Annotated in this window: 104 protein-coding genes, 3 tRNA genes, 1 pseudogene and 1 riboswitch (1 of these 109 running past the window's edge); of the genes and pseudogenes, 64 read left to right on the top strand and 44 right to left on the bottom strand. The window is 66.2% G+C overall.

What is annotated here, in order from left to right; genetic code table 11:
* Positions 1-1,504, bottom strand: the 5' portion of a protein-coding gene (locus AC06E6_RS00540; protein WP_478059883.1) for an Atxe2 family lasso peptide isopeptidase. Its footprint begins 581 nt before the window's first position; the window shows 1,504 of its 2,085 coding nt (coding positions 1-1,504); the start codon lies at positions 1,502-1,504; its stop codon lies beyond the left edge, outside the window.
* 49 nt (positions 1,505-1,553) lie between these two features.
* Positions 1,554-4,019, bottom strand: coding sequence for a TonB-dependent receptor plug domain-containing protein (locus tag AC06E6_RS00535; RefSeq protein ID WP_478059881.1), 2,466 nt, complete (start codon positions 4,017-4,019; stop codon positions 1,554-1,556).
* 345 nt (positions 4,020-4,364) lie between these two features.
* Between AC06E6_RS00535 and AC06E6_RS00530 the strand changes: the two genes are divergently transcribed.
* The 8 genes and pseudogenes from AC06E6_RS00530 to pnuC all read left to right on the top strand — a co-directional run bounded on the left by AC06E6_RS00530 (position 4,365) and on the right by pnuC (position 11,939).
* Complete coding sequence (locus AC06E6_RS00530) at positions 4,365-4,649, top strand: helix-turn-helix domain-containing protein (RefSeq protein ID WP_233996229.1); 285 nt, start codon at positions 4,365-4,367, stop codon at positions 4,647-4,649.
* A gap of 177 nt (positions 4,650-4,826) precedes the next feature.
* On the top strand, positions 4,827-5,951 hold the full coding sequence (locus AC06E6_RS00525) for a phosphotransferase enzyme family protein (RefSeq protein ID WP_478059880.1): 1,125 nt from the start codon (positions 4,827-4,829) through the stop codon (positions 5,949-5,951).
* A gap of 420 nt (positions 5,952-6,371) precedes the next feature.
* Positions 6,372-6,809: a hypothetical protein gene (locus AC06E6_RS00520; protein WP_478059878.1), complete on the top strand. Its 438-nt coding sequence runs from the start codon at positions 6,372-6,374 to the stop codon at positions 6,807-6,809.
* A gap of 6 nt (positions 6,810-6,815) precedes the next feature.
* Positions 6,816-7,082, top strand: a pseudogene (locus AC06E6_RS00515) (aminoglycoside phosphotransferase family protein); the annotation flags it as partial.
* Positions 7,083-7,532: 450 nt separating this feature from the next.
* Positions 7,533-7,970, top strand: a complete 438-nt coding sequence (locus AC06E6_RS00510) for a hypothetical protein (RefSeq protein ID WP_478059877.1) — start codon at positions 7,533-7,535, stop codon at positions 7,968-7,970.
* A gap of 62 nt (positions 7,971-8,032) precedes the next feature.
* Positions 8,033-8,350, top strand: a complete 318-nt coding sequence (locus tag AC06E6_RS00505; protein WP_313254792.1) for a hypothetical protein — start codon at positions 8,033-8,035, stop codon at positions 8,348-8,350.
* A gap of 663 nt (positions 8,351-9,013) precedes the next feature.
* A riboswitch (TPP riboswitch) is annotated at positions 9,014-9,110 on the top strand.
* 70 nt (positions 9,111-9,180) lie between these two features.
* The gene (locus tag AC06E6_RS00500) at positions 9,181-11,349 is read left to right on the top strand and encodes a TonB-dependent siderophore receptor (protein WP_478059874.1); all 2,169 of its coding nucleotides are present in this window, start codon (positions 9,181-9,183) and stop codon (positions 11,347-11,349) included.
* On the top strand, positions 11,346-11,939 hold the full coding sequence (gene pnuC, locus AC06E6_RS00495) for a nicotinamide riboside transporter PnuC (protein WP_313254794.1): 594 nt from the start codon (positions 11,346-11,348) through the stop codon (positions 11,937-11,939). The genes AC06E6_RS00500 and pnuC overlap by 4 nt, the downstream gene beginning before the upstream one ends.
* Before the next feature lie 115 nt (positions 11,940-12,054).
* Here the strand turns inward: pnuC and AC06E6_RS00490 are convergent, their stop codons facing one another.
* Entirely contained in the window at positions 12,055-13,221 is a 1,167-nt protein-coding gene (locus AC06E6_RS00490; protein ID WP_478059873.1) for a GGDEF domain-containing protein, read from the bottom strand.
* A gap of 584 nt (positions 13,222-13,805) precedes the next feature.
* Here AC06E6_RS00490 and AC06E6_RS00485 point away from each other — a divergent pair.
* The 4 genes from AC06E6_RS00485 to AC06E6_RS00470 all read left to right on the top strand — a co-directional run bounded on the left by AC06E6_RS00485 (position 13,806) and on the right by AC06E6_RS00470 (position 17,784).
* Positions 13,806-14,537: a hypothetical protein gene (locus tag AC06E6_RS00485; protein WP_478059871.1), complete on the top strand. Its 732-nt coding sequence runs from the start codon at positions 13,806-13,808 to the stop codon at positions 14,535-14,537.
* Positions 14,538-14,595: 58 nt separating this feature from the next.
* A complete protein-coding gene (locus AC06E6_RS00480; RefSeq protein WP_478059869.1) occupies positions 14,596-15,051 on the top strand; it encodes a hypothetical protein in 456 nt (151 codons plus the stop codon).
* 55 nt (positions 15,052-15,106) lie between these two features.
* The gene (locus AC06E6_RS00475; RefSeq protein WP_478059867.1) at positions 15,107-16,018 is read left to right on the top strand and encodes an HNH endonuclease; all 912 of its coding nucleotides are present in this window, start codon (positions 15,107-15,109) and stop codon (positions 16,016-16,018) included.
* A gap of 209 nt (positions 16,019-16,227) precedes the next feature.
* Positions 16,228-17,784, top strand: a complete 1,557-nt coding sequence (locus AC06E6_RS00470) for a hypothetical protein (protein ID WP_478059866.1) — start codon at positions 16,228-16,230, stop codon at positions 17,782-17,784.
* A 662-nt stretch (positions 17,785-18,446) separates the two neighbouring features.
* Here AC06E6_RS00470 and AC06E6_RS00465 read toward each other — a convergent pair.
* From AC06E6_RS00465 to aceE, 5 genes are all read right to left on the bottom strand, one after another.
* A complete protein-coding gene (locus tag AC06E6_RS00465; protein WP_478059864.1) occupies positions 18,447-18,815 on the bottom strand; it encodes a SymE family type I addiction module toxin in 369 nt (122 codons plus the stop codon).
* Positions 18,812-19,084, bottom strand: coding sequence for an XAC0095 family protein (locus AC06E6_RS00460; RefSeq protein WP_478059862.1), 273 nt, complete (start codon positions 19,082-19,084; stop codon positions 18,812-18,814). Before AC06E6_RS00460 ends, AC06E6_RS00465 begins: the two co-directional genes overlap by 4 nt.
* A 351-nt stretch (positions 19,085-19,435) precedes the next feature.
* Positions 19,436-20,356, bottom strand: coding sequence for a retron St85 family RNA-directed DNA polymerase (locus tag AC06E6_RS00455; RefSeq protein ID WP_478059860.1), 921 nt, complete (start codon positions 20,354-20,356; stop codon positions 19,436-19,438).
* Positions 20,353-21,285, bottom strand: coding sequence for a retron St85 family effector protein (locus AC06E6_RS00450; protein ID WP_478059858.1), 933 nt, complete (start codon positions 21,283-21,285; stop codon positions 20,353-20,355). The genes AC06E6_RS00455 and AC06E6_RS00450 overlap by 4 nt, the downstream gene beginning before the upstream one ends.
* A 248-nt stretch (positions 21,286-21,533) precedes the next feature.
* Positions 21,534-24,221, bottom strand: a complete 2,688-nt coding sequence (aceE, locus tag AC06E6_RS00445) for a pyruvate dehydrogenase (acetyl-transferring), homodimeric type (RefSeq protein ID WP_427852169.1) — start codon at positions 24,219-24,221, stop codon at positions 21,534-21,536.
* Between the two features lie 1,070 nt (positions 24,222-25,291).
* Here aceE and AC06E6_RS00440 point away from each other — a divergent pair.
* The 4 genes from AC06E6_RS00440 (at position 25,292) to AC06E6_RS00425 (ending at position 27,575) form a co-directional block, all read left to right on the top strand.
* Complete coding sequence (locus AC06E6_RS00440; RefSeq protein WP_478059856.1) at positions 25,292-25,798, top strand: PadR family transcriptional regulator; 507 nt, start codon at positions 25,292-25,294, stop codon at positions 25,796-25,798.
* 84 nt (positions 25,799-25,882) lie between these two features.
* Positions 25,883-26,674 (top strand): siderophore-interacting protein, encoded by a 792-nt coding sequence (locus tag AC06E6_RS00435; RefSeq protein ID WP_478059855.1) that lies wholly within the window; start codon positions 25,883-25,885, stop codon positions 26,672-26,674.
* A 70-nt stretch (positions 26,675-26,744) separates the two neighbouring features.
* On the top strand, positions 26,745-27,056 hold the full coding sequence (locus AC06E6_RS00430) for an I78 family peptidase inhibitor (RefSeq protein ID WP_293760988.1): 312 nt from the start codon (positions 26,745-26,747) through the stop codon (positions 27,054-27,056).
* 117 nt (positions 27,057-27,173) lie between these two features.
* On the top strand, positions 27,174-27,575 hold the full coding sequence (locus tag AC06E6_RS00425) for a hypothetical protein (protein ID WP_054667716.1): 402 nt from the start codon (positions 27,174-27,176) through the stop codon (positions 27,573-27,575).
* 86 nt (positions 27,576-27,661) lie between these two features.
* Here AC06E6_RS00425 and AC06E6_RS00420 read toward each other — a convergent pair whose 3' ends face one another.
* Both AC06E6_RS00420 and AC06E6_RS00415 read right to left on the bottom strand, forming a co-directional pair.
* Positions 27,662-28,354 (bottom strand): YceI family protein, encoded by a 693-nt coding sequence (locus AC06E6_RS00420; RefSeq protein ID WP_104939683.1) that lies wholly within the window; start codon positions 28,352-28,354, stop codon positions 27,662-27,664.
* 85 nt (positions 28,355-28,439) lie between these two features.
* Positions 28,440-29,030 (bottom strand): malonic semialdehyde reductase, encoded by a 591-nt coding sequence (locus AC06E6_RS00415; RefSeq protein WP_054667717.1) that lies wholly within the window; start codon positions 29,028-29,030, stop codon positions 28,440-28,442.
* Positions 29,031-29,160: 130 nt separating this feature from the next.
* Here AC06E6_RS00415 and AC06E6_RS00410 point away from each other — a divergent pair, with 130 nt between their 5' ends.
* The 4 genes from AC06E6_RS00410 (at position 29,161) to AC06E6_RS00395 (ending at position 32,273) form a co-directional block, all read left to right on the top strand.
* Positions 29,161-30,135, top strand: coding sequence for a mitochondrial fission ELM1 family protein (locus tag AC06E6_RS00410; protein WP_478059851.1), 975 nt, complete (start codon positions 29,161-29,163; stop codon positions 30,133-30,135).
* Between the two features lie 37 nt (positions 30,136-30,172).
* Positions 30,173-31,042 carry a DUF2145 domain-containing protein gene (locus AC06E6_RS00405; RefSeq protein ID WP_478059850.1) on the top strand — a complete coding sequence of 290 codons (870 nt, stop codon included), beginning with the start codon at positions 30,173-30,175 and terminating at the stop codon, positions 31,040-31,042.
* Complete coding sequence (locus AC06E6_RS00400) at positions 31,039-31,557, top strand: hypothetical protein (RefSeq protein ID WP_478059848.1); 519 nt, start codon at positions 31,039-31,041, stop codon at positions 31,555-31,557. Before AC06E6_RS00405 ends, AC06E6_RS00400 begins: the two co-directional genes overlap by 4 nt.
* A 161-nt stretch (positions 31,558-31,718) precedes the next feature.
* Entirely contained in the window at positions 31,719-32,273 is a 555-nt protein-coding gene (locus AC06E6_RS00395; RefSeq protein ID WP_293760975.1) for a queuosine precursor transporter, read from the top strand.
* Positions 32,274-33,002: 729 nt separating this feature from the next.
* On the opposite strand, the gene glnE is transcribed toward AC06E6_RS00395, so the two are convergent.
* The gene (gene glnE / locus AC06E6_RS00390) at positions 33,003-35,807 is read right to left on the bottom strand and encodes a bifunctional [glutamate--ammonia ligase]-adenylyl-L-tyrosine phosphorylase/[glutamate--ammonia-ligase] adenylyltransferase (RefSeq protein WP_478059845.1); all 2,805 of its coding nucleotides are present in this window, start codon (positions 35,805-35,807) and stop codon (positions 33,003-33,005) included.
* Between the two features lie 100 nt (positions 35,808-35,907).
* Here glnE and AC06E6_RS00385 point away from each other — a divergent pair, with 100 nt between their 5' ends.
* The 3 genes from AC06E6_RS00385 to AC06E6_RS00375 all read left to right on the top strand — a co-directional run bounded on the left by AC06E6_RS00385 (position 35,908) and on the right by AC06E6_RS00375 (position 38,405).
* Positions 35,908-36,159: a hypothetical protein gene (locus AC06E6_RS00385; protein ID WP_054667729.1), complete on the top strand. Its 252-nt coding sequence runs from the start codon at positions 35,908-35,910 to the stop codon at positions 36,157-36,159.
* Positions 36,159-36,587 carry a TA system VapC family ribonuclease toxin gene (locus AC06E6_RS00380; RefSeq protein WP_104939686.1) on the top strand — a complete coding sequence of 143 codons (429 nt, stop codon included), beginning with the start codon at positions 36,159-36,161 and terminating at the stop codon, positions 36,585-36,587. Before AC06E6_RS00385 ends, AC06E6_RS00380 begins: the two co-directional genes overlap by 1 nt.
* Positions 36,588-36,890: 303 nt before the next feature.
* Complete coding sequence (locus tag AC06E6_RS00375; protein ID WP_104939687.1) at positions 36,891-38,405, top strand: acetyl-CoA hydrolase/transferase family protein; 1,515 nt, start codon at positions 36,891-36,893, stop codon at positions 38,403-38,405.
* 69 nt (positions 38,406-38,474) lie between these two features.
* On the opposite strand, the gene AC06E6_RS00370 is transcribed toward AC06E6_RS00375, so the two are convergent.
* The 4 genes from AC06E6_RS00370 to AC06E6_RS00355 all read right to left on the bottom strand — a co-directional run bounded on the left by AC06E6_RS00370 (position 38,475) and on the right by AC06E6_RS00355 (position 40,892).
* A complete protein-coding gene (locus AC06E6_RS00370; protein WP_478059843.1) occupies positions 38,475-38,813 on the bottom strand; it encodes a YegP family protein in 339 nt (112 codons plus the stop codon).
* Between the two features lie 133 nt (positions 38,814-38,946).
* A complete protein-coding gene (locus AC06E6_RS00365; RefSeq protein WP_104939689.1) occupies positions 38,947-39,207 on the bottom strand; it encodes a GIY-YIG nuclease family protein in 261 nt (86 codons plus the stop codon).
* 19 nt (positions 39,208-39,226) lie between these two features.
* The gene (locus tag AC06E6_RS00360; RefSeq protein ID WP_161615507.1) at positions 39,227-39,670 is read right to left on the bottom strand and encodes a hypothetical protein; all 444 of its coding nucleotides are present in this window, start codon (positions 39,668-39,670) and stop codon (positions 39,227-39,229) included.
* A gap of 148 nt (positions 39,671-39,818) precedes the next feature.
* A complete protein-coding gene (locus AC06E6_RS00355; protein WP_478059840.1) occupies positions 39,819-40,892 on the bottom strand; it encodes a 3-deoxy-7-phosphoheptulonate synthase in 1,074 nt (357 codons plus the stop codon).
* A gap of 305 nt (positions 40,893-41,197) precedes the next feature.
* On the opposite strand from AC06E6_RS00355, the gene trxC reads away from it, so the two are divergent.
* Entirely contained in the window at positions 41,198-41,641 is a 444-nt protein-coding gene (gene trxC, locus AC06E6_RS00350) for a thioredoxin TrxC (protein ID WP_104939692.1), read from the top strand.
* A gap of 247 nt (positions 41,642-41,888) precedes the next feature.
* On the opposite strand, the gene groL is transcribed toward trxC, so the two are convergent.
* Both groL and AC06E6_RS00340 read right to left on the bottom strand, forming a co-directional pair.
* A complete protein-coding gene (gene groL / locus AC06E6_RS00345) occupies positions 41,889-43,532 on the bottom strand; it encodes a chaperonin GroEL (RefSeq protein WP_104939693.1) in 1,644 nt (547 codons plus the stop codon).
* A 58-nt stretch (positions 43,533-43,590) separates the two neighbouring features.
* Positions 43,591-43,878 carry a co-chaperone GroES gene (locus AC06E6_RS00340; RefSeq protein ID WP_104939694.1) on the bottom strand — a complete coding sequence of 96 codons (288 nt, stop codon included), beginning with the start codon at positions 43,876-43,878 and terminating at the stop codon, positions 43,591-43,593.
* A gap of 217 nt (positions 43,879-44,095) precedes the next feature.
* Here AC06E6_RS00340 and cutA point away from each other — a divergent pair, with 217 nt between their 5' ends.
* The 13 genes from cutA (at position 44,096) to purD (ending at position 56,574) form a co-directional block, all read left to right on the top strand.
* On the top strand, positions 44,096-44,422 hold the full coding sequence (gene cutA, locus AC06E6_RS00335) for a divalent-cation tolerance protein CutA (protein WP_430543488.1): 327 nt from the start codon (positions 44,096-44,098) through the stop codon (positions 44,420-44,422).
* 2 nt (positions 44,423-44,424) lie between these two features.
* Positions 44,425-46,749 carry a protein-disulfide reductase DsbD family protein gene (locus AC06E6_RS00330; RefSeq protein WP_478060255.1) on the top strand — a complete coding sequence of 775 codons (2,325 nt, stop codon included), beginning with the start codon at positions 44,425-44,427 and terminating at the stop codon, positions 46,747-46,749.
* 1 nt (position 46,750) lies between these two features.
* Entirely contained in the window at positions 46,751-47,323 is a 573-nt protein-coding gene (locus tag AC06E6_RS00325; RefSeq protein ID WP_313230308.1) for a TlpA disulfide reductase family protein, read from the top strand.
* Between the two features lie 210 nt (positions 47,324-47,533).
* Positions 47,534-47,968: a type II 3-dehydroquinate dehydratase gene (gene aroQ, locus AC06E6_RS00320; RefSeq protein ID WP_054667749.1), complete on the top strand. Its 435-nt coding sequence runs from the start codon at positions 47,534-47,536 to the stop codon at positions 47,966-47,968.
* 61 nt (positions 47,969-48,029) lie between these two features.
* Positions 48,030-48,512 (top strand): acetyl-CoA carboxylase biotin carboxyl carrier protein, encoded by a 483-nt coding sequence (gene accB, locus AC06E6_RS00315; RefSeq protein WP_104939697.1) that lies wholly within the window; start codon positions 48,030-48,032, stop codon positions 48,510-48,512.
* Between the two features lie 10 nt (positions 48,513-48,522).
* On the top strand, positions 48,523-49,890 hold the full coding sequence (gene accC, locus AC06E6_RS00310; protein ID WP_104939698.1) for an acetyl-CoA carboxylase biotin carboxylase subunit: 1,368 nt from the start codon (positions 48,523-48,525) through the stop codon (positions 49,888-49,890).
* A gap of 177 nt (positions 49,891-50,067) precedes the next feature.
* A complete protein-coding gene (prmA, locus tag AC06E6_RS00305; protein ID WP_104939699.1) occupies positions 50,068-50,982 on the top strand; it encodes a 50S ribosomal protein L11 methyltransferase in 915 nt (304 codons plus the stop codon).
* A 29-nt stretch (positions 50,983-51,011) separates the two neighbouring features.
* Positions 51,012-51,761 (top strand): DUF3426 domain-containing protein, encoded by a 750-nt coding sequence (locus AC06E6_RS00300; RefSeq protein ID WP_478059835.1) that lies wholly within the window; start codon positions 51,012-51,014, stop codon positions 51,759-51,761.
* 97 nt (positions 51,762-51,858) lie between these two features.
* Entirely contained in the window at positions 51,859-52,131 is a 273-nt protein-coding gene (gene fis, locus AC06E6_RS00295) for a DNA-binding transcriptional regulator Fis (RefSeq protein ID WP_054667755.1), read from the top strand.
* A 310-nt stretch (positions 52,132-52,441) separates the two neighbouring features.
* Positions 52,442-54,025 carry a bifunctional phosphoribosylaminoimidazolecarboxamide formyltransferase/IMP cyclohydrolase gene (gene purH / locus AC06E6_RS00290; RefSeq protein WP_240212358.1) on the top strand — a complete coding sequence of 528 codons (1,584 nt, stop codon included), beginning with the start codon at positions 52,442-52,444 and terminating at the stop codon, positions 54,023-54,025.
* 22 nt (positions 54,026-54,047) lie between these two features.
* Positions 54,048-54,857, top strand: coding sequence for a hypothetical protein (locus AC06E6_RS00285; RefSeq protein WP_478059833.1), 810 nt, complete (start codon positions 54,048-54,050; stop codon positions 54,855-54,857).
* A complete protein-coding gene (locus AC06E6_RS00280) occupies positions 54,857-55,264 on the top strand; it encodes a hypothetical protein (RefSeq protein WP_161614944.1) in 408 nt (135 codons plus the stop codon). The genes AC06E6_RS00285 and AC06E6_RS00280 overlap by 1 nt, the downstream gene beginning before the upstream one ends.
* Before the next feature lie 23 nt (positions 55,265-55,287).
* A complete protein-coding gene (gene purD, locus AC06E6_RS00275) occupies positions 55,288-56,574 on the top strand; it encodes a phosphoribosylamine--glycine ligase (protein WP_478059831.1) in 1,287 nt (428 codons plus the stop codon).
* A 133-nt stretch (positions 56,575-56,707) separates the two neighbouring features.
* On the opposite strand, the gene AC06E6_RS00270 is transcribed toward purD, so the two are convergent.
* Complete coding sequence (locus AC06E6_RS00270; RefSeq protein ID WP_478059829.1) at positions 56,708-57,703, bottom strand: aldo/keto reductase; 996 nt, start codon at positions 57,701-57,703, stop codon at positions 56,708-56,710.
* 76 nt (positions 57,704-57,779) lie between these two features.
* Between AC06E6_RS00270 and AC06E6_RS00265 the strand changes: the two genes are divergently transcribed.
* Positions 57,780-58,700, top strand: a complete 921-nt coding sequence (locus AC06E6_RS00265; protein ID WP_478059827.1) for a LysR family transcriptional regulator — start codon at positions 57,780-57,782, stop codon at positions 58,698-58,700.
* Between the two features lie 215 nt (positions 58,701-58,915).
* On the top strand, positions 58,916-61,114 hold the full coding sequence (gene yccS / locus AC06E6_RS00260) for a YccS family putative transporter (protein WP_313230276.1): 2,199 nt from the start codon (positions 58,916-58,918) through the stop codon (positions 61,112-61,114).
* On the opposite strand, the gene AC06E6_RS00255 is transcribed toward yccS, so the two are convergent.
* Positions 61,111-62,292, bottom strand: a complete 1,182-nt coding sequence (locus tag AC06E6_RS00255; RefSeq protein WP_313230272.1) for an MFS transporter — start codon at positions 62,290-62,292, stop codon at positions 61,111-61,113. The genes yccS and AC06E6_RS00255 overlap by 4 nt on opposite strands.
* 99 nt (positions 62,293-62,391) lie before the next feature.
* Here AC06E6_RS00255 and AC06E6_RS00250 point away from each other — a divergent pair, with 99 nt between their 5' ends.
* The 5 genes from AC06E6_RS00250 to AC06E6_RS00230 all read left to right on the top strand — a co-directional run bounded on the left by AC06E6_RS00250 (position 62,392) and on the right by AC06E6_RS00230 (position 66,371).
* Complete coding sequence (locus tag AC06E6_RS00250) at positions 62,392-63,327, top strand: LysR family transcriptional regulator (protein ID WP_409475900.1); 936 nt, start codon at positions 62,392-62,394, stop codon at positions 63,325-63,327.
* Positions 63,314-65,203 (top strand): MFS transporter, encoded by a 1,890-nt coding sequence (locus AC06E6_RS00245; RefSeq protein WP_313248702.1) that lies wholly within the window; start codon positions 63,314-63,316, stop codon positions 65,201-65,203. The genes AC06E6_RS00250 and AC06E6_RS00245 overlap by 14 nt, the downstream gene beginning before the upstream one ends.
* 90 nt (positions 65,204-65,293) lie before the next feature.
* Complete coding sequence (locus AC06E6_RS00240; RefSeq protein WP_478059824.1) at positions 65,294-65,620, top strand: hypothetical protein; 327 nt, start codon at positions 65,294-65,296, stop codon at positions 65,618-65,620.
* Positions 65,621-65,642: 22 nt separating this feature from the next.
* On the top strand, positions 65,643-65,951 hold the full coding sequence (locus AC06E6_RS00235) for a CD225/dispanin family protein (protein WP_104939708.1): 309 nt from the start codon (positions 65,643-65,645) through the stop codon (positions 65,949-65,951).
* 9 nt (positions 65,952-65,960) lie between these two features.
* Positions 65,961-66,371, top strand: a complete 411-nt coding sequence (locus tag AC06E6_RS00230) for a DUF2752 domain-containing protein (protein WP_233996392.1) — start codon at positions 65,961-65,963, stop codon at positions 66,369-66,371.
* A gap of 309 nt (positions 66,372-66,680) precedes the next feature.
* Here the strand turns inward: AC06E6_RS00230 and ampE are convergent, their stop codons facing one another.
* The 5 genes from ampE to AC06E6_RS00205 all read right to left on the bottom strand — a co-directional run bounded on the left by ampE (position 66,681) and on the right by AC06E6_RS00205 (position 70,223).
* A complete protein-coding gene (gene ampE, locus AC06E6_RS00225; protein ID WP_478059821.1) occupies positions 66,681-67,568 on the bottom strand; it encodes a regulatory signaling modulator protein AmpE in 888 nt (295 codons plus the stop codon).
* A gap of 76 nt (positions 67,569-67,644) precedes the next feature.
* Entirely contained in the window at positions 67,645-68,550 is a 906-nt protein-coding gene (gene nudC, locus AC06E6_RS00220; RefSeq protein ID WP_293760909.1) for an NAD(+) diphosphatase, read from the bottom strand.
* 86 nt (positions 68,551-68,636) lie between these two features.
* On the bottom strand, positions 68,637-69,023 hold the full coding sequence (gene erpA, locus AC06E6_RS00215) for an iron-sulfur cluster insertion protein ErpA (RefSeq protein ID WP_161614954.1): 387 nt from the start codon (positions 69,021-69,023) through the stop codon (positions 68,637-68,639).
* Between the two features lie 31 nt (positions 69,024-69,054).
* The gene (locus tag AC06E6_RS00210) at positions 69,055-69,483 is read right to left on the bottom strand and encodes a bactofilin family protein (RefSeq protein WP_104939710.1); all 429 of its coding nucleotides are present in this window, start codon (positions 69,481-69,483) and stop codon (positions 69,055-69,057) included.
* Positions 69,483-70,223: a DUF6776 family protein gene (locus tag AC06E6_RS00205; RefSeq protein WP_161614955.1), complete on the bottom strand. Its 741-nt coding sequence runs from the start codon at positions 70,221-70,223 to the stop codon at positions 69,483-69,485. The genes AC06E6_RS00210 and AC06E6_RS00205 overlap by 1 nt, the downstream gene beginning before the upstream one ends.
* A gap of 169 nt (positions 70,224-70,392) precedes the next feature.
* Here AC06E6_RS00205 and AC06E6_RS00200 point away from each other — a divergent pair, with 169 nt between their 5' ends.
* From AC06E6_RS00200 to AC06E6_RS00190, 3 genes are read left to right on the top strand one after another with little or no spacing between them, the layout of a single operon-like run.
* Positions 70,393-71,031, top strand: coding sequence for a DUF4126 domain-containing protein (locus AC06E6_RS00200; RefSeq protein ID WP_478059820.1), 639 nt, complete (start codon positions 70,393-70,395; stop codon positions 71,029-71,031).
* Positions 71,032-71,062: 31 nt separating this feature from the next.
* Positions 71,063-72,880: an EAL domain-containing protein gene (locus tag AC06E6_RS00195; protein WP_161614957.1), complete on the top strand. Its 1,818-nt coding sequence runs from the start codon at positions 71,063-71,065 to the stop codon at positions 72,878-72,880.
* Between the two features lies 1 nt (position 72,881).
* Complete coding sequence (locus AC06E6_RS00190; protein WP_478059818.1) at positions 72,882-75,167, top strand: hybrid sensor histidine kinase/response regulator; 2,286 nt, start codon at positions 72,882-72,884, stop codon at positions 75,165-75,167.
* 177 nt (positions 75,168-75,344) lie between these two features.
* Here AC06E6_RS00190 and bfr read toward each other — a convergent pair whose 3' ends face one another.
* The 3 genes from bfr to AC06E6_RS00175 all read right to left on the bottom strand — a co-directional run bounded on the left by bfr (position 75,345) and on the right by AC06E6_RS00175 (position 76,897).
* The gene (bfr, locus tag AC06E6_RS00185; RefSeq protein ID WP_104939714.1) at positions 75,345-75,815 is read right to left on the bottom strand and encodes a bacterioferritin; all 471 of its coding nucleotides are present in this window, start codon (positions 75,813-75,815) and stop codon (positions 75,345-75,347) included.
* A 145-nt stretch (positions 75,816-75,960) separates the two neighbouring features.
* A complete protein-coding gene (locus tag AC06E6_RS00180) occupies positions 75,961-76,170 on the bottom strand; it encodes a (2Fe-2S)-binding protein (RefSeq protein WP_104940281.1) in 210 nt (69 codons plus the stop codon).
* A gap of 106 nt (positions 76,171-76,276) precedes the next feature.
* Positions 76,277-76,897, bottom strand: a complete 621-nt coding sequence (locus AC06E6_RS00175) for an RNA pyrophosphohydrolase (protein WP_056932809.1) — start codon at positions 76,895-76,897, stop codon at positions 76,277-76,279.
* Positions 76,898-77,017: 120 nt separating this feature from the next.
* Between AC06E6_RS00175 and AC06E6_RS00170 the strand changes: the two genes are divergently transcribed.
* The 3 genes from AC06E6_RS00170 (at position 77,018) to AC06E6_RS00160 (ending at position 77,384) form a co-directional block, all read left to right on the top strand.
* A tRNA-Met gene (locus AC06E6_RS00170) sits at positions 77,018-77,094 on the top strand.
* Positions 77,095-77,125: 31 nt separating this feature from the next.
* A tRNA-Gln gene (locus tag AC06E6_RS00165) sits at positions 77,126-77,200 on the top strand.
* 109 nt (positions 77,201-77,309) lie between these two features.
* Positions 77,310-77,384: transfer RNA gene (locus tag AC06E6_RS00160), tRNA-Gln, on the top strand.
* A 185-nt stretch (positions 77,385-77,569) separates the two neighbouring features.
* On the opposite strand, the gene rpsI is transcribed toward AC06E6_RS00160, so the two are convergent.
* Both rpsI and rplM read right to left on the bottom strand, forming a co-directional pair.
* Positions 77,570-77,962 carry a 30S ribosomal protein S9 gene (gene rpsI / locus AC06E6_RS00155; protein ID WP_054667799.1) on the bottom strand — a complete coding sequence of 131 codons (393 nt, stop codon included), beginning with the start codon at positions 77,960-77,962 and terminating at the stop codon, positions 77,570-77,572.
* Positions 77,963-77,964: 2 nt separating this feature from the next.
* On the bottom strand, positions 77,965-78,393 hold the full coding sequence (rplM, locus tag AC06E6_RS00150) for a 50S ribosomal protein L13 (RefSeq protein WP_056932810.1): 429 nt from the start codon (positions 78,391-78,393) through the stop codon (positions 77,965-77,967).
* A gap of 193 nt (positions 78,394-78,586) precedes the next feature.
* Here rplM and coq7 point away from each other — a divergent pair, with 193 nt between their 5' ends.
* A complete protein-coding gene (gene coq7 / locus AC06E6_RS00145) occupies positions 78,587-79,231 on the top strand; it encodes a 2-polyprenyl-3-methyl-6-methoxy-1,4-benzoquinone monooxygenase (protein WP_240212372.1) in 645 nt (214 codons plus the stop codon).
* Between the two features lie 399 nt (positions 79,232-79,630).
* Here the strand turns inward: coq7 and sugE are convergent, their stop codons facing one another.
* On the bottom strand, positions 79,631-79,945 hold the full coding sequence (sugE, locus tag AC06E6_RS00140) for a quaternary ammonium compound efflux SMR transporter SugE (RefSeq protein ID WP_240212373.1): 315 nt from the start codon (positions 79,943-79,945) through the stop codon (positions 79,631-79,633).
* A 162-nt stretch (positions 79,946-80,107) separates the two neighbouring features.
* Positions 80,108-80,902: an adenosylmethionine decarboxylase gene (speD, locus tag AC06E6_RS00135; RefSeq protein ID WP_054667806.1), complete on the bottom strand. Its 795-nt coding sequence runs from the start codon at positions 80,900-80,902 to the stop codon at positions 80,108-80,110.
* Positions 80,903-81,058: 156 nt separating this feature from the next.
* On the opposite strand from speD, the gene crp reads away from it, so the two are divergent.
* Entirely contained in the window at positions 81,059-81,748 is a 690-nt protein-coding gene (gene crp, locus AC06E6_RS00130; RefSeq protein WP_104940282.1) for a cAMP-activated global transcriptional regulator CRP, read from the top strand.
* A 214-nt stretch (positions 81,749-81,962) separates the two neighbouring features.
* A complete protein-coding gene (locus AC06E6_RS00125; protein ID WP_161614961.1) occupies positions 81,963-82,721 on the top strand; it encodes a sulfite exporter TauE/SafE family protein in 759 nt (252 codons plus the stop codon).
* A gap of 42 nt (positions 82,722-82,763) precedes the next feature.
* Here the strand turns inward: AC06E6_RS00125 and AC06E6_RS00120 are convergent, their stop codons facing one another.
* Genes AC06E6_RS00120 through AC06E6_RS00100 form a run of 5 tightly spaced genes read right to left on the bottom strand, consistent with a single transcriptional unit; the run spans position 82,764 to position 86,464 of the window.
* Positions 82,764-83,480, bottom strand: coding sequence for a haloacid dehalogenase-like hydrolase (locus AC06E6_RS00120; protein WP_104939718.1), 717 nt, complete (start codon positions 83,478-83,480; stop codon positions 82,764-82,766).
* On the bottom strand, positions 83,477-84,271 hold the full coding sequence (trpC, locus tag AC06E6_RS00115; protein ID WP_161614962.1) for an indole-3-glycerol phosphate synthase TrpC: 795 nt from the start codon (positions 84,269-84,271) through the stop codon (positions 83,477-83,479). The genes AC06E6_RS00120 and trpC overlap by 4 nt, the downstream gene beginning before the upstream one ends.
* Before the next feature lie 51 nt (positions 84,272-84,322).
* Positions 84,323-85,354: an anthranilate phosphoribosyltransferase gene (gene trpD, locus AC06E6_RS00110; RefSeq protein ID WP_240212374.1), complete on the bottom strand. Its 1,032-nt coding sequence runs from the start codon at positions 85,352-85,354 to the stop codon at positions 84,323-84,325.
* Between the two features lie 13 nt (positions 85,355-85,367).
* Entirely contained in the window at positions 85,368-85,886 is a 519-nt protein-coding gene (locus AC06E6_RS00105) for a DUF1543 domain-containing protein (protein ID WP_240212375.1), read from the bottom strand.
* A complete protein-coding gene (locus AC06E6_RS00100; protein ID WP_104939721.1) occupies positions 85,880-86,464 on the bottom strand; it encodes an anthranilate synthase component II in 585 nt (194 codons plus the stop codon). Before AC06E6_RS00100 ends, AC06E6_RS00105 begins: the two co-directional genes overlap by 7 nt.
* A 290-nt stretch (positions 86,465-86,754) precedes the next feature.
* Here AC06E6_RS00100 and AC06E6_RS00095 point away from each other — a divergent pair, with 290 nt between their 5' ends.
* From AC06E6_RS00095 to AC06E6_RS00050, 10 genes are all read left to right on the top strand, one after another.
* The gene (locus tag AC06E6_RS00095) at positions 86,755-86,958 is read left to right on the top strand and encodes a helix-turn-helix domain-containing protein (RefSeq protein WP_478059812.1); all 204 of its coding nucleotides are present in this window, start codon (positions 86,755-86,757) and stop codon (positions 86,956-86,958) included.
* Positions 86,959-86,970: 12 nt separating this feature from the next.
* Complete coding sequence (locus tag AC06E6_RS00090; RefSeq protein ID WP_478059810.1) at positions 86,971-90,255, top strand: helicase-related protein; 3,285 nt, start codon at positions 86,971-86,973, stop codon at positions 90,253-90,255.
* Positions 90,252-92,417, top strand: a complete 2,166-nt coding sequence (locus tag AC06E6_RS00085) for a DUF4391 domain-containing protein (protein WP_478059809.1) — start codon at positions 90,252-90,254, stop codon at positions 92,415-92,417. Before AC06E6_RS00090 ends, AC06E6_RS00085 begins: the two co-directional genes overlap by 4 nt.
* Before the next feature lie 2 nt (positions 92,418-92,419).
* On the top strand, positions 92,420-94,168 hold the full coding sequence (locus AC06E6_RS00080; protein WP_478059807.1) for a hypothetical protein: 1,749 nt from the start codon (positions 92,420-92,422) through the stop codon (positions 94,166-94,168).
* A gap of 39 nt (positions 94,169-94,207) precedes the next feature.
* Complete coding sequence (locus AC06E6_RS00075; RefSeq protein ID WP_478059805.1) at positions 94,208-95,596, top strand: SIR2 family protein; 1,389 nt, start codon at positions 94,208-94,210, stop codon at positions 95,594-95,596.
* Complete coding sequence (locus AC06E6_RS00070) at positions 95,593-97,743, top strand: ATP-binding protein (protein WP_478059803.1); 2,151 nt, start codon at positions 95,593-95,595, stop codon at positions 97,741-97,743. Before AC06E6_RS00075 ends, AC06E6_RS00070 begins: the two co-directional genes overlap by 4 nt.
* 65 nt (positions 97,744-97,808) lie before the next feature.
* Entirely contained in the window at positions 97,809-99,683 is a 1,875-nt protein-coding gene (locus AC06E6_RS00065; protein WP_478059801.1) for a site-specific DNA-methyltransferase, read from the top strand.
* Positions 99,684-99,693: 10 nt separating this feature from the next.
* Positions 99,694-102,822 (top strand): type III restriction-modification system endonuclease, encoded by a 3,129-nt coding sequence (locus AC06E6_RS00060; RefSeq protein ID WP_478059800.1) that lies wholly within the window; start codon positions 99,694-99,696, stop codon positions 102,820-102,822.
* On the top strand, positions 102,822-104,240 hold the full coding sequence (locus AC06E6_RS00055; protein WP_478059798.1) for a hypothetical protein: 1,419 nt from the start codon (positions 102,822-102,824) through the stop codon (positions 104,238-104,240). The genes AC06E6_RS00060 and AC06E6_RS00055 overlap by 1 nt, the downstream gene beginning before the upstream one ends.
* Before the next feature lie 223 nt (positions 104,241-104,463).
* A complete protein-coding gene (locus AC06E6_RS00050) occupies positions 104,464-105,180 on the top strand; it encodes a MobA/MobL family protein (RefSeq protein ID WP_478059797.1) in 717 nt (238 codons plus the stop codon).
* 187 nt (positions 105,181-105,367) lie between these two features.
* On the opposite strand, the gene AC06E6_RS00045 is transcribed toward AC06E6_RS00050, so the two are convergent.
* From AC06E6_RS00045 to AC06E6_RS00010, 8 genes are all read right to left on the bottom strand, one after another.
* A complete protein-coding gene (locus tag AC06E6_RS00045; protein ID WP_478059795.1) occupies positions 105,368-106,828 on the bottom strand; it encodes a YfjI family protein in 1,461 nt (486 codons plus the stop codon).
* Complete coding sequence (locus AC06E6_RS00040; RefSeq protein WP_478059793.1) at positions 106,825-107,142, bottom strand: hypothetical protein; 318 nt, start codon at positions 107,140-107,142, stop codon at positions 106,825-106,827. Before AC06E6_RS00040 ends, AC06E6_RS00045 begins: the two co-directional genes overlap by 4 nt.
* A gap of 29 nt (positions 107,143-107,171) precedes the next feature.
* Positions 107,172-107,495, bottom strand: a complete 324-nt coding sequence (locus tag AC06E6_RS00035) for a helix-turn-helix transcriptional regulator (protein ID WP_478059792.1) — start codon at positions 107,493-107,495, stop codon at positions 107,172-107,174.
* 375 nt (positions 107,496-107,870) lie between these two features.
* Positions 107,871-108,185: a hypothetical protein gene (locus AC06E6_RS00030; RefSeq protein ID WP_478059790.1), complete on the bottom strand. Its 315-nt coding sequence runs from the start codon at positions 108,183-108,185 to the stop codon at positions 107,871-107,873.
* Positions 108,185-109,102, bottom strand: a complete 918-nt coding sequence (locus AC06E6_RS00025) for a recombination directionality factor (protein ID WP_478059789.1) — start codon at positions 109,100-109,102, stop codon at positions 108,185-108,187. The genes AC06E6_RS00030 and AC06E6_RS00025 overlap by 1 nt, the downstream gene beginning before the upstream one ends.
* A gap of 14 nt (positions 109,103-109,116) precedes the next feature.
* Positions 109,117-110,097: a YqaJ viral recombinase family nuclease gene (locus AC06E6_RS00020; RefSeq protein WP_478059787.1), complete on the bottom strand. Its 981-nt coding sequence runs from the start codon at positions 110,095-110,097 to the stop codon at positions 109,117-109,119.
* Positions 110,098-110,162: 65 nt separating this feature from the next.
* On the bottom strand, positions 110,163-110,609 hold the full coding sequence (locus AC06E6_RS00015; protein WP_478059785.1) for a hypothetical protein: 447 nt from the start codon (positions 110,607-110,609) through the stop codon (positions 110,163-110,165).
* A gap of 20 nt (positions 110,610-110,629) precedes the next feature.
* Complete coding sequence (locus AC06E6_RS00010; RefSeq protein ID WP_478059784.1) at positions 110,630-111,586, bottom strand: DUF932 domain-containing protein; 957 nt, start codon at positions 111,584-111,586, stop codon at positions 110,630-110,632.
* A gap of 278 nt (positions 111,587-111,864) precedes the next feature.
* On the opposite strand from AC06E6_RS00010, the gene AC06E6_RS00005 reads away from it, so the two are divergent.
* The coding region (locus tag AC06E6_RS00005; protein ID WP_478059783.1) for an ATP-binding protein at positions 111,865-112,550 on the top strand (686 nt) is incomplete at its 3' end.

Genomic DNA, 112,550 nt, shown 5'->3' with positions numbered 1-112,550 from the left:
CGATCGCCGAGCGGCCGATCTCGAACCGGGTAACCGCATCCAGCACGCTGGGGGGCGCGTTGATGCACAGCGCCGATATGCCATGGCCCGCCAATGTCGCCAATGGCCACTCGTCGCCGACACCCCCACGCACGAAGCCCGAGCACCGGTAGTAGGTGAGGAACAGCGGCGCGGGCTCGCCGGCGGCGCGCCGGGCCGGGAAGTACAGCCCGTTGAACCGGCGCCCTGCCGCGTCCTGCCAGTGCAGCCGCTGCACCGGCACGCTGGCCATGTCCGCCGCCAATGCCGCGTTCGGATCGAACAGCACGCGCCGGTCGCCCGAGTCCAGGTCGACCCGTTCCAGCCGGGGCGGATGGCGGGCGTCGGCGGCCACGCACACCAACGCCGCCGCCGACGCGGCGCAGGTGCCGGGGACCCCACGCCCGCCGTTCATCAGCCCGGAGGTACGCACCACCGGGAGCACGCGGCCGGACGTGACGTTCCAGCGAAAAATGGACTGGGCCTGGCTGTCGTCCGCGTCGGTCACCGTGAACAGCACCTCATCGTGTCCCGGACGCCACTGGATGGCGGTGATCGGCTTGCCGGTACACAGCGCGTCGCGGCACTGCACCGGCCGCGCGCCCTTGCCCGCCGCCAGCACCGACAATGCCACCTCCGGCCGCGGCCCCACCCCCTGCCACTCGGTCACGTGGACCAGCATCGCGACGCGGGCGGCGTGCGCGTCCCAGGCCAGCTTCCAGGCCTTGAACGGCGCCACCCGCGCATGCGCTGGCGACACAGGCGGCGCCGCCCCGCCGCTCACCTCGCGCGTGTTCCCCGTGGCCAGGTCGAGCGCGCGCCAGCGGTCGGCAACACCTGCCAGCAACGGCGAACGGATCACGTCGCCGCCGTGCAGGCGCTGCGTGGCGGCACGCCCATCAAGGCGCCCGGACCGGTACAGCGGCTGGCCCAGCGCGACGGTTGCGTCGATATGGATGCCGTTGTCGTACTCGGCCTGCTCGGCATCGCGCACCTGCTGCCGGGTGGCACCCACGCGGTAGCGGAGCGAGTGCCCATCGGCGGCCAGCCGGAAGCCACGCACGTCCGCCGCGTCGCGTGTCACCGCGCGCGCCCCGGAACCGTCGGCGCGGGCACGCCAGACCGCGACACGACCGTCGAGCAGGGCCCGGTAGTAGAGGAAGCGGCCGTCCGGCGACCACGTCACCCCGGCCGGCGCCAGCGATGCCCCGTCCGATTCGCGCAACGGCTGGCCGCCCTCGCCCACCCTGCGCGCGGGTGCGCTGGCGTCCAGCGGCTGCACATACCAGGTGGTGTCGTGGGTATTGCGCTCGACCGAGGGCTGTTGCAGCCGGAACGCCACCCGGCTGCCGTCGGGTGAAACCGCCAGTTCGCCGAGGTCGGCGACTTCCACCAGCTGGCGGGGTGACACGCCCTGCGCATTCGCCGCTGCGCTGAGCAGCAGCGCTGCCACCGCCGGCGCACACAGGCGGCGGGCCCGCTTCATCAATGGATGCATTGTTGGACTCTCCCCATGGAGCCAGGCGCCATCCGGCTCACCAGTGCGCGGATACGGTGATGCTGGCGTAACGCCCGATCGCCGATGCGTTGGTCGAGTCGTACGGCACGTCGGTCGGCGCCAGCGGCCGGTACAGCGGCGGCGCGCGATCGAACAGGTTCTGCACCGACACCCCGATCTCGAAGCCGGGGCCGGTGCCGCCGCGGCGCGCCGTGGCGTACTGCAGGGCGAGGTCGAAGGTGTTGAACGAAGCCAGGTCCTGGCGCAGTGCCGGGTAGCTCACGCCACCGGTGTGATTGGCGAACGAGGACACCGTGAACCCAGCGGCGGTCCACACCAGCCCCAGGCGGCCGCGCACCTTGGCCGGATAGAAGATCGTCCCCGCCAGGTCGAACGCTGCCTGCCCGGGCGTGTTCTGCTGGGCACTGTCCAGCCAGCTCGCCGAACCACGCAGGTCCAGGCGGCCCCGGCCCAGCGCGCGCCCGTACGACCCGGACAGGTCCAGTCCCCGGATCCGCTGCGTCCTGGCGTTGACGTATTCGCCGCGCCCGATCACCACCACCGTGTCCGGATCGTAGGGTTTGCCGGTCCAGTTGTAGAAGCCACCGGCGTAGGTGGCCAGCAGGGCGGCCTGCTGTTCGCGCGTGGGCGCGAAATCGAGGAACTCGGCCACCGCCGGGTCGCTCAGCACCTGGCCGAAGGCCGCGAACGGCTGCACCACGCGTTCGCGATAGTCGATGTCGAACCAGGTCAGGTCGGCCTGCAAACCGGGCACGCGCTCCGGATGGAACGCCAGCGACACGCTGCGCGTGGTCGCCCTTTCCGGACCGAGCCGCGGGTTGCTGCCCCAGGACAGCAGCACCGCGTCATCGGCCCTATAGCCGGTGCCGCCGATCATCGACGGTGGCACCAGGTACGCCACCAGGTTGCCATAGCGCTCGTTCAGCGTCGGCGCCTTGAACGACCTGCCCCACGACGCCTTGAGCGTGACGTCGCGGCCGGGCGCGTAGATCAGGCCCAGCTTGGGCGTGGTTACCCGGCCAAAGCTGTCGTAGTCCTCCATCCGCGCGGCGGCCGTCAGTTCCAGCCGCCGCGCGAACGGCACCGCCATGCTGGCGCCAATCAGGGGGACACTGGTTTCCGCGTAGGCAAACCTGCTGCTGTCCTCGCTGTGCGCCTGGGTACCGGCCAGGAGATTCCGGTTGACCAACTCATTGCTGCGATAGCCCGCGCCGACCGCCAGCCTGGCCTCGCCCGCGCCCAGTTGCAGCAGCGGCCCCTCCGCACTGATTTCATACGAGCGGCTTTCATTGCAGCGGCACACCCCCGATACCAGCCGTGGCGTGCCGCCGCCGTTGGCCACCAGCCACGCCCGCCCGGTGTTCTGGTCGCGCGCACGCACGGCCCCGGCCTGCAGGGTCCACCCGTGCGCCAGGCCGATCTCCAGCGACGGTGCCAGGAACCATGCCGTGCCGTCCGACCGCTGGTCGTAGTAGAGCCCCCGGCCAGTCTGGTAATAGACCTGGTCGCGCTCGGTCCGCAGCGCATCCAGGCGCAGCTCGGTGCTCTCGCCCAGCCACTGGTAGCCACTCAGCAGCGCACTGCGCGTGGTGCCACCGGGGTAGAGCACGAACGGCCGGGCCATGTGCTGCGTATACGACCGCTCGCTGGCATTGATCGGATCGATGCGGGTATGGCGATAGGTGGCGATCAGGCCACCGTCGTTCCACACCGCGCCGGCGGTCGCGTCGTACTCACGCGTGTCCAGGCCACCGTCGCCGGCGCGTCCATAGCGCGCGCTGACCACGCCGCCGTCCATGTCGCGCTTCAACACCACGTTGCCGACACCGGCCACCGCGTCCGAGCCGTAGATCGCGGACGCACCATCGGCGACGATGTCGATGCGCTCCACGGCCGCGAGCGGAATCGCGCTGATGTCCACCGCCTGCATCAACCCGCCATAGGCCAGGCGGCGGCCATTGAGCAGCGTCAACGTCGCGTCCGGGCCGATCCCACGCAGGTTGAGGCTGGAGCCACCGCCCGCGTTCTGGTTGTAGAGGTTGCCCGACCCGGTCGCGCTGACGACCCCCGGGTTCTGCCCACCATTGAAGTTCTGCGGCAGGCTGCGCACCACCTCGCCCAGCGTACTGAAACCCTCCTGGCGGATCTGCTCGCTGTCGATGGCGATCACCGGCGAGGGCGTGGTGCCACCGCGGATGCGGGTGCCGGTGACGGTCACCGTCTCCAGTTCGGTCGTCGCGTCGGCCGGTGGTGTCGCCGCCGCGGCGGCCGCGCGCGGCGCACCGGCGCCCTGCCCTGCTTCCTCGTCCACCGGCGGGGCCTGCCGCGGCGTGGCGCCCTGCCCTGCGCCCGGCGCGGCGCGGGCCGCGCCTGCCTCGCGCGCCGGGGCGGTGCCGGCCTGGCCATAGAGCGTTGCGAACAGGGCGATGGAAATGGCGTTGCGTAAAGCGCGGGTCTTCATGCTGCGTCCTTTGGTTTCCATGGTGGGTACTCGGTGCTGCGGTGCTGCTGTCCCGCAGCCCGGACGGTGGCCGGTGCGGCGGGCACGCAATGCCGGCGCACAAGCGGCCGCGCGCCATGGCAGCGGCGCGCACCGGCGGTGCGGACGAATTGCAGGTGGTGTTTCCCGTGGCCCTGTGCGGCGGCGGTGTGCGCGCCGTCGCGGCGCGGTTGCGTTGCCGCCCGCGCTTCCGCCGAGGGAGCGGAAGCGACATGCACGCATTGCGTTCATTCATTAACCCGGTGCGCACACTACGTTTAACGTAGTATCGGTGTCAAGCGCCCTTCCGGAAGCTTCCATGCACCGAAGCCCGGGATGTACACGGCCTTGTCCGAGAAGAGAGAGCTCCCCGTCTACAGCGTGCGTCTGCGCGAAGCGCGGGAGACCTATGGCATTTCGCAGCGCAATCTCGGCATCAAGGCCGGGCTGGACGATTTCGTCGCCAGCACCCGCGTCAACCGCTACGAAACCGGCGTCCACCAGCCCGACCTGCAGACCCTGCAGCGCATCGCCGAGGTACTCGACCTACCGGTGGCGTACTTCTTCGCCGAGGACGACGCGCTGGCCGAATTGATCAAGCAGTACGGGCGCGGGAAGCACGGGAAAGGCTGATCGCCGATACTGCGGCGCGTCGTTTCCCTACAGTCCCGTGCGGCAACTTCCTACGTCGTGTAGCGCACTTTCCCGACGGCTCCGCATCAACGCTTCCCCTGCCACCCACGCGCCCGCTGGCGTGCCGCACGCTACCCTGTCGCCCCGCACCGCCCCGCATCACCGGTTTATCCCGCCATGACCGCCTGCTCCCACCGCGTCCAGGGCCTCAACAACGACGAGGTGCCCGCCGACTGGCCCGCCATCGCCCCGCACGAGATCGCCTGGCTGGCCGGGCGCTTCGCGCAGCTGCGCGGCGCGACCGCCGCGCAGTGGCACAGCCCGCGGCCGCTGTCGGCCGCGGCGCTGGTGGAAACCGCCGCCGGGCGCGTGTTCGTCAAGCGCCACCACCACAGCGTGCGCGACGCCGCCACGCTGGGCGAGGAGCACCGCTTCATCGCGCACCTGGCCGCCGCCGGCGTGCCGGTGGTGCAGGTGCTGCGCGACCACGACGGTGCCACCGCGGTCGAACACGACGGCTGGACCTACGAACTGCACACACCGGGCAACGGCGAGGACCTGTACCGCGACGCGGTGTCATGGACACCGTTGACCAACGTCGCCCAGGCACGCGACGCCGGGCGCATGCTGGCGCGCCTGCACCAGGCCGCCACCCGCTACCACGCCCCGCAGCGCGGCACCCACCTGCTGGTGGCGCGCGACGATCTGATCCGCAGCCACGACCCCATCGCCGCACTCAAGGCCGACCTGGACAACCGCCCCGGCCTTGCCCGCTACCTGGCGCGCATTCCGTGGGAGGAACAACTACGCAGGACCGTGCTGCCCTGGCATGCGGGCCTGGCCGAGCGCCTGCGCGACGAACCGCGGCTGTGGGCGCACAACGACTGGCACGTTTCTAACCTGCTCTGGCAGGGCGACACGGTGAGCACCGTGCTCGACTTCGGCCTGGCCTCGCCCACCGGCGCGCTGTTCGACCTGGCCACCGCCATCGAACGCAACGCGGTCGCCTGGCTGGAGCTGGAACGCGGCGCGCAGGCCGTGCGCATCGACATCGCACTGGCGCTGCTCGACGGCTACCGCCAGCTGCTGCCGCTGTCCGCCGCGCGCATGCACCTGCTGGCCGACCTGCTGCCGGTGGTGCACCTGGACTTCGCGCTGTCCGAAGTGGAGTACTTCGAAGGCGTCACCGGCTCCACCGCCAACGCCGACGTCGCCTGGCAACCGTTCCTGCTCGGCCACGCGCAATGGTTCGGCAGCGCCGAAGGCCAGGCGCTGTTGGCGGCGCTGCACGCGGCAGCCTGAATCCGCATGCGGGGCAAGCCCCGCATCTACGGAGTGCGGACCATGCAAGGCAAACCTGCCCCATGGAGCGCGGCGCCGCGGGAACCCACACCCGTAGGTGCCGGGCTTGCCCGGCACAAGGTTATGGAATGCCGGTTGGCTGGACATCCCCAGTCGAGTTGGTCGAACACCGAAGCCGGTTGAACTGACCGGCGAACTGAGTAGGGCGTCCTTTCACTGCACCGGCGGCAAGCGACCCATCGCGGACATGGGTGCCGTCGCCGAACCTGCCGCCGGGTCCGGCTATACGGTCGGCTTGTTAGCCGGACCCGATTAACCCTAAGCTCAAGCTGTATCAAGGCGGCAGCGAACCATACGATGCGCCATGGATAAGTCGTATAACCGGACCCACGAGTCCGGCTATTGGATAGTTAGGCGGCCATGAGAAATTACATCGCACTTGCAGCTCTCCTCTGGTCAGCCACCGCCTGCTCCACAATGCCAGCCGGTGGCGCGAAGAAGGCCGCGGTGTTGGCGCCCGCGCCAGCCCAAGTGACGGGTCGGTGGCAGTTTCGTGTGGCCGGGAAAGACGGGGTCCGGGAGCCGGTAGTCACGCTCACCAAGGAGCCTGCAAAGACCTGCCAATCGGGTGATTGGCTCAAGGCCGTAGTCGTCTCTCCGGGCAGCTTGGCCTTCTCGCAACCCGCCTACACTTACTCAAACGGCCGGCTTGAACTCCTCCTGTCGTCCGAACTCTGCGATGCATACACTTCGCTTGTCGGGAACGTATCTGACGGGCGCTTCAGTGGCACGCATGTGTCGGATGGCCTGTTCGGCAGCATCGAGCATGGCAAGGTCACTGGGGTGCGCCAGCCGTAGTCGCTGGCCGTGCGCATCGACATCGCACTGGCGCTGCTCGACGGCTATCGCCAGCTGCTGCCGCTGTCCGCCGCGCGCATGCATCTGCTGGCGGACCTGCTGCCGGTGGTGCACCTGGACTTCGCGCTGTCCGAAGTGGAGTACTTCGAAGGCGTCACCGGCTCCACCGCCAACGCCGACGTCGCCTGGCAACCGTTCCTGCTCGGCCACGCGCAATGGTTCGGCAGCGCCGAAGGCCAGGCGCTGTTGGCGACGCTGCACGCGGCAGCCTGAATCCGCATGCGGGGCAAGCCCCGCATCTACGGAGTGCGGACCATGCAAGGCAAACCTGCCCCATGGAGTGCGGCGCCGCGGGAACCCACACCCGTAGGTGCCGGGCTTGCCCGGCACAAGGTTATGGAATGCCGGTTGGCTGGACATCCCCAGTCGAGTTGGTCAAACACCGATGCCGGCTGCACTGGCCGGCGATACCGACGAACTGAGTAGGGCGTCCTTTCACTGCGCCGGCGGCAAGCGACCCAGGGCGGACATCTGTACTGCTACCGGAACGAGCTTGCCGTGATAAATGAGCCCATCGGTGGATCCGGTTATACGCTGGCTTGTTAGCCGAACCAAGCCACCCTAAGATCGAGGTATCGCAAGAGAAAAGCTCGCCATACGGTGCTTTGTAGACAAGTCGCATAACCTGACCCGTGGGTCCGTCTATTCGGTAGTTAGGTGCCAATGGAATTCGAGTCGATACGTCCAGTTCTTAGCGGTGTGACTGGTGGCATCATTGCCACATGGCTCACCTCTCGCTGGTCTCGTCGGCTGCCTTCAAGGCACAACGGAAAGTCACGCGACGCGCTTCTTCGGCAACATCGTCCTGCTATCTGGACGGCCAACACTCTCTTCTTTCTCGGCCTTATCTTCGGTGTCGCCCTGTATCGGATCGGCGGCTTCGACAACACCGACTGGCGACCACTCGGGCTTGGTTTCGGCCTTGCGTCTGTTTTGCCACTTCTGGCCATCTTCATAGTGTCTATCCTCTCCGGGAGAGACCCGCGGGAAGGATACGTTGCCTTCTCATTTGGTCAGGGCATGCCTCTCTGGGCTACCTACGGTTTACTTGGCGCAGGCTCGGTTGCTTTTGTGTTTGCACTTGCTAGCCTTGGCACCTAGCAATTCATTCAAGCCGACGCCGCTTCACGGGGCGGCTTAACTCAAGCGTCAGGGGGCAGGTGGTGATCTCCGCAACTCGCAAAGCCGGCCTGCAGGCATTCGCTATCGGCACGGCGGTCAGTATTGTGGGTGGCTGGCTAGCCGTCACCTATGATCTGTGGCGCTTCAAACCGTTTGGTTGGCTTTACGCGCTTCCGGTCGCGCTTGCCATGATTGGGCTAGGCCAAGCAGGTACTGGCGTGCCCTTCCGCGACCTTGCAGCAAAGTGGGATTCGCTCAAGGGCTGGCAGCGCGGCGTGTTAGGCATAACCATTCTCGCAGCGTTCTCCGCCCTGCTATTCGGCATACTTGCGGCGGCAATCGTTTCCGGGGTGGTTTAACCACCCCCTAACAGTTCATTCAAGCCGACGCCGCTTCACGGTGCGGCCTGATTCAGGGGTTAAGTGGCAATGATGCAAGGCGAAGTCTTGGAGATTGACGATTTCGTTGCTATCACTGACAACGGAGTCTTTCCTGTTCGCTTGACAATAGTCCACGATTCATCAGGTTTCCTTCTCATCAGTAATTCGTCAACTGGTGGAGCTGCATTCAATGGAGACACTTGGCACAGCTCACTCACTGAAGCATTCGCCCAAGCAAAGTTTCAGTTTGGCGTTTCACAGGACAGGTGGCGCGCGGCTGCCACCTAACAATTCGTTCAGGCCGATCGCTTCGTTGCCGCGTCAATGCGTGGCACATTATCACTTCGCCTCGGCCACAAATCGGCCCGGCTTAACTCAGGTGTTCTGAACGACCGCTCCTGGCCGATCTCTGCCGGTGACCAAACCCGCAGTCCGCCGGAGCGCTTCTACTGCGTCCAACTCGCTGGCGGCGGCGTCCAGTCCGATGGCAGAGCTTTCCAGCTCCTTGGCTGCACGTACGGGGCTTCGCCGGGAGAGCTCCATGCGGGGCGAGCCCCGCATCTACGAGATGCGAGGCCCCATGCGCGCAAGCACCCCCCAACCCACCCACGGGCCAAGCCGCGCCATTTGTGGTCAAATACGCGCCTGAAGCGGGGGTGCCTGGGCTTGTCCAGGCTGAGAGAGTCCCTTGGAACCTGATCCGGTTTGCACCGGCGTAGGGAGCTTTGAGCAGCAGGCACACCGCCTTAGTGGCCGGTCGCGCGTGCGCGCCTTCGCTTCGTCTCCCCCTACGGCTGATGACGAAACGAATGAACCGCTGCCCCTCCCTTTCGCTGTTGACCGCCGCGCTGGCCGCGGCCCTGCCGCTGCACGCGCACGCCCTGGACACCGCCGCCGAGCGCTCGCCCACCGAGCTGGCTGCCGTGCGTGTACAGGCCAAACAACCCGGCGCAAAGGAGCCGCAGTCCAACAGCTTCGGCAGTGGCGACTGGAAGAACACCCCGGCCTCGATCAGCGTGCTGGACCGCGGGCTGCTCGACCGCCGCGTGGTGCGCACGCTGTCCGAGCTGGCCGACAACGATGCCTCGCTGGGCGACAGCTACGCGCCGGTGGGCTACTACCAGAACGTCGCCATCCGCGGCTTCGCGCTGGACACCGCCACCGGCTACCGCTTCAACGGCCTGAGCATCGCCGGCGAACAGCGGCTGGCGCTGGAGAACGTGCAGCAGGTGGAAATCCTCAAGGGCGAGGCCGGGCTGGCCGCCGGGGTGATCGCCCCGGGCGGCGTCATCAACTACGTGGGCAAGCGCCCGGCCGAGGTGCGCAACGTCACCCTGGGCACCGACGCCGAAGGCTCGCGCTACGCCGCCATCGACATGGGCCACTGGCTGACGCCGCGCATCGGCGTGCGCTTCAACGCCGCCTGGGACAACAGCCACTCCTACATCGACCATGCCGACGGCCGCCGCAACTTCTACGCGCTGGCCACCGACTGGCTGATCGGCGAACGCGGCAAGCTGGAGGTGGACGCCAGCTACCAGACCAGCGCGCAGCGCTCGGCCTCGGGCTACCAGCTGCTGGGCGCCAGCGCGCTGCCGCAGCACGTGGACCGCACGCAGATGCTGGGCTACCAGCGCTGGCAGAAGCCGGTGGGCATCGACAGCACCAACCTCAGCGCACTGCACACCTACGATTTCAGCCCGGCGTGGCAGTCGCGCGTGTCGGCCAGCCACAGCCGCTCGGTGATCGACGACAACGTCGCCTTCGCCTACGGCTGCTACTACGCCCAAGCCTGCTGGGATGGCAGCGTGCCGGGCAACTACTTCGCGCCCAACGGCGACTACGACATCTACGACTACCGCAGCCCCGACGACACCCGCCGCAACCAGCAGCTGCGCGCCGAACTGCGCGGCCGCTTCGCCACCGGCGCGGTCGGGCACCAGCTGGTGCTTGGCGCCGACTACTTCCACCGCAGCGTGGACAAGCGCCGCAACGTCAACGCATACGTCGGCACCGGCAACATCCATGACCCCGCGGTGCCGCAGTTCGAGCCCTCGCCGCTGCAGCCGGGCCCCTCCGTGCGGCGCGTGGACAGCCGCCAGAAGGCGCTGTTCGTGCTGGACCGCATGCAGCTGGCCGACAACTGGCAGTGGCTCGCCGGCGGCCGCTTCGTGCGCCTGGACGAGCGCGCCTGGGACAAGCGCGGCAACCCCGAGCGCGACAGCCGGGTGTCGCACTTCCTGCCGCAGACCGCGCTGATCTGGAGTGCCAACCCGCAGCTCAACCTGTACGCCAGCTACGTGCGCGGCATCGCCCTGGGCCAGGAAGCGCCGTTCTGGACCAGCAACGAAGGCAGCTTCCTGCCGTCGGTGCTGTCACGCCAGCTGGAAGTGGGCGCCAAGTACACGCCCACCGACGCGCTGACCCTGGGCGCGGCGCTGTTCCGCATCAGCCGGCCGTTCCAGTACGCCAAACCGGACGCCAGCGACTACGGCTACACCTTCGTGCAGGAAGGCCAACAGACCCACACCGGGCTGGAACTGAGCGCGCGCGGGCGCGTGGGCGACAACCTGCAGCTCAGTGCCAGCGCCAGCGTGCTGCGGGCGCGGGCGCGCGGCACCGGCACCCCGGCCTACGAAGGCCACCCGCTGATCAACGTGCCCACCACCCGCGCCAGCGTGCACGCCGACTACGCGCTGCCGTGGGTGCCCGGGCTGGGCGTGACCGGCGGCTGGCGCTTCGCGTCTTCCAACGTGGCCACCGCCGACGGCCGCGTGCGCGCCCCCGCCTACGGCGTGGTCGATGCCGGCCTCCGCTTCAGGCATGAACTGCACGGCCGCACGCTGGACTGGAACCTGAGCGTGGACAACGTGTTCAACCGCTTCTACTGGCGCGACACCGGCAGCAGCTCGGGCGACTACTACCTGTTCCCGGGCGCCCCCCGGCAGGCGCGGCTGACGGTGAGCTTCGCGCTATGAACCCGGCCCTGCTGGAATGGTCGGCGGTCATCGCCAGCGCCCTGGGCGTGTGGCTGATGGCGCAGCGGCGCATGCTGGCCTGGCCGGTGGGGCTGGTGTCGGTGGGCCTGTACGCGCTGGTGTTCTTCGAGGCGCGGCTGTATTCGGACATGCTGCTGCAGGGCGCCTTCGCCGCGTTCCTGGGCTACGGCTGGGCCACCTGGCACCGCCAGGACAAGCCCGACGGCCGCGTCGCCATCGCCCCGCTGGCCATGCAAGCCGGCGCCCGCGACCTGACCATAGGCGTGGCCTTCGGCCTGGCCCTGGGCGCGGCCATGCACACCTGGACCAACGCCGCCCTGCCCTGGCTGGACGCCATGCTCGCCGCGCTCAGCCTGGTGGCGCAGTGGTGGCAGGCGCGCCGCCACGCCGCGGCATGGTGGCTGTGGATCGTGGTGGACGTGGTCTACGTGGGCATGTACCTGGTGAAAGCGCTGCACGCCACCGCCGCGCTGTACCTGGTGTTCGTGGCGCTGGCGGCCACCGGCCTGCATGCGTGGAAGAAGGAGCAGAAACGGGCTCGGGCACACGCGCCGGCATCGCTTCCCTGACCCGTCAAACGCCCTCGTTTGCCGGCGGCCATCGATGCACGGGTGGCCGCCGGCGGGCGACAGGCCGCCCTGGTTGGCACAGGGAAGGGTAGCGGCGCTCCAAGGGAGGCCGCACTCAGTGCTCCAGTTCGCAGTGCAGCTCGATGCGGTTGCGGCCAGCGCTCTTGCCGCGGTACAGGGCGACGTCGGCCTGGCGCATGGCCTGCTCCAGCGAGGCTTCCCCGATGAAGCCGTGCGAGACGCCGATGGTCACCGTGCAATGCACCCCATTCCGGCGCGCTCCCTGCGACATGGATTTCTGCTCGATGGCGCTGCGCACACGCTCGGCCACCTGCAGCGCAGACGCGCTGTCGGACTCCAGGCAGATGGCGGCGAACTCCTCACCCCCCAGCCGGCAGACCAGGTCGCCCTTGCGCACCGCCCCGCGCAGGGCGTCGGCGACGCCACACAGCACGGCATCGCCGATGTGGTGGCCATGGGTGTCGTTGATGCGCTTGAAGTGGTCGATATCGATCAGCAGCAGATGCGCGGTACCAGCCCCGCGCCGGAAGTGAGTGTTCAGCGCCGCATCCAGGCCGCGGCGGTTGAGCAGCTGCGTCAACGGGTCGCGCGCCGCCGTGGCACGCAGCGCATCGCTCATGCGCCGCAACACCAGCCACACGATCAACGGCGGCAGAATCGTCGCCAGCGAGCACATGTAGACGTAGAAGACCATCTGGAACTGGCTGTCCATGCGCAGCGCCTCCAGCCCGCCCCCGAGCAGCTTGGCGAACTTCATGGCGTTGAGCACGCTGATGCCGCTGATCAGGCAGACGAACAACACCATCTCGCCACGTAGATCCCGCGCGAAGCTGCGCATGCCACGGAGCAGCACCAGCACCATGCCGGCGAACAGCACCGCACAGGTGGCCGCGAGCAGGGCATAGCGCCCCACCGGCCCCCAGACCGCCTGCGCCAGCCCCTGCAGGGCGACGTAGCCCAGCGCCACGGCCAGCAACGGCCGCAGCAGCGGCGCCGAACGCCCGAAGAAGCGCAGCCCACCCACGCAATACGCCACCGGCGCACACAGCGTGAGCATGTGGTTGGTCACGCTCATCCAGCCCCAGCCCTGCGTACCCTCCAGCAACTGCAGCACATACGCCCCGCCCAGCATGAGGTTGCCCAGCGCGAACACTTCCATCCCCATCCGGTCGCCTTCCAGGCGCCGGCTGATGAGCAGGAACATCACGGCAAAGCACAGCAGGTGGACGCAGAGCATGCCGACCAGGAGGGTTGCGATCATCGGGTGGTTCGAAGTTGGAGGGACAAGACCGGGGGCAGATTCGAGTGGTGAGTGGCTCACCTGCCGGCACGCAACGTTCGTTGCAGTGAACGTATCCGCTCACAGGCCGCGCGCCATGGCGGCGGCACGCATTGCGTGCAATGCCGCAATTACTATCGGCATGCGCTGGCGTTCTTTGAACACTCATCGGGACATCAGGATCAGAGCCGAGTTTCCAGAACAGCGACATGCGCCCCTTGGGCATCATTCTGGTGCGCATCGCCCCACCGGCGCACGGCGATCGGGCGGAAAGCAGGGGGGGGCGCCTCCGTGAGACGGCGGCTGCGCAGGCTTTTTCGTTTCAGAATCGTAAAGAAACCGCCTGCACTCCTCCGCGCCTATTCCTTGCGAAACAGGATGTTACAAGGGGCCCGGCCCCGAATTTATCGACCGGGAATCGTAAAGAAACCGGTCCACACCCAGGCCGTACCGAGCCGCCCGCGACAGCCTCATGTGCAACCGCGGGCAGGGGCAACGTGGTGCAGACCTCGACCCACCTGGGGCAATCGGGCATGGTGTGGGGCAGCTTATGCCCCAGGAATCGTATGGATACCGTTCCCGCGCCAGCAGCACCTAATACGCCCACCGCAACGGTGGCGCCCACGGTCGATGCGGTAATAGCCCCGCAGGGGCTCACCTTCCCCGCGCTCAACGCGGCACTGGATGACTACCTGGCGCGAACGGATGGCCCCAAAGCCGGCGCCTGGGAACGCTGGTCGCTGATTGCCGGCATCGCCGGTGCCGGGCTGGCCATGTTGCTGGGCAGCGTTCTTTCCGGGAAGGCCGGGGTTGTCGTCACCCAGTTGGGGCTCGCCGTAGAACTCCTGGGCCTTGGCACTTCGCTGTGCCTGCGGATACGCCGGGAGTGGCGCCAGTTCCGAGAGGCTCGCCGCGAACACGCGCGGGAGATCGAGGAGGGATATACGCAGTACCAGCAACTTGTCCAGCAGGTGCGCGCCTTTCCGTTGGAACAGCGCCGCCGGCGCCTGCGCTACATCCGTGACCGGCGAACCACCATGCATGAGCGCCTGGGCTTGTTCACCGGTGGAATGGAGCGGTTGGGGGTACTGCCGCTGCTCGTGGCGCTGTACCTGCAGTTCAAGGACTGGCGCTTGGGCAACTGGAACGCGTTTGCCAACATCACCCTCGTGCAAGGTGCCTTGGCCTTCTGGATCCTCGTCGCCTATGCACTTTCCTGGTACCTGGTGCACCTCCGCGCCCGGGTGCAGGCCTACGAGCTGCTCCTGGCCGAAGCCAATGCACAGGACGGCGAGTAGCCACAAATAGTGTTTCTTCGACTGTTGCGGTGCCCCTTTTGCGATGACAGGCAGGGACATGGCTGACAACACGAACCAACCAAAGCAGCTCGCCCTGTTACTGGCCTTGCTATTCCTGCTGGCCTGGGCCCTGCCAGCGACAGCCGCCGACGTCTGGGTGAACACCAGCACCGGCGTTTACCACTGCCCCGGCGGGCAGTATTACGGTGCCACCAAACGCGGCCGCTTCATGTCCGAGCGCGAGGCAGCGCAGCATGGGTACCGCGCCGCCTATGGCCGCACCTGCACACCCGGCGAGGCCGCCACCGGCCGGCAGCAGGCCATCCAACAGCTCACGCAATCGGCCACCCACGCCGCGCCCGCCGCCACCCGCGTCTGGATCAATACCGGCTCGCATGTCTACCACTGCCCCGGTACGCGCTACTACGGCGCCACCAAGCAAGGCCGGTACGCCACGCAAGCCGAGGCCGTCGCCAGCGGCAACCGGCCAGCGTATGGCGCGCGCTGCAATTGATATGGGCGCATCGCCCGCCTGCTACCCTGAATGGGGTAAATGATTGGGGGCAGACATGACCAACGCGGTACTCACCACATCCGAAAGCTCTGCCTACGACGATCAAATCGAGCGCCACTACCATTTCCCAGCCACCTATCTGAGGCAAGCGCAAGCCGCCATAGGCGACTTCATCCTCTACTACGAGCCACGCCGAACCACGGGACCGCATAGCGCCACAGGGCGCCAAGCCTATTTCGCCATGGCACGGCTCACCGCGGTTGAGGCGGATCCGCGCTCACCGGACCACTACTACGCGCGCATCTCCGAGTTCATGGAGTTCGACCGTGCTGTCCCCTTCAGGGAGAACGGCCACTACTACGAATCCATACTCAAGAAGGACGACGGGAGTACTAACAAGGGCGCATTCGGGCGCTCGGTGCGCAACCTACCACTCAACGAGTTCGCCGCCATCGTGCAGGCGGGGTTCGCTGCCGAGCTGGAACCGTGGGAAGCCGCCATACCGGACGAGCCGATGCTCGACGTGGACCTAGCGGAGGAAGCACCGCCAGAGTACGTACCCCGCGCCATCGTCCAACACGTCATCAACCGGAAGTTCCGCGATGCGCGCTTCAGGCGCCACGTGCGCGGCGCCTATGACAAGACCTGCGCGGTCACCGGCCTGCGCCTAATCAACGGCGGCGGCCGCCCCGAAGTGGAGGCCGCCCATATCCGCCCGGTCGAGAGCGATGGGCCAGATACCGTGCGTAACGGCATTGCGCTAACCGGAACGGCGCACTGGCTGTTTGATCGTGGGCTGATGAGCTTCTCCGATGACTACGACATCCTGCTCTCGCCGCACGGCGTGCCCGACGGGCTGGACAAGCTGATCCGCCCCGAGAAGAAGCTCATCCTTCCCGACAACCCCGCATGGCGGCCGCACCCCATTTACCTCCAGTGGCACCGTCGGGAACGGTTCAAAGCCTGATAGCCTCGCAGCCCGGCGCCGCTCTGTATCCATTCAGCCCATGACATTCGGCAAAGCTACACTAGAATGGGGAAGCTGTGGCGCCCCGCCACGGCAGGGAGGCTAGAAATCGGATGAGTGTTGGACACGCGAGTGTTTCGCCCGGTGCAACCGGCAACAGGAGCATTTCCCAATCTCTGAGGTTGGAACCTGGCCGATATCATCGGCTGATGCAGGTAATTGGTCGTTTTCGGCCAGCGGCAGGGGAAGACCAGCTCGCCGAAGCTCGCGATCTGGCCGTGGAGTGGCTGCAAAAGAAGAAGAGCTGGAATGTTGGGCCTAGCCAGGTCCGCAACGATCGGCCCGTGTATTTAGAAGACGAAACAAGTACACGAGCCCTTTCAATTGAATCAGCCCCAGGCCTTTGGGCTGTGCGCCTCGATGATCCCTGCGGCCAAGTCCCTGGTCGACAGTGGCGGGTTGAGTTTGTCCTCGTTGAAATGCCGGGCGAAGAAGCGCCTGCCTTCGGCTGCACGCTGAGTGTTCTTGTTCCTATTGGCAACACGGAACCGGTGAATCGTCCAGGCATTCCGGCGGTAGTCGGAATGATGGCGCGCGGCTTGGGGTTGAAGGAAGCGGGTCAACCACTCGATGGCAGCGTCTGGGAAGTGGACCGTCCTCACGAGGTGGACGAGCTAATCAACCTTATCGAGCGCCCTACGCGACCAATGTCCGTGGTGGTCGTCAGCCTTCCCCGCCAAGGAGCTCCCTTCTACGACCCCGCGAGACTTTCGACCACTCTGGCTGGACTATGTGTCGTTGCAACCGTCACACCTGATGCCGCACAGGAGCTCACAGCGCGATATGGCCGTGATCTCGGCGTTTTTGGTGACGCCCTCCGGCTGTTTCGTGTCGGCTTTGATGCCGACGTAGACGATCGATCCCGCCACCCGCTATTCCTTTCTCAGGCATGGCGGCACCGCTCCCACGCTGCGTTGGGGGTGATCAAGTCGGTGGCCATGGCTGATACCGTTTCGGGACGAGACGATAGGCGCGATATTCCTAGCTTCGGGGTCATCCGAAGCATTGCAGCGGATCAGCGAATCAAGGCCGCACTTCAGAGCGCCGATACGCTTAATGCAGCTGATGTAGAACAAGATATCGCAGCTTTACGCGATCAAGCAGAGAGCTGGGAGAAGTATGCGCTCGCGGAAGATCAGCGGGCACAGAGGGCCGAGGAGGCGCAAAGGCAGACCCTCTCCCGGCTTTATACCTACGCCAACCAGATCCGGAAACTAGAGGATGAGCTCAACGCGCTGCGAGCCACCCCTCAGACTGACTTCGATGTTCCGCTGGAGGATCTCTCCACTTGGGCTACCGAGAATTTCACAGGCCGGCTCGTAATCACCAATAGAGCCGCTCGCGCTGCAGCTGCATCGAACCACAATGAACCTCAGCTCATACTCAAGTGCGTCGAACTTCTCGCCAAGAGCTACTGGGACATGAAGGTTTACGGCGGCGCTGAAAGACAGGCAGCTTGTAAACAGCGCGAAGCTGAGCTTGGCGTACGGATTTCGCCAAGTGGCGATGCAGTGGATATGCGGCAATACGAAGCTGAGTACAGGGTTCGGTGGGAGGGGCGCGAGTACCGGCTGGACATGCACCTGGCTGGCTCAGATAGCCGAGACAGGCAACGCGGTCTGCGTATCTATTTCGCTTGGGACGATGAGCAACAGCTAGTTGTCGTCGGGCACCTTCCAACCCATCTGACAAGCACGCATACGTAAACGTTGGTCAGCTTATCGGTCTGATGGGGAAGACCCGCAGTTGCGCACGAAGGTGGCCAAGCCTCAGAGCGTCGTGCAGTTCCCGAGGTTCCCGAAGAGCAGCATCACCAACGCGCGTGGTGCCAAGGCGGTGATTCCTCCTCCGACTGCAGCGTTGGCTGCCCGGGTGGCGGCTTGCACCCATTTACGGCGATGAATCGTCTTAGCTATTGCCGGGACGATTTCAAGCACTACAGCTCCTACTCATTTGGGCACTGACTGTAGTGGCGGCCGCCGTCAGATTGAACACCAGCGCAGACGTTTACCAAAGCCTCGTGGGTAGTACTACTGCGCCACCAGATATTGGAACCTCCTGTCCGAACATGGGGCCGCGAAAATACGGGAACCACGCTGCCTACCGCTGCACCTGCACGCCAAGTGAGGCCGCCTCCGGCCGGCAGTAGGCTAATTCACCGTTGACGCGATCCATTGCTGACGCCGCGCCTGCCACCGCCGGCACGGCTGGGTCTACACGGCCTCCTACGCTTATCACTGCAAAGACACGCGCATTTACGCCCCCCCCAACAAGCCGCTATGCCAGCGACTAAACCCATCGTCAGCGGCCGTCGGCCAGCACATGGCGCTCGATGTAGCTGAAACAGGACCATGACGGGTGCACAGTACTAATTTGACTCTGACTCCGGCTTTTCGATTAGCAAACGCCCCTTCTGCGCGGTGATGCGCAGCTTGGCGCCGATGGCGAAGCCCAGCTGCTCCAGCCACAGGCCGCTCAGGCGCAGGTGCGGAACGGGCTGGTCGCCGCCGTGGCCGTGGGCGCCGGGGTAGTACGTACAGCTGACAGTGCATTGCCGGGGCTGGCGTGGGCGGCGGGGTGCACTTAGGCGGCCGCGGCGGGCGGGGAGCGGATCGGGTTGCAGGTCGGGCGGCGGCAGGGGCGGCAAGGCGTCGAGTAGCGTTTGCGCCAATGTGCGTGTATCGCGGCGGGCCGGGCGATTGACGCGCGGGGTGGCGGGGGCACGGCGGCGGCTCATGGGGCCTCCTGCGCGTCGCACGGGGATTGGGCCACGCCGCTGCACTCGCGCAGGGCGACATTGATGCGGGCGGACAGGCTGCGCAGGCACTGCGCCAGCACGCCGGGCTGGCAAAGCAGGTGCGCGGTGAGATCGTGGTTGCCCTGCTCGGTGGCCGCCAGCGCGGCCAGCCGCTGCATGACGTCGCCCACTTCAAGCAGCAGGGCGTGCGCGCCCTCCGGCAACAGGTAAGCCGGCGCGGGGGCCGGCGGGGATGGTGCGGTGTACATGGCAACGCCCTCCTGGAATACGCCAAGTACCGCCGCCCGAAGGCGACGGGATGTCGGGAGGTTCGAAACCGCACACAGACGGCGGGCGTATTTCCCCGAAGGGTGTTGTATTAGCCGCCCTCCCGACGCAGGCATCGCGTCGGCTTGTGCCCGCAGGATTGGGCACAAAAAACCCACCGGTTTGACGGAGGTGGGTACCGCTGTGTGAGGAGTTTCGACGCTCCTTAGGTAGAGAGAGTGCTGCCGCTCTGGAGGAATGTCAACAGTGGAAAAAAGCAAGCATCAAGAACTAAGCATAGCCACCCGACCAGCTCTCACAGATCTGACAAAGAACCGCGCCAAATTCCGAATCTATGCTCGCCCTTTCCCCGCGAATGAAAATGCAAGGCGCTCTCCGAATCCCGGCTCAATGCTATCAATAAACGCAATATGCCCCTTGAGAACGGCAATCTCATCGTCTGACAAAAGACCCATGCGCCATCGATAGTACATTGAACGAACATCACGCTTTCTCTTTCTACCAACCGACAGATTTCTATCTGGTGTTATATTAATGCCCGTAACAGACATCCGCACCTTTCTAGATACATGCAGAGTTTTATCTTCATTCAAACTCAAGCGAGGGTAGGCCAACCCGTTCAAAACACCCTCAACAAAACCCTGAACAATTTTCAGGACACCACGCTCCCTAGTTGAGAACGTCATATCGTCAGCGTAACGGGTATATTTAACGCCCCTATCTGCACACCAATCCGAAACAGTCCTATCAAAATCAAACATAATTGAGTTTGATATAAATGGAGAGGATGGTGCTCCGATACACAATCTCATGGGTGGTCGACGATTATCCACCCAGCAAAAGAGACGAGATATAGCCTCCACATCCGCCACACTCAAATCATGCCCAGCATTTCTGATGATGTGCTGACACACATCCCGTACAAGTATTGAAGAGAAAAAATCCCTAAAATCCAACTTCAGAATAAAGTTGGAACCCAGGTGAGCTTTGGCATTGCTGCCAATTGAGCAACCCGGATTATAAGCAGATGCAGCCTCATGCATAGGTAAAAGCGGGCGCAAAAAATCAACTGCCCAGTATTGAAGTGCTTTTACCTCTCGAGCGGGCTGACCCACAACTCTAAGCCCGCCATCTCGCTTTCTAATAGAATATATCTTGTATCTAAGTGGCGCAGTCTGAATGATTTTTTCAGCTTGCGACTCTAGAATTCCAACATCCGCAGCCATCCTCCCCACAATCGAAAGACCGCTCATCGGGCACCCCTCACTTCCTGGATAACACGAAAGCGCCTTTTGTCGGTTTTCTCATAGAAGTTGGCCACTCCATAAGCAATCTTGCCCCTATCGAAAACTCCCTGCTCCACCTTCCAGCGAACAAGCTCTCGATCAATCAGACTAACGTAAAATCGCTGACTTGATCTTGCAACAACGCGAAGCATTTCCATCAACTCGAGCATGAAGAGAACTTTCTTAACTTGCGCCTGCGTCTTCCTTACCCCAAGCCTTTCCAAAAATTCCTTAATCTCGCCAATGGTCAAAGCCCCAAACAGACCAATGACCTCACATACAAGTAACGCGACATGCAACCATATTGCAGGATCAAACTTACTATCTCTTGTTAGATCGGAAACTCTTCGACTTACGCTCTCAAAAATTTCCCCCTGCATTTCTGCAACAGCCGCACCATCATACCTAGGCAGGCCAATGTCCCTTGACATCCAAGGAAAACACTCCGCTTGATTCCCGAGGTTATCTTCAAGAAATTTAACAGGCCCCAATCTTATAAACGATTTTTCCTCATAGTGATGATTTGACATCACCAAGATCAACTTATCCCTAAATTGATCAAATGAAGCAAATATCCCTAGCTCAGCCAAGGCCCCTGGACTTTCCAGCACGAGAATAATTGCAGCCGACAACTCGGCGATATGACTTTCAAATTCAAGAAGATCAGTGTAATGACCATCAAAAGACCATCTGTCTATGCCATCAGCTAGACGAACGCGCGCCTTGAAAGCATCTCTTCTTATAAACTCTCGCAGAAGAGCTTCACGAATGGAAACAGGAGGATCAGCGCTTGCGTCGACTTTTCCGCCACATAGAAATATATATCCATCGAAAGCCAGCACATAACTTTCATCGAGTATCAACGACTCAATAAAAGCATGCCTTGGATCATCCATGTATTAACTCTGCCTCTGCTTTTTACAAAACTGCGCCGCAAACCCGGCAGCGGGATTTGTGAGAGCTCGCAGCAAATCCCGCTGCCGGGTTTGCGGCGATAAACTCGTTCAATCACATACAGTCTGGCGAATCGCCCGACATTCCCGTCATGGACGGAAATCACTAAAAAGCATGGTCATGCTATCCACAGCGAATCATCTAATCAAGAAAAAAGCGGCCAATGGCCGCTTTTTTCGACTACGACGCATCAAACCCCAACAGGATTCGCCTTCTCCGGATCAATGTTGTACTGCTTGATCGCCCGGGCCACGTCCTTCGCGGTCATCTTGCCGTCCTTGGCCAGCGCCGCGATGGCGGCGTGGGCGATGTAGTAGCGGTCAACCTCGAAGAAGCGGCGCAGGTTGGCGCGGGTGTCGGAGCGGCCGAAGCCGTCGGTGCCCAGTACCGAATAGGTCATCGGCACGAAGGCGCGGATCTGGTCGGCGTAGGCGCGCACGTAGTCCGTGGCGGCGATGGCCGGGCCCTGGCGGCCTTCCAGCAGCTGGGTGACGTAGGCCTTGCGCGGTTCGGCTTCCGGGTGGAGGCGGTTCCAGCGTTCGACGTCGAAGCCGTCGCGGCGCAGTTCGTTGAAGCTGGGGCAGGACCAGATGTCGGCGGTGACGCCGAAGTCCTTGTCCAGCAGTTCGGCCGCGGCAATGGCTTCGCGCAGGATGGTGCCGCTGCCCAGCAGCTGCACGCGCAGCTCGCCCTTCTTGGGCTTGCCGGCGTCGGTGAGCAGGTACATGCCCTTGATGATGCCGTCGGCTGCACCTTCCGGCATGGCCGGGTGGGTGTAGTTTTCGTTCATCAGGGTGATGTAGTAGTACTCGTCGACCTGGTCTTCCATCATGGCCTTGGTGCCATGCTGCAGGATCACGGTGACTTCGTAGCCGAAGGTGGGGTCGTAGCTGCGCACGTTGGGAATGCCGCCGGCCACGATGTGGCTGAAGCCGTCCTCGTGCTGCAGGCCTTCGCCGTTGAGCGTAGTGCGGCCGGCGGTGCCGCCCAGCAGGAAGCCGCGGGTACGCATGTCCGCGGCCTGCCAGGCCAGGTCGCCCACGCGCTGGAAGCCGAACATCGAGTAGTAGATGTAGAACGGCAGCATGGGCACGTTGCTGACCGAGTAGCTGGTGCCGGCGGCCATCCACGAGGCAATGGCGCCCGGCTCGCTGATGCCCTGCTGCAGCACCTGGCCGCTTTGGTCTTCGCGGTAGTACATGAGCTGGTCGGCATCCACCGGCTTGTACTTCTGGCCGTAGGGGGCGTAGATGCCGATCTGGCGGAACAGGCCTTCCATGCCGAAGGTGCGGGCTTCGTCGGCGACGATGGGCACCAGGCGCGGGCCCAGCTCCTTGTCGCGCAGGCTGATGTTCAGCGTCTGCACGAAGGCCATGGTGGTGGAATAGGTGCGCTCGCCCGAATCCTTGAGCAGGCGCTCGTAGGTTTCCAGCTTGGGCGCGTTGAACGACTTGTCGGCCTTGCGGCGGCGCTGCGGCAGGTAGCCGCCGAGCGCGGCGCGGCGCTCCTGCAGGTACTGCACTTCCGGCGAATCCGGGCCCGGGTGGTAGAACGGCACCTGGCCGTCCTTGAGCTGTTCGTCGGTGACCGGGATGTTGAAGCGGTCGCGGAAGTGGCGCACCGCTTCGTCGTCCAGCTTCTTGGTCTGGTGGGTGGGGTTGAGCGCCTCGCCGGCGCTGCCCATGCCGTAGCCCTTGACCGTCTTGGCCAGGATGACGGTGGGCATGCCCTTGGTGTTAACCGCCTGGTGGTAGGCGGCGTACACCTTGTGCGGGTCATGGCCGCCGCGGTTCAGGCGCCAGATGTCGTCGTCGGACAGGCTGGCCACCATGGCGGCGGTTTCCGGGTACTTGCCGAAGAAATGCTCGCGCGTGTATGCGCCGCCGAAGGCCTTGCAGTTCTGGTATTCGCCGTCGACGGTTTCCATCATGAGCTTCTTGAGGACGCCGTTGGTGTCCTTGGCCAGAAGCGGATCCCAGTAGGAACCCCACAGCAGCTTGATGACGTTCCAGCCGCCGCCGCGGAACACGCCTTCCAGTTCCTGGATGATCTTGCCGTTGCCGCGCACCGGGCCGTCCAGGCGCTGCAGGTTGCAGTTGACCACGAAGATCAGGTTGTCCAGGCCTTCGCGGCCGGCCAGGGCGATGGCGCCCAGGGTCTCGGGCTCGTCGCTTTCGCCGTCGCCGATGAAGCACCACACCTTGCGGTCGGACTTCTCGATGAGGCCGCGGTTTTCCAGGTAGCGCATGAACTGCGCCTGGTAGATGGCCGCCAGCGGGCCCAGGCCCATGGACACGGTGGGGGTCTGCCAGAAGTCGGGCATCAGCCACGGGTGCGGGTAGGACGACAGGCCGCCGCCGTCCACTTCCATGCGGAACTTGTCCAGCTGCTGCTCGCTGATGCGGCCTTCCAGGAAGGCGCGGGCGTAGATGCCCGGGGCGCTGTGGCCCTGGATGAACAGCAGGTCGCCAGGGTGGTTTTCACTGGGGGCGCGCCAGAAGTGGTTGAAGCCCACGTCATACAGCGTGGCGCCGGAGGCGAAGGAGGCAATGTGGCCGCCCAGGTCGCCCGGCTTGCGGTTGGCGCGCACCACGGTGGCCATGGCGTTCCAGCGGATGATGGAACGGATGCGCCATTCCAGCTCGGCATTGCCGGGGCTCTTGGCCTCCAGCTGCGGCTCGATGGTGTTGACGTATTCGGTGGTGGGGGAGAACGGCAGGAACGCGCCCGAACGACGGGTCAGCTCAACCATGCCTTCCAGTAACTGATGCGCGCGCTCGGGGCCCTCGACATCGATAACGGCCTTCAACGACTCGATCCACTCCTGGGTTTCCAGGGGGTTCGGGTCGTTGTGCAGCACTTCATTCAACCAGTTCATTGGCGCTCCCAGGTACGGCACGCACGCGCGCGCTTGTTCAGTAGTTTTGAGCCGCAAAGTGTAGCGCACCCGCCCGCCTGCGAAGCTGGCTACGCCTGCGTATGGGCGTGCCGGCGGCGGTGTCTGGCGGACAACGCGCGACAGTGCGTTGGCCGCCCGCGGGACAGCGGCGGACAGGTGCAACGCCCTGTGCGCCTTGTTGCGGCACGTTGCCCGTGGAGCGGCCGCGCGCCCGCGTTGAGGCAGTGCCCGACCAGGCACCAGTGGCGACACACAACGCCACGGAACAGCGTGTTCCCCATGGATGCGGGGCTTGCCCGCCGGGGCCCGCATTTCGTAGATGCGGGGCTCGCCCCGCATGGGGGCATTTCCGGCGAACCCCGTGCCGGGCAAGCCCGGCACCTACGGGGCGTTTGACCGCTCTCTTGGCCCGTGAATGCGGCGCTTGCCGCGCAGGGAGCCTGGCACCGTAGATGCGGGGCTTGCCCCGCATGCGGCCTTCCCGGCGAACCCCGTGCCGGGCAAGCCCGGCACCTACGGGGGCGTTTGCCCGCTCTCTTGCCCGGTGAATGCGGCGCTTGCCGCGCAGGGAGCCTGGCGCCGTAGATGCGGGGCTTGCCCCGCATGCGGCCTTCCCGGCGAACCCCGTGCCGGGCAAGCCCGGCACCTACGGGGGCGTTTGCCCGCTCTTTTGCCCCGTGAATGCGGCGCTTGCCGCGTGGGGAGCCGCGCATTTCGTGGATGCGGGGCTTGCCCCGCATGGGGCCTTCCCGGCGAACCCCGTGCCGGGCGAGCCCGGCACCTACGGACACGTTTGCCCGCTCTTTTGCCAGTGAATGCGGCGCTTGCCGCGCGTGGAGCCGGGCACCGTAGATGCGGGGCTTGCCCCGCATGGGGCTTTCCCGGTGAGGCCCCGTGCCGGGCAAGCCCGGCACCTACGGGCGTTTGCGCCTCCTCGCTCCGTGAATGCGGCGGGCCGCGCAATGCGGCTGGGTGGCTGGCTGGGGCGCCGGTTTGCGACAGGGTGGTTTTCGATATATCGTCACGACAAAATTCGATATATCGAAATCATGTCGCCCGCGCCGCCGCCCACCGCCCGTAAACGCCCCACCGCGCGCCCGCTCGGCCGTGGCGACCTGCGCCTGCTGGTGCTGTCGCTGCTGGGGCAGGCGCCGCGGCATGGGTATGAGCTGATCCAGCAGGTCGGTGAGATGTTCATGCACGTGTATGCGCCCAGTGCCGGCTCGGTGTACCCGCTGCTGGCCGATTTTGAGAAGCAGCGCTGGGTGGTGGCCGAGGAAGACGGCGGCCGCCGGCGCTACCGCATTACCGCCCTCGGCCAGGCGCAGCTGAAGCTGCGGCAGGCCGAGGTGGAAGCGGCGCAGCTGCGCGCCCGCCACAGCGCGCGCGCCATCACCAAGGCCAACCTGCCGCCGCCGGTACGCGAGGCGATGCACCGGCTCAAGAAGGCGCTGGTGCTGCGCGGCGGCCGCTGGCAGGACGTCGATGCCGGGCGCGTGGCCGCGCTGCTGGAACAGGCCGCGGCGCTGGTACGCCAGGGCGACGCCGACGCCTGACCTTTCTGTTTTCCCACGACCGAGCCAGACGCCTCCCGCCAGGTCACCCCGGCGCACTGCGCCCACCGACCCCCAGGTATGCCCATGTCATTGCACGAAAACCGCACCCTTCGCCTCACCCCGCGCTTCCGCCAGTTGCAGGTACTGCGCAGCGAGCGCCTGACCCCGCACATGCAGCGCATCGTGGTGGGCGGCGCCGAGCTGGAAGGCTTCGAAAGCCCGGGGCCGGACGACCACGTCAAGCTGTTCTTCCCCAATGCGCAGGGCGCGTTCGTGCTGCCGGAGCTGACCGCGCAGGGCCCGCGCTACCCGGACGGGCTGGTGCCCTCGCCCAGCCGCGATTACACCCCGCGGCTGCACGACGCCGCGGCCGGTGAGCTGGTGCTGGATTTCGTGCTGCACGGCCACGGCGTGGCGTCGGGCTGGGCGCTGCGTGCACAGCCGGGCGATGCGCTGGTGGTGGCCGGGCCGCGCGGTTCATTCCAGGTGGCCGACGACTACGACGCGTATGTGCTGATTGGCGACGAGACCGCGCTGCCGGCCATTGCCCGGCGCCTGGCGGAACTGCCGGCACACGCGCAGGCCGAGGTGCTGGTCGAGATTCCCGAGGAGGCCGACCGGCAGCCGCTGCCCAGCGCCGCGCAGGTGCGGGTGTCGTGGCTGGAGCGCAATGGCGTGGACGCGGCCAGCAGCACCCTGCTGGAGGACGCGCTGGTGGATTTCGAGGTGCCCGACGGCGATGCGTACTACTGGATCGCGCTGGAATCGCGGCGCGCGCGGGCGATGCGGCAGTTCTTTACCGGGCACCTGCAGGTGCCGGCGGACTGGATCCGCGCCACCGGGTACTGGAAGGCGCACCCCGGCGATGCCGACTGAGCCGCCCGCGCCACGACGCCGGCGCGGACGCCCGCTGCTATGCTGCGGGCAGTTGATCCGGTTGCCTGCCATGACCCCGCGCCCGCTGAACCTGCTGCTTGTTCCCGCCACCGCCGTGCTGCTCGCCGCCGGCCTGGGTGGCTGCCTGTCCACCCCCGGCCCGACGGTGGCCGGCGACGGCCGCTGCGATGCCTCACGGTCGCAGTGGGCGGTAGGCCAGCCCGGCAACGAGGCGAACATCCGCCGCCTGAAGCAGGAAAGCGGCGCCGGGCTGCTGAACCCGATCGGCCCGGCCACCATCGTCAGCCGCGATATCCGCCAGGACCGGCTGCGGGTGTACCTGGACGCGGGCAACACCATCACCGCGGTGCGCTGCGAATAGGCGCCGCGCGGCCCGACCCGCGACGAACGACAAACGAGCAAAGGTCCGCCCCCGGCGGGCCTTTTGCGCATGGGCGATGCGACAATCGCGCCCGGTCATGACGGAACAGGCGGCAACGTGGGCAAGCTGACGATGGCGGTGATGGATACCCTGCAGGCACGCGTGGCCGACGATGGCCAGTGCGACACGCTGCTGGCCGGGTTTGCGCAGCCGCAGGCGCTGCGCGCGCCGCTGCGGGCGCTGGTGCAGGCGCAGCAGCAGCTGCTGCAGGCCGAGCACGAGGTGGCGCAGGTGGCCGACGTGCTGCGCCGCGACCAGAAGTACGCGCCGGCCGGGCGGCCGTCGATCCATATCGTGCAGCTGCGCAAGCAGCAGGCGGCCGCAAAGCAGGTAATGCTGATCGCGCGGCAGCGGCTGGCGCAGGTGGCGCAGACCTTCGTGCAGGCCAGCGGGCTGGCGCTGAAGCCGAAGCAGTCGCCCAGCGAGGCGGTGCTGGCGTGGCTACAGGCACTGCGCTGAGCCACCGGCGCGGCCGCGATGAAAAGCACAAGGCCCGCCATTGGCGGGCCTTGTGCGTACTGCGTGCGGGCCAGGTGCCCGGCGGCTTATTCGGCCTTCGGGATCGAGGCTTCGGTGGTGATGCGCACCTTGACCTCGTCGCTCACGGCCGGGGCGTAGGCGCCCACGCCGAAGTCGCTGCGCTTGAGCGTGGTGGTGGCGTCGAAGCCGACCGACGGCAGCTTCAGCATCGGGTGCTCACCGGCGCCGTTGATGGTGACGTCCAGGGTGACCGGCTTGGTGGTGCCCTTGACGGTCAGGTCGCCGGTGACGGTGAGCTTGTTGGTGCCGGCGGCTTCGACCTTGGTGCTCTTGAAGGTGGCGGTCGGGAACTTGGCGGCGTCGAAGAAATCGGCGCTGCGCAGGTGTTCGTCGAACTTGCCGGTGAAGGCGTTGAGGCCCGACAGCGGCAGGGTCACTTCCACGCTGGACTTGCTGACGTCGGCGGCGTCGTAGACCAGGGTGCCGTCGACGTTGCCGAAGTGCGCGCTGGGGTTGGAGAAGCCCATGTGGGTCCACTGCACCAGCACGTCGGTGTGGGTCGGGTCGAGCTTGTAGGTGCCGGAAGCGACCTGGATCGGGGCGACTTCGGGCGCGGCCGGGGCGGCGGCGGCTTCGGCCGGCGCGGCGGCGGTGGTGTCGGCCGGGGCGGCCGGGGCAGCGGTGTCGGCCGGCTTGGAGCAGGCGCTGATGGCGGCGGCCAGGGCCAGCGGGAGCAGCAGCTTGGTGACGGTGGACATGGGTGTCTCCTGGGATGCGGGATGAGAAGGCGGGAACGGTCTTTTCAGCATGCCGGCGCGCCTGTTACGGCGCCGGGTGGAGCGGTCAAACGATACGCGCGGCTTCGTCGAAGGACAGGCGCGGCAGGCGCGGGAACACGCCGGACGGATCGCCATAGCCCAGGTTGACGAGGAAGTTGGACTTGATGGCGGTGCCGGCGAAGAACGCGGCGTCGACCTTGGCGTTGTCGAAGCCGGACATGGGGCCGGCGTCCAGGCCCAGCGCGCGCGCGGCCAGCATCAGGTAAGCGCCCTGCAGGCTGCCGTTGCGGAAGGCGGCCTCGTGGCGGCCTTCGCGCGGGCCGTCGAACCAGGACTTGGCGTCGGTGTGCGGGAACAGGTACGGCAGCTTTTCGTGGAAGTCCTCGTCGTAGCCGACGATCACCGTGACCGGCGCGGCCAGGGTCTTGGCCAGGTTGCCTTCGGACAGCGCCGGGGCCAGCTTCTGCTTGGCTTCGGCGGACTTGACGAACACGAAGCGCGCCGGCGTGGAGTTGGCCGCGGTCGGGCCCCACTTCAGCAGGTCGTACAGCGCGCGCAGCTGGCTGTCCTCGACCGGGCGGTCCTGGAAGGCATTCTGGGTGCGCGCGGTGCGGAACAGCTGGTCGAGCGCGGCATCGGCAAGAACATCAGACATGGAAACTCCGTGATGGATTGGCTACGGTCGTGGCCTTGTACGGGCAAGCCCCGGACAATGCCAGCGCAGCAGAGGCCGCAGTGTAGGGCGTCGTGACTGTTGCAACACCCGGCCTGACTGAAACGAATTAATGCCACACGCGAAACGATCGACGCTTCCCTGGACGATCACCGACGGCCGCGCCGGCAACGTGCGCCAGGCCGTGGCGTTGGCGTCGGCGCTGCGCCTGGGCGGCCAGCAGCGGCTGCAGCTGGCACCGCGCGCGCCGTGGCGCTGGCTGGCGCCGCGCACCCTGCCCGGCGCCGCGCGCGGCTTTGGCGAAACGTTCGAACGCCTGGCCACCGGGCCGGCGCCGGCGCTGGCGATCGGCTGCGGCCGCCAGGCCGCCGGCGCGCTGCGGGTGCTCGGCGCGCGTGGCACGCGCACGGTGCAGATCCTGGACCCGCGCATCAATGCCCGCCACTGGGACCTGGTGGTGGTGCCCGAGCATGACCGCCTGCGCGGCGGCAACGTGCTGACCCTGCTGGGCAGCCTGAACCCGGTGACCGACGACTGGCTGGCCTGCGGCCGCGCCGCGTTCGCCAGCTTCGAGCAGTTGCCCGGGCCGCGCACCGCGCTGCTGGTGGGCGGCCCCACCGACCATGCGCCGTGGCAGCAGGCGGAGATCGTGCCGGTGCTGCGCGAACTGGCCGCGCGCATCCGCGCCGAAGGCGGCAGCGTGCTGGCCACCACCTCGCGGCGCACACCGCGGCCGGTGACCCAGGCGCTGCTGCACGCGTTCGACGACGTGCCCGGGGTGATCTGGAGCGACGGCGGCGACGGCAGCAACCCGTATGCCGGCCTGCTGGGCTGGGCCGACCGGGTGGTGTGCACGCCCGATTCGGTGAACCTGCTGTCCGAGGCGTGTGCCACGCGGGTTCCGGTGGGCGTGCTGCTGGGCCAGCGCGCGCAAGCGCGGATGCTGCGCTTCCAGCGCGCGCTGCGCGCGCGCGGGCGCCTGCTGGACGGGCTGGACGCGCTGCAGGCCGATCCGCGGCAGCCGATCGAACCGCTGCGCGAAACCCCGCGCATCGCCGCCGAGGTGAAGGCGCGGCTTGGCCTGTAACTCTTTCTTACGTGCCCCCTGCAAGGATGCGCCGCCGATGAACCGCCATCTTCCCGCCCTGCTGGCGCTGGGCCTGGCCACGCTGGCGCCGGCTGCGCTGGCGCAGCCGCCGGCCTGCGCCCCGCGCTACCCGCCGCCCACCACGATGGCGGCGATGTTCGACATGGCCGCGCTCACCGCCGACACCCTGGACGCCCTGCCCGGGGTGGACGTGGCCATTGCCGCACGCGGCGGCCAGGACCTGAGCCGGTATGGGCTGCGCCACAGCCACCTGGCGTTCCTGCGCCGCGACGCCGCCGGCCGCTGGGAGGTACTGCACCTGCTCAACCGCTGCCAGGGCGGTACCTCGGCGCTGTACCGCGAGGGGCTGGTGAACCTGGTGGGCGAAAGCGCCATCCGCACCGACCTGCGCGTGGGCATTCCCAGCGCCGCGGTACGCGCGGCGCTGGCGCAGTTGCTGGACGGCGATGCCGCGCCGGCGCGTGCCCTGCACCAGCCGCGCTACAGCATGCTGGCCTACCCCGGCAGCAGCGACTACCAGAACTCCAACCAGTGGGTGCTGGAAGTGCTGGCCGCGGCCATGGCGCGCGCCGGCGAGGGCCGCGTGCTGGACGGGCGCAGCGCGACGCGTGACTGGCTGCAGCGCAACGACTACCGCCCCGCGCGGCTGCACATCGGCCTGGGCAAGCGGCTGGGCGCGCGCCTGTTCGCCGACAACGTGGCGGTCACCGACCACCCGGCCAGCGAGCGCCTTTCCGGCAACTATTCGGTGGTGACGGTGGAATCGGTGTTCGATTTCCTGCACCACCGCGGCGCGCTGGAGCGCGAGCTGAGCATTCCCCACCAGGGCGACGCGGCCGCCGCGCCCGCCCCCTTCTTCCCCGTGACCCCAGGAACGCCCCCATGAAGCCCTTGCCCGCCGCTGCCGCCCTGACCTTCGCCCTGGTCCTGCTGCTGCCCACTGCCCCGGCACGCGCCGGCGACAACCTGAACACCTCCGACGTCTCGGTGCTGCTGGTCAGCGGCAGCGCGGTGATGGTGGTCTCCGGGCCGGTGTTCGTGTCGGCGGCGGGCGTGAACCGCGCCAGCGAGCTGTCCAGGACGGCGGACGACCGAAGCGACGGCCGCCGCCGGATCAGTGCCGGGCCGCTGCCGGACATGCAGGTCAAGGCGATCGCACCGACCGCCGATGGCGGCCGCAGCGTGACCCTGGTGGACCCGCGCGACCCGGCAAACAGCGCGCGCCTGCAGTGGCCGCAGCGCGAGGACAACCCGGCCGCCAATTTCGTGCCCGGCCAGACCGTGGCCTTCACCCCCAGCCCGCGCGGCAGCGGCTGGATGCTGCGCGCCGAGGACGGCGCGGTGCTGACCTTCGTGCCGACCATCGAGGCGGCCGACGACAGCCACAGCGCCACGCTGTAGGCCCGTACCCGGCCACCGGCAGCGGGTGAAGGGCGGTAAAGCCGGCGGCCGGTACAATGCCGGCCCGTTGTTGCCTGCCTGTTCCGGCACCGCCACCCACTTTTCCCCGCCCGCCGGCGGCCACGCCCCCTGGCGTTGCCGCCCGTTGCCCGTCTGCAGCCATGTCCCCGACTCCGCCGATCCGTTTCGCCCCGCTCACTCCCTTGTCGCTGCTGCTGGCCGTGCTGGCCATGGGCGCGGTGGTGCTGGGGTCGAACGTGCTGGTGCAGTACCCGATCAACGACTGGCTGACCTGGGGCGCCTTCAGCTACCCGGTAGCGTTCCTGGTGAGCAACCTGATCAACCGCCGCTTCGGCCCGCAGGCCGCGCGGCGCGTGGCCTGGGCCGGCTTCGCGGTGGCGGTGCTGCTGTCGGTGTGGATCGCCACGCCGCGCATCGCGGTCGCCTCATGCATGGCCTTCATCTGCGCGCAGCTGCTGGACATCACCGTGTTCGACCGGCTGCGCCGCGGCAACTGGTGGCGCGCGCCGGCGGTGGCCACCAGCTGCAGCGCGACCCTGGACACGGCGATCTTCTGGACCATCGCCTTCGCCGGCGCGCCGCTGCCGTGGGTGAGCTGGGCGGTGGGCGACTGGCTGGTCAAGCTCGGCATCGGCCTGTGCCTGCTGGTGCCGTTCCGCGCACTGCTGTGGAAGATGGCACCGGCGCGGATGTAAGGCGCCGCGGCGGCGTGTTTCACGGCGGCGGGGCTTGCCCCCGGCGTGTGGCTTTGCCGGTGAAGCCCCGTGCCGGGCGAGCCCGGCACCTACGGTACCGCGGGGCATGGCTGCACCTGCGTCGTGCCATCCCAACCTGCACAACGCATCGGCAACCTGCGCCCCTGCGGCAATGGCCATCGCAGCGTAGATGCGGGGCTTGCCCCGCATTCGGCCTTCCCGGTGAATCCCCGTGCCGGGCAAGCCCGGCACCTACGGTCCTGCGGTGGCGAGTACACCTGCGTCGTGCCACCCCGCGCGAACAGCGCCTCGGCAACCTATCTCCCTGCGGCAATGACCATCGCAGAGTAGATGCGGGGCTTGCCCCGCATTCGGCTTTCCCGGTGAAGCCCGTGCCGGGCGAGCCCGATGCCTATGGTCCCGCGGTCGCGCGCACACCTGCGTCGTGCCATCCCATCGCGAACAACGCATCGCAACCTGCCCCCTGCGGCAATGACCATCGCAGCGTAGATGCGGGGCTTGCCCCGCATTTGGCTTTACCGGTGAAGCCCGTGCCGGGCGAGCCCGGCACCTACGGTCCTGCGGTCGCGAGTACACCTACGTCGTGCCATCCCCCGCGCCAACAACGCATCGGCAATCTCCCTGCGGCAATGGCCATCGCAGCGTGGATGCGGGGCTTGCCCCGCATTCGGCGTTCCCGGTGAAGCCCCGTGCCGGGCGAGCCCGCGCCTACGCTTCGAACGGCAGGCCCTGCGCCACCGCCGCGGCGGTGATCGCCGCGCACGCGCTTTCGATGCCCGGGGTGGGCACGGTGATGCGCGGGCGCCGGTCTAGGGTACACGACAGGCCGGCATCGAGCAGAGTGGCGTGGGCGTCGTGCAGGGCCGTGGCGGTGGCCGGCGGCAGCCAGCCGCTGGTGGCCAGCGCGTCGATCAGGCGTGGGGTTTCGCGCGGCCCGCACAGCGCCGGGGCGCTCGCCGCGCCGGCCAGCACGCCGGTCTGCAGCAGGAACTCCAGGTCCACCAGGCCGCCGGCGCCCTGCTTGAGGTCCAGCCGCGCGGCATCGCTGCGGTCCAGTTCGGCGCGCATGCGCGCGCGCATCTTCAACACGTCGTCGAACAGGGTGCCGGGGTCGCGGGTGCGGCCCAGCGTGCTGCCGCGCACCTGCTCGAACGCGGCCAGCAGGGCGGCGTCGCCGGCGACGCCGCGGGCGCGCACCAGCGCCTGGTGTTCCCAGGTCCAGGCGCGCTCGCGCTGGTATTCGGTGTAGCTGGCCAGCGAGGACACCAGCGCGCCCTTGCCGCCGTCCGGGCGCAGGCGCACGTCGATGTCGTACAGGCGCCCGGCGGCGGTGACCGCCGACAGCAGGGCCATCACTTTCTGCGCCAGCCGCGCGAACCAGCGGCTGCTCTCCAGCGGGCGCCGGCCGTCGCTTTCCTCGGCCGCGGGCGGGTGGTCGTACAGGAACACCAGGTCCAGGTCGGACCCGAAGCCCAGTTCCAGCCCGCCCAGGCTGCCGTAGCCGATGATGGCGAAGCGCCCGCCGGGCACCTGGCCATGCGCGGCGGCCAGGTCGGCATGCGCCATGGCCAGCACGGTGTCGACCACGGCGTCGGCCAGCTGTGCCAGCTGCCGGGTGCAGTCCACCGCGCGCTGGCGGCCATCGTGGAAGGCCAGCGCCATGCGGAAGCTCAGCGCCAGGCGTACCTCGTTGAGCGCGCGCAGCGCGGCTTCCGGGTCGTCGATGGCCAGTGCCGCGGCGCACGCGTCGCGCATTTCCTGCGCCTCCGGCAGCGGCCCGGCCACGCGCGTGTCCAGCAGTTCGTCCAGCAGCAGCGGGAACGCCACCAGGCGTTCGGACAGCAGCGCGCTGCGCGCCAGCACGTTGACCAGCCGGGTAAGCGCGCTGGGTTGTTCGTCCAGCAGCGCCAGGTAGCTGGTGCGGCGCAGGATCGCCTGCAGCAGGCCGAGCACGCGGCGCAGCGCGGCGTCGGGCTGCGGCGAGCGGGTGGCCGCGTGCAGCAATGCCGGCAGCACCCGGTCCAGGCGCGCGCGCGCGGCGTCGGACAGCGATTTCACCCCGAGCGACTGCGCGAACTCGCGCAGCGATTGGTCGGCGCCGGCGGCGTCGGCGAAGCCGGCCACGGCCAGCACCTCGGCGTCGCCGCCACCGGGCAGCACCCGCCAGTAGCTGGACAGGGCATCGGGCGCGGCCTGGCCGCGGCGTGGCGCCAGCAGCGCGGCGAATTCGGTGGCCACGCACTGGCGCTGCTCGTCCAGCGCCACCAGCAGTTGGTCCCAGCCGGCATGGCCCAGGCCCAGCGCGATGCGCAGGCGGTCGTCGGCATCGGCCGGCAGGCGGTGGGTCTGCGCGTCGCGCAGCATCTGCAGGCGGTTCTCCAGGCGGCGCAGGAAGCGGTAGGCGTGGGCCAGCGCGGCGCCGTCGGCCGCGTCCATCTGCCCGGATTCCACCAGCGCCTGCAGCGCCGGCAGCAGCCGCCGTTCGCGCAGCGCCGGTTCGCGGCCACCGCGGATCAGCTGCAGCGCCTGGGCGAGGAACTCGATCTCGCGGATGCCGCCGGGGCCGCGCTTGATGTCGTCGAAGCGGTCGCTGCGTGCGACTTCGGCGGTGATCGCGGCCTTCATCTCGCGCAGGCCGTCGAGCGCGGTGAAGTCCAGGTAGCGGCGGTAGACGAACGGGCGCAGGGTTTCCAGCCAGGCCTCGCCGGCGGCGATGTCGCCGGCCACCGCGCGTGCCTTGATCCACGCATAGCGCTCCCAGTCGCGGCCCTCGCGCTGGAAGTACTGGTCCATGCCGGCAAAGGACAGCGCCACCCGCCCGGCGCTGCCGAACGGGCGCAGGCGCAGGTCGACGCGGTGGCAGAAGCCGTCGGCGGTGGTTTCGTCCAGCAGCCGCGCCAGGCGCTGGCCCAGCCGCGCGAAGTATTCCTCGGCCGCCAGCGGCCGCGCGCCGTCGGACTCGCCCGCCTGCGGGTAGGCATAGACCAGGTCGATGTCGGAGGAGAAATTGAGTTCGGCGCCGCCCAGCTTGCCCAGCCCGAACACCACCAGCCGCTGTGCGCTGCCGTCGTCGGCGCGGACCACGCCGTGGCGCTGGGCGAACTCCTGCTCCAGCGCGGCCAGCGCCAGCTGCAGGCAGTCCTCGGCCAGGGCGGTGGCGCCTCGCAGGGTGGCGTCGACGTCGTCCAGCCCGTTCACGTCGCGCCAGACCAGCCGGGTGGAGGCGGCGGCGCGGTAGCGGCGCAGCTGCGCCGGCCAGGCGCTGGGCTGCAGCGGGTCGAGCACGGGCAGCGGCAGCGGCGCGTCGACGGCCAGCTGCGCCAGCAGCTCCGGCTGCCGGCACAGGGTGTCGATGGCGAAATCGCTGGCCAGCGCCAGCCGCCGCAGGCCGGCCTCGAGGTCAGGGGCCTGCGGCCACTGCGCCGGGTCCGGCGCGGCGAGCCTGAGGCGGGCGATGGCGCGGTCGAGCAGGGCGGCCACGGGCGGGGGCAGATCGGAAATCGGCAAGGTCATGGGCCCATTCTGGCATTGCCGGGCGCCTGCCCCGCGAGGAGCGGAGGTTCCTGGACCGGTGATGTGGCAGCAGCACGCATCAATCATCAGGGAGAACCTTATGCGCACCACCCTCGATATCGCCGACGACGTGCTGTTTGCCGCCAAGGAGCTGGCACGCCGCGAGAAGAAGCCACTCGGCCAGGTGATCAGCGAGCTGGCGCGGCGGGCGTTCGCCCAGTCCGATGCACCCTGGGGCACGACCGGCGTGGCCGAACCCCTGGCCGATTACGGCATTCATCCGCTGCCGCCACGCGGCGTGGTGGTCAGCAATGAACTCATCGACCGCCTGCGCGACGAAGAGGGCATCTGATGCGTGCGTTGCTCGACGTGAACGTGCTGATCGCACTGCACGACAGCGACCACGTCCACCATCACCCTGCCTCGGCCTGGCTGCGCACGCATATCGCGCATGGCTGGGCCAGTTGTCCGCTTACCCAGAACGGTTGCCTGCGCATCATGTCCCAGCCCGGATACGCCAAGCCGCAACCGCTGGGCAGCCTGGTGAGCATGCTGGCGCGTTCCACGTCCACGCCCTTCCATGCGTTCTGGCCAGACGCCATCAGCGTGCTGGATCGCACGCATTTCCAGCACGCCTACATCCACAGTCCGCGACAGTTGACCGATCTGTACTTGCTGGCGCTCGCGGTGCACCACGGCGGGCGGCTGGTGACGTTCAACCGGCACATTGCGCTGAGTGCGGTAGCGGGCGCGCGGCCCGAGCACTTGGTGCAGTTGTAAGGCCGACCGCGGCACCGGGCACGGCACCGGGAGACCGCAAATAAAAAGCCCGCTGGCAGCGAACTGCCAGCGGGCTTTGCTCCCTCCCCCACGTCGGGATGCAGGGCGATCCTGCGGGGTCGGCGTACAAGTTGCACGCTGCAGTGCAAAAAAGCCGCCGGCACCGGCAAGGCCCCGGAAACGGCCCGTGGCCGGCCCCGCCGCCCCCGCATCGCCGGGCGAATGCCATCCCACGAAGGTAGAACACCGCCGGTGGCCGCCATCCGGGATAATCGGCCATCCCCACGAGCCAACGTCGTTTCCATGTCTGTAGAACGCATCCTGGACCCGCGCCTGCGCGAACGGGTCGTCTCCGCCGAACACGCCGCCAGCCTGATCCAGCCGGGCGAAACCGTCGCGATGAGCGGTTTCACCGGTTCCGGTTACCCCAAGGCGGTGCCGCAGTGCCTGGCCCAGCGCATCGAACAGGCGCACGCGCGCGGCGAGGAGTTCCGCATCAACCTGCTGACCGGCGCCTCGACCGCACCGGAGCTGGACGGCGCGCTGGCCAAGGTCGATGGCATCGCCATGCGCATGCCGTTCCAGAGCGACCCGGACGCGCGCAAGCGCATCAACGCCGGCAAGCTGGACTACCTGGACATCCACCTGTCGCACGTCGCCCAGCACGTGTGGTTCGGCTTCTACAACGAAATCGACACCGCGGTGGTCGAGGTCTCGGCGATCCACGCCGACGGCTCGCTGGTGCCGTCCACCTCGGTGGGCAACAACAAGACCTGGCTGGACCTGGCCAAGAAGGTGATCATCGAGGTCAACGCGTGGCAGCCGCTGGGCATGGACGGCATGCACGACGTCTATTACGGCACCGCGCTGCCGCCGCACCGCAAGCCGATCCCGCTGGTGCGCGGCGACGACCGCATCGGTCAGACCACGCTGCGCTGCGACCCGGACAAGATCGCCGCGGTGGTGCTGACCCACGCGCCGGACCGCAACAGCCCGTTCAACCCGCCCGATGCCGACAGCCAGCGCATCGCCGGGCACCTGATCGAGTTCCTCAAGCATGAAGTGGCGCGCGGCCGCCTGCCGGCCAACCTGCTGCCGCTGCAGTCGGGCGTGGGCAACATTCCCAATGCGGTGCTGGCGGGGCTGGCCAGCAGCGGCTTCCGCGACCTGGAAGCATTCACCGAGGTGATCCAGGACGGCATGCTCGAGCTGCTGCGCACCGGCGTGCTGCGCTATGCCTCGTGCACCGGCTTCGCGCTGAGCCCGGTGGCCACCGAGGAGTTCATGCGCAACATCGACTTCTACCGGCAGCGCATCATCATGCGCTCGCAGGAAGTGTCCAACCACCCGGAGCTGGTGCGCCGGCTGGGCTGCATCGGCATGAACGGCATGATCGAGGCCGACATCTACGGCAACATCAATTCCACCCATGTCATGGGCAGCAGCATCATGAACGGCATCGGCGGCTCGGGCGACTTCGCGCGCAACGGCTTCCTGTCGATCTTCCTGAGCCCGTCCACCGCCAAGAACGGCAGCATTTCCTCGATCGTGCCGATGGTCAGCCATGTCGACCACACCGAGCACGACGTGGCGGTGGTGGTCACCGAGCAGGGCCTGGCCGACCTGCGCGGGCTGCCGCCGCGGGCCCGCGCACGCACGCTGATCGCCAACTGCGTGCACCCGGAGTTCCGCGACCAGCTCAGCGATTATTTCGAGCGTGCCTGCCGCGACAGCTACGGCAAGCACACCCCGCACCTGCTGCCGGAGGCGCTGTCCTGGCACCAGCGCTGGCTGGACACCGGCACGATGAAGGCCTGAGGCCCGCATTTGCCGCACCGCATGAAGCCCGGGATTCCCGGGCTTCATGCGTTTACGGGCGGGCCCGGCTCAGCCGCCGGTCTGGTCCTTGACCGTCGTGGCCTGGCCGTTGGCCTTGACGCTGTTGATGCCGGCTTCGCGCGCGGCCTGCGATGCATACAGCTGGCTGCTGCCGATCACCTGGTGGTTGGCCGCCGTGAGGTTGAAATGGTAACGGCCGTCGCTGGCCGTCCTGCGCGCGTAGCGCGCGTCGTCGGCACAGTTGGCGCGTACCGAGGCGATGCCGTTCTCCGCGGCCGCGCGCGTGGTGTAGCGCTCGCTGCCCAGGATGACTTCGGCATTGCCGGCCTTGAGCACGAAGTGGAACTGGCTGTCACTGCTGCGATGCAACTCGAACCAACCCTTCATCAGGTTTCCCCCGCTGCTGGAGTCGCCGGCGCGCGACGCCGCGGCACCGCCGCCGCCCCGCTCCGGCCGGAGGCCCGCCGCAAGCGGGCCGCTGTGGCCGCGCAAAGCCCCACGGCCAGGCCCGAATCTACCCTTATCGGCCGCCGTGTTCGAGCCAGGCCAGCTTGCGGTCGCGTGGTTGCCGCTTCAGCTGCCACTCCGCGCGCGACGCGGCGGCGCGGTCGGCGTACTGGCGGACACCCAGCACGCGCAGCGGCGGGTGCGCGCGGGTGTAGCGCGCGCCCTTGCCGGCCGCATGCGCCTGGAAGCGCGCCTGCACGTCGGTGGTGATGCCGGCGTAGTAGCTGCCGCCGCTGCACTCCAGCAGGTACAGGAACCAGGCGCCGCCGGCCACGTTGCCCCCCGTCCGCGGCTTACAGGCTGGCGGCGTCGGCGATCTTGCACATGCCCTCGCCCACGGCCTTGTTCGAGGTCATCTGCCCGCCCTTGATGCTGAAACGCACTTCCACGCGGATGCTGCCGTCGTCCTGGCGGCGCACGGTGGTGCGCAGCGGCACGGTGGAACCGCCGCCACCGCGCACCGGGTTCTCGGCAGCGATGTAGCCGGTGCGCTCGTTCGGCGACACCGACACCATGCCCTCGGCCTCGATCGCGGCGACGGTCTTGCGGAAGGCTTCGGCGTAGCTGACGCCTTCGTGTTCGGTCGCGGCCAGGAACTGCTTGCCGGTGGTGAAGCCGCCGGTCACCGACAGATTCTGCAGGCAGCCACTGCCCGAGTCCTGGACCGGCTTTTTGGCCATGGCCAGTGCCGGCACTAGCATCAATGCCATCGCGACGGTGCAACTGAGGGTACGCATCACTTCCTTCTCCCTGGTACGGTGATTGATCGGCTTCCTGCCGGACGCGGCGCGTCCTGTTCCACACAGCAGGCGGGAGGCCTGGCGCCTCCCGCCGGGTAAGCTACTTGGAGCGGCCGGCCGTTGCCAGTGCAGGCGTCACACCCGCTCAGGCGGCCGCCTCCAGCCGCGCGCGGCGGCGCACCCGCACCGCCTCGGCCAGGCGCTCGAGCACCTGCACGGTGCTGTCCCAGCCGATGCAGCCGTCGGTGATGCTCTGGCCGTAGACCAATGGCTGGCCCTCGACCAGGTCCTGGCGGCCGGCGACCAGGTGGCTCTCGACCATGACCCCGACCACGCGCGATTCGCCCGCTTCCAGCTGCGCGGCGATGTCCGCGATCACCTGCGGCTGGTTCTCCGGTTTCTTGCTGCTGTTGGCATGGCTGGCGTCGATCATCAACCGCGCCGGCAGCTGCGCCCTGGCCAGCACCTCGCTGGCCGCCTGCACGCTGGCCGCGTCGAAGTTGGGCAGCTTGCCGCCGCGCAGGATGACGTGGCAGTCGGGGTTGCCGCGGGTGGCGACGATGGCGGTGCCGCCCTCCTTGGTGACCGACAGGAAATGGTGCGGATGCGAGGCCGCGCCCACCGCGTCGGCGGCGATCTTGACGTCGCCGGTGGTGCCGTTCTTGAAGCCCACCGGGCACGACAGCCCGGAGGCCAGCTCGCGGTGCACCTGGCTTTCGGTGGTGCGCGCGCCGATCGCGCCCCAGGCCACCAGGTCGGCGATGTACTGCGGCGAGATCACGTCGAGGAACTCCACGCCGGCCGGCAGGCCCAGCCGGTTGATGTCGCGCAGCAGGCCGCGCGCCACCCGCAGGCCCTTGTTGATGTTGAAGCTGCCGTCCAGGTCCGGGTCGTTGATCAGCCCCTTCCAGCCGACGGTGGTGCGCGGCTTCTCGAAGTACACGCGCATGACGATTTCGAGTTCGCCGCCAAGCGCGTCGCGCAGCGGGCGCAGGCGCTGGGCGTAGTCCATCGCCGCCACCGGGTCGTGGATCGAGCACGGCCCGACCACCACCGCCAGGCGGTCGTCATGGCCATGCAGGATGCGGTGCAGCGCGGCGCGGGCGTCGGCCACCGTCTGCGAGGCCTGCTCGTCGCAGGGCAGCAGCGAGATCAGGTGCGCCGGCGGGGTCAGCGGATCGAGCCGGCGGATGCGAAGGTCGTCGGTGTGGGGGGGCATTGCGGGGTCTCCGGTGTCAAGCGTGGTGGGGGCCCCAGCGGAAGGCGGCATGAAAAAAGCCGCCAGGTTCGCTGGCGGCTTTTCGGGAGTGCGTCTGAAAGTTCCTTCAGGGTGAGCGCAGTCCTTCCTCCGCCAGCGGCTTCGGAAAGTAGTACCAGAAGTAAAAGCTGGCGCGGGTTGCGTTCATGGGCAGCATTGATAACACGGTTTTTTGTGCGATGCGACAGTTTCAACCGCAACCGGGATTCACCCCCCGGGGCGCGATACTTGTGCGTCTTCCCCCCGATGCCCGGCGAGGCCCGGCCATGACCACCGACACCCTGCTGCAGGTCGCCTGCCCGCACTGCAACGCCATCAACCGCCTGCCGGCCGCGCGGCTGGCGCAGTCGCCCGCGTGCGGACGCTGCCACCGGCCGCTGTTCGCCGCCACGCCGGTGGCGCTCGACGCCGCCGCCTTCGAGGCTCACGCGCAGCGCTCGCAGCTGCCGCTGCTGGTCGACTTCTGGGCGGCCTGGTGCGGCCCCTGCCGGCAGATGGCACCGGAGTTCGCCAGGGCGGCCGCGCAGCTGGAGCCGCAGGTGCGTCTGGGCAAGCTCGACACCGAGGCCGAACCGGCGCTGGCGGCGCGCTTCGGCATCCGCAGCATCCCCACGCTGGTGCTGCTGCACGGCGGCCGCGAGCTGGCGCGCCAGTCCGGGGCGATGCCGGCCGGCGCGATCGTGCAGTGGGTGCGCGCGCAGTTGCGGTGAGCGCCCGGCATCGAAACAACCCGCATACCGTAGATGCGGGGCTTGCCCCGCATGAAGCTTCACCGCGAAAGCCCGGTGCGGGGCGAGCCCTGCACCTACGGCACGGTAGCTTCATCGCAAAAGCCATCGTGCGGGGCGAGCCTCGCCCCACAAGACACCCGGTCCGGCGACGGGGAACCGGAAAGCAGGAACCCCGCCTCGCGGCGGGGTTCCTTCGTGCAACGGCAGCGGTGAGGCTGCGGCGGACTTAGAAGTCCATGCCGCCCATGCCGCCCATGCCGCCCATGCCACCGGCAGCGGCCGGCTCGTCCTTCTTCGGGGCCTCGGCCACCATCGCTTCGGTGGTGATCATCAGGCCGGCGATCGAGGCGGCGTTCTGCAGCGCCGAACGGGTCACCTTGGTCGGATCCAGGATGCCGAACTCCAGCATGTCGCCGAACTCGCCCGAGGCGGCGTTGTAGCCGAAGCTGCCGGTGCCTTCCTTGACCTTGTTGACGATGACCGACGGCTCTTCACCGGCGTTGGCGACGATCTCGCGCAGCGGGGCTTCCATGGCGCGCAGGGCGATCTGGATGCCGTGGTTTTGGTCTTCGTTGGCGCCCTTCAGGCCGGCCAGCGCGGTGACCGCACGGATCAGGGCGACGCCGCCGCCCGGCACCACGCCTTCCTCGACCGCCGCACGGGTGGCGTGCAGGGCGTCGTCGACGCGGTCCTTCTTTTCCTTCATCTCGATCTCGGTCGAAGCACCGACCTTGATCACGGCAACGCCACCGGCCAGCTTGGCCACGCGCTCCTGCAGCTTCTCGCGGTCGTAATCGGAGGTGGTGTCCTCGATCTGCACCTTGATCTGCTTGACGCGCGATTCGATGGCGGCGGCATCGCCGGCGCCGTCGATGATGGTGGTGTTCTCCTTGGAGACCTGCACCTTCTTGGCGCGGCCCAGGTCCTTGATGGTGGCCTTCTCCAGCGACAGGCCCACTTCCTCGGAGATCACGGTGCCGCCGGTCAGCACGGCCATGTCTTCCAGCATCGCCTTGCGGCGGTCGCCGAAGCCCGGGGCCTTGACCGCCACGACCTTGACGATGCCGCGGATGGTGTTGACCACCAGGGTCGCCAGCGCCTCGCCTTCGATGTCCTCGGCGACGATCAGCAGCGGCTTGCCGGCCTTGGCCACGCCTTCCAGCACCGGCAGCAGGTCACGGACGTTGGAGATCTTCTTGTCGTGCAGCAGGATGAACGGGTCGTCCAGGTCGGCCGACTGCGCCTGCTGGTTGTTGATGAAGTACGGCGACAGGTAGCCGCGGTCGAACTGCATGCCTTCGACCACGTCCAGCTCGTTCTCCAGGCCCGAGCCTTCCTCGACGGTGATCACGCCTTCCTTGCCGACCTTCTTCATCGCTTCGGCGATGATGTTGCCGATCGACTCGTCCGAGTTGGCCGAGATGGTGCCGACCTGGGCGATGGCCTTGTCGTCGGCGGTGGGCTTGGAGATGTTCTTCAGCTCGGCGACGGCGGCCACGACGGCCTTGTCGATGCCGCGCTTGAGGTCCATCGGGTTCATGCCGGCGGCCACGGCCTTGGCGCCTTCGCGGATCAGGGCCTGGGCCAGCACGGTGGCGGTGGTGGTGCCGTCACCGGCGTTGTCGTTGGTCTTGGAAGCGACTTCCTTGACCATCTGCGCGCCCATGTTCTCGAACTTGTCGGCCAGTTCGATTTCCTTGGCGACGGACACGCCGTCCTTGGTGATGGTCGGGGCGCCGAAGCTCTTCTCGAGCACGACGTTGCGGCCCTTCGGGCCCAGGGTCGCCTTGACGGCATTGGCGAGAATGTTGACGCCGCGCACCATGCGCGAACGGGCGTCTTCACCGAAACGGATATCCTTGGCAGCCATTGCTATACCTCAGTGGATCAGGGTTTAAGGGGTCTTGGGAGTCGTTCGGAAACGCGGCTCAGCCGATCACGGCCAGCACGTCGTCCTCACGCAGCACCTTGTACTCGACGCCGTCGGCCTTGTAGGTGGAACCGGCGTACTGGCCGTAGATGACCTTGTCGCCGACCTTCAGCGCCGGGGCGCGGACGCTGCCGTTGTCCAGCGGCTTGCCGGGGCCGACGGCCACGACTTCGCCCTTGGTGGACTTTTCCTTGGCCGAATCGGGGATCAGGATGCCACCGGCAGAGACTTCCTCGGCTTCGATGGGCTTGACCACGACGCGGTCGTGCAGCGGCTTGATGCTCATGTGAGACCTCTTGGATGTTGGTGATGGGTCTGGAAAGTCCGGTGGTCGCCACCGCTGCCGTCCGGCAGCAGCGACGCCACGCCTAAAAACGCCCGTCGCCGGGCTTGGCTGGGAAATGGGGACCGCCGACGGGCTTTCAAGTGCCTGAACCCAACTTCCTGCGACCCCGCCACCGGTGCCCCCGGCGGCGGCGGCGGCATCTGCGACAATGCCGCGGATGGACGCCCGCCTTGTCTTCTGTACCTGCCCCGACGCCGCCACCGCCCAGGCGCTTGCCCGGCTGCTGGTCGAGCGGCGGCTGGCCGCCTGCGTGAACTTGTTGCCGCATATACAGTCTGTGTATCGCTGGCAGGAGCGGGTCGAGCAGGCGGAGGAAGTCCAGCTGCTGATCAAGACCACCGCCGATCGCCTGGACGCGCTGACCGCGGCGCTCCTGCAGCACCACCCGTATGAATTGCCGGAAATACTGGCCGTTTCCCCCAGCACGGGGCTGCCGGCCTACCTGGACTGGATCCGGGCCCAGACCCGCGAGGACCTGACTTGAAGATGCTGTTGCGCCGTTTCACCGCCCTGTGCCTGCTTACCCTCTGTGCCTTCCCGGCGCTGGCCCTGGACGAGAAGGACCTGCTGCCGGTCGACCAGGCCTTCGCCCTCCAGGTCCAGGCGGACACGCGCGACCGCATCGAGCTGCGCTGGGACATCGCCCCGGGCTACTACCTCTACCGCCACCGCACCAGCGTCAAGGCCGGGCCCGGGTTCAGCGCCGGCGCGCTGCAGATGCCGGCCGGGGAAAAGAAGCACGACGAATTCTTCGGTGACGTCGAGACCTACCACCGGCAGCTCAAGGCCACCCTGCCCGGCACCGCGGACGCCGCCGCCGGGACGGTGACGCTGGAGGTGCGCTACCAGGGCTGCGCCGATGCCGGCGTGTGCTATCCGCCGCAGAAGCGCACCGTCGAGGTCCGGCTGCCCGGCGCCGCGGCCACCCCTGCCGCGGCGACCGGCGCGCCGCTGTTCAACCCGCTGGCGCGCACCGACGGCGGCGGCCTGAAGCTGCCGGGCAGCGCCGCCACCCAGTCGCTGCCGCTGCCCTCGGAGCAGGCGTTCGGCTTCGAGGCGATCGTCGACGACGGCAACCGCCTGCTGCTGCGGTTCTCGCCGGCACCGGGCTACTACCTGTACCGCGACCGCACCTCGCTGGCGCTGGAAGGCGCGGCCGGGATCCGCACCGGCAAGCCGCAGTGGCCGGCGGGCACCTCGCACCGCGACGAGCATTTCGGCAACGTGGTGGTCTACTTCGACCAGGTCGACGTCCCGCTGCCGCTGCACCGCGAACGCGCCGACGCCAGCCCGGCGACGCTGGTGGCCACCTTCCAGGGCTGCCAGACCGACGGCATCTGCTACCCGCCGATGACCCGGCGGGTGCGGCTGTCGCTGCCCGCCGGCAAGGTCTCGCCCAGCGGCGAGGCCATGGTCACGCCGCTGGTGATCACGCCGCTGCCCAGCGGCCGCAAGCCCGCCGACCCGGTGGCCATCGACCCGGCCAACCCGCCCGCCCCGCAGCCGCTGGTGGTCCGTTCCAACGACAGCGGCAACGGCGCCGCCACCACGCCCGACGCCTCGGCCGACAACGCCGGCCGCAGCCAGCCGCCGGGCAGCGCCGGCGAGGATGACTCGCTGGCGTGGATCCTGCTGCTGGCGCTGGCCGGCGGCCTGGTCCTGAACCTGATGCCATGTGTGCTGCCGGTGCTGTCGCTGAAGGTGCTGGGGCTGGCGCAGAGCGGCGAGAGCCGCCAGCACGCCCGCCGCCACGCGCTGTGGTACACGCTGGGCGTGCTGGTGGCGTTCGCCGCCATCGGCGCGCTGGTGCTGGCCCTGCGCGCGGCCGGGCAGGCCGCCGGCTGGGGCTTCCAGCTGCAGCACCCGTGGTTCATCGCCGCGCTGGTGTACCTGATGTTCGTGGTCGGCCTGAGCCTGAGCGGTGTGTTCACCCTGGGCGGCAACCTCGGCGGCGTCGGCCAGTCGCTGGCGCAGCGCCAGGACGCGGCCGGCGACTTCTTCACCGGCGTGCTGGCCTGCGTGGTCGCCAGCCCGTGCATCGCCCCGTTCATGGGCCCGGCGCTGGCCTATGCGTTCACCGCGCCGGCGGCGGTGGCGATGCTGGTGTTCCTGGCCCTGGGGCTGGGGCTGGCACTGCCGTTCCTGCTGATCGGCTTCGTGCCGGCGCTGGCCCGGCGCCTGCCCAGGCCCGGCGCCTGGATGGAAACCTTCAAGCAGGTGCTGGCGTTCCCGATGTACCTGACCGCGATCTGGCTGCTGTGGGTGCTGGGCAAGCAGCGCGGCATCGACGCAATGGCGCTGCTGCTGGCCGGCGCGGCACTGCTGGCGCTGGGGCTGTGGTGGTTCGAGCGCAACCGCTGGCGCAGCCGCCGCGCGGGCATGGCGCTGGGCGCGGTGCTGGCGCTGCTGGCGCTGGTGCCGGTGTGGGGCGTGACCCGCATGGAACCGCCGGCACGCGCGGCCAGCGAGGGCACGGTGGCGTACTCGCCGGAAATGCTGGACCGGCTGCGCGCGGACAACCGCGTGGTATTCGTCAACATGACCGCCGACTGGTGCGTGACCTGCAAGGCCAACGAACGCAACGTGCTCGACCGCGATACGTTCCGCGACACCCTCAAGCGGGTGGACGCGGTGTACATGCGCGGCGACTGGACCAACGTGGATCCGCAGATCAGCGCGTTCCTGGAGCAGCACAAGGCGGTGGGCGTGCCGCTGTACGTGGTGTACGGGCCGGGTGCGCCGCCGCGCGTGCTGCCGACCGTGCTGACCCAGGCCATCGTCGAGGACGCGCTGCTGCGCGCGGCGCGCTGAGATGCGCAGCGCGGCAGGGTGGGTGGTGGGCATCGCCGCGGCGGCCGGGCTGGCCGCCGGCGCCTGGCTGAGCCGGCCCGCGCTGCCGCCGATGACCGAGCCGTCGACGCCGCCCGCGGCCACGGCGCCCGCGGCGCTCGCCCCGGGCGACCGGGTGCCCGCCTTCACCCTGCCCGACCTGGACGGCATGCCGGTGCGGTTCCCGGACCGCTTCCTGGGCCGGCCGCTGCTGATCAACGTCTGGGCCAGCTGGTGCGCGCCCTGCGTCGAGGAGATGCCGGAACTGGCGCGCTTCGCCGCCCGCCATGCCGACGACGGCCCGCAGGTGGTGGGGCTGGCACTGGACACCCATGAAGCCGTGCTCGATTTCCTCGGCAACGTGCCGGTGTATTACCCGATCGTGCTGGAGACCCCCGGCCCGGCCGACGCCAGCGTCAAACTGGGCAACCACCAGGGGCTGCTGCCCTACAGCGTGCTGATCGACGCGCAGGGGCGCGTGGTCCGGCAGAAGCTGGGCCCGTTCAAGGCCGGTGAGATCGAGGCGTGGGCCGGGCTGGACGAAGAAGTGCGCTAACCGCGGCGAACGTGACGCCAACATCCGCCAGCACGCCGCGCCCATGGCGCCCCGCGGACGCCGCGCGCATGCGTCCACACGACGCCCCGGGCACCCGGCGGGATCCCGGGCAATTTCAAACAATCGATTAAAACGTCGTCAATTTCGCCGAACTGGACAGTATTCCCCGGTTCGCTCACACTGCCGCCCTTTCCCGCCCACCGCTGGCCCATGGCAAAACTGCTGGTCCTCCACGGCCCCAACCTGAACCTGCTCGGCACGCGCGAGCCGGAGGTCTATGGGCACACCACGCTGGCCGACATCGACGCCGCGCTGGCGCGCCAGGCGCAGGCGGCGGGGCACGCGGTGGAGAGCCTGCAGTCCAACGCCGAGCACGTGCTGGTGGAGCGGGTGCAGGCCGCGCGCGGCGATGGTACCGGTTTCATCCTGATCAACCCGGCCGCCTTCACCCACACCTCGGTGGCGCTGCGCGACGCGCTGGCCGCGGTGGCCATCCCGTTCATCGAGATCCACCTGTCCAACCCCCACGCCCGCGAGCCGTTCCGCCAGCACAGCTATTTCAGCGACAAGGCGGTCGGCGTGGTCTGCGGCTTCGGCGCGGACAGTTACCGCTACGCCATGGACGCGGCACTGCTGCGGCTGTGACCCCCATTCCCGGGCGGTGCGCGCGAGCGCGCCACCGCCTACACCACCCAAGAGGCATCCTATGGACCTGCGCAAAATCAAGAAGCTGATCGACCTGCTGGAAGAGTCGAACCTGGCGGAGATCGAGATCAAGGAAGGCGAGGAATCCGTGCGCCTGTCGCGCACCCCGGTCGGCGGCTACGCGCCGGCGCCGGTGATGGCCGCCCCGGCCCCGGTCGCCGCCCCGGCCGCGGCCGCGCCGATGCCGATGAGCTCGCCGACCGAAGCGTCCACCGGCGGCACCGCCAAGCCGGGCAACGCCCTGCCGGACGGCCACGTGCAGCGCGCGCCGATGGTCGGCACCTATTACGCGTCGCCGTCGCCGGACAAGCCGCCGTTCGTCAGCGTGGGCCAGCAGGTCAAGGCCGGCGAGACCCTGGCGATCATCGAGGCGATGAAGATGTTCAACCCGATCGAGGCCGAGGTGTCCGGCACCGTGGTCGCCATCCTCGGCGAAAGCGGCAACCCGGTGGAGTTCGACCAGCCGCTGTTCGTGATCGCCTGAGGCGCCGGCCATGCTCGACAAGGTCGTAATCGCCAACCGGGGTGAGATCGCGCTGCGCATCCTGCGCGCGTGCCACACCCTGGGCATCCGCACGGTCGCGGTGCACTCCACCGTCGACCGCAACCTCAAGCACGTGGCCATGGCCGACGAATCGGTCTGCATCGGCCCGGCGCCGTCGTCGGAGAGCTACCTCAACATCCCGGCGCTGATCGCCGCGGCCGAGGTCACCGACGCCCAGGCCATCCACCCCGGCTACGGCTTCCTCTCCGAGAATGCCGATTTCGCCGAGCGCGTGGAGCAGTCCGGCTTCATCTTCATCGGGCCCAAGGCCGACACCATCCGCCTGATGGGCGACAAGGTCGAGGCGATCCGCGCGATGAAGGCCGCCGGCGTGCCGTGCGTGCCCGGCTCGGGCGGCCCGCTGGGCGACGACCCGGCGACCAACGTCAAGATCGCCCGCGAGATCGGCTATCCGGTGATCGTCAAGGCGGCCGGCGGCGGTGGCGGCCGCGGCATGCGCGTGGTCCACACCGAGGGCGCGCTGGTCAACGCCATCGCCACCACCAAGCAGGAAGCCAAGGCCGCGTTCGGCAACGACATGGTCTACATGGAGAAGTTCCTGGAGAACCCGCGCCACGTGGAGATCCAGGTGCTGGCCGACGGCCAGGGCAACGCCATCCACCTGGGCGAACGCGACTGCTCGATGCAGCGCCGCCACCAGAAGGTGGTGGAGGAAGCGCCGGCGCCGGGCATCACCCCGGAACTGCGCGAGGAGATCGGCAAGGTCTGCGTGGAAGCCTGCATCCGCATCGGCTACCGCGGCGCCGGCACCTTCGAGTTCCTGTTCGAGAACGGCCGCTTCTACTTCATCGAGATGAACACCCGCATCCAGGTGGAGCACCCGGTGACGGAGATGATCACCGGCATCGACCTGGTCGCCGAGCAGCTGAAGATCGCCGCCGGCCACAAGCTGTCGATCAAGCAGAGCGACATCAAGATCAACGGCCACGCCATCGAGTGCCGCATCAACGCCGAGGACCCGGAGACCTTCTTCCCGTGCCCCGGCACCATCACCGGCTTCTACCCGCCGGGCGGCCCCGGCGTGCGCGTGGACACGCACATCTACGGCGGCTACCGCGTGCCGGCCAACTACGACTCGATGATCGGCAAGCTGATCGTGCACGGCCCGGACCGCGACACCGCCATCGCCCGCATGCGGGTGGCGCTGAGCGAGATGGTCGTGGACGGCATCAAGACCAACGTCGCCCTGCAGCAGCGGATCATGCGCGACAAGGGCTTCCAGGCCGGTGGGCAGAACATCCACTACCTGGAAAAGCGCCTGGCCGAGCGCAAGAACCAGTCGATCGCGCTGACCTGAGCGCGGTGCGTCGCGGGTGAAGGAAGAAGGCGGGGAAACCCGCCTTCTTCCGTCTGCGCGGACGTATGGGGGTGCAACGGCCCCGGGCACCACGGCACCCGTGGCCGACAGGAGAAGGAAAACATCCGCCGCCTCGTCTAGGATGCCCGCTTCCGTTCTGCCGTCGCCGTCATCGCCATGCCCTTTCTCGAACTCACCCTGCGCTGCACCGAAGCCACCCAGCCCCGCTACGAGAACGCCCTGGAGGACGTCGGCGCGCTGGCGGTGACGATGCTCGACGCCGATGCCGACACCAGCAACGAACGCGCGATCCTGGAGCCGGGCGTGGGGCAGACGCCGCTGTGGAACGAATTGGTGCTGAGCGCACTGTTCCCGGCCGATACCAACGCGCTGGCGCTGCTGGCCGCGCTGGAATCGTTCGACGCCGGGCTGGACTGGAGCAGTGCCGGCTTCCGTTCGGTCCAGGACGAGGACTGGGAACGCGCCTGGCTGGACCAGTTCCAGCCCATGCAGTTCGGCCAGCGCACCTGGATCGTGCCGTGGAACCATGAACTGCCCGAAGCGGCGCAGGCCGCCGACGCCGCGGTGGTGCGGCTGGACCCCGGCCTGGCGTTCGGCTCGGGCACCCACCCGACCACCGCGCTGTGCCTGCGCTGGCTGGACCAGCTTTCGGCCGAGGGCGAACTGGCCGGCCGCAGCGTGCTCGACTTCGGCTGCGGCTCGGGCATCCTCGCCCTGGCCGCGCTCAAGCTCGGTGCCGCCGCCGCGGTGGGCGTGGACAACGACCCGCAGGCGCTCACCGCCACCGCCGACAACGGCGAGCGCAACGGCGTGCACATCGCCGCGTACCTGCCCGAGGACGAGCCGGCGGCGACCTACCCGGTGGTGGTCGCCAACATCCTGGCCTCGGCGCTGGACGCGCTGGCCGAACGGCTGGCGGCGCGGGTGGCGCCCGGCGGGCGCATCGCCCTGTCCGGCATCCTGCATGGCCAGGAAGGCGAACTGCTGGAACGCTACGCGCCGTGGTTCGTGCAGCTGGAAGCCGTGCAGGACGGCGACTGGATGCGCATTACCGGCGTGCGCCGTGCTTGAATGAACGCAGCGTCCGCGACCGACCTGCCATGAGCGAAGAAACCCCGCCGCCCCGTCCTTCGCTGGCCACGCTCCTGCGGAGCGGGGCCACACCGCCGCCGGACACCCCGCCCGCCCGCGACGGCGACGTCGATGGCGGTGGCGATGCGCCGCAACCGGTACCGCCCGCGGACGGGGCCGCCGACGGCGAAGCGCCGGCCCTGGGCGACGCCGCCGCGGACAGCGCGCAGGACGGCGACGGCCCGGCGCAGGAAAGCGGCAGCGCGCCGAGCTTCCTGCAGCGCTCCCCGGTGGCAACCGCCAGTGGCCGCCGCGCACCGCGCTGGCAGTGGCTGCTGCTGGCCGCGCTGGCCCTGCTGCTCGCCGTCCAGGTGGTGATCGCCGACCGCGCCACGCTGGCCGCGCGTCCCGGCTGGCGCCCGGTCGTGGCCGGCCTGTGCGCGGTGCTGCGCTGCAGCCTGCCGCCGTGGCACCAGCCCGCGGCCTACACCATGCTGCAGCGCGAAGTGCGGCCGCTGCCCGGGCGCCCGGGCGTGCTGCAGGTACAGGCCAGCTTCCGCAACGACGCGCGCTGGGCGCAGGCCTGGCCGGCATTGTCGTTGTCGCTGTCCGACGCCGACGGCCGGGTGATCGGGCGCCGCCTGCTGCAGCCGCGCGACTACCTGGGCAGCGCGCACGACCCCGCGCAGCGGCTGGAACCGGGACAGAGCGCGCAGGTCGCGTTCCTGCTGCGCGAGCCGTCGGCGGACACGGTGGCCTACGCGTTCGAGTTCCGCTGACCCGGCGCCCGACATGGCGGCCCCCTCGTTCACGCGCTAGACTCCCCACCCCATGCCGGGCGCGGCCGCGCCGGCTCCGCTGAATCCGGGAATTCCCTTGAACGCTGCCCCACCCCGTCCTGACAACAGTCGTGGCGCTCCGAAGCCGCCGCTGCGCGAACACGTCGCCCAGTCCGTGCGTCGCTACCTGCGCGATCTGGATGGCTGCGACGCCGACGATGTCTACGAGATCGTCCTGCGCGAGATGGAGATTCCGCTGTTCGTGGAGGTGCTCAACCACTGCGAGGGCAACCAGAGCCGCGCCGCGGCGCTGCTGGGCATCCACCGCGCCACCCTGCGCAAGAAGCTCAAGGAATACGGGCTGGCCTGAGTGGCGCCATCGCTGCGCGCTGGCGCCGCACGGCCTGCAATGCAAACCGTGGGCCCCGTCTTTCGCCCTGCATACCCCGCGCCTTCGGCGCGCCCCCTGACCCGGGGCTTTGCTCCGGATATATCCCCCACTGCCTGCGGTGGGTGCCGAGCGTTGGACGGCACGTCATCGGCAGCACCTGCCGGACAAGCCGGTGCTGCGCACCACCCCGAACGGGCAACCGGCAGTACCGGTCGTCACCGCCGCAACCGGACCGGCACGCTGCGCGCGGCTACAATACGGGCCCGCTTCCGCTTCCTTCCCCACCCCCATGTCCGCTGATCTGCTGCCCGTGCGCCGGGCCCTGCTGTCCGTTTCCGACAAGACCGGCCTGGTCGAACTGGCCCGCGCGCTGGCCGCGCACGGCGTTGAACTGTTGTCCACCGGCGGCACCGCCAAGGCGATCCGCGAGGCCGGCCTGCCGGTCAAGGACGTGTCCGACGTGACCGGCTTCCCGGAGATGATGGACGGCCGGGTCAAGACCCTGCACCCGATGGTGCACGGCGGCCTGCTCGGCCGCGCCGGCACCGACGATGCGGTGATGGCCGAACACGGCATCGCGCCGATCGACCTGCTGGTGCTGAACCTGTACCCGTTCGAGTCGGTCACCGCCAGGGCCGACTGCACGCTCGCCGACGCGGTGGAGAACATCGACATCGGCGGCCCGGCCATGCTGCGCAGCGCCGCCAAGAACTTCGCCCGCGTCGCCGTGGCCACCAGCCCGGACCAGTACGCCGCGCTGCTGGCCGAACTGGACGCCAACGGCGGCCAGCTGTCGGCGGCCAGGCGTTTCCAGCTGTCGGTGGCCGCGTTCAACCGCGTCGCCCAGTACGACGCGGCGATCAGCAACTACCTGTCGGCGATCAGCGACACCGCCGCCGCGGTGCCGGTGCGCGAGGAATACCCGGCGCAGATGAACTCCACCTTCGTCAAGGTGATGGACCTGCGCTACGGCGAGAACCCGCACCAGAGCGGCGTGTTCTACCGCGACCTGTACCCGGTGCCGGGCACCCTGGCCACGTTCGTGCAGCTGCAGGGCAAGGAGCTGAGCTACAACAACCTGGCCGACGCCGATGCCGCGTGGGAATGCGTGCGCCAGTTCGACCTGCCGGCCTGTGTCATCGTCAAGCACGCCAACCCGTGCGGCGTGGCGGTGGCCGCCGATGTCGGCGCCGCCTACGAGATGGCCTACAACACCGACCCGACCAGCGCGTTCGGCGGCATCCTGGCGTTCAACCGCACGCTGGACGCGGCCACCGCCAAGACCATCCTCGACCGCCAGTTCGTCGAAGTGCTGATCGCCCCGGACTACGAGCCGGCCGCGCTGGAGTACGCCACCAGGAAGGCCAACGTGCGGGTGCTGCGCATCCCGGCCGGCGACGCGCGCAACAACTACGACACCAAGCGCATTGGTTCTGGCCTGCTGATCCAGAGCGCCGACAACCGCGGCATGAGCGCCGACGAGCTGAAGACGGTGACCCGGCGCGCGCCGACCGCGGCCGAGCTGCGCGACCTGCTGTTCGCCTGGCGCGTGGCCAAGTACGTCAAGTCCAACGCCATCGTCTATGCCAGGGACGAGCGCACCATCGGCGTCGGCGCCGGGCAGATGAGCCGCGTGTACTCGGCGCGCATCGCCGGCATCAAGGCCGCCGATGCCGGGCTGGTGGTGCCCGGCTCGGTGATGGCCTCCGATGCGTTCTTCCCGTTCCGCGACGGCCTGGACGCCGCCGCCGAAGCGGGCATCACCGCGGTGATCCAGCCGGGTGGCTCGATGCGTGATGCCGAAGTGATCGCCGCGGCTGACGAACATGGCATCGCCATGGTGTTCACCGGCGTGCGCCACTTCCGCCACTGAGGCCGCAGGCATGGCGGCGGGCATGATCCGGACGCTGGCGGTACTGCTCGCCGCGCTCGTGCTGGCGTCGTGCCGGCAGGATGCGGCCACCCAGGACGGCGGCACGGCGCAGACGCCGGACGGCGATGCGGCCGTGCTGGCGCTGCTCAAGGCGCGTTACGGCGCGCCGGCGCGGCTCAAGGGCCCGTGGACGCAACGCCTCGACGACCCGCAGCTGGAGCCCGCGCGCCAGGTCCAGCGCGCGCTGTGCGCCGACCGCGGCATCACCCTTGCGGGCGGCCGCTATCGCATGCTGGCGGTCTGCACCCGCTATGCCGACGCGACCCCCGTGGAACTGGGCGTCAGCGATTTCATCGTGCTGCGCGAGGCCGCCGACGGCAGCGTGGGCGTCGCCGCCGAACTGCCGGGCCGGGCCAGCGGCAGCGGCGGCCAACCGGGCGCGATCAGCATCCTGCAGGTCGGCGCCGGCGCCTGGGCCTACCAGATCGACGAAGAGCGGGTGGTGGTGGGCGCGCGGATGCGCGACCGCAGCTGGCTGGTGTTCGACGGCGGCGACACGGTGGCCGAAGCGGGCTGGCTGCGTGCCCACCTGGACGACCAGAATGCGATCGACTGCGTCACCACCGGCAGCTGCCGGCCCGGGACGCTGGACCTGGATTTCGACGCCCGTCCGGACGACAGCGAGCCCGGACTGCGCTACTGGCCGTTGCGCGTGCACGAGGCCGGCAACGGCTGCACCGGCGCGGTGGATGCGCTGCATTCCATTGCCTACGATCCGACGCAATCGCGCTACCTGGTCCCGGCGCGCATGCAGCTGGAGGCCTGCGGCTGATGCGTTGGCGCCTGCCCCTGTTCCTGGCCGCTTGCCTGGCGGCGGCCACCGGGTGCGGCAACCACGCGCTCGACCAGGCGCAGCGCGTGGCCCTGCAGGAGATCGGCGCGCAGCTTCCGCGTCCCTACCGCGACGGGCTGGTGGTCGAATCGGTGCACCGCGACGGCGACGAGCTGGTGCTGGTGATCCGTTCGGCGGAGATCACCGTGGCCATGGCCAAGGCCAGGCCCGCCGTGTTCGACGCGCTGCGCGACGACGAGCAGGCCGCGATGCAGGCACTGTGCGCCGATCCGCTGTTCGCCCCGCTGCATGCCGCCGGCGGCGGCGTGCGCCGGCACTTCGTCGATGCCGACGGGGCGGTGTTCTTCGACGCCACGCTGAAAGCCTCCGATTGCCTTTCCCCTTGAATGCCCCCTACAGGAACTGCCCCATGAAAATCCTCGTCATCGGCGCCGGCGGCCGCGAACATGCGCTGGCCTGGAAGCTGGCCCGGTCCGCGCGCGTGAGCGAAGTGATCGTCGCCCCGGGCAATGCCGGTACCGCGACCGAAGCCAAGTGCCGCAACGTGGCGGTCAAGGTCACCGACATCGCCGGCCTGCTCAAGCTGGCGCAGGACGAGGCCGTCGGCTTGACCGTGGTGGGCCCGGAAGTGCCGCTGGTGGCGGGGGTGGTGGATACCTTCCGCGCGGCGGGGCTGCGCATCTTCGGGCCGACCGCCGCCGCCGCGCAGCTGGAAGGCAGCAAGGCCTTCGCCAAGGATTTCCTGGCCCGCCACGGCATCCCCACCGCGTTCTACGCGGTGCACACCGAGGTCGATGCGGCACTGGCCTATCTGCGCGAGAAGGGCGCGCCGATCGTGATCAAGGCCGACGGCCTGGCCGCCGGCAAGGGCGTGATCGTGGCGATGACGCTGGACGAAGCCGAGGCCGCGGTGCGCGACATGCTCAGCGGCAACGCCTTCGGCGATGCCGGCGCGCGGGTGGTGATCGAGGAATTCCTGGAGGGCGAGGAAGCCAGCTTCATTTCCATGGTCGATGGCCGCGTCGCGCTGCCGATGGCCACCAGCCAGGACCACAAGCGCGTGGGCGACGGCGACACCGGCCCCAACACCGGCGGCATGGGCGCGTACTCGCCGGCGCCGGTGGTGACGCCGCAGGTGCACGCCCGGGTCATGCGCGAAGTGGTCGAGCCGACCGTGGCCGGCATGATCGCCGACGGCGTGCCGTTCACCGGCTTCCTGTACGCCGGGCTGATGATCGACGCCACGGGCGCACCGAAGGTGATCGAGTTCAACGTGCGCTTCGGCGACCCGGAAACCCAGCCGGTGATGCTGCGCCTGCAGTCGGACCTGGTCGACCTGCTCGAAGCGGCCATCGACGGTGCCTTGGCCGGCGTGGACGCTCAATGGGATCCGCGCCCGTCGCTGGGCGTGGTGATGGCAGCAAAGCCGTACCCGGACACGCCGATCACCGGCGATGTGATCAGCGGCCTGGATGACGTACCGGCCAGCGCCAAGGTGTTCCATGCCGGCACCGCGCTGGACGCCGACGGCAACGTGGTCAGCGCCGGTGGCCGCGTGCTGTGCGTGGCCGCGCTGGGCGACAGCGTCGGCGACGCGCAGGCCCATGCCTACGCCGGCGTGGCGAAGATCCACTGGGCCAACGAATTCCACCGCAGCGACATCGGCTGGCGCGCGATCGCACGCGAGCAGCAGTAAGCCACCGGGGTGACGGAAGATGAGAAGGGCGGCCTTGGGGCCGCCCTTTTCGTTGCCTCCCTCTGCCGGCGGGATGGAACACGGCCCATGGCGGCGAGAGGCGCAAGGCACAGAGCTGCCGCTACCGCTTCCTTCAGCGATGCACGCTGCCGATGCTCGCCGCCGGGTAACGTGCACCGGCGGCCACGTCCACCGGGAACACCGCGTCGATGCGGGCCAGTTCGTCGGCATCCAGCACCACGTCCAGCGCGTCCAAGTTTTCCTCCAGGTAGGCCAGGCGCTTGGTACCCGGGATCGGCACCAGGTCTTCGCCCTGGGCCAGTACCCAGGCCAGGGCCAGTTGCCCGGGACTGATGCCCCTGGCGGCGGCAATCGCGTTGACCTGCTCCACCAACGCGAGGTTCCGGGCGAAGTTCTCGCCCTGGAAGCGCGGCGAATTGCGCCGGTAGTCACCGTCCTCGAAATCGTCCGGGCTGCGGATCGCGCCGGTCAGGAAGCCGCGGCCCAGCGGCGAGTACGGCACGAAACCAATGCCCAGCTCACGCACCGTATGCAGCACGCCGTTGTGCTCGGGTTCGCGCGACCACAGCGAGTACTCGGTCTGCAGCGCGGTGATCGGGTGCACCGCATGCGCGCGGCGGATCGTCTCCGGCGCCGCCTCGGACAGGCCCAGCCAGCGCACCTTGCCCTGCTCGACCAGCCGCGCCATCGCGCCCACCGTTTCCTCGATCGGCACCTGCGGGTCCACGCGGTGCTGGTAGTACAGGTCGATGTGCTCCACGCCCAGCCGCTGCAGGCTGGCCTCGCAGGCGGCCTGCACGTATTCGGGGCGGCCATCGACGCCACGCGCCTGCGGGTCGGACGGGTCCAGGCGGACGCCGAACTTGGTGGCCAGCACCACCTGCCCGCGGCGCCCGGCGATGGCACGGCCGACCAGCCTTTCATTGGTATGCGGGCCGTACATGTCGGCGGTGTCGAGCAGGGTGACGCCGCGTTCCAGCGCGCGCTGGATCACCGCGATGGCCGCGGCATCGTCGCCACGGCCGCCGTAGAACGCGCTCATGCCCATGCAGCCAAGGCCGAGGGCGGAAACCACGGGGCCGTCGCGGCCAAGGGTGCGGGTCTGCATGGCAATGCTCCAGAACGGGGGACGCCACTGTAGGGCGCGGGAACCCAGCGATAAATCGGGGTAATCTGCAACATCAATGAAGCAGAACTTCACAATAGCCCCCTCCCTGCTGCCGGCGCTGGCGGCCTTCGCCTGCGTCGCCCGCCACGCCAGCTTCAGCCAGGCGGCGATCGAACTGGGCATGTCGGCGTCGGCGACGTCGCAGTCGGTGCGCACCCTGGAGCGGCGGCTGGGCGTGCGCCTGCTGCACCGGACCACGCGCCGGGTCGGCCTGACCGAGCCGGGCGAGCGCCTGCTGCGCGAGGCCGCACCGGCGCTGGCGCGCATCGGCGGCGCGCTGCAGGCACTGGAGGAAAGCCGCGACATGCCCGCCGGGCGCCTGCGCATCACCGCGCCGCGGATCGTGGTCGAACAGATGCTGCTGCCGCACCTGCCGGCGTTCTCCATGCGCTTTCCGCATGTCGAGGTGGAACTGGCGGTGCAGGCGGCGCTGACCGACCTGGTGGCCGAAGGTTTCGATGCCGGCATCCGCCTGGGCGAATCGCTGGCCGATGGCATGGTGGCGGTGCCGCTGGGCCCGCCGCAGCGCCTGGTGGTCGTGGCCGCGCCGGGCTACCTGCGCCGGCACCGGCCACCGGACACGCCGCAGGCGCTGGCCGCGCATGCCTGCCTCCGCTACCGGCGCAGCGACGGCCGGCTGATGCCGTGGGAGTTCAGCCGCGACGGGCACGATTTCAGCGTCGAGGTCGGCGGCGGGCCGATCTTCAACGACAGCGGGCTGGGCCGGCGCATGGCCATCGCCGGCCTCGGCCTGGCGCAGGTGTTCGAAGCGGCCGCGGCCGAGGACCTGGCCGCCGGCCGCCTGCAGCGCCTGCTCGATGCGTGGCAGCCGCCGTTCCCCGGCTTCCACCTGTACTACCCGTCGCGCGAGCAGCTCGCGCCCAAGCTGCGGGTGTTCGTGGATTTCATGCGCGACGCCAACGCTCCGCCCCGGTAGAGCAGCGCCTGCTCCACTGACGTCTTGCACCGATGCTCCGCAGGAGCGCGCTGCCGTGCGCGACGAAGCACCCACGGCAAGGCCCGACCGCGCACGGCAGTGCATGCCTGCGGGGCAGCTGCTTCGCACCAACGGCCTTGCCCCATTGCCTTGCCGCTTTCATTCGCGCACGGCAAGCTGGGCCATCCCCACGCTTGGCGACCCACCGCACCGGCATGCGCCCCACCGAACGCCTGTTGAACCGGCTCTGGGCCCATGAGAAGGCCAGCTACGGCCTGCGCGTGTTCATCGCACTGGGCACGCTGATGGCCGTGTGCTGGTACCGCGGCGACCTGCAGCCGCTGCCGTCGCTGTTCCTGGGCACCATTGCCAGCGCCGTGGCCGAGACCGACGACAACGGCTGGGGCCGCAGCAAATCGGTGCTGCTGTCACTGCTGTGCTTCGTCGCCGCCGCCGCCGCGGTCATCCAGCTGTTCGACTGGCCGCTGCCGTTCGTCGCGGCGCTGGCACTGGCCGCGTTCGCGCTGACCCTGCTGGGCGCCCTGGGCGAACGCTACGCCTCCATCGGCCAGGCCACGGTGACCCTGGCGATCTACACCATGATCGCGATGGACCAGCACCGCGGCGCCGGCACCGGTGCGGCCTGGCGCGACGTGGCGCAGATGCTGGCCGGCGCGGCGTGGTACGGCGCGCTGTCGATCCTGTGGACGGTGATGTTCGCCAACCGGCCGGTGCGCGAGCGGCTGGCGCGGCTGTTCGCCGAGCTCGGGCGCTACCTGCAGCTCAAGGCGGACCTGTTCGAGCCGGTGCGCCATGGCGACCTCGAAGCACGGCGGCTGGCGCTGGCCGAGCAGAACGTGCGCGTGGTCGAGGCGCTCAACGCGGCCAAGACCGCCATCCTCAGCCGCTTCGGCCGCTCCGGGCGCCCCGGGGTGCAGTCCGGGCTGTATTTCCGCCTGTATTACATGGCGCAGGATTTCCACGAACGCGCCAGTTCCTCGCACTATCCCTACGAGGCGCTGACCGAGGCGTTCTTCCACAGCGACGTGCTGTACCGCTGCCGGCGCCTGCTGTCGCTGCAGGGCAGCGCCTGCATGGCGCTGGGCCAGGCCATCCGCCTGCGCCAGCCGTTCGACTACGGCGAGCGCAACCGCCAGGCCGGGCAGGACCTGGAACATTCGCTGCAATACCTGCGCGACCAGCACAACCCGCACTGGCAGCGCCTGCTTGGCTCGCTGCAGCTGCTGGCGAGCAACCTGTCCAGCATCGCGCGGCAGTTGTCCGAGGCGTCGCTGGCCGACACGCCACTGGAAGGCATCGACACCCGCCTGCGCGATTCCTCGCCGCATACCCTGCGCGAGATGGCCACCCGGCTGCGCCAGGCGCTGACGCCCGGCTCGGTGCTGTTCCGCCACGGCGTGCGCATTGCCCTGGCGCTGATCGCCGGGTACGCCGTGCTCAAGCTGGTGCACCCCAGCAACGGCTACTGGATCCTGCTCACCATCGTGTTCGTGTGCCGGCCGCACTTCGGCGCCACCCGGCTGCGGCTGGTGCAGCGCATCGGCGGCACCCTGGTCGGGCTGGGCGTGACCTGGGCGCTGATGCAGCTGTTCCCGGGCACCACGCTGCAGTTGCTGCTGGCGCTGGCCGCGGCGCTGCTGTTCTTCGTCACCCGCACCGAGCGCTACGTGATCGCCACCGCCGCGATCACCACCATGGCGCTGCTGTGCTTCAACCTGCTCGGCGACGGCTTCGTGCTGATCTGGCCGCGGCTGCTGGACACGCTGATCGGCTGCGTGATCGCCGCCACCGCCTCGCTGCTGATCCTGCCCGACTGGCAGGGACGGCGCCTGCACCGGGTGATGGCACAGGTGATCGCCACCAGCGCCCGTTACCTGGAGGAGGTGCTGGGCCAGTACCGCAGTGGCATGCGCGACGACCTGCCCTACCGCATCGCCCGCCGCGACATGCACAACGCCGACGTCGCACTGTCGGTGGCGCTGTCCAACATGCTGCGCGAGCCCGGCTACGCGCGCGGCAACCTGGATGCCGGGTTCCGCTTCCTGGCGCTGTCCAACACCCTGCTCGGCTACCTGTCCGCGCTCGGCGCGCACCGCGCGCGCGCCACGGTGACCGACGACCCCCTGGTCAGCCATGCCCAGCAGTGCCTGCAGCAGGCGCTGGCCGGGCTGTCGGCCGCGCTCGCCGCGCGGCGGCCGGTGCCGGCGGCGGAGGTCGATGAGGCCGCGCTGGCGGATACGCTGGAGCAGTTGCCCGGCGACAGCGACGACAAATCGCGCCTGGTACGCACCCAGCTGGCGCTGATCCTGCGCCTGCTGCCGCGGCTGCGCGCGGCCGCGGACGAAGCGGTGGGCGCGCCGGCGCCGGCCACGCTGGCGGCTCCGCAGGGCTAGCGTCGCGCCGACGCGCGCGGCATTGCCAGCAGCGCCGCCAGCGCCAGTGCGATGCCCACCGCGCACACCCCGTTCCAGCCGTACCGGGTCCAGCCCAGCGTGCCCAGCGCGGAACCGGCCGCGCCACCGATGAAGTAGCAGGTCATGTAGGCCGCGGTGATGCGGCTGCGGGCGCTCTCGTCCAGGCGGTAGATCGTGCTCTGGTTGTCGATGTGCACCGCCTGCACCGCCACGTCCAGCGCCAGCACGCCCACCACCAGCGCGGCCAGCGACACCGGCGCCAGCAGCAACACCCCCCACGACAGCAGCAACAGCACCAGCCCGCCACCGGTCACCAGGCGGCCGTGGCCGCGGTCGCTCAGGCGCCCGGCACGGCTGGCGGCCAGCGCACCGGCGGCACCGACCAGCCCGAACAGGCCGATGCTGGCGATGGAATAGCCATAGGCCGGCCCGGACAGCAGGAACGCCAGCGGCGTCCAGAACACGCTGAAGCCGGCGAACAGCAGCGCGCCCAGCCATGCGCGCCGGCGCAGCACCGGTTCGTCGCGCAACAGCGCCAGCACCGAGGCGAGCAGCCGTGGATACGACAGCGTCGCCCGCGGCCGGTAGGCCGGCAACGCGCGCGCCAGCGCCAGCGCCATGAGCAGCAGCGCGACACCGGCCACCCAGTACACGGTATGCCAGGAGCCGATCCCGGCCAGCAGCCCCGAAGCCGTGCGCGCCAGCAGGATGCCCAGCAGCAGCCCGGCCATGAGCGTGCCGACCACGCGCCCGCGCCGCTCCGGTGCCGCCAGCGTCGCCGCATGCGGGATGATCACCTGCGCGGCGACCGCGCACAGTCCGCTGAGCGCGGTACCGGCCAGCAGCTGCGTGAAATGGCCGGCGCTGGCACTGACCAGCAGCCCCAGCGCCGCCAGTACGAACAGCGCCACGATCAGCCGGCGCCGTTCCAGGCGGTCGCCCAGCGGCACGATCAGCAGCAGCCCGGCGGCATAGGACAACTGCGCGACGGTCACCACCCAGCCCACCCGGCCGGCGCCCAGCCCGAACGCGTCGCCCAGCAGCTGCAGCAGCGGCTGGGCGTAATAGTTGCTGGCCACGATCAGCCCGGTGGCGGCGGCCAGCAGCATGACCCGGCGCTGGCTGAGCACGTGCGGTTGGGGGGATTGGCTGGACATCACGGCCTCGATGGGGAACAACGGAAGGCAAGTCTGTGGGCCACCCATGAATGACGCCAATGTATTGTTTTCATCCTTTCCATCTTTCTGAGTGATGGCATGTTCACCCTGCGCCAGCTGGAGTTCGTCGTCGCCGTCGCCGAGGAGGGCGGGTTCACCGCCGCCGCCGCGCGCTGCCATACCGTGCAGTCGGCGCTGAGCCACCAGGTGGCGCGGCTGGAGGACGCCTTCGGCGCACGCCTGTTCGAACGCGGCCACCGCCAGGTGCGGCCCACCGCGGCCGGTGAAGTGTTCCTGCGCAACGCCCGGCTCACCCTGCAGGCCGCCGACCGGCTGCAGGAGGAAATGGCGCTGGCGCTGGGCACGGTGCGCGGGCGCATCCGCATCGGCCAGATCACCGCGCTCAGCGTGGTCGACGTGCCCGCGCTGCTGGCCCGCTTCCGCAGCGCGCATCCGGCCGTGGACGTGCACCTGCGCGTGGGCATGAGCGAGGAACTGCTGGCCGAGCTGGCCGAGGGCCGGCTCGACGTGGCCCTGGTCGGCGTCGGCCCGCAGGTGCCGCTGCCGGCGCAGCACCGCCTGCTCGACGAGGAAGGGCTGTCGCTGCTGCTGCCGCCCGGGGATGCGCTGGCGGCGATGCAGCGGGTGCCGCTGAGCGCGCTCGACGGCGTGCCGCTGGCGGCGCTGGTGCCCGGCGCCGGGGTGCGCCGGATGATGGACGACGCGCTGGACGAGCGCGGCGTCGTGCCGCGGCTGCAATACGAGGTCAGCCACGGCGAACTGCTGCGCCAGCTGGTGGCCGCGGGGCTGGCGGTCGCGGCGATCCCGGACAGCATGGCCGCGCGCATGCATGCGGTGGAGGTACGCCCGCTGGACGAACCGTTCCGCTTCCGGACCTGCGCGGTGTGGCGTGCCGATCCCACCCCGGCCGCGCGCGCCCTGCTCGCGCTGCTGCCCGCCGCCGCGACGCACGGGGCGGACAGCGAACCTGCTAAGGTGCGCCGCAAACCAAGGAACCCACGTGGCCGGCCATAACCAGTTCGCGCTGCTCGGACAGCGCCGCTTCCTGCCGTTCTTCGTCGTCCAGGCGCTGGGCGCCTTCAACGACAACGTGTACCGCCAGGCGATCATCGGCCTGCTGTTCTTCCTCGGCGTCAGCACCAGGGAACGCAGCATCTACGCCATGCTCGCGCCGGCGATCTTCATCCTGCCCTACTTCCTGTTCTCGGCGCTGGCCGGCCAGTTCGCCGAGAAGCTGGAGAAGCAGCGGCTGATCGTCATCACCACCACGATGGAAATCGTGATCATGTCGCTGGCCGCGCTGGGCTTCCTCACCCAGAGCATGCCGGTACTGCTGGTGGCGCTGTTCTGCACCGGGCTGCAGTCCACCCTGTTCGGACCGGTGAAATACTCGGTGCTGCCGTCCATCCTCAAGCCGGAGGAACTGACCGGCGGCAATGGCCTGGTCGAGATGGGCACCTCCCTCTCCATCCTCGGCGGCATGATCGCCGGCGGCATGATCTTCACCCTGGCCGGCAGCCACGGCCCGGTCGTGGCTTCGGTGGCGGTGATCGCGCTGGCGGTGGCCGGCAACATCGCCGCGCGGCTGATCCCGAAAGTGGATGCCGGCGCGCCCGGCCTGAAGATCAACTGGCACCCGCTGTCCGAATCGCTGGCGGTGCTGCGCATGGCCAGGAAGCAGAAGGCGGTGCGCAACGCGGTACTGGGCGTGTCCTGGTTCTGGTTCGTCGGCACCGTGCTGACCTCGCAGCTGCCGGCCTACGCCGAGATCAACCTGGGCGGTGGCTCGACCCTGTACATCTTCGCCCTGGCGCTGTTCTCGGTAGGCACCGGCACCGGCTCGCTGCTGTGCGAGAAGCTGTCCGCGCGCACCGTCGAGATCGGCCTGGTGCCGCTGGGCGCGTTCGGCATGAGCGCGTTCCTGTTCGACCTGTACTTCGCCCGTACCGGCACGGTGGCGGCGAGCGGGCTGGACGTGGCCGGCTTCCTGCGCCAGCCCGGCAGCGTGCGCATCGTCATCGACCTGCTCGGCATCGGCCTGTTCACCGGCCTGTTCGTGGTGCCGCTGTTCGCGCTGATCCAGAGCCGCACGCCGAAGTCGGAGATGTCGCGCGTGTTCGCCGCGCTCAACATCCAGAACTCGGGCTTCATCGTGCTGGCGGCGATGGCCGGCCTGCTCACCCAGAGCGTGCTGGACTGGAGCGTGCCGCAGCTATTCCTGGCGCTGGCCATCGCCAACGTGCTGGTGGCCGGCTACATCTTCAGCATCGTGCCCGAGTTCCTGATGCGCTTCCTGAGCTGGGTGATGGTGCGCGCGCTGTACCGCCTGCGCCGGACCGGCATCGAGGAACACGTGCCCGACGAAGGCGCGGCGCTGATCGTGTGCAACCACGTCAGCTACATGGACGCGCTGATCCTGGCCGCGGTGATCCCGCGCCCGGTGCGCTTCGTCATGTACTACCGGATCTTCAACATCCCGGTGATGCGCTGGATCTTCCGCACCGCCAAGGCCATTCCCATCGCCAGCCCCAAGGAGGACGCCGAACTGATGCAGCGCGCGTTCGACGCCATCGACGCGGCGCTGGCCGAAGGCGAACTGGTGTGCATCTTCCCCGAGGGCGCGCTGACCCGCGACGGCGACATCGCGCGGTTCCGCTCCGGGGTGGAGAAAATCCTCGCGCGGCGGCCGGTGCCGGTGGTGCCGCTGGCGCTGAAAGGCATGTGGAGCAGCATGTGGAGCCGCCGCGACACGCGGCTGGGGCGGATGCGGGTACCGCGCCGCTTCCGCGCCCACATCGAGGTGGTGGCCGCCCCCGCGGTCGACGGCACCGCCACCGACGCGGCGGCGCTGGAGGCGCGGGTACGGGCATTGCGCGGCGACGACGCCTGACCGGCTTTACCGCCTGCCCGGCAAATCGCTACGCTACCCGTCCACACGCGGCTGCAGGGATTGCACGGCATCCGCCGACACCGAGAAACCATGGCCATCCCACCGCCCCCTCCCAGCGCTCCCGCCGCTCCCGCGCCGCAGCAGGTGCACCACTACTACCATCCGCAGAAGTCCGGCGGCGTGGCGGCGCTGCTGGAGGTGCTGCCGGGGCTGTTCCTGCAGACGTTCGGCATCGGCCACATGTACGCCGGCAACGTCGGCACCGGCCTGATCATCATGTTCGGCTACTGGGCGCTGACCTTCGTCAACATCCTGCTGTGCTTCGTCTTCATCGGCTTCATCACCTGGCCGCTGTGCTGGGTCGCGGCCATGATCCTCTCGTCGCTGACCGCGGCGAACGCCTGCAAGTCACGCTGATCGCCATCCCATCGGAGAACCCATGAATACCGTCAATCCCGCCAGCAGCATCCCCAACCACCTGGCCTGGTCGATCATCGCCACGGTCCTGGCCACCTGCCTGTGCTGCCCGCTGGGCCTGGTGGGCATCGTCGCCATCGTGTTCTCCAGCAAGGTCAACAACCTGCTGGCCCAGGGCGATATCGACGGCGCGCGCCGTGCCTCCAACAACGCCAAGACCTGGTGCTGGGTGGCCACCGCGCTGGCCATCATCGGCGTGGTGTTCAACGCCATCTACTTCGCCATGGGCGGCGCCGCCGCCTACATGGAAATGCTGCAGAAATACCAGTAAGCCGTGGCATTGGTGCTCGAAACCCGGCACAGGCTCGGGCTGGCGGGGGTCGCGCTGGCGATTCCCGCCGGCCTCTGGCTGCTGTGGCATTTCGACCCGAACGTCGAGGGCAACCCGTTCCCGCCCTGCATGTTCCTGGCCTTCACCGGCTACTACTGCATCGGCTGCGGACTGACCCGCGCGCTGCACGCGCTGGCCCACGGCGACCTGCTGCGCGCGTTTTCGATGAACCCACTGGGCCTGGTGACCCTGGCCCTGATCCCGTTGATGGTGCTGTGGTCCGCCGGCTGGAACCCACGCTGGTTGCAGCCGCTGATGAAGGTGGTGATGGCGCCGAAGCTGTGGCTGGCGGTGCTGCCGGCCTACTGGATCGCCCGCAACCTGCCCTGGTATCCGTTCACCCTGCTGGCACCGGGCTGAAAAACACCGGGCGGCAACCTCCGGCGCGCCATGCCTTGCGCGCGTGCCGGCATCGCGCGCACCAGGCCCCGTGCCGGGCAAGCCCGGCACCTACGTTTGCGCCCCCGGCGGCATCAGGCGACCGGCGTGTGGAGGCGGCTCTTGCCCCGCATGAAACCCCCTCGGCGATGCCGCGTGCCGGGCAAGCCCGGCACCTACGTTATGCGCCCCCGGCGGCATCAGGCGACCGGCGTGTGGATGCGGGGTTTGCCTCGCATGCCCCCCATCGGCGATGCCCCGTGCCGGGCACGCCCGCCACCTGCGCCGGTCTCAGCCCACCCAGCCGGCGATGATCAACAGCGCCAGCAGCGCCATCCACAGCAGCAGCATGCGCCAGACCATGCTCATCGCGTCGCGCAGCTCGGGGTGACGCTCGGCGTGCGGGACCAGGCCGGCCTCGCGCGCATCGGCCGCGTCCTCGGCCAGCTCCATGCCGACCCCGGCGCGTGCGGCCTCGCCCAGGAATCCCAGGTCCAGCGCCCAGCGGTTGCCGCCGGCACGGCGCCATGCCGAAAACACCGTGTCGAAATTGCCGACCAGCGCCATCGACAGGGTCATCAGCTGGGCCACCGGCCATTCCAGCAACGCCAGCGCCCAGCCCCCCGTTTCGCGGGCTTCGGTGGCCACCCCGGCGGCGATCGGGCCATGCACCGACTGCACCAGCAGCCGGTACAGCACCACCCCCAGCGGGCCCAGCAGCAGAAACCAGAACAGCGGCGCGAACCAGCGCCGCAACGCGTTGTACAGGGTCGCGTCGACCAGCGTCGGCAGATCCTCGCGCAGGCTGCCGCCGGCCGACTGCAGCTGTGCGACCGCCGCGTCGTAGGCGGCCGGGTCTTCGGCGTCGATGGCCGCCTCGACATCGCGGTCGAGGTCGCGCGGCCCCCAGCACAGCGCCAGCACCCCCATGCCGAACAGCAGCGACGGCAGCCCGTGCAGGTGCCCGGCGAGCAGCCACTGCACGACCGCCACCAGCAGCACCCAGGGAAGGATCGCCAGCAGCAGCCCGAAGCGGCCGGCATTGCCGCCGCCTTCGTGTACCTGCAGCCAGCCCAGCCAGCGCCCGAACCAGCGCCAGTCGCGCAGCGCCGCCATCGCCGCGGGCGCCAGGTGGCCAAGGACCAGTGCCGCGATCACTGCTACCAGGGTCGTGAACATGCGATTCCTCCGGGTCCCGATTGTAGGCCCCGCCATGGCCGCGCAGGCTGTTGCCGGCGACGACCCGCTGCCGGCTTCATGGCTGCCGGCGCCGGTACCAGTCCTCGATCAGCGTACGGGCGATCGAGATGCGTGGCGACAACAGGATGCCCTGGCCATCGTCGGCCTGCTCGCGGCGCAGCGCCGCGCCGATTTCCTCGGCATCGAACCAGCGTGCGTCCTCGAGCTCGCCGTCGACCTGCGGCACGTCGCCGTGCGCGGTCGCGCGGAAGCCGACCATCAGCGCCCCCGGGAAGGGCCACGGCTGGGTGCACAGGTAGTCGGCCTGGATCACCCGCACCCGGGTCTCCTCGAACACTTCGCGCGCGACGGTCTGCTCGAAGGTCTCGCCGGGTTCGACGAAACCGGCCACCACCGACCAGCGCCGCGGCGCCCAGCTGGCCTGGCGGCCCAGCAGCAGGCGGCCGTCATGCTCGACCGCGACGATGACCGCCGGATCCACCCGCGGGTAGTGCTCGGTACCGCACTGGCCGCAGCGGCCGATGAAACCGCCGCGCCCGAACACCACCGCGGCGCCGCAGACGCCGCAGAAGCGGTTGCGCGAGTGCCAGTACGACATGCCGCGCGCATAGCAGAACACGCCGGATGCGTCGGCCGGCCACTCGGCGGCGGCGCGGCGCAGGTCGATGCGTCCCGGCGCCTGTACCGACACCATCGCCGCTTCAACCACGAACCAGGCGCGCGCCTGCTGCATGCCCAGGAAGATGGCGGTGCCCGGGCCGCCACCCAGTTCGCGGCCGCTGGTCAGGAACGGCTGCCCATCAGCGTCGGCGAAGGCGGTGCCATCGGCGTCGAGCACCAGCACCCGGGCATCGGGCCACAGCCGCGCCAGCGCGTCGGCGTCGTCGCGCAGTGCGTCGGCGCGGTCCAGAGCTGCGCCGGCAAAGGCATGGGCATGGAAGGAAGAATCGGAAGCAGGCATCGTCGGCAGACTACCGGCAAACCAGCGTGGCGAGAAGCGGCCGGCGTCCGCCGCGGGGTGCGCGTGCCGGCGGCCTGGCGCCGCACTCAGACGGCGAAACTGCTGCCGCAGCCGCAGGTCGTGCGGGCATTGGGATTGCGGATCACGAATTGGGCCCCGGTGAGGCTTTCCGAGTAATCGACCTCGGCGCCCATCAGGTACTGCAGGCTCAGCGGGTCCACCAGCAGGGTCACGCCATCGGTGACCACCGCCAGGTCGTCGTCGGCCCGGTTCTCGTCGAACTCGAAGCCGTACTGGAAGCCGGAACAGCCGCCGCCCTGGATATAGACGCGCAGGGCCAGGGCAGCGTTGCCCTCCTCGCGGATCAGCTCGCCCACCTTGGCCGCGGCGGCCGGGGTGAAGTTCAGCGGGCGATCGAGGGACTGGTAATCGGGGGCGGCCGTTGCGCCGGGCAGGGAAACGAGCGTGCTCATGCGCCCAGCATGGGGACGCCCGCCCGCCGATTCAAGCCTCCGCCGCTTCAGCCTGCGCCTGCAGCGCGGCCGCCTCGGGCGAGGGCAGCGCGGCCATCGTCGTGGCATGCACCAGGCGGCCGTTGAGCTGCGCGCCGGCACCCATCTCCACCACCTGGTAATGGACGTTGCCGTTGACCCGGGCGGTGGGCGTCAGTTCGATGCGTTCGCCGGCGTGGACGTCGCCGTCCATGCGCCCGCTGAGCACCACCACCGACGCGCGCACCTCGCCGTCGATATGGCCCTGTTCGGCCAGGGTCAGCACCGCCTTGGCGCCCTCCTCGGCGATCACCCGGCCCTCGATGCGGCCTTCCACGTACAGGCCGCCGCTGAACACCACGTCGCCCCGGATCACCACCTGCGGCCCGATCAGGGCGTCCACCACCAGGTGGCTGTCGCGGCTGGACTTGTTCTTGAACATCACTGCTCCCCTCTGCCGTTGCCGGCGAGTTTCCAATCGAATGTCTGCGTCGCGCTCCCCCCGGGCCCGGTCAACGAGACTCGCACACGTTGCGGGGTGAAATCCTTGGGCAGCATCACGCTGCCGTCCAGGCGCTGGAAATAGCGGAACGAATAGGCCTGCCCGGGCACGTCGCGGCGCTGGTGGAGCTCATCCCAGCTCACCGTCGCCAGCTTGCCGCCCTTGACCCCTTCCACCGAGAACCGCATCTGCCCCTGGCTGATGGCACCCCTGTTCAGGTTCTGCGTCAGCACCACACTGTACTGCCAGGTGCCCGCGGCTTCGGCGGAGAACTCCACCGAATGCGCATTCAGCCCCTTGCGCTGGCTGGTGGCGCCCACCAGCCGCTCGTAGAACGCGACGTCCGCGCGCAGCCCGGCGATCTCTTCGTCACGCTCGGCCAGCGACGCCTGCACCTCGGTGTTGGCCGCGCGGCTGATCTTGTCCGATGCCTCCAGCGTGGCCTGGCGCTGCCGCAGCTCCTCGATCTGCGCGCGCTGCGCGGCCACGGTGCGCTCGCTCTGGCGCAGCCGCTCGCGCAACCCGCCGGCATCAGGCGAGGCGTAGCGGGCGGCCAGCCAGCCGACCAGCAGCAGCGACACCAGCCAGGCGACGGCGAGGGCGGCCAGCCGGGTCCAGGCCGATCGCTGCGGGGTGCCGCGCAGGGTGATCTGGAAACGCGACGGGGATCGGTTGCTCATGGCGCTGCATCACCGGTGCCGGGTCCTGCGCGAAGCGGCACCTTCGCTCCGGTTGAAACGGCTGGGCAGTGTAAACGACTCCCGGCATGGCCTGCCGGGAACTGGCAATCGCCAGGGGCATGGTCGATAGTTGCGATCCTGCTCACAGTTCCCGCGGGAGTCCGCGACCATGACCGACGCCCACGTTTTCGTCATCGGCATCCTGCTGGCCTGGCTGGCCGGCATCCGCGTGTACCTGACCGTGTTCGGCGTCGGCCTGGCCGGCGTGCTGGGCTGGGTCGAGCTGCCGTCGGCGTTGCAGGCCACCCAGTCCTGGTGGGTGCTGGGCACCTCGGCGGCGCTGGCGACCACCGAGTTCTTCGCCGACAAGATCCCCGGCGTGGATTCGATCTGGGACCTGCTGCAGACCCTGGCGCGGGTACCGGCCGGGGCCTTCCTGGCCGCGGCCACGTTGTCCCCGGATGGCCAGCTCGGTGCCGGCGCGCTCGCCGCCGGCGCCGGCGTGGCGCTGGCCAGCCATGGCCTGAAGGCCGGCACCCGCGCACTGCTGAACACTTCCCCGGAGCCGGCCAGCAACTGGGCCGCATCGGTGGCCGAGGACGGCGTGGTGATTGCCGGCCTGGCCCTGGCGCTGGCCCACCCGTGGCTGGCGCTGGCGCTGGTGGTCGGCGCCAGCCTGCTGGGTGCGCTCACCGTATGGCTGGTGTGGCGCGCGCTCTGGCGCGGGGTCAAGCGCCTGTTCGCCGCACCACCGCCGGCCGCGCCAGCGGCACCGGCCAGGGACCATTCGCTGCCACCGGCTCGTTGACCGCATAATCCACGGCATACGGGGAGTACCGATGGCAAGCAACGACACACCCACTTCCTCCGCACGGCTGACGCGCGCGGAGGTCCCGCCGGCAGACTACTGGCAGCGCTGGAGCGTGGAGAACGCGCCGCCGGCCGAGGCGGTCCGCGCGCATATCGCCGCCGCGCCGGCCACCGCGCCCGAACCGGGCCAGGCCGCCGCAGCCGCCGAAACGCCCTATCGCGTGCTGATCGTCGAGGACGACCGCTCGCAGGCCCTGTTCGCGCAGAGCGTGCTGCACGGCGCCGGCATGCAGGCCATCGTGCAGATGGACGCCGAAGGCGTGCAGCAGGCAATCGTCGAGCACCGCCCCGACCTGATCCTGATGGACCTGCACATGCCCGGGCTCGATGGCATGCGCTTGACCGCACTGATCCGCCAGAACCCGCAGCAGCAGTTGCTGCCCATCGTGTTCCTGACCGGCGATCCGGACCCCGAGCGCCAGTTCGAGGTGCTCGACAGCGGCGCCGACGATTTCCTCACCAAGCCGATCCGCCCGCGCCACCTGGTCGCCGCGGTGGCCAACCGCATCCGCCGCTCGCGCCAGCAGGCGCAGGGCACGGCCGAAGGGGTGGCGCTGAGCAACCCGGAGACCGGCCTGCCCACGCGCCACAACCTGATGCTGCAGCTGGACACGGCACTGGCCGGATCCGAGCACGGCGGGTTGATGTTCATCGAGATCGCCAGCGCGCTGGGCCTGCGCGAACGCTATGGCTATGCCGCCTTCGAACGGTTGATGGTGCAGGCCGGCCGGCGCCTGGCCGAAGCCGCGCGGCCGCACCTGCTGGCGCGGCTGAACGACAACAGCTTCCTGCTGCTGGGCCGCGGCATGGACGAGGACGCGGTCGAGGCGCTGGCCCGTTCGGTACGCCAGGCACTGTCCGCGCACCCGTTCGTGGTGCGCGATGACGAATCGCTGCACCTGCGCTGCGCGGTCGGCCACGCCCGCCTGTCGCAGGGCTTCGAGGATGCCGGCGTCGCGCTGGAGGCGGTCGAGCGCACCGCCCTGCAGGCGCGGCTGCTCGCCGACGGCGTGGCCGCCTACCAGGGCAACGGCGACGCCGCCGCACAGGAACACCTGGCCCTGCTGGAAGGCCAGATCGAGCTGGCCTACCAGCCGATCGTGGCCGTCGCCGGCAGCGACACCGCGCAGTACCAGGTACTGCTGCGCCTGCGCCGCAACGACGGCACCCTGCTGTCGGCCGGCCAGGTGATTCCGGCGGCCGAAGCGGCCGGGCGCATCGGCGACCTCGACCAGCAGGTGCTCGACCACGCGCTGGGACTGCTGCACCGTTACCAGCACGCCGTGCCACCGATGCGGCTGTTCGTGTCGCAGTCGCTGCGCAGCCTTGCCCGCGAGGCCTTCGCCGGCTGGCTGCTCAAGGCCATCGCCGACCGGCAGATCGCCGGCAGCTCGCTGGTCATCGACGTGCGCCTGGGCGACGCGCTGGTGCACGCGGTGACGCTGCAGCAGTTCTGCGAGCGGCTGATGCCCGCCGGCGTGCAGTTCTGCCTGAGCCAGTTCGAACCCGGCGACGAGGCCAACGCGCTGATGACCCAGCTGCCGCTGGGCTTCGTGCGCATGGCCGGGCGTTTCGCCGGCAGCCATGCCAGCCAGAAGCTGCGCGACGAGCTGCGTGGCGCGATCGACGCCGCGCACCGCGCCGGGCTGCAGATCATCGGCCAGCAGATCGAGGACCCGCAGGCCGCCGCCGCGATGTGGATGAGCGGCATCGACTTCATCCAGGGCAACGTGGTGCAGTCGGTCGGCAGCGAGCTGGACTTCGACTTCCAGAACACGGTGCTCTGACATGCGGGCAGCCAACCGCTGGGCCATGGCTTCGGCGATGCTCGCGGTGGCCGCGGGCGCGGCGCAGTGGCTGCCGCCGCCGCTGCCGGCGCACGCGGTGTCCACCGTCCTGGCCGGGTTTGCCTGCCTGTGCGCGCTGCTGGCGGCGCTCGCCGCGCGCGCCCTGGCCGAAACCTCCGCCGCGTTCGCGCGGCGCGCGCGCGACAACGAGCGCGAGCTGCAGCGCCTGCGCCAGGAACAGCAGCGCCATGTGCAGCTGGAGCAGCAGCTTCTGCAGGCCAAGCAGGACGCCGAAGCGGCGATGCTGGCCAAGGGCGAGTTCCTGGCCACCATGAGCCACGAGATCCGCACCCCGCTCAACGGCATCATCCCGATGCTGGAGATGGTCGCGCAGGGGCCGCTGGGCGCCGAGCAGCGCGAGATGCTCAACACCGCCAGCGAAAGCTCGCGTGCACTGTTCCGCATCGTCGACGACATCCTCGACTACTCCAAGCTCGAAGCGCAGCGGCTGGAGCTGGAGATCACCACCTTCAACCTGCGCGAACTGCTCGATTCGCTGCTGCAGCTGATGCGGCGTTCGGCGGCGCACAAGGGGCTGGACATCACCCTGGCGCTCGATCCGGCGGTGCGGCTGGCGGTGCGCGGCGACCCGGTGCGCCTGCGCCAGGTCCTCAGCAACCTGATGGTCAATGCGATCAAGTTCACCGAGCGCGGCGGCATCCAGGTGCAGGTGCGGCGCATGGGCGAGACCAATGCCCAGCACCTGCTGCGTTTCGAGGTCCGCGACACCGGCATCGGCATCGACGCCGACCAGCAGCAACGCCTGTTCAGCGCCTTCACCCAGGCCGACGCCTCGACCACCCGCCTGTACGGTGGCACCGGCCTGGGGCTGGCCATCTGCAAGCGCATCATCGACCTGATGCACGGCAAGATCGGCCTGGACTCGGTACCGGGCCAGGGTTCGACCTTCTGGTTCGAGATTCCGCTGCTGAAGGTGATCGGCGACCTGCGCGCGCCCGCGCATGCCGCCCATCCCCGGGTGCTGCTGGTGTCCACCGACGCGCGCCTGCGCCAGCGGCTGGAGCTGGTGCTGCCGAACTGGGGGTTCGACGTGCGCAGCGTGGACACGGTGCAGGAAGCGCTGGACCTGCTGCGCGCCGGCGGCACGCCGCAGCCCTGGCATGCCGTCATCGGCGACCTGCCGTCGCTGCGCCTGGGGGTGGCGGCGCTGCAGCGCGCCAGCGGCGAGCACCGCCTGGTCTGGCTGCAGGGCGATGCGCCGCTGCCGGCCGAGCTGCACGACAGTGCGCGCGTGATCGCGCGCGAGGCGGCCGATGCGGCACTGCGAACGGCCTTGAGCGAACCGGCCACCCGCGCGCCGCTCCCGCTCCAGCAGACACCTGCCACCGCAGCGGAAGCGCCGCATGCCGACGTGCCGCCGCCGGCACGCGCCGGCGGGCTGGCCGGCGCGCGGGTGCTGCTGGTCGAGGACAACCCGGTCAACCTGCTGGTGGCGCAGAAGCTGCTGGGCGTGCTCGGCTGCGAAGTGGACACCGCCATCAACGGCCAGCTGGCGCTGGACAAGCTGCACGCCACCCCCTACCAGGCGGTGCTGATGGACTGCCAGATGCCGGTCCTGGACGGTTACGCCGCCACCCGCCGCTGGCGCGAGCACGAGGCCGCCACGCAGGCCGCGCGCCTGCCGATCATCGCCATGACCGCCAACGCCATGGTCGGTGACCGCCAGCGCTGCCTGGACGCGGGCATGGACGACTACCTGTCCAAGCCCATTTCGCGCGAAGGCCTGCAGGCTTGCCTGCTGCGCTGGCGCGGGTCCTCGGCCGCTGCCGACGAAGCACCGCCGCAGGCGGCGCCCGTCCAGGTCGAAGAGGCGCCGGCCTCGGCCGTGCAGGCCACCACCCTGCCGGTGCTCGACCGCGAGGTGCTGGACGAACTGCGCGAGATCGCCGGCGCCGAGACCGCCACCATCATCGACGTGTTCCTCGACGACACCACCCCGCTGGTGCGGCAGCTGCAGGAGGCCGCGGTCGCTCCCGACCTGGAGCAGCTGCGTGAACTGGCGCACAGCCTCAAATCGGCCAGCGCCAACGTCGGCGCGCTGGCACTGTCGGCCGCCGCGCGCCGGGTCGAGCTGGCCGCCCGCGCCGGCAAGCTGGAACGCCCGGCGGTCATGGTCGCGCTGATCATCGCCGAGTTCGCGCGCGCGCGGCTGGCGTTGATCGGCTACCAGTCGGACATGCGCGGCGAACGCGCCGTGCAGGCCTGAACCCGGCTCATGCACATGTGCGCGTCGCGCCCGAGCGCGCGTGCGGGCAAGGGAGTGAGATCACCGCCGCGCAGGCAGCACCGCACTGCGCAGGTGAGGGATGCCGTGGCACACGGCGGCGCGTCCGCGCCGTAGCCGGGGAGCCGGCAGTGCCCGGCGCGGCGCCGGGCCGCAGGTTCAATCGTCCAGCTTGGTCAGCAGGTAATTCGGTTCGCCGATGCGCTCGATCAGGTCGAGCTGGGTTTCCAGCCAGTCGATGTGCTCTTCCTCGGAATCGAGGATCTTCACGAACAACTCGCGGCTGACGTAGTCGCCGATGCTCTCGGCGTACGCCACGGCTTCGCGCAGCACCGCCACGGCCGAGGTTTCCAGCGCCAGGTCGCAACGCAGGATTTCCACCGGGCTCTCGCCGATGCGCAGCTTGCCCAGCGCCTGGAAATTCGGCAGCCCCTCGAGGAACAGGATGCGGTCGGACAAGGCGTCCGCATGCTTCATCTCGTCGATGGATTCCTTGTACTCGTGCTCGGCCAGTTCCTTCAGGCCCCAGTTCTTCAGCATCTTGGCGTGCAGGAAGTACTGGTTGATCGCGGTCAGCTCGTTGTAGAGCACCTTGTTGAGGAATTCGATGACCTTGGCGTCGCCTTTCATGGGTGTTGCTCCTGCACGCGTTGAACGCGCGCACTGTAGCGTCACGCGTGCGGCGATGAAGGAACGCGAATCGTATGCATTGGTCCGGCCGCGATGGCGGCAGCGTCCCGTGAGGTCACCCCGCGGCGGTACGCCGCGACGTTCTTCAGGCCACCCTGGCCAGGCCGAGGATCGGCAGCGGCAGGTCGCGCGCCGCGCGTGCCCGGGCCAGCAGCTCGCCCGCCATCTCCAGGCAGGAACCGCAGTTGGAACCGCAGCCGGTACGCATCGTCAGTTCGGCAACCGAACTGCAGCCGTTGTCGGCCGCTTCGCGGATCTGGTGGTCGGTGACACCGTTGCAGATGCAGACGTACACGGGGGCGATGGGCAGGACCGGCCGGGAGTGGCCGGACACCATTCCAGCGAAAACGAGAACGATTGTCAATTAAAATCCTGAATCGTTCTCGATCAGACGCCGCCGGTCAGGCCGTCGGCCCCTCGCCCTGCGCCTTGCGCGGCCAATAGCCGCGCTTGCGGGACCGCTTGCGCGGGCGCTCATGGCCCGCCGCATGGCCCGGCATCCACGCCTCCTGGGCGCTCTTCGGCATCGCGGTAACGCCCTGCCCGGCGATGCCCCGCGCCAGTGGCGCCAGGTGCCGCAGCGCACGCGCGTAGACCCCGCGCTTGAACATCACCACATGCTCGACCGGGTACCAGAAATCCACCCAGCGCCAATGGTCGAACTCGGGGGCCTCGGTATGGTCCAGGCGCACATGGCCCTCGTCGCCGGTCAGCCGCAGCAGGAACCAGACCTGCTTCTGGCCGATGCAGACCTGCTTCTCGGTGCGGCGGATGGCGCGACTGGGCAACCGGTAGCGAAGCCAGCCCGGGGTAGCCCCGAGCACTTCGACATGTTCAGGCAACAGGCCGGTTTCTTCCTGCAACTCGCGATACATGGCCTCGACCGGGGTCTCGTCGGAGTTCATCCCACCCTGCGGGAACTGCCAGCCATCCCGGCGCACGCGTCGTGCCCAGAACACCTGTCCGTCTTCCCGCATCAGCACGATGCCGACGTTCGGTCGATAGCCGTCCGGATCGATCACGATGCGGACTCCTAAATATTTCTACTGGCTTGGACTCTGCCATGGCCGCTGCAATGCCACAAGCGCGGAAAAAACAGTTGACAGGCAAGCCGCCGATACGCAGAATTGCGGGCTCCCTGAGGCTATGTAGCTCAGCCGGTTAGAGCACAGCACTCATAATGCTGGGGTCGGTGGTTCGAGTCCACCCATAGCCACCAAGGGAGCAGGAGCCCGGCTCCTGAAAGCCACAGCCCCGTCGCCAAGCGGTAAGGCATCTGACTCTGACTCAGACATTCGGAGGTTCGAATCCTTCCGGGGCTGCCAGATACCGAAGACCAGATCGAAAGATCTGGTCTTTTTTTTGCCTGCTCCAGCGGTCTTGCCACGCCTGTTGGCCTCGGCCGCCGCGGCATGCGATAATCCACCCCTGCCTAGCCCCGTCGCCAAGCGGTAAGGCACCTGACTCTGACTCAGGCATTCGGAGGTTCGAATCCTTCCGGGGCTGCCAAACAGCAAAGGCCTGATCGAAAGATCAGGCCTTTCTTTTTGCCCCTCCTGCCATCGGCAGGCACCTCGACCGGGCGCCCGCGCGGCATGGCCTTCGCGCCACCCTTGAACGACAAAAGCCCGGCCAAGGCCGGGCTTTTGTTTTCCCAGCGGGATCCCGGAGGATCCCACGCCAGGCGCGATGGATCAGCGCTTGGAGAACTGGGTGGCGCGGCGGGCCTTGTGCAGACCAACCTTCTTGCGCTCGACTTCGCGGGCGTCGCGGGTCATGAAGCCGGCCTTGCGCAGCTCGGACTTCAGGCCTTCGTCGTACTCGACCAGGGCACGGGCGATGCCCAGGCGGATCGCACCGGCCTGGCCGGTGGTGCCGCCGCCGGTGGCGGTGACGATGACGTCGAAGCTCTCGGTGTTCTTGGTCAGCTCGAGCGGCTGGCGCACGATCATGCGCGCGGTCTCACGGCCGAAGAACTCGTCCAGCGGACGGCCATTGACGGTGATGTTGCCCGAACCCTTGCGCAGGAACACGCGGGCGGTGGAGGACTTGCGGCGGCCAGTGCCGTAGTTTTGCGTGATAGCCATGATTAGATATCCAGAACTTGCGGCTGCTGGGCGGCGTGCGGATGCTCGGCGCCGGCGTAGACCTTGAGCTTGCGGTACATGGCGCGACCCAGCGGGCCCTTCGGCAGCATGCCCTTGACAGCGATCTCGATCACGCGCTCCGGGTGACGCTCCAGCGCCTGGGCCAGGGTCTCGGTCTTCAGGTTGCCGATGTAGCCGGTGAAGCGGTGGTACTGCTTGTCCTGCAGCTTCTTGCCGGTGACGACAATCTTTTCTGCGTTGATGACAACCAGGTAGTCGCCGGTATCGACGTGCGGGGTGTAGACCGGCTTGTGCTTGCCACGCAGGCGGCGGGCCAGCTCGGTGGCCAGACGGCCCAGGGTCTTGCCCGAGGCGTCGACGAGATACCAGTCACGCTGGACGGTCTCGTTCTTTGCGGTGAAAGTGCTCATGAAAGAACTCAGGTTAGGTCGGGCTCATTGCGGCGCTGCACTGCCGGAACTCTGCCACGCGTTGTGAAGGTGAAACACAAGAGGCGGGATTGTACCGGCCGCGGCCGGCTCACGCAAGCTGCCGCCCGCCCGGCCTTGGCAGCCCCGGGGACAGCGGCGAGAATCCGGCTCTCCCCCACCCCGCCTGGACGCCATGATCACCGACCGCGCCTTCACGCCCCTGGATCGCCTGCTGACCGAGGCCCAGCGCGCCCTGGACACGGTGTTCGGCAACCCGTCGGCGCGCCGGCCCAACCCGGCCGGCGACACCCCGGACGTGGTGCTGGAACCCGATGAAAGGCGCCACGCCGCGGGCCTGATGCGCATCAACCACGTCGGCGAAGTCTGCGCACAGGGGCTGTATTTTGGACAGGCGGCCGTCGCCCGCGATCCGTCCACCCGCGCGCACCTGCTGGCAGCGGCGCAGGAAGAGACCGACCACCTGGGCTGGTGTGCGGACCGCCTGCGCGAGCTCGACAGCCGCCCCAGCCTGTTCAACCCGCTGTGGTATGCCGGCAGCTATGCCATCGGCACCCTCGCCGGGCTGCGCGGCGACGGCTGGAACCTGGGTTTCGTGGTGGAAACCGAGCGCCAGGTCGAGGCGCACCTGGACGAACACTTGGAGACCCTGCCAGCGGCCGACCAGCGCAGCCGCGAGATCCTCAAGGTCATGAAGATCGACGAGGCGCGCCACGCCGACCATGCCGAACACGCCGGCGCGCGACTCCTGCCGCCACCGATCCCGGCGGCGATGGCACTGGCCTCGCGCGCCATGAAAGCCATCGCCTATCGCCTCTGAATCCAGGCCCCGGGCCCACGGCGCAACGCCTGGAGCGCCCGGAGCCCCCTGCAGCACCGCCTTTCTCCAGGCGGGCGCGACGATCGCCGCGGGGACAGGCGAACCCGACGCCCCGGCCGGGTTCAGCGCGGCGCCCGCGGAGGCAGCACCCGCCGCCCCGCCCCTGCCACTGCCGATCCGCGCAGTGATGGCACCGGTCGCCCGGGCCGCAAAGGCCAGCGCCGGCCAGCCCCCGCGCACCCAGTCCACACAGCGGAACGCACGAGGCCTGCAACCCGTCCGGTGCGCCGCGGCCTTTGCAAAAGCCGGCGCACCGAAGGCGCGCGGGATGGGCCGCCCCGCGGCGGGCCCCGGGGCTGGCCACACAAGCCCCGGGGCCTGGCCGCGCCGCGGCCAGGATCACCCCACCACTTTCAGCCCGATCACGCCGGACACGATCAGCCCGATGCACAGCAGCCGCGGCCACGAGGCGCTGTCACCGAACAGCACGATGCCCAGCGCCGCGGCGCCGACCGCGCCGATCCCGGTCCAGATCGCATAACCGGTGCCGATCGGGATCGACTTGAGCGACTGCGACAGACACCAGAAGCTGACCCCCATCGCGGCCAGGGTGCCCAGGCTGGGCCACAGGCGGGTCCAGCCCTCGGTGTACTTCAGGCCGATCGCCCAGACGACTTCGAACAGACCGGCCACCAGCAGATAGATCCAGGCCACGGGTTTCCTCCTTGGGTACGGGACAAAAAAAGAAGCGGCCCGGTGCGTGAGCACCGGGCCGCCGTCGGCTGTGGTCCGCGGATCGCTCCACGGGGCGGGCCGTCCCGCCGGGTATTTCAGGAGCGGCAGGCTAGCAACCGCTCCCCGAACCGCATGTAACCGTCACTCGGCCAGGTTGCGACCGTGGAACAGCTCCTCGATCTCGCGGCGCAGCAGCGCCTCGATCTTCATGCGCTCCTTGAACGACAGGTTCTTCGCCTTCTCCTCGAACAGGTACTGGTCCAGGTCGAAGTCCTTCAGGTGCATCTTCGTGTGGAAGATGTTTTCCTGGTAGACGTTGACGTCGAACATCTCGTAGCGCGACTTGATGTTCTTGGCCAGGAAGTTCTGGATCGAGTTGATCTTGTGGTCGATGAAGTGCTTCTTGCCCTTCACGTCGCGGGTGAAGCCACGGACGCGGTAGTCCATGATCACGATGTCCGACTCGAGGCTCTCGATCAGGTAGTTCAACGCCTTCAGCGGCGAGATCACGCCGCAGGTGGCGACGTCGATGTCGGCGCGGAAGGTGGCGATGCCTTCCTGCGGGTGGGTCTCGGGATAGGTATGGACGGTGATGTGGCTCTTGTCCATATGCGCGACCACGGCGTCGGAGATCAGCTCCTTGCCCGCGGCCTTCTTGTCGATCACCGGCTCCTCGGAGATGAGGATGGTCACCGACGCACCCTGCGGATCGTAATCCTGGCGGGCGATGTTCAGGATGTTGGCGCCGATGATCTCGGCCACATCGGTGAGGATCTGCGTGAGTCGATCGGCGTTGTATTCCTCGTCGATGTACTCGATGTAACGCTGGCGCTCCTCTTCGGTACGCGCATAGCAGACGTCATAGATGTTGAAGCTCAGCGCCTTGGTGAGGTTGTTGAAACCCTGCAACCTCAGGCGAGGCAACGGCTTGACCACGGCGGTCGGTCCTGTGAATGGTGGGAAAGGGGGCAATTATGGGGCAAACCGCCCCCTGGCGAAACGTGCGCGGCCAACAGGCGTTTGCCCCTTATGGCCGGCGTCGCTAAGCTTGTCCGTTAAGACAAGTTCATAAACACGAACATGAACGTCATCATGAGTCCAGGGATCGCCAACACCGTGCCTACCGTGCGCCTCGCCTCCAGCCCCTTGGCCCTGGACATCGCCACCATCGATCGGTTCTTGGCCCACAGCCACCGCCGCCGCTATCCGGCGCGTACCGATGTGTTCCGCCCGGGCGACCCGGCCGGCACCATGTATTACGTGGTCAGCGGCTCGGTCAGCATCATCGCCGAGGAGGACGAGGACCGCGAGCTGGTGCTGGGCTACTTCGGCGCTGGCGAGTTCGTCGGCGAGATGGGCCTGTTCATCGAATCGGACAAGCGCGAGGTGATCCTGCGCACCCGTACCCCCTGCGAACTGGCCGAGATCAGCTACGAACGGCTGCACCAGCTGTTCCTCGGGCCGCTGTCCAGCGACGCCCCGCGGCTGCTGTACGCCATCGGCTCGCAGATTTCACGGCGCCTGCTGCATACCAGCCGCAAGGCCAGCCGCCTGGCGTTCCTGGATGTGACCGACCGCATCGTGCGCACCCTGCACGACCTGGCCCGCGAGCCGGAATCGATGAGTCATCCGCAGGGCACCCAACTGCGCGTGTCACGCCAGGAGATCGCCCGGCTGGTGGGCTGTTCGCGGGAAATGGCCGGGCGCGTGCTCAAGAAGCTGCAGGCCGACGGCATCCTGCACGCGCGCGGCAAGACCATCGTGCTGTACGGAACGCGTTGAAAGCGCGTAGACGTACTTTCAACGCAAAAGTCTGCAAAGCAGACTTTGGGCCCCGGCGTACTGGACACCCGAATCCCCACGCCTGCTGGCGCGCGCCCTTTGCCAAAGGGGGCTGTTCCGGCGGGAACTCGGCTTCGCCCGCCTCAAGGCAGGGCAGCTACGTCCCGCCTCCCATCGCCTTGACGCATCCGCCCCAAGCGAACAGGCTCCGGTGATGGAATTTGGAAGCGAGTTCTACTGGTTCATCCTGATCGGGATCGGGGCACAGCTGGTCGATGGCGCGCTGGGCATGGCGTTCGGGCTGGTGTCCTCGTCGGTCCTGCTGAGCATGGGCCTGCCGCCGGCGGCGGTGAGCGCCAGCATCCACACGGCCGAAGTATTCACCACCGGCGCGTCCGGCGTATCGCATCTGGCAGCGGGCAATGTCGACCGGCGGCTGTTCCTGCGCCTGGCATTGCCGGGGGCGGTCGGCGGCGCGCTGGGCGCCTATGTCCTGACCCAGTTGCCCGGCGAGTTCATCCGCCCCTTCATCTATCTCTACCTGCTGGCGCTGGCGATCTTCATCCTGGCCCGCGCGGCCGGCCGCTTCACTCCGCGCAGCGAGGTGCAACGGGTGCCGGTGCTGGGCTTCTTCGCCGGCCTGCTCGACGCCAGTGGCGGCGGCGGCTGGGGGCCGGTGGCGACCTCGACCCTGCTCGCGCGCGGCGGCCAGGCGCGCACCACCATCGGCACGGTGAATGCCGCCGAGTTCATCGTCACCCTGTCGATCTCGGCCACCTTCCTGCTGTCGATGGGGCTGCAGCACCTGTCCATCGTCGCCGGACTGCTGGTGGGCGGGATGATGGCCGCGCCGGTGGCGGCGCTGCTGGTCAAGCGCCTCAAGGAGCGCTGGGTGCTGGTGGCGGTGGGCGTGCTGGTGCTGTCGATCAGCCTGTTCCAGATCGGACACGCGCTGCACCGCTGGCTGGGATGACCGCCGCCGGGCGCGGCCACGGCCACCGGCCGGCGGCGCCACTCAGGCCGGTTCGCCGCCGCGGTCGACGCAGCCCCAGTTGAGGATGCGGGTACCGGCCGGCAGCACCCGGCGGAAATAGGCCACCCGTGCCTGTTTGGGGTTGACCACCACCGGCGCCCTGGCCGCGCGCAGCAGCGGCAGGTCGGCGGTGCTGTCCGAATAGGCGATGGCGATGTCGCCATAGCCGCGTTCGCGCAGCATTCGCATCTTCTCTTCGTTGTGGCAGTGGCGGGTGGCGCCCATGGCGCCCAGCCGCGGCCCCACTTCGCTGCCGACCACCGGCACGTCCTGGTGCGCGACGAAGGCCAGGATGGCCCGCGCCAGCTCCGGTGGCGCACCGGTCGCGACCACCACCCGGTCGCCGGCGCGGCGATGCGCGGCGAACACCGCCAGCGCGCGCGGCAGCAGGCGCGCGCGGATGGCCGGCTCGTGCGCGCGCACGTACTGGTCGATGATGCCGTTGAACTCGCGCGCCCGGTGCAGGCCGAACGTCGCGATCCACACGTAGCCGGAGATACCGAAACGGCGCGTCGGCAGCAGCGCCACCAGCGGGCCCAGCAGCGGCGTGGCCAGCACTGCCGCCAGCATCCGCAGCGGGTTGCGGCGGATCAGCCAGGCGAACAGGTGGCTGCCGGAATCGCCGTCGTACAGGGTGTGGTCGAAATCGAAGACGACCAGCTGCGCGTCGTCGCGGGGAACGGGATAGGACTCGGTCATGCGCTGAAGAATAGCTGACGCAGGCCCTCGCCCGGCTCCTCCACGCGCATGAAGGCCTCGCCGACCAGGAAGGCGTTGACGCCGGCCTCGCGCATGGTCCTGACGTCGCCCGGGCCGAGGATGCCGCTCTCGGTGACCAGCAGGCGGTCGCGCGGCACCGCCGCGCGCATCGACAGGGTGGTGTCCAGCGATACCTCGAAGGTGCGCAGGTTGCGGTTGTTGATGCCCACCAGCGGCACCGGCACCTGGATCGCGCGCTCCAACTCGTCGATATCGTGGACTTCCACCAGCACGTCCATGCCCAGCTGCATCGCCAGGTCGGACAACCCGGCCAGCTGGCGGTCGTCCAGCGCCGAAACGATGAGCAGGATGCAGTCCGCGCCCAGCACGCGGGCCTCGACCACCTGATAGGGGTCGATGACGAAATCCTTGCGCAGCACCGGCAGCGTGCAGGCCTCGCGCGCCTCCCGCAGGTAGGCGTCGGCGCCCTGGAAGAAGTCCACGTCGGTGAGCACCGACAGGCAGCTGGCGCCGCCCAGCTCATAGCTCACCGCGATCTCCGCGGGGCGGAAGTCGGGGCGGATCACGCCCTTGGACGGGCTGGCCTTCTTGACTTCGGCGATCACCGCCGGGTCGCCGTTGGCGATGGCCGCCTGCAGCGCACTGGCGAAACCGCGCACCGGCGGCGCGTCAGCCACGCGCGCCCTCAGCTCGGCCAGCGGTACGCGGGCACTGCGCTCGGCCACCTCCTGCGTCTTGCGGGCAAGGATGGTGTTGAGGATGTCGCTCATGGCTCTGCTTTCCTGGAATGCGGTACGGCGGTAGGGGAAGACGGGGGGCGCTCAACCGGCCAGCGCGCGGCTGGCGGCGACATACTGCTGCATGCGTGCGCGGGCGCTGCCGTCGGCGATGACCGCGCGCGCCCGCGCCAGGCCATCGGCGATGCTGTCGGCCACGCCGGCAGCGTACAGCGCGGCGCCGGCATTGAGCGCGACGATGTCGTTGGCCGGGCCGGGCTGGTTGTCGAGCACGCCGCGCAGCATGGCGATGGACTCTGCCGGATCGGCGACCTTGAGGTTGCGGCTGGCCGACATGGCGATGCCGAAATCCTCCGGGTGGATCTCGTACTCGCGCACCTTGCCGTCGCGCAGCTCACCGACCAGAGTGCCGGCGCCGAGCGAAATCTCATCCATGTTGTCACGCCCCCACACCACCAGCGCACGTTCCGCGCCGAGCTCGCGCAGCACCCGTGCCTGGATGCCGACCAGGTCGGGGTGGAACACGCCCATGAGGATGTTGGTGGCGCCCACGGGGTTGGTCAGCGGGCCGAGGATGTTGAAGATGGTGCGCACGCCCATCTCGCGGCGTACCGGCGCCACCACCTTCATCGCCGGGTGGTGCATCGGCGCGAACATGAAGCCGATGCCGGTCTGCTCGATGAGCCGGGCCACCTGGTCCGGCTGCAGCTCGATCGCCGCACCCAGCGCCTCCACCGCATCGGCGCTGCCGGACTTGGACGACACGCTGCGGTTGCCGTGCTTGGCCACCCTGGCGCCGGCCGCGGCCACCACGAACATCGAGCAGGTGGAGATGTTGAAGGTATGCGAGCCGTCGCCGCCGGTGCCGACGATGTCGACCAGGTGGGTCTTGTCGGCCACCGCCACCGGCAGCGCGAACTCGCGCATCACCGTGGCCGCGCCGGCGATCTCGCCGACGGTTTCCTTCTTCACCCGCAGTCCGGTGAGGATGGCCGCGGTCATGGTCGGGGACACCTCGCCACGCATGATCTGCCGCATCAGGTCGACCATCTCGTCGAAGAAGATCTCGCGGTGCTCGATGGTGCGTTGCAGGGCTTCCTGCGCGGTGATGGTCATGAAAACTCCAGTATCAGGAAATGACGATGTAATCGCTCTGGCAGCGGATGCCTTCGTGGGCGCCGGGAACCAGGTGCACGTGCAGGCCGCCGATGGGGCCGACGGGCAGGCAGCTGTCGACCTCGAACAGGGCGTCTCGGTGTGGCTTGATCCATGCCGCGCCGGCCTGCCGCAGCGCCTTGCGCTTGGCGTCGGCCGGGTCGTCGGCGACCACCAGCAGGTAGCGGTGGGCCTCGCCGAACTCGCCGGCGACGTAGCCGCCCAGGTTCACGAAGTAGAGCCGCGGTGCATCGGCGGCCGGCACGTCCGCGGACAGGCGCACCTGCCACTGCTCGACGCCATCGACCGTCATCCACGAATCCAGGTGCAGCCCCGCCGCATCGCCGAACCATTGCTGGCGCAGCTGCGGGTAGCTCTGCTCGATACCGGGGGCCACGGCGAACACCACGTCATGCACTTCGGTGTTGGCGCGCGCATGGCGGCCGCCGAGCATCACCACGAACAGCCGCAGCGCTTCGGTGCCGCTCAGCACGTGCGGTCCAGGAAGTTCTTCATCAGCGCGTGGCCGTGCTGGGTGAGGATGGACTCGGGATGGAACTGCACGCCTTCCACCGGGTACTGGCGGTGGCGCAGGCCCATGATCTCCTCCATCGAGCCGTCCGGGTTCTCGGTCCAGGCGGTGATCTCCAGCACGTCCGGCAGCGTGTTCTTGTCCACCACCAGCGAGTGATAGCGCGTGGCCTCGTAGCGGTCCGGCAGGCCGGCGAACACGCCCTTGCCCTCGTGGCGGATCGGCGAGGTCTTGCCGTGCATGATGTTGCCGGCGCGGATCACGTCACCGCCATACACCTGGCCGATGCTCTGGTGGCCCAGGCACACGCCGAAGACCGGGATGGTCGGGCCGAGCCGGCGGATTACCTCCAGCGACACGCCGGCGTCGTCGGGCGTCTTCGGCCCCGGCGACACCACGATGTGCGAGGGATTGAGCGCGGCGATCTGCTCGACGCTGAGCGCGTCGTTGCGCACCACCTTCACCTCGGCACCCAGCATCTGCAGGTACTGCACGAGGTTGAAGGTGAAGCTGTCGTAGTTGTCGATCATCAGCAGCATACAAGGCCTATCTGTTTGTTTCTAAAAGGCCTCACACCTTCCAAGTGCATTCCGTACCCGCATCGGTACCCGCAATTTCTTTCGGTACCCCTGCGGCAGGAAGGACGCTACGCCTGAACCGCAATTCTCGCACGTTACGGCGGGAGCTGAACGCCGTTTCAGCGGGTATCGCCGGACGGTACCCGCACGGTTGAGGCAACCACCCCTCCCGACCCGCCACCATCAAGCAAACAAGGATGCATGTAAGATTGGCCAGACATGGCAAAGTCATGCCAAGTGGGGACAACAAGATGAAGAAGACCGACGCAGCCGAGGAAATTCTGACACTGGATGAAGTTGCTGCGTTCCTGAAAGCCGGGAAGCGCACGGTCTATCGTTTTGCCCAAAACGGCGACATTCCCGCCTTCAAGCTCGGCGGCACCTGGCGCTTCCGCCGCTCGGAGCTGGAGAAGTGGATCGACCAGAACTCCAACCAGCGCGCTCCTGCAAAGTAAGGAGCCGCGCTGATGCAGATCATCGACAACATCAGCCAACTGCTGGGCGACGACCTGAAGCACGCCCTGAAGCCGGGTGCCAAGCTCAAGGTGGCCGCCTCCTGCTTCTCGATGTACGCCTACGAAGCTCTGAAAGCAGAACTGGAGAAGATAGAGGAATTGAACTTCATCTTCACCTCGCCGACCTTCGTGGCCGAAGATGTCACCGACAAGATTCGCAAGGAACGTCGTGAGTTCCACATCCCCAAGCTGGAACGCGAGCGCAGTCTGTACGGTAGCGAGTTCGAGATTCAACTGCGCAACAAGCTGACCCAGCGCGCCGTGGCCCGCGAGTGCGCCGACTGGCTGCGGCGTAAGGCCAAGTTCAAGAGCAATCGCAGCAAGTCGCCCATGCAGCAATTCGCCTGCGTGCAGACCGATGCCTCCAACGCCGCCTACATGCCCCTGCACGGCTTCACGGCCGTCGATCTGGGCTACCAGCAAGGCAATGCCGTCTCCAACTTCGTCAACAAGGTCGATGAGCCACTGCTCACCCACCAGTATCTGAACCTGTTCGAGCAAATCTGGAACGACCCGGAAAAGCTCGAAGACGTCACCGCGCAAATCTGCGAGCACATCGCCTCGGTTTATCAGGAGAACTCACCGGAAAGCATCTACTTCCTGATGCTTTACAACATCTTCAACGAGTTCCTCGATGACATGAGCGAGGACGTGTTGCCGAACGACCGCACCGGCTATCAGGACACCCTGATCTGGAACAAGCTCTTCAACTACCAGAAGGATGCCGCCACCGGCATCATCAACAAGTTGGAGACATACAGCGGCTGCATCCTTGCCGACAGCGTAGGCTTGGGCAAGACCTTCACCGCACTGGCCGTCATCAAGTATTACGAGCTGCGCAACAAATCCGTGCTCGTGCTCTGCCCGAAGAAACTGGCGGACAACTGGCTCAACTACAACCGCAACCTGAAAACGAACCTGTTCGCCAAAGATCGCTTCAGTTACGACGTGCTGTGCCATACCGATTTGAGCCGCACCAGCGGCGAGTCCTTCGGCATTCCACTCAATCGGGTCAACTGGGGCAATTACGACCTGGTGGTGATCGACGAATCCCACAACTTCCGCAACAACGATGCGGTCAAGGAACGGGAAACCCGCTACCAGAAGCTGATGAACAAGGTCATCCGCGAAGGCGTGAAGACCAAGGTGCTGATGCTCTCTGCCACCCCGGTCAACAACCGCTTCACCGACCTGCGGAACCAACTCGCGCTGGCCTATGAAGGCGATTCGGAGAACCTGAGCAAGAAGCTGCGCACCAGCAAGTCGGTGGAGGAAGTTTTCCGCAATGCGCAGAAAGCCTTCAATGCGTGGTCTCAGCTGCCACCGGAGAAACGCACGCCACGCGCCATTCTGGACGGACTGGATTTCGATTTCTTTGAGCTGCTGGACAGTGTGACCATCGCCCGCTCACGCAAGCACATCCAGACCTTCTACGACACCAAGAACATTGGTCAATTCCCGGAACGGCGCAAACCGATTTCCTTCCAGTCGCCGCTGACCGATCTGGATGGTTCACCCAGCTTCAATGACATCTTCGAGCAATTGTCCAAGCTGAAGCTGTCCGTGTATGCGCCAGTGAGCTACATCCTGCCCAGCCAGGTGAAGAAGTACGAGGACATGTACGACACCAAGGTGGGCAGCAAGGGCAAGCTGCGCCAGGCCGACCGCGAAAAAAGCCTTCAAGCCCTGATGACGGTCAATCTGCTCAAACGCCTGGAAAGCTCGGTGGCCGCGTTTCGCTTGACCTTGGAACTGCTGCGCAAGAATCATGTCCGCACCTTGGACAAGATCGTGAACTTCCTTCAGGTAGGCGGTAGCCAGAGCATCGGCGACAGCACCGACGTGCTCGACGATCTGGAAGCCGAGGATGACGAACTGCTGGACGTGGAGCAGGACACCGATATCGGCGGCAAGATCAAGATCAGCCTTGCCGACATGGACTTGCCCCGCTGGCAGTTCGACCTTAACCAAGACCTTGAACACATCGAGGAATTGCTCGACGCGATGCGTCGCATCACTGCCGAACACGATGCCAAGCTGCAACACCTGAAAGCACATGTGCTTGCGAAGATCGACAACCCGATCAACCCCGGCAACAAGAAGGTGCTGATCTTCACCGCCTTCGCCGATACCGCCAATTACCTGTACGAACAGCTCGCCCCCGACCTGCGGGAGAAGAAGCAGTTGCACGTCGGCAAAGTCACCGGCAGCGGCCAGCCCAAATCCACGCTAGGCAAGGGTTACGACTTTCAGGAAGTGCTGACCCTGTTCTCGCCGCGCTCCAAGGAAAAGGCCATCGTGCTGCCGCAGGAGCCAGCCGAAATCGACCTACTGATCGGCACGGACTGCATTTCCGAAGGCCAGAACCTTCAGGACTGCGACTACCTCATCAACTACGACATCCACTGGAACCCGGTGCGCATCATCCAGCGGTTCGGTCGCGTGGATCGCATCGGCTCGCCCAACAACAGCATCCAGTTGGTCAACTACTGGCCAGACATTTCGCTGGACGAATACATCCGCCTGAAGGAGCGCGTCGAGAACCGGATGATGATCGCCGACGTGGCCGCCACCGGCGATGACAACGTGCTGTCCGCGCAAGCCAACGACGTGGCCTACCGCAAGGAACAGCTGCGCCGCTTGCAGGAAGAAGTGATTGAACTGGAAGACCTGAAGACCGGCGTTTCGATCACCGATCTTGGCCTCAACGACTTCCGCATGGATCTGCTGAATTACACCAAAGCGCATGGTGACTTGGGCAACGCACCGAATGGCCTGCATGCCATCGTCGCGGCCAATACGGAGCTTGGCCTGCATCCGGGGGTGATCTTCACTCTTCGCAATCGCAACAGCGGCATTAACCCGTCGGCCGGATTGCCGCAACACAACCGGCTGCACCCCTACTACTTGGTCTATGTCGGCAATGATGGCCACATCATCCACGATCACACCGAGGTCAAGCGCCTGCTCGATCTGGCACGTACCAGTTGCAAAGGCCAGGACATGCCGATTGCCGAGCTGTACCAGCGGTTCAACAAGGCCACCGCCGATGGTCGCAACATGCAGGCCTATTCCAGCCTGCTGAGCAAGGCCATTGCCTCGATGATCGAGGTCAAGGAAGAAAAGGACATCGACAGCCTGTTCTCCGGCGGCAAGACTACGGCACTCACCCAAGGCATCAGCGGATTGGACGACTTCGAGCTGATCTCCTTCCTCGTGGTTCAGGAGGCAGCGTGAGCGACACCGAACACCCTGCCCTGATCGAATACCCGGCCAAGGCCGCCTTTGGCCGCAAGATTCCCAAGACCAAGTTCTACGAGCATGCCGCCGTCAGCGCCAAGCTTAAGGAATTGTTCGTCACCCAAGTCGAGCAGATCACGTGGCAATACAAATTGGCACCGGAAACCATCAATCTGCCAGCCTCGCCCGGCGTGGCAGAAATCCAGATTTTCAGCATCGAACTGAAAACACCGGAATTGGACAAGGACGTGCTGCGTTGCATTGATGCCGCAATTGCGTTTCCGATCCTGTTCGAGTTGGTTTTCGATGGCAAGACGCAGGTGGTTGCCGCCTACAAACACCTCAAGGGCGACCTCAGCACCGGCCGCATGGCAACCACCGACTACGTCCGCTCCGAATGGATTCCCGGTGAAATACCGCGCACGACCTTCCCCGTGACCTTGAACCTCGGCAGCCTGTACGAACGGCTGATGCTGCGGCTGCTTCGCCTGCCGCAACGTCCGAAGGAATCGCTGGCCGAACTGTTCGACCGCCTGGAAAAAATCCGGCAACTGGAACGCGATCTGCACAAAGCCGTCTCAAGGCTTGAGATGGAGAAGCAGTTCAATCGCAAGGTCGAATTGAACCGCGATGTACGCAAGCTGGAAGACCAACTGAGACAACTGGGATACGCAAAGCTCGAAGAGCCCGCTACTGAATCCGAAAAGCTGAAAAAGACCGAACCTATGGAAATCACCTTGAGCCAGATTGAAACCGCCAGCGACCTGAAATCGTTGAATGATCTGCTCACGCAGGCTATGCAAAATCAGCAGCATCAGGCGCTCATCAAGGATGAGGGCCTGAACAAAATTGTTGGACTGACGCTCGACCTTTCTTCGAGTTCGCCGGATGACGAAGAACTCTTCGCTGCTGCGATTCTTGGCCGTCTGGCTGCCGTTGCCCGTGGCCGTGAATCCGAGGTCTATTCCCGTGCCACGGTGTTGTTCTATGCAGAGCCTGCGGCCATCGACACGCTCGCAGACGGTGACGAAAAGGAATATGCCGCACGTTTTCTGGGTCATACCGGCGAAATCTGGCTCAGCGACTACTGCGCTCGCGAAGCCTTGGCGATTGATACCGCCAACAAGGCACGTATGGAGCTGCTGCGCATCCTGCTGAACCAGTGTGGCAGCGTCGCCGACTTGCTGCGCCGCCTCGCCCAGCGACATGAAGTTCTCAAATCCATCGAATCAGCGGATACCCGCATCAAGCGCGTTCGTCGAATTTTCGAGTCCCTGCTGGAAGTAGTTCGCGCCTACGATGGTGATGTAGGCCAGGAACCCGGATCAGCACTGTATGCCTGCGTGGATGCGCTTTCACGTAGTGCAGCAAATGCCGATAGTGAGGCTACCCACGCCACGCTGGATGCCGCTCTAGGAATTCTGGTGCGTGTGATCGAGCTTCGCTTCTCCCACGCATTGCAATCGGAGACCTACCAGCTGCTTCAGGACGGGAAGAAGTTGTTGTCTGCCGGACCATGGGCACGTTTCATTGAAGCCTCATCCCAGATTCCGAAGGTACAAACCAACCTGCTCGAGACTGCCTTGGTGCTGGCACGCCAGAACCGCACAGACAAGGAAATCCTCAAGGCAATGGAAGCTAGCTGGCCATCGATCATGGTAGCCACCAATGCGGTGAAGCGTCACTTCACGAATGCCGTGGACATCGCACCCGAAGTCGCCGATTACTGGATCAGGCTTGGCCGCACTCCCGAAAGTGGCCGCAACCCGGAACCGCCACCATTGGGGAATACCGAAGATCAGCAAATCGGCGAACTGCTGATCCAGCTGGATGCCAACCGCGACAGCATGGGCAAGTTGAACAGTGCCGTCGTCCCCGTACTGAAAACCTTCGATGCCTTTCAAGCTGCCACGGTCGAGCGCGCCGCAACCGGCTACGAGAGCATTGCACAGGTCGCAGAACGACTGGCACGAATGCGCAAACTGAGTAAGACCGACGATCTTGGCAAGATCGTTGAATACAACCCGATCCTGCACGACATGGAAGGCGGCCATCGCTCCGGCATTCGCCGGGTCAAGGTGGTGCGCGACGGCATCCTGAAAGAGTTCGGCGGAAAGATCAAAACTCTGGTCAAACCTCGCGTGGAGGCTGAGGAATAAGCATGGACAAAACGACGGCAAGCATCATCCTCAACAACCTTCGGGATCGCATCGAAAAGGTCAGCGAGGGAAAATACCGACTTGATGGGATCATCACCCAGAAAGAACTGGATGCCTTGGAAGCACTGATCTCCGGCGCTGACTTTATCACGTCACCTCAACCCGTTGATCCGGCTCTTCAGCCCACTCCGCAGCTGCCTGTCGAAACCGTCCCGACTGAAACTCCCGAAATCCAGCAGGAACCGGAACCTATCGAAGAACCGGAAGAAACCCGCCCGCAACCGAAAACCGAGGTTGTCCTCGATCTATCCACACTGCAACTGCCGGAGAGTGATTCGTCCTATCGCGTGTGCATGGACTTCGGTACCGCCATGTCCAAGGCCAGCTTCGTGCATGACAACGAAGACAAAGACGTGGAAGAAATCCAAGTACTCAAGTTGGGAATCCCCGGCGACCAGGAGGAAATCGACGAAGTGATGCTGGTTTCCTCGGTCTTCATTGATGCCGATGGCTTGCTCTGGTTCGGCCAGAACGCAGTCAAACACGCCGTGGAAGGCGCAGGCTCACGCATGGACAACATCAAGCGCGCCCTGTCCGAAGGCAACTTGAACGTGCCCGTGGATGCCACCTACAACCCGACCAAGCACGACCTCACTTACAAAGACATCGTCCTTGCCTATCTGACATTTTTTACTTGGGCGATCAACTCCGCACTTTCCAACGATGTGGAAACTCCAAGCGTCGCGCGAAATTTCAAACGGCGTTTCGCCATGCCGTGCTTCCCGCGCGCCAATGCACGCATCGTGGCAGCCGAGCTGAAAGTTCTGTTGGGAGAAGCACAAATTCTTTCCGACACTTTCGGCGAAGAAATCCATCATGGGTTGGCACTGGACGATTTCCTTTCCGCTCTCAAGCAGTTGCGTTCCGAGAAGCGCAACTATTCCTTCATTGGAGACTGCATCACCGAACCTCTGGGTGTTGCAGGCTCCCTATTGAGCTGGCAAGCCGACCACGATTCTCTGGCACTGGTGGTGGACATTGGCGCGGGCACCAGCGACTTTAGCCTGTACCGCCTCAAAGTCACCATGAACGACGATGGCACCATCGACAAGACCAAGACCAATGCTGGTGAAGTCGATGGGACGGCACGAGGTATTACCGAAGCCGGCAACCATCTGGACAAACTGCTCAAAGGCTTCATCCTGCAAAAATCTGGAATCAACGGAACGCACGAACGATTCCAGAACATCAGTCATGCACTTGAACGCGATATCCGTGACTACAAGGAATCGCTTTTCAAGTCCGGCTCGGCCTATGTCGTGCTTTACAACGGTGAACCAGTGGAAGTCTCGCTGGATGAGTTCCTGGCACTGGACGAAGTCAAATCCTTCGAGAAATCTCTGCGAAAAACCCTGATCGAAATCCTCGAATCTGCCGACAAGGAATGGATCAACTGGGTACAGGCCAATCCTAGCCGCAACCTCACCATCGTCCTCACCGGCGGCGGAGCCACCCTCCCAATGGTGAAAAAGCTGGCTGAAGGCACGGTGACGGCGCACGGAAAAACTATTCCCGTGGCAGCTGCCAAATCCTTCCCGGAATGGCTGCGCAGGGATTACGCCGATCTGGAAGAACCATACCCGCGTATCGCAGTGTCCCTGGGAGGCGCACGCCGCAACATCATTCGCTCGATGGGCGTGTTGAAAACGACGGGCTTCGGCGGTGGTAGTCCCACGCTTCCACGCTACTGACTCTTTCACATACACAGCCCCCACTAGGAACCTTGACCAATGACTGATGCCGATGCAAAGCCTTCCTCTTCATCGCAGGAAGTAAATATTGTCAAGGTTCGCGAAGACCATCATCCCCTGCGTTTCTCATCAGAAGGCAAGGCCTACAAATTCGCCGATGGGGACACATCTCCTTCTTGGGCGGAAGGCGACACTTTCGACACGAAGCAGCTACGCAGCCATATCGAGCCTTGGCTGACATCGCTCTTCCAGTCGGAGCATCTCTCTCTGCTTGCTGGCTCCGGCCTGACCCATGCCGTGCATAGGTTGGCTACCGAAAAGCCTGCTGCGGGCATGGGAGAAATTTCACTCACAGATTGCAAAGAAAAAATATCCGAAGCTGCCAAAAAATCTGCCGAGGATGCTGGTCGCACGAGTGGAAACCTCGAAGACCAACTTCGCGTAGCCAATGAACTGCTCCGTGGGTTGGAAATTCTTGGCGACCACAAGGCTGAGACCTTGCGCAACGAGATCGATAAGGGCGTGCACGAGTTCGCCAAATCCATCCTCACAAGCGAACGGGGCATCGCTACCGCCGAAAAGGAAAAACAGGAAACAGCGTTCAATACGTTGGTCACGTTCCTGATGAGCTTTGCCAGTCGAACTGGCGTGCGTGATCGGTTGAACATCTTCACCACGAACTATGACCGTCTGATCGAAGCAGGCGCAGAACTCGCAGGCTTGCATTTGCTGGATCGGTTCTTGGGAAATCTTTTCCCCATCTTCCGCTCGTCACGGCTCGACCTGGACATGCACTACAACCCACCCGGCATCCGTGGCGAACCTCGCTATCTGGAGGGTGTTGCCCGTTATACGAAGCTGCATGGCTCAGTTGACTGGCTGCAAATCGACAAGGACATCCGCAGGCTCGGTCTGCCCTTCGGTGCCGAAGATGTCGAGCCCTATTTCAAGGCACCCGGCCTAGATGGAACTTCAGCACATCGCCTGATGATCTATCCCAATGCCGCAAAGGACAGGGAAACCACCGACTACCCATATGTCGAACTGTTCCGCGACTTGGCCTCGGCCGTGTGCCGGCCAAACAGCACCCTCGTGACCTACGGTTATAGCTTCGGCGACGAACATATCAACCGGGTGATTCGGGACATGCTCACCATCCCGTCCACCCATCTTGTCGTTATTTCCTACGACGACCCACTGAATCGCATCATGGATACCTACGATGAGATGGGGCGTCACTCACAGATCAGCCTCTTGATTGGCCCGGCGCTAGCCGACCTGACCACACTCACGGAAAACTACTTGCCGAAGGCCGCCATCGACAAGACAACCTTCCGCATGAGTGAACTGCTGAAACAGCGAGGCTTGGTTCGCATCGCCTCCAAGCCACAGACGAAGCAAGCCGAAGATGGGGAAGACCTGATATGAGTCTTTCGCCTCTCGCGTTTGCCGATTCCCTGCGGATTGGCAGCATTGATTACGTCTCACCGGACGGCATCAAGGTACTTCTTGACATCGAAGCCCCGGACGGGGTCGCCCTGAACACGGGTACGGCACGGCCGTTTCCTCGCGTGAATGGCTATGTCCTGGCTCCCAGTGATCAAGGCTATCTGGTTGCTCAAGTCGAGTGGATTACGGTTGAGCGATCGCAATACCCCAAGCGAAAAGGGATGCAAGATTTCGGACTGGTGGATCTACCGTACCCCCTGCGCAAGATGAGCCTGAATCCCTTGGGCTGTCTTTTCTATTCGAGGCAGGAAGACGGAAATGCCAAGTACGAATTTCGACGAGGCGTAGAGGCTTACCCTTCCGTCGGCGATCCAGTCATTCTGCCGACACAGGAGCAACTGCGTGCGATTGTTGAATCCGGCGAACATCGACGGGTCAAGATTGGCATCAGCCCGCTGGCCGCAAACGCTGAAGTCAAAGTCGATCCCGACCGTATTTTCGGTCGGCACTTGGCTGTATTGGGAAACACGGGCAGCGGAAAGTCGTGCTCAGTGGCTGGGATGATTCGTTGGTCACTGGAAGCAGCCAAGAAAGCGCGCGGCGCAGACCCCAACGCGCGCTTCATCGTGCTCGACCCGAACGGTGAATACGCCAACACCTTCAAGGGCATGGGCAAGGTGCGGGTTTTTGCGGTCGAGCCATCCGCAGATGTTGAGCAGCTTCAGGTGCCGATGTGGTTCTGGAACAGCGCAGAGTGGAGTGCATTCACTCAAGCCAGCGCCAAGACACAACGCCCGCTGCTCAGGCGAGCACTACGCGATGTCAAAGCAGGAAGAGCTTTATCAGCAAGCTCTCCTGAGGAAGAAAAGCTAGCACTACGCCGGTATCTATCATCCCGACTAATCTCGGTGCGACGCGATCTTCGCTCCGGTGACATCCAGACCGATGAGTCTAAATTCGGATTTCGCCTCAGGGCTATTGCCGCTGATCTACAAGGAAAGATCGCCCAGCACAATGGGCACAGACTGGACGAGCTGCTTTCTGTCATCAATATAGCGTTACAAGCCACTCACAACAGCTTCGTAAAAGACGGAAAAACCATCGAGTATTTTCGGGCTTTCAACGAAGCGCACGTACAAGCAATCATCAGCGCACTGGAATCATCTGTTGACACGGTCGGCGGTGCCTTACTCCAAGAAGGGCCAGACGAAGATGTGCCCATTGCTTTCGACAGCTCTCAGCTCCCAGATCATCTGGAAGTACTGGCTCAACAGGAGAATTCGAGCCAGTTTGTGGAATTTCTCGTGTCGCGTATTCGCACCATCTTGTCGGATACGAGAATGCGTCCGATCATCTCCAATTCCGAAGACTCAACTCTGCATGATTGGCTGACCCAATACATCGGCGACAACAACGCATCCAACGGCTCCGTCACCGTCATTGATCTTTCTCTGGTTCCGGCAGAAGTCGTCCACACAGTCACCGCCGTCATCGCCCGCATGACGCTGGAGGCCTTGCAACGCTATCGCAAGCTCAACAACGGCAAGACCCTGCCTACCGTATTGGTGATGGAAGAAGCCCACACCTTCGTCCGACGCTATTCGGACGATGCGGAGAACCAGAACTCCGCCGCCATCTGCTGCCAGGTATTCGAGAAGATTGCGCGTGAGGGCCGCAAGTTCGGCTTGGGATTGGTTCTGTCATCGCAACGCCCCAGCGAGCTTTCACCTACGGTGCTGTCACAGTGCAACAGCTACCTCCTCCATCGCATCAGCAACGACCGCGATCAGGAATTGGTGCACAAGCTGGTACCGGACAATCTGCGCGGCCTGCTGCGCGATCTGCCTTCCCTGCCTTCGCGCCACGCCATCTTGCTGGGCTGGGCTTCGGAATTGCCCGTGCTGGTGCAGATGAACAACCTTCCCAAAGAACAAAGGCCACGCTCGGACGACCCCGATTTCTGGGAAGTCTGGTCAGGCAAGAAAGACGATGGGCAAGCCGTCGAACGCACGGTGGATTGGCAGGCCATTAGTGCGGATTGGCAACAAACCCAAGCAGAAACCGCTCCACCTTCAACACCTGCTCCAGTCGCAACCGATCTGGATGATGACGAAATTCCTTTCTGAGCAATGACTCCATAGCCGACAATGGCCACCTGCCAACACCCGATTCATGTTTCAAGGAACACCCCATGGACAAACTGAAAATGCACTCCCCCAACCTGACCGATGCCAACCTGGCACGGCTGCGCGAGCTGTTCCCCGGTTGTGTGACGGAGGCGCGGGGCGAGGACGGCCGCGTGACGCTGGCGGTGGATTTCGACCAACTGCGGCAGGAGCTGTCGGCTTCGTTGGTGGAGGGGCCGCAGGAGCGGTATCAGTTGAACTGGCCGGGCAAGCGCGAGGCGCTGCTTACGGCCAATGCGCCGATTGCGAAGACGCTGCGGCCGGTACGCGCAGAGAGCGTGGATTTCGATTCGACGAAGAATCTGTTCATTGAAGGCGACAATCTGGATGCGTTGAAGTTGTTGCAGGAGACGTATCTGGGCAAGGTGAAGATGGTCTACATCGACCCGCCGTACAACACGGGCAACGATTTCATCTACGAGGACGACTTCGCCGAAAACACGGACGAATACCTGCGGCGCTCGAATCAGGTGGACGAGGAAGGAATTTCATTGACGTGGAACTCGGAAAGTAATGGCCGATTCCACTCCGATTGGATCTCAATGCTCTATTCCCGCATGCGCCTTGCCAGAAATTTGCTCCGAGATGATGGCTCCATCTTCATCTCGATTGACGATAAGGAGGTCGCAAACCTAAGAAAGATTTGCGACGAAGTATTCGGCGCAACCAATTTCGTCGCCAACATTGTTTGGCAGTCTCGAACATCCATCTCCGATGACCACGAAATATCGCTCAATCACAATCACACGCTGGTTTACGCAAAGGAGAAAGGCTCCTTACGTTTTTACGGCGAAGAGCTTGACGCATCTGAATATCAGAATAGGGACAACGACCCACGGGGTCCATGGAAGCTGGTTCCGCTTGATGCAAACAAACCAGGCGGAAATACGATGTATCCGATTCTCAATCCATCCACCAATGAAGAACATTGGCCACCGGAAGGACGCAGCTGGGCAATCAACCCAACCGAATATCAAAAGCTTTTCGATGACAAAAGAATTGCCTTTGGACTTGGCGGTGATTCAGCACCCAAAAGAAAATTATTCTTGAAGGAACGCATTGAGAGAGGCGACACAAAGACCCCTAGCTCCATTCTGCTCGATGCCGGGACAACAAAGGATGGCTCCGCAGAAGTCACTGACCTACTAGGAAAGAAGAAGATTTTTAGCTATCCGAAGCCGACCAGCTTCCTCAAAAGGCTCATCCAGTACGGGATCTACCACGAAAAAGATCAAATCATCGTTGATTTTTTCGCTGGAAGTTCGACGACCGCACATGCCGTGATGCAGCTCAACGCCGAAGACAACGGCAATCGCCGTTTCATCATGGTGCAGCTGCCGGAGCCGTGCGCCGAGGATTCCGAGGCGTTCAAGGCCGGCTACAAGACCATTGCCGACATCAGCAAGGAGCGCATTCGCCGCGCCGCCAAGAAAATCGGCGCGGAAGCGGGCAAAGGCAGGGAGCTTGACCTGGGTTTTCGCGTGTTGAAAGTGGATACCTCGAACATGGCGGATGTTTTCTACACGCCAGACGCAGTCACCCAAGCCGACCTGCTCAACCACATCGACAACATCAAACCCGACCGCAGCCCCGAAGACCTGCTGTTCCAGGTCATGCTCGACTGGGGCGTTGATCTTGCCCTGCCCATCGAAAAGCAGACGATTCAAGGCAAGGACGTGTTCTTCGTCGATGGCAACGCACTGGCCGCCTGCTTTGATGCCCACGGCGGCATCGACGATGCCTTCGCCAAGGCACTAGCCGTGCACAAGCCGCTGCGCGCCGTGTTCCGCGATGCCGGCTTCAAGAGCGACGACGTGAAGATCAACATCGAACAGATCTTCAAGCTGCTCTCGCCCGGAACCGACGTGAAGACGCTTTGAGGCCGCGCCGATGAAGCTCAAGTTCAAGACCCAGGCCTACCAGACTGCCGCCGTGCAGGCAGTGGTGGAATGCTTCAAAGGGCAACCGCCCGCCAGCGCCGAAGCCATGCGCTACCGCATCGACCCCGGCAAGCAGAAGCTCGGCCAGACCATCGGCAGCACGCTTGGTAACGATGCCGGCTTCCGCAATGCCGATGTGCAACTGAGCGATGCGCAAGTGCTGGAGAACATCCAGCAGGTGCAGCGCACTCAGAACCTGCCGATGTCACCGGTGCTGGATGACTTCAAGGTACTGAATGGTAATGGCAAACTAGCCGATGCCAGTGCCGCCTACAGACGACAGGCCAAAGCCATCGCGCCGATTCACCTCGACGTGGAAATGGAAACCGGCACCGGCAAGACCTACTGCTACATCAAGACCATCTTCGAGTTGAACAAGCAGTATGGCTGGAGCAAGTTCATCATCGTGGTGCCGTCCATCGCCATCCGCGAAGGCGTGGCCAAATCGCTGGCGATCACCGCCGAGCATTTCCTTGAGAGCTACCAGAAGAAGGCGCGGTTCTTCATCTACAACTCCAAGCAACTGCACCAGCTGGAAAGTTTTTCCTCCGATGCCGGCATCAACGTCATGGTCATCAATGTGCAGGCGTTCAATGCCACTGGCAAGGACAACCGCCGCATCTACGACGCGCTGGACGATTTCCAGTCACGCAAGCCGATTGATGTCATCAGCGCCAACCGCCCGATCCTGATTCTGGACGAGCCCCAGAAGATGGAGGGCGGCAAGACGCTGGATTCGCTGGCGCACTTCAAGCCGCTGATGGTGCTTCGCTACTCGGCCACGCACAAGACCACGCACAACAAGGTGCATCGGCTGGATGCGTTGGATGCCTACAACCAGAAGCTGGTGAAGAAGATCGCCGTGCGCGGCATCACCGTGAAGGGCTTGGCCGGCACCAACGCCTACCTGTACCTGCAAAGCATCGACATCTCGCCGAAAAAGCCGCCGGAAGCGAGGGTGGAGTTCGAGCAGAAACTGGCGAACGGCAGTATCAAGCGCATCGTGCGCAAGCTGAAAAAGGGCGACAACCTGTTCGTCCTGTCCGATGAACTAGACCAGTACCGCGACCGTTTCGTGGTGGCGGACATCAATGCCATCACCGACACCCTGAGCTTCGGCAATGGCGTAGAACTGAGTGTCGGCGATGCCGTTGGCGACGTGAACGAAGCCGCGCTACGTCGCATCCAGATTCGAGAAACCATCAAGGCGCATTTCGACAAGGAAGAGGCGCTGTTCCAGCAGGGAATCAAGGTGCTGTCGCTGTTCTTCATCGACGAGGTTGTGAAGTACCGCGATTACAGCCAGCAGGACGAGAAAGGCGACTACGCCCGCATCTTCGAGGAGGAATACACCCAGTACCTCAACGAAGTGCTGGAACTGGAAGATACGCCGTGGACGAAATACCTGAAATCCATCGACGTGGCGCAGACCCACAGCGGCTATTTCTCCATCGACAAGAAAACCAAGCGACAGGTTGACCCGGACGAAGAAAAGCGGGGCGAGAACGCCGGCCAGTCCAACGATGCCGATGCCTACGACCTGATCCTGAAGGAAAAGGAAAAGCTGCTCTCCTTCGATACGCCCGTGCGTTTCATCTTCTCCCACTCCGCCCTGCGCGAAGGCTGGGACAACCCAAACGTGTTCGTCATCTGCGCCTTGAAGCACAGCGACAACACCATCTCGCGCCGGCAGGAAGTCGGGCGCGGCCTGCGCCTGTCCGTGAACCAGCAAGGCGAGCGCATGGACAACCCCGCCACCGTGCACGACATCAACGTGCTGACCGTTGTCGCCAGCGAGAGCTACCAGACCTTCGTCGCTGCGCTGCAAAACGACATCAGCGAGACGCTGTCCGCACGCCCGCGCAAGGCCGACGAGGATTACTTCACCGGAAAAGTGCTCAAGACCGAGCAAGGCGATGTGCCGGTCACACCCGCAATGGCGAAGCAGCTTTACCGCTATCTGGTCAAAAACGACTACACCGACGATGCCGACAACATCACGGAAGGCTACCACCAGGCCAAGAAGGACGGCACGCTGGCCGAATTGCCTGCGGAACTGAAGGCACACGCCGATCAGGTATTCCAGCTCATCGACAGCGTTTACACCGATGCGCGGCAAATGGAAATCGGCGACGGCCGCAAGCAAAAGCAGTTGCTGCCGAATCAGAACATCGAAAAGCAGGAATTCAAGGCGCTGTGGCAGCGCATCAACCGCAAGGCCGCGTACAGCGTGCATTTCGATGGCGACGAGCTGGTGCGCAAGGCCGTGGCCAAGCTAAACCACAAGGACGAAGGCTTGCGCGTCATGCCCTTGCAGTACGTCATCCAGACCGGTGAGCAGGAAGACGAAATCAGTAAGGATGCACTGGACGCAGGCAAGGGCTTCCGCATCTCCGAGAACAAGATCGAGAACCACCGCAACACCATCCACTCCGCCGTTCCCTACGACCTGATCGGCAAGATCGCCGAAGGCACCCAGCTCACGCGCCGCACCGTGGCCGAAATCATCAAGGCCATGAACGTCGCCGTGTTCGCCCAGTTCAAGACCAACCCAGAGAGCTTCATCGCCGAGGCCATCCGCCTCATCAACGAGCAGAAGGCTACGGTCATCGTCGAGCATCTGGCCTACGACGCGCTGGACGAAAGCTACGACATGAGCATCTTCACCGCAGGTCAGACCAAGCAGGATTTCAGCAAGGCCGGCGACAAGCTCCAGCACCACATCTACGACTATGTGCTGACCGACTCCAACATCGAGCGCCAGTTCGTCAAGGAACTGGACACCAGCACCGACGTGATGGTTTACGCCAAACTGCCGCGCGGCTTCCTGATTCCCACGCCAGTGGGCGACTACAACCCGGACTGGGCGATCAGCTTCAAGCAGGGGCAGGTCAAGCACATCTACTTCGTCGCCGAAACCAAGGGCAGCCTATCCACGATGGAACTGCGCGAGATCGAGAAGACCAAGATCAGCTGCGCCCGCAAGTTCTTCGACGACATGAACAAGAAGTACGCCCCGGAGAACGTCAAGTACGACGTGGTGGACAGCTTCGGCAAACTGATGGAAGTGGTGAAGTGATGGCCGTCAAGATCAAGGAATCAGCCAAGCCAAAGAAAGACCACAAGCCGCGCTTCGACTTCACCAGCGATCACTGGACGGGAACCATTGATGAGCTGATTGAAGAGCTGAACACGGAAAACCCAAAAGACAACGGCGAGCGCATCACCTTCAGCACGCTTGAACAAACGCTTGCATTCTTCACGAAGGTTACAGGCATACAGGTAGAAAACGATTGCGTGCCGATTCCCCTGTCAGTACTGAAGACCATCAAGCTACTTTTCCTTGCACGGGGCGGAACCAAAAGGTACTTGTTCGACCTGCTCGATCCACCATCTCCGACCGAAAAGCCAACGATGGAGTTCAGCACCGGAACAACGATTCCGCGCGACAAAGAAGCATCAGGAATCATCGAGTCGATGATTGAAAATTTGGCCATTGAAATTCCCTCGGAAAAACTCGCCATCTTTCGCAATCTGCTTGGTAACAGGGAGAAACACACCACTGCCGAGAACCTGCTCCTGCACATCGAGCGCGCGAACGACCAAGTGACGCGCATCTTGACCGACATAATCAGGGACGATGACAGAGGGCTTGCCAATGCGTACTACGCGCTTTCCAAGCGTCTCGATTCAATTCGCTACCAAGTCAACCCAAACCCAACCACGCCCGCGCATGAGGCTGTCTTCGTCTATCTGGACACACTCGCGATTCGGCACTTCATCCTGCATCATAGAAAACACATCAAGGAAACAAAGCTCAATCAGTCCATCGCGGATATAAGCACCGAAGTCGATGTGTTTTGCAAACAAATCGGCGACAAACGCGAATCCCAGCCAACTCCTTATGATCGACTATTCTCGGTCAATAATTTCCACCATGTCGTCTTTGGGTACCACAAGGAAGTCACTGCCATAGTTAAATCTGCAACAGGGTTCGACACTCGGAAGAAGCAGCTTTTTGAAAATACCGCAAGGGCAAAGGCGCTTCTTGTGTCTTACATATATCGTTCTTTTGACGAAACCGACGCAGATGCTTGTCTTCTATCCATTTACGACATCATCGCCGCATTGTGCTCGTTCCGATACCAACAGGAAGCCGGCGGAGATTACTCGCCGTACTGGCCGGGACAAGTCAGTCAAGGAAACAGCCCGCAACGCCTTTTCGACAAGGGACTGAGAAAACGCGACCCACATCAGCATCAGGGCGTATTCCAGATTTACTACAACCGTTTTGCCGAATACCAAGCTGCATTCACGGGCACTCGTTCCAGCTATTACGCCTGGATGGGGTATCAGCTTTCCCGCATCGCGGCTTACTACCGCATCATTCAGATCAACAGCATCATCGCCATGTCAACCGCTGCAACCAGCCTGGATTTCCTTTGCATCGAGCAGGCAATGGAAGTTGCACTCGAATACCCGAATATCAGTCTGTAATTTCTTACTCAATCACCACTAACTATATGGAGATGGAACCCGTAACCCGGTAGCACCGCAGGTGGCGCAAGCGCACTGACTGGATGCGATGGAAAGGGAGATGGCTAACGCACGCGCACTTACCGTTTCTCCCGGAACACATCCAAAATCCATCTTCAATGGCAACCGACGGATGCAACTCCGTCGGTTTTTTTATTGACCAATGAGAAAGGGTAGTACGCACATGGCCAGCTTCCACCATCGCATCAAAAGCGGAAAGAAAGGCACCGCGAAAGAACACGCTGCGTATATCGAACGGCGCGGCAGGCACCGCACACGGGAAGACTTGGTTCACGCCAGTCACGGCAACCTTCCCGACTGGACCGAAGGCGACCCGATCAAATTCTGGCGCGAAGCAGACAAGCACGAACGCGCCAACGGCGCAGCCTATCGGGAACATGAAATTGCATTGCCGAACGAACTGACCCAAGAACAACTGATCGACTTGGCAGAACGCATCGTGCAGCAAGTGGTCGGCGTGAAACCGTACCAGTACGCCATCCACATGCCGGAGGGAAAACTGGGTGGCATCTTGAATCCGCACATGCACCTGATGCACACGGATCGGATTCCCGACGACATCGAACGTACCCCAGACCGAATGTTTACCCGTTACAACCCACAACATCCAGAGCGTGGCGGCTGGCGCAAGGACAGTGGCGGTAAATCTCCGATCGCGCTGCGCGACCACGTCATTGCCACGCGCAAGGCGATTGCCACTCTCCAGAACGCCGCCCTGGCCGAACATGGCCACACCGCCCGCGTGGATCACCGCAGCCTGCGCGAGCAAGGCCAGAGGCGTGTCCCGGAGCGTCACCTGGGCCAAGGCAAGGTCAGGGGCATGACGGTTCAAGAGCGTGAAGTTTATGTCGCTGGACGAAGCAAGAACACAGCGACCTGATTACGCCCCAATGCACGACGACCTCAGGCCAATGTCGATTCGCGCCGAACGTGAATCGAAGTTCGCTGCGTAGTCCGCGCGGTGAGGCAAATGCTGCAATACGCAAATCGCGCAGGTCTTGTGGGCCAAAAAAAAGCCGCCCCACGAATGGGGCGGCTCCGAAACCGAACTGCAATCGCAATTCAACCTACTGGAAATAGAACTGATTGAAAACGGCCGGATTCAGATACAACCACTGCTTGCCTTTTCCCTTCCCGTCCGGCGGAAGCTCGTATTGGTAGGCGATCACGTTTTCTTGACAAAGCTGGCCAATGGCCGCCTCGTAGCGCGCCTGGTTACGGACATTGGCACCATTGCGCACGTCATTCCAAGCGGCCCTGTTGTTACGCTCCCGCCAGTAGCGCAGGTACAAGTGCTTGACGATCACGTGCATGTCCTTTTGCAGCTGCGTGGGGGCATTGTTGTCGCCGAACAAACGAATGAATTCGTCGAAATACCAACTCACGATGTCGATTGCGCGCTGCAAGGTTTCACTGCTGATGACAGTTCCCGGCAATTTGGCAAAATGATGAAGGTTCGCCGCTACCCGGCCCGCGACCTCCATCGCCTTGTTTTCGGCATCGCGCACGCTGTACAACGACCCTCCCGGCCGGATCAGCGGTTCGAGCTGGTTGTGTTGAGCAACATACAGTTCCCTCGCCTCCGGCGAAAACGTCAACACCTTGAACGACGTGTCACCGGCCTTATGCCGCGCCTCCCGACCTTCGAGCAGCTCAGTGACCCGCTCGTGAAACAGCGGCAAGTGCGACCACTGGGTTTCGTGTAACGACATGAACCGGAAACCCATCGTCGATTCCGGGTAGCTGATCAGAAGCCGCGCGAGCCAGCCAGAGCCACGCGCCAGGTCGCCACGCTTCTGCATGAAACCCGCGAAGACCTTGTCTTGCACCATGAAGCTCAACGTCACGCGCGGATTGTTCACTTCGATCGAATCGTCAGCGCGCTCGAACGTCAACACCTTGGGGCCGTCCCAAGCCTTGTTGAGCGGTGCCATCTTGCTGGTGGCACCGCCCTTCAACACGATTTCGCCCTCATCGCTCAGAATGGCGATACAGCGGCCATCACCACGCAACGAATCCATCATCGGGCGTTCGGTGATGGATTGATGCACGATGCGGTTACGCATCGGCTTTCGCGGCTGTCCCGAGGCATGGGCTGCAAGCTTGCGATTCAGCTCCCTGGTGTCTTCACCACTCACGGCTGCGGCAAGCAGCGTACGCTGCAACCACGCATCGGCTTTCTTCCAGAAGCTGAGTTTGGTCTGGTACTGCAAAAGCGCACTCTCATGCTCCGTCTTGTGCTTGGCATCGAAATCGTAGATCGGTGCCATCACCAGACTGTCGGTCGCCGTCTTGCGCTCACCGGAATCGGCAATCGTGGCGACATAGAGCGAAACCGGGCGAATCTGCCCGGTTGGAAGCTCGACATTGACATCACCCTGACACGCAATCGACATGGCCGTCAGGAACGAACCGCCGATCAGCGCTTCGGGCGCTTGCAGGTTGAACTGCACTTCGCGTAAGGCATCACGGATGCCGTTGTAGAACGCATGGGTCGGATACAGCCGACATGGATAAGCCGGCATCATTCGACCACCTCCAACGCCGTACCCGTATTGCCATTGGATTCCATGGCCTCCGCCGCCATCCATTCCTTGAAGACGGCCGGATGCAACTTCAGGTCACGTTTGGCGAGGATTGCCAGAATCGACTTTTGCGTGATGTGCTTTTCCAGCATCTCGACGATGATCGGATACAGCTGCTTGAACTTCTGGCGCTTCAGGTGCAACCGATTAGGCTTCAGCGAACGAAGCTCGGCCGCGACACTCGCGACATCGAACAGCTCATCGATAATCATGTCATCGCCATTCTCGGCGATTTCGTTTTCTTTGTTGTAGTTCATGTTTGTATTCCTCTAGGATGTAATCGGATTCAGGCCAAAACGGCCTTGCGATGGTTGCGGCGCGCGAGGTGCCTTTCCTCGCGCTTCTTGACCCAGGCCAAGACTTCATCCGTCCACCAGAAACGCGGCGAACGCTCCGAGTCGTACAGCGGAATGCCCTGCGGGAAGTCCGGGTCCTCGCGCATCAGTTCGTACGCTTTACTGCGACCGACCTGCGTGACCTTGAGCAGCCCTTTGAAGCGCAAAGTCGGGCTATCGGGTTGCCATGCCAAAATCGTGGATGCGCGACCGACTTCGATCTCGGCACGAGTGGATTCCCCAATGGGAATCGCGGCTTGCTTGTTACTGGACACTGTGTGTTCCTCTTGGTTGCGTTGGAAACAAAAGGAATCCGGCCGGGGTTCCTGCCCGAACATCGTTCGGACGGTTGCGATTAAATTCCCCAATTCGGCGAATAACAGCTGGCAACTCTTCAATGTTTATGCGAATACGCCTGCTTCGGTTTCTAACCTGCCATGCCTCTCACCACCAGAACCAAGAAAAAACAGACACTTACAAGGACGGGGAGCCATTGGCTCCCCGTCCTGTCCCACACCTGCTTGCTCTTGATCCACTTCACTACCCATCACTGTGGAATCGGGTCAGATACACCCCTAACCCGAACATGGCGAAGCCGTACACCACCACGCCGCCGACGATCTTCAGCAGGGACAACCGTTCCGCATCGCTCATGTCGCTACTCCTTTCGATTGGCGAACGCCGCTGGAATAGACCGCCACGCCATTGAGGTGCGGCCACGCCTTCTCGGTGACGAGGTAGCCAAGCCGATTGACGTGGTGATAGCCCGGCAGCGCGTAGAGCACTTCGGATTCGCCGGTTTCGACCAGCGTCCACAACCGCTCGAAGGCGATGTTGCCGATCGCCCCGCGTTCGCGGATGGGATGGCCCTGCACGGGGTCGTCGATGGGCCGGTACTCGTTCCAGAACGTGGCGGCGTCGATCTCGAAGTGGGCCGGTGCGGGCAGTTCCTTGCGCTTTGCCATCAGGCCGCCTCCTTCGGCATCTGCGATACCTTCGCTTCGAGCTTCCCGCGCAGGCCGCCGCTGGACGACTGCGGCGGACGGGGCGGCGGCGGTGGCGGCTGGCCCGCGTCGCCTTCCGGGAAGAACTCCTCGACCACCGCCGGCACGTCGTCCTCCAGCTCCTCGAACGCCCCGTTGGCGAAGCCCTGCGCCGCTGCCGCGTCCAGCGCCTGCTGGTCGAAGCCCGCTTCCCTGCGGGCGTTGTCCTTCTGGATGGCCTCGGCCACGGCCTGCTCCAGCGTCAGGCCGGAACGCACCACCAGGTCAACGTAATACACCGCGCTGCCAAAGCTCATCCGCGTGGACTTGCCGCGCAGCCGCAGTTCCAGTGGCAGGCACGCCAGCCGGCCACCGGAGACGGCGTGGAAGTAGTTCAGCCGGGCCGCGAGGGTGCGGATGGTGTTGAAACTGGTGGTGCGCAGCACGAAGGAACCCAGCGCGTCGTCCTCGCCATCGCCGACGAGGACATTGAGCCGGGCGTAGGCCTTGCACGCGCCCTTGGCGAACGGGCACACGTCCGGCCCCGGACAGGGCTGCTGGCTGATGCCGGTGTCCCGGTCGCGGCGGCGAGCGGTTTCGCCGTTGCCGACGCACAGCGGCCGCCCGTTGTCGCGGTCGAACAGCGAGTAGTCGGCCCGCAGGTTCAGTTCCGGCGCGTTGAACATCAGCCGCACCGGGATGCTGCGCAGCTTGCCCTTGTCGTCCTTCGGCAGCGATTCGTTGAACGGATGGTTGATCCAGCCGTTGCCGTTCTGCACCTGCGTGGTCAGGGTGAACTGGTCATCCTTCTCCGGCAGCCGCTTGCCGTTGCGTTCGACAACGCGGCCGATGGAGATGCGCCCGATGACCGGGGGCGTGATTGCCAAACCTTTCAACATGGTCTTTCTCCTGATTATTGGGGGTTCTCGGAAGCCAGCGACAGCACGAACCGGCGCGAGCCGGGTTTGGTGAACTCGTACTGCGCGGCCAGGTCGGGGTGGTCGGCCTTGAAGCGTTTGCCGTCGAAGCCGGTGCCGTCCTTGGAGCGCTTGAAGCGCACTTCGCCGCGACGGAACACGGCCTTGGACGCATCACCCATCGCCTGCTGGAGGGATTGCTTCAACTGCTCGGCCTGCTGACCCTTGGCATCCAGCTCGGCGCTGAGCGCCACCAGCGCGTCGAAGCTCGCGTTGAGCATGTCGTCGTCGGTGAAGTCCACGCGGGTGTCGTTGCCCCGGTACAACTGGCGCAAGGCATGGGCAGCGGATTCGGAACCATCGGCGGGCGGCTCGATGTCCCGCTCGACCATTTCCCAGAACCGGGTTTCCAGCACGATCAGGCGGGCGATCAGTTCCTCGTCCCGCTCGATGCGGTGGATCTCCAGCTTCTGCCCGCACAGGAGCACCGCCACATCGGCGGCCTGCTTGCCGGTAACGGCCAACTGGTGCTGCACCTGCAACTGGACGTACTCCGGCACGCCGTCCTTCCACAGCCGCGAGCCGAACTCGCCGGCGGTCTTGCACTCCAGGATCTGCACATCGGAGCGACCCACGATTTCCCGGTCGATGTTGGCGAGCATGTACGGGAAGGTCGGGTGTTGCAGCACCGCGTTGAGCTTCCGAACCTTGACCCCGGTCTTGGCGGTGTAGGCCGTGGCGACCATCGGCTCCAGCAAGGTGCCCCAGTAGGTGGCCGATTCCATGTCCTCGCGGTTCTCGACGGTTTCGACCCGCCCGGTCTTCTCCAGCCACAGTTCCAATTGGCTCTTGTACGGGTTCAAGCCCACCGCTGCCGCCGCATCCGAACTGCCGATGCCGCCCTTGCGCACTTCCAGCCACTGGCCCCGGTCAATGGTGCGCGTATCGACCAGGCGTAATGCCGCTTGTTTCTTCATGGTGCTCTCCAGAAATGAAAAAGCCCGGCCACTGGCCGGGCGTTATGCCGTTTGCATCGCGAGGTTCACCAACTGCCCCGGTAGTAGATGTCCCAGCCTTGGGCTTGCAGCTTCCGCGCCTGCACGATCACCCGCAGCGTGAAATCCACCTCGTCCGGGTCGAGCCGCACGTCTTCGTCGGTGTCATCCATGAAGAAGTCGCCGGCGCTGTCCGGGTCGTCCTCCACTTGGTCGAGGTTTTCCTCAAGCTCCTCCAGTTGCTGGGCGGACACCAAGACCGGACGGCAATCATCATTGCCTTCCTGCGCGTTGTTGACGAACCAGTTATGCAGCGGCCAGAACTTGCGCCAGTAGCCCACGCGCACCACCACCGCGCACACTTCCAACAGTTCCGGCTCGCAGTGCGGCTTCTCGGTGGCAGGCTCCCGACCGATGGCCGCCTCGATGGCGCGGCGCATCGGTTCGGTTTCCTTGTCGATGGGCGAGATGTAGCGGCGGGCTTCCAGATACATGTCCAGTCCCATGCCGCACCTCACGCCACCAGCTTGACCAGTTCGTCCCACGCCCGCTGCTTGATCGCCGCGCCCTGACCGAACCAAGCGGCATCACGCCGGTGGTCGTCGGAGCGGGCACGGCGGTGGAAGTCCACGTACTCGGTGACGGAGTTCAGCAGCCCCCACGCCGTGCCACGGCTGGAGGCCAGCAACGCGCCCTTGCCGCCGCCTTCGTACAGGGCACGCACGTTGGCGATGGCCTGCTCGTTGGCAACCTGCACCTTGCTGTCCTGCGCCTGATAGGTCAGTACCCGGCGCAGCAGCCCTTCGACCGAATCCGGGTCAACCGGACGTTCGCACAGCGCCTTCATCCGCGAGACGAACGGTTCCCACGACGACACCGCAATACCAAGCTGGCGCTTCACCACGTCGGGCTTGAAGTCCGAACGGTGCGACACCTTGATCGCCCCGCTGGACTCGCCCAGCGCGACCTGCAAGGTGTTGTTGCAGACCACCCGAACCGAGGTGAACTGCGCGGTGGTCGCCAGCGAGCCATCGCAGGCCGTGGCGAGGAGTAGGTAGCCGTCCACCTTATCCCGGCCCTTGAGCGTGGTGGACTGGCCGGTACGCGCCAGCGCCCAGAACTTGCGGCCTTCACGCAGCACGCCCGCCGTCTCCAGCTCGAAGCCGCCGACTTCCGTCAGGTCGCGGTAGAACTCCAAGACCTCGCCCGGCTGAACGACCTTGTAGCGCGAAGACACCACGGCCAGCGGAGCCTTCGTGTCCGAACGGTACAGCACCTTCTGTTCGGGGAAGGCGTTGATGGCCCCGATGTTGCCGTTGCCGGAGATGTAGCGAACTTCGGACTCCTCGATCTGCCAGTCCATGCCGGCCTGCTGCTTCCACACCTCGATGGGCTGCTGCGGCGCCAGTTTGTTGCCCAGGCCGTGCCACGGGCGTTCGCCCGCGTAGGCCATCGTTTCGACCAAATGCATTGTCATTTCCTCGTTATTGGCGGCATAAACGCACAAGGCCCGGACGATGCCGGGCCTTGTGGGGATACCAGTGGTAGTTGGGTCAGTCGTAGTCGCCGCCGAAGTGGTCAGGGCGGTTGAAGGAACATCGGGCGACCGCCGACAGGATGGCGGCCGCGACGATGAAGACGCAGTACAGGAACTCGGACTTGTCGTTCCGCATGTTCACTCCCACAGGTGGCGCTTCGTTGCGGAGCGCCGGGCGCAAAGCCGATCAGCATCGGCTTCAATGGAGTGGTATGGGTCTGAAGAAATTTCCATTGGTCCCTGACATCTCGCTAGCAGGGATCAGCCTCTCCTATAATTCGGCGACTTTGCCCAAAGGGATAACTGTGACAACTTTCACTGTTTTTGCCGGCAGCGACCACCTCTCCAAGCTATCGAAGGCTAGTCCAATCTCGGCGCTGTCCGAGCTGATCTGGAATGCCTTGGATGCAGATGCCAGCGAAGTGAAAGTGATATTGCAGGAAGGAAAGCTCGACCAAGTCGAGGAAGTACTGGTTTCGGACAACGGAAAAGGGCTGCCTGTCGATCAGGCTCAGGAACGCTTCGCACAGCTTGGTGGCTCTTGGAAACGAAGCAAAGGAACGTCTGAAGGCGGGCGTTTTTTGCACGGCAGCGAGGGCAAAGGGCGCTTCAAGGCACTCTCAATCGGACGCATCGCCACATGGAGTGTTGTCTACGACGAGCTCGTGGAGAAGAAACGCTACCAAATCGAGATGCGTGCCGATGCCCCTAACCAGATCAACATAAGCGATGCGGTACCTGCCGAAGCGGGTGCTGGTACAGGTGTTACCGTCCGCATCGAGGAGGTTGGCAGGGCGGTAGCCACCTTCGCAGGAGAAGAGCCTGTCAGTGAACTGACTGAAACATTCGCCACTTACCTCACCGACTATTCCGATGTTCGCATCTATGTTCATGGAAC

This window comes from Stenotrophomonas sp. Steno-Z10-HUANG (assembly GCF_056393075.1).
This window is presented reverse-complemented; position numbering and strand designations above follow the sequence as displayed.

What these genes read in the sequence shown, in the direction of transcription:
- AC06E6_RS00405 (WP_478059850.1), top strand. Translation starts at nt 30,173, where the DNA reads ATGAACCGCCATCTTCCCGCCCTGCTGGCGCTGGGCCTGGCCACGCTG.
- AC06E6_RS00440 (WP_478059856.1), top strand. Translation starts at nt 25,292, where the DNA reads ATGTCGCCCGCGCCGCCGCCCACCGCCCGTAAACGCCCCACCGCGCGC.
- AC06E6_RS00355 (WP_478059840.1), bottom strand. Translation starts at nt 40,892, where the DNA reads ATGCCCCCCCACACCGACGACCTTCGCATCCGCCGGCTCGATCCGCTG.
- AC06E6_RS00465 (WP_478059864.1), bottom strand. Translation starts at nt 18,815, where the DNA reads ATGAGCCGCCGCCGTGCCCCCGCCACCCCGCGCGTCAATCGCCCGGCC.
- AC06E6_RS00235 (WP_104939708.1), top strand. Translation starts at nt 65,643, where the DNA reads ATGAATACCGTCAATCCCGCCAGCAGCATCCCCAACCACCTGGCCTGG.
- AC06E6_RS00420 (WP_104939683.1), bottom strand. Translation starts at nt 28,354, where the DNA reads ATGTCCACCGTCACCAAGCTGCTGCTCCCGCTGGCCCTGGCCGCCGCC.
- prmA (WP_104939699.1), top strand. Translation starts at nt 50,068, where the DNA reads ATGCCCTTTCTCGAACTCACCCTGCGCTGCACCGAAGCCACCCAGCCC.
- AC06E6_RS00205 (WP_161614955.1), bottom strand. Translation starts at nt 70,223, where the DNA reads ATGAGCAACCGATCCCCGTCGCGTTTCCAGATCACCCTGCGCGGCACC.
- AC06E6_RS00400 (WP_478059848.1), top strand. Translation starts at nt 31,039, where the DNA reads ATGAAGCCCTTGCCCGCCGCTGCCGCCCTGACCTTCGCCCTGGTCCTG.
- rpsI (WP_054667799.1), bottom strand. Translation starts at nt 77,962, where the DNA reads ATGGCTATCACGCAAAACTACGGCACTGGCCGCCGCAAGTCCTCCACC.
- accC (WP_104939698.1), top strand. Translation starts at nt 48,523, where the DNA reads ATGCTCGACAAGGTCGTAATCGCCAACCGGGGTGAGATCGCGCTGCGC.
- AC06E6_RS00045 (WP_478059795.1), bottom strand. Translation starts at nt 106,828, where the DNA reads ATGATGCCGGCTTATCCATGTCGGCTGTATCCGACCCATGCGTTCTAC.
- coq7 (WP_240212372.1), top strand. Translation starts at nt 78,587, where the DNA reads ATGATCACCGACCGCGCCTTCACGCCCCTGGATCGCCTGCTGACCGAG.
- cutA (WP_430543488.1), top strand. Translation starts at nt 44,096, where the DNA reads ATGGACGCCCGCCTTGTCTTCTGTACCTGCCCCGACGCCGCCACCGCC.
- AC06E6_RS00055 (WP_478059798.1), top strand. Translation starts at nt 102,822, where the DNA reads ATGGCCGTCAAGATCAAGGAATCAGCCAAGCCAAAGAAAGACCACAAG.
- aceE (WP_427852169.1), bottom strand. Translation starts at nt 24,221, where the DNA reads ATGAACTGGTTGAATGAAGTGCTGCACAACGACCCGAACCCCCTGGAA.
- AC06E6_RS00460 (WP_478059862.1), bottom strand. Translation starts at nt 19,084, where the DNA reads ATGTACACCGCACCATCCCCGCCGGCCCCCGCGCCGGCTTACCTGTTG.
- AC06E6_RS00380 (WP_104939686.1), top strand. Translation starts at nt 36,159, where the DNA reads ATGCGTGCGTTGCTCGACGTGAACGTGCTGATCGCACTGCACGACAGC.
- groL (WP_104939693.1), bottom strand. Translation starts at nt 43,532, where the DNA reads ATGGCTGCCAAGGATATCCGTTTCGGTGAAGACGCCCGTTCGCGCATG.
- AC06E6_RS00435 (WP_478059855.1), top strand. Translation starts at nt 25,883, where the DNA reads ATGTCATTGCACGAAAACCGCACCCTTCGCCTCACCCCGCGCTTCCGC.
- trxC (WP_104939692.1), top strand. Translation starts at nt 41,198, where the DNA reads ATGACCACCGACACCCTGCTGCAGGTCGCCTGCCCGCACTGCAACGCC.
- AC06E6_RS00125 (WP_161614961.1), top strand. Translation starts at nt 81,963, where the DNA reads ATGGAATTTGGAAGCGAGTTCTACTGGTTCATCCTGATCGGGATCGGG.
- purH (WP_240212358.1), top strand. Translation starts at nt 52,442, where the DNA reads ATGTCCGCTGATCTGCTGCCCGTGCGCCGGGCCCTGCTGTCCGTTTCC.
- AC06E6_RS00285 (WP_478059833.1), top strand. Translation starts at nt 54,048, where the DNA reads ATGATCCGGACGCTGGCGGTACTGCTCGCCGCGCTCGTGCTGGCGTCG.
- AC06E6_RS00250 (WP_409475900.1), top strand. Translation starts at nt 62,392, where the DNA reads ATGTTCACCCTGCGCCAGCTGGAGTTCGTCGTCGCCGTCGCCGAGGAG.
- AC06E6_RS00060 (WP_478059800.1), top strand. Translation starts at nt 99,694, where the DNA reads ATGAAGCTCAAGTTCAAGACCCAGGCCTACCAGACTGCCGCCGTGCAG.
- AC06E6_RS00120 (WP_104939718.1), bottom strand. Translation starts at nt 83,480, where the DNA reads ATGACCGAGTCCTATCCCGTTCCCCGCGACGACGCGCAGCTGGTCGTC.
- yccS (WP_313230276.1), top strand. Translation starts at nt 58,916, where the DNA reads ATGCGCCCCACCGAACGCCTGTTGAACCGGCTCTGGGCCCATGAGAAG.
- AC06E6_RS00415 (WP_054667717.1), bottom strand. Translation starts at nt 29,030, where the DNA reads ATGTCTGATGTTCTTGCCGATGCCGCGCTCGACCAGCTGTTCCGCACC.
- AC06E6_RS00100 (WP_104939721.1), bottom strand. Translation starts at nt 86,464, where the DNA reads ATGCTGCTGATGATCGACAACTACGACAGCTTCACCTTCAACCTCGTG.
- AC06E6_RS00535 (WP_478059881.1), bottom strand. Translation starts at nt 4,019, where the DNA reads ATGGAAACCAAAGGACGCAGCATGAAGACCCGCGCTTTACGCAACGCC.
- glnE (WP_478059845.1), bottom strand. Translation starts at nt 35,807, where the DNA reads ATGACCTTGCCGATTTCCGATCTGCCCCCGCCCGTGGCCGCCCTGCTC.
- AC06E6_RS00270 (WP_478059829.1), bottom strand. Translation starts at nt 57,703, where the DNA reads ATGCAGACCCGCACCCTTGGCCGCGACGGCCCCGTGGTTTCCGCCCTC.
- AC06E6_RS00325 (WP_313230308.1), top strand. Translation starts at nt 46,751, where the DNA reads ATGCGCAGCGCGGCAGGGTGGGTGGTGGGCATCGCCGCGGCGGCCGGG.
- AC06E6_RS00190 (WP_478059818.1), top strand. Translation starts at nt 72,882, where the DNA reads ATGCGGGCAGCCAACCGCTGGGCCATGGCTTCGGCGATGCTCGCGGTG.
- AC06E6_RS00015 (WP_478059785.1), bottom strand. Translation starts at nt 110,609, where the DNA reads ATGTATCTGGAAGCCCGCCGCTACATCTCGCCCATCGACAAGGAAACC.
- AC06E6_RS00485 (WP_478059871.1), top strand. Translation starts at nt 13,806, where the DNA reads ATGGATACCGTTCCCGCGCCAGCAGCACCTAATACGCCCACCGCAACG.
- AC06E6_RS00360 (WP_161615507.1), bottom strand. Translation starts at nt 39,670, where the DNA reads ATGCGTACCCTCAGTTGCACCGTCGCGATGGCATTGATGCTAGTGCCG.
- aroQ (WP_054667749.1), top strand. Translation starts at nt 47,534, where the DNA reads ATGGCAAAACTGCTGGTCCTCCACGGCCCCAACCTGAACCTGCTCGGC.
- AC06E6_RS00430 (WP_293760988.1), top strand. Translation starts at nt 26,745, where the DNA reads ATGACCCCGCGCCCGCTGAACCTGCTGCTTGTTCCCGCCACCGCCGTG.
- AC06E6_RS00255 (WP_313230272.1), bottom strand. Translation starts at nt 62,292, where the DNA reads ATGTCCAGCCAATCCCCCCAACCGCACGTGCTCAGCCAGCGCCGGGTC.
- AC06E6_RS00520 (WP_478059878.1), top strand. Translation starts at nt 6,372, where the DNA reads ATGAGAAATTACATCGCACTTGCAGCTCTCCTCTGGTCAGCCACCGCC.
- ampE (WP_478059821.1), bottom strand. Translation starts at nt 67,568, where the DNA reads ATGTTCACGACCCTGGTAGCAGTGATCGCGGCACTGGTCCTTGGCCAC.
- AC06E6_RS00050 (WP_478059797.1), top strand. Translation starts at nt 104,464, where the DNA reads ATGGCCAGCTTCCACCATCGCATCAAAAGCGGAAAGAAAGGCACCGCG.
- AC06E6_RS00370 (WP_478059843.1), bottom strand. Translation starts at nt 38,813, where the DNA reads ATGAAGGGTTGGTTCGAGTTGCATCGCAGCAGTGACAGCCAGTTCCAC.
- nudC (WP_293760909.1), bottom strand. Translation starts at nt 68,550, where the DNA reads ATGCCTGCTTCCGATTCTTCCTTCCATGCCCATGCCTTTGCCGGCGCA.
- AC06E6_RS00450 (WP_478059858.1), bottom strand. Translation starts at nt 21,285, where the DNA reads ATGGATGATCCAAGGCATGCTTTTATTGAGTCGTTGATACTCGATGAA.
- AC06E6_RS00510 (WP_478059877.1), top strand. Translation starts at nt 7,533, where the DNA reads ATGGAATTCGAGTCGATACGTCCAGTTCTTAGCGGTGTGACTGGTGGC.
- AC06E6_RS00395 (WP_293760975.1), top strand. Translation starts at nt 31,719, where the DNA reads ATGTCCCCGACTCCGCCGATCCGTTTCGCCCCGCTCACTCCCTTGTCG.
- pnuC (WP_313254794.1), top strand. Translation starts at nt 11,346, where the DNA reads ATGAACCCGGCCCTGCTGGAATGGTCGGCGGTCATCGCCAGCGCCCTG.
- AC06E6_RS00195 (WP_161614957.1), top strand. Translation starts at nt 71,063, where the DNA reads ATGGCAAGCAACGACACACCCACTTCCTCCGCACGGCTGACGCGCGCG.
- rplM (WP_056932810.1), bottom strand. Translation starts at nt 78,393, where the DNA reads ATGAGCACTTTCACCGCAAAGAACGAGACCGTCCAGCGTGACTGGTAT.
- AC06E6_RS00020 (WP_478059787.1), bottom strand. Translation starts at nt 110,097, where the DNA reads ATGAAGAAACAAGCGGCATTACGCCTGGTCGATACGCGCACCATTGAC.
- AC06E6_RS00025 (WP_478059789.1), bottom strand. Translation starts at nt 109,102, where the DNA reads ATGTTGAAAGGTTTGGCAATCACGCCCCCGGTCATCGGGCGCATCTCC.
- AC06E6_RS00240 (WP_478059824.1), top strand. Translation starts at nt 65,294, where the DNA reads ATGGCCATCCCACCGCCCCCTCCCAGCGCTCCCGCCGCTCCCGCGCCG.
- purD (WP_478059831.1), top strand. Translation starts at nt 55,288, where the DNA reads ATGAAAATCCTCGTCATCGGCGCCGGCGGCCGCGAACATGCGCTGGCC.
- AC06E6_RS00475 (WP_478059867.1), top strand. Translation starts at nt 15,107, where the DNA reads ATGACCAACGCGGTACTCACCACATCCGAAAGCTCTGCCTACGACGAT.
- AC06E6_RS00070 (WP_478059803.1), top strand. Translation starts at nt 95,593, where the DNA reads ATGAGTCTTTCGCCTCTCGCGTTTGCCGATTCCCTGCGGATTGGCAGC.
- AC06E6_RS00410 (WP_478059851.1), top strand. Translation starts at nt 29,161, where the DNA reads ATGCCACACGCGAAACGATCGACGCTTCCCTGGACGATCACCGACGGC.
- AC06E6_RS00330 (WP_478060255.1), top strand. Translation starts at nt 44,425, where the DNA reads ATGCTGTTGCGCCGTTTCACCGCCCTGTGCCTGCTTACCCTCTGTGCC.
- AC06E6_RS00470 (WP_478059866.1), top strand. Translation starts at nt 16,228, where the DNA reads ATGCAGGTAATTGGTCGTTTTCGGCCAGCGGCAGGGGAAGACCAGCTC.
- trpD (WP_240212374.1), bottom strand. Translation starts at nt 85,354, where the DNA reads ATGACCATCACCGCGCAGGAAGCCCTGCAACGCACCATCGAGCACCGC.
- trpC (WP_161614962.1), bottom strand. Translation starts at nt 84,271, where the DNA reads ATGAGCGACATCCTCAACACCATCCTTGCCCGCAAGACGCAGGAGGTG.
- AC06E6_RS00490 (WP_478059873.1), bottom strand. Translation starts at nt 13,221, where the DNA reads ATGATCGCAACCCTCCTGGTCGGCATGCTCTGCGTCCACCTGCTGTGC.
- bfr (WP_104939714.1), bottom strand. Translation starts at nt 75,815, where the DNA reads ATGAAAGGCGACGCCAAGGTCATCGAATTCCTCAACAAGGTGCTCTAC.
- AC06E6_RS00010 (WP_478059784.1), bottom strand. Translation starts at nt 111,586, where the DNA reads ATGCATTTGGTCGAAACGATGGCCTACGCGGGCGAACGCCCGTGGCAC.
- AC06E6_RS00080 (WP_478059807.1), top strand. Translation starts at nt 92,420, where the DNA reads ATGGACAAAACGACGGCAAGCATCATCCTCAACAACCTTCGGGATCGC.
- AC06E6_RS00280 (WP_161614944.1), top strand. Translation starts at nt 54,857, where the DNA reads ATGCGTTGGCGCCTGCCCCTGTTCCTGGCCGCTTGCCTGGCGGCGGCC.
- AC06E6_RS00040 (WP_478059793.1), bottom strand. Translation starts at nt 107,142, where the DNA reads ATGAACTACAACAAAGAAAACGAAATCGCCGAGAATGGCGATGACATG.
- AC06E6_RS00200 (WP_478059820.1), top strand. Translation starts at nt 70,393, where the DNA reads ATGACCGACGCCCACGTTTTCGTCATCGGCATCCTGCTGGCCTGGCTG.
- AC06E6_RS00265 (WP_478059827.1), top strand. Translation starts at nt 57,780, where the DNA reads ATGAAGCAGAACTTCACAATAGCCCCCTCCCTGCTGCCGGCGCTGGCG.
- AC06E6_RS00210 (WP_104939710.1), bottom strand. Translation starts at nt 69,483, where the DNA reads ATGTTCAAGAACAAGTCCAGCCGCGACAGCCACCTGGTGGTGGACGCC.
- AC06E6_RS00300 (WP_478059835.1), top strand. Translation starts at nt 51,012, where the DNA reads ATGAGCGAAGAAACCCCGCCGCCCCGTCCTTCGCTGGCCACGCTCCTG.
- AC06E6_RS00500 (WP_478059874.1), top strand. Translation starts at nt 9,181, where the DNA reads ATGAACCGCTGCCCCTCCCTTTCGCTGTTGACCGCCGCGCTGGCCGCG.
- AC06E6_RS00455 (WP_478059860.1), bottom strand. Translation starts at nt 20,356, where the DNA reads ATGAGCGGTCTTTCGATTGTGGGGAGGATGGCTGCGGATGTTGGAATT.
- erpA (WP_161614954.1), bottom strand. Translation starts at nt 69,023, where the DNA reads ATGAGCACGCTCGTTTCCCTGCCCGGCGCAACGGCCGCCCCCGATTAC.
- AC06E6_RS00480 (WP_478059869.1), top strand. Translation starts at nt 14,596, where the DNA reads ATGGCTGACAACACGAACCAACCAAAGCAGCTCGCCCTGTTACTGGCC.
- AC06E6_RS00340 (WP_104939694.1), bottom strand. Translation starts at nt 43,878, where the DNA reads ATGAGCATCAAGCCGCTGCACGACCGCGTCGTGGTCAAGCCCATCGAA.
- AC06E6_RS00075 (WP_478059805.1), top strand. Translation starts at nt 94,208, where the DNA reads ATGACTGATGCCGATGCAAAGCCTTCCTCTTCATCGCAGGAAGTAAAT.
- AC06E6_RS00090 (WP_478059810.1), top strand. Translation starts at nt 86,971, where the DNA reads ATGCAGATCATCGACAACATCAGCCAACTGCTGGGCGACGACCTGAAG.
- crp (WP_104940282.1), top strand. Translation starts at nt 81,059, where the DNA reads ATGAGTCCAGGGATCGCCAACACCGTGCCTACCGTGCGCCTCGCCTCC.
- accB (WP_104939697.1), top strand. Translation starts at nt 48,030, where the DNA reads ATGGACCTGCGCAAAATCAAGAAGCTGATCGACCTGCTGGAAGAGTCG.
- AC06E6_RS00030 (WP_478059790.1), bottom strand. Translation starts at nt 108,185, where the DNA reads ATGGCAAAGCGCAAGGAACTGCCCGCACCGGCCCACTTCGAGATCGAC.
- AC06E6_RS00375 (WP_104939687.1), top strand. Translation starts at nt 36,891, where the DNA reads ATGTCTGTAGAACGCATCCTGGACCCGCGCCTGCGCGAACGGGTCGTC.
- AC06E6_RS00525 (WP_478059880.1), top strand. Translation starts at nt 4,827, where the DNA reads ATGACCGCCTGCTCCCACCGCGTCCAGGGCCTCAACAACGACGAGGTG.
- AC06E6_RS00095 (WP_478059812.1), top strand. Translation starts at nt 86,755, where the DNA reads ATGAAGAAGACCGACGCAGCCGAGGAAATTCTGACACTGGATGAAGTT.
- AC06E6_RS00385 (WP_054667729.1), top strand. Translation starts at nt 35,908, where the DNA reads ATGCGCACCACCCTCGATATCGCCGACGACGTGCTGTTTGCCGCCAAG.
- AC06E6_RS00065 (WP_478059801.1), top strand. Translation starts at nt 97,809, where the DNA reads ATGGACAAACTGAAAATGCACTCCCCCAACCTGACCGATGCCAACCTG.